This window comes from Croceitalea sp. W27 (assembly GCF_055693185.1).
This window is the reverse complement of sequence record NZ_CM146327.1, coordinates 3,794,847-3,910,189: the sequence shown is the minus strand read 5'-3', so window position 1 is coordinate 3,910,189 and position 115,343 is coordinate 3,794,847. Positions and strand designations below refer to the sequence as shown.

The window sequence follows — 115,343 nt, the reverse complement described above, 5'->3', positions numbered from 1 at the left end:
AAGTTGCATTTCCAAAGTTATATTATAGAAAAATTTACAGTGCTAGAATTAAGCCTAGCAATTAATGGATTAAAGAAATCATAAAACCAGATTAAAAATGGCATTAGACCAAAAAGAACTAATTTTTTTAATCCAGGCTTTTGAGCAGCCTAGAATTCTTAAGATTATTTTAGATAAATCAAAAGAATTTGATAGGGTATTTGTTTATGGTTTTACAAGAAAAATTCATGCTGTAGAGAATTATAGGATATTGGATGGTCATGAAAACATCCAATATAAGATAGTAGGTACTTTTGAAGATAAAAAATACTGGAACAGGCTTTTTGCTTATCTAAAACTCTTGGTGCTGATTTATATAAAACATGGCTTAAAGAAAAAGCATCTATATGTAGTAGGTCTGGATTTACGAATGTTGTGTGTATTTATTCTAAACAAGTATGTTGAATATGTCATTAGCGACATTGCTTGGTTATATTACCCCAAAAACCTTAAAAGAATTTTTGGAAAAATTGATCAGTTACTAGCAAAATATTCTAATAAAGTATTAATGACCTCCAAAGGGTTTTACAACAGTTATTATAAAAATTATGTACCTGAGAACCAACTTATATTGACCGAAAATAAATTGGCTACCTATGGTAGGGTATTTCCATTGAATGAATTAAAAAAAGATAAAATAAGGATCGCTTATGTTGGTGCCTTTAGATACAGCGACATTATCAACAACCTGCTTAATGTTGTGAAGAAAAACAAGAATTTAGAGCTTAATTTTTACGGGGATGGATTTTCTGAAATCGTCGAAAAAATGAAATCTCATGCTAAAGCGTATGATAATATTACCTTTAACGGAGCTTTTAAAAATCCTGACGATTTGCAAGGTATTTACGAGCAGAACAATATCAACTTTGTTGTTTACAATAATCTTTTAGCTAATGAGAGGGTAGCAATGCCCAACAAATTTTATGAATCCGGCTTTTTTAACATGCCCATTCTCTGCGCTACTAACACTTATGTGGGAGAAAGGGCATTAGAATTAAATATGGGTTGGGTTTGCGATATAACCGAGAATACCATTGAAGATTTCTTCAGCAAATTGAGTATTGATGACATACTCGCAACCCATGAAAATATAAAACAACTAGATAAATCGCAGTTTAATTACTAACAAGAGAGCTAGGTAAAGGATTCAATTAATAAACTCAATAAAAAAATAGTATTGAAAAAGAAAAATCTAATAATTTTTGGCACCAGGCCTGAAGCTATAAAAATGGCACCTTTGGTAAAAGCTTTCGATGATTCTTCCAAGTTTGAAACTAAAGTATGTGTAACAGCACAACATCGCGAAATGTTGGATCAAGTTTTAGACTTTTTTGGCATTACCCCAGAGTATGATTTGAATCTAATGAAACCAGGTCAAAACCTATATGGATTGACCGCTGCCATCATTACTGGTTTACAGGAAGTTTTAGAAGAATACAAGCCAGATTATGTTTATGTCCACGGAGATACAACAACTACAATGGGGGCAAGTATAGCTGCATTTTATTCAGGGGCAAAAGTATGTCACGTTGAAGCAGGTTTGCGTACGTTTAATAAGTATGCGCCATTTCCTGAAGAAATAAATCGAACAATAACAGGAAGGGTAGCAGATTATCATTTTGCCCCTACACAAACTTCCCATACTAATCTAACGAATGAGGGAGTTGACCAAGAAAATATTCTTATCACTGGAAATACTGTAATTGATGCTCTTTTTGACAGTGTTGATAAAGTAAATGGAATGGATAGTCCAGAACTGAATAAATTAAAAGATAAAATAGACGATAGCAAGAAACTGATTCTGGTCACTGGTCATAGAAGAGAAAATCATGGCCAAGGGTTTATTAACATTTGCAGTGCTTTAAAAACAGTTGCTGAAACTCATAAAGATGTTGAGATTGTTTATCCCGTGCATCTAAACCCAAAAGTTCAAAAACCTGTTTACGAGCTACTAGGTAATTTAGAAAACGTAAAACTAATTGATCCTTTGGCGTATCCAGAATTTGTTTGGTTAATGAATAGGTGCTACCTGGTCATTACTGATAGCGGTGGTGTACAAGAAGAGGCGCCAAGTTTAGGGAAACCTGTTTTGGTTATGCGAAATACTACAGAAAGGCCTGAAGCGGTAGATGCAGGAACTGTTATTCTAGTGGGTACCGACAAAGAAAAAATAGTGGAAAATACCTTCACGCTGCTTAATGATATCGCTCAATATGAAAAAATGAGCAAGCTCCATAATCCTTACGGTGATGGTAGTGCTAGCCAAAGAATTGTTTCTTATATGGAGGCTTTAATTAATTATTAAAATACTATAGATGTTCAAAAATAAAATACTACTTATAACCGGAGGTACCGGATCTTTTGGTAATGCGGTTTTAAACCGGTTCTTAGAAACGGATATCAAAGAAATACGTATTTTCTCTAGAGATGAGAAAAAGCAAGACGATATGCGAAATCGGTTAAAGAATGAAAAAGTAAAGTTTTATATAGGGGATGTAAGGGACTACGCCAGTATTGATAAAGCGATGCGTGGTGTAGATTACGTTTTTCATGCAGCTGCCTTAAAACAAGTACCTTCTTGTGAATTCTTTCCAATAGAAGCTGCCAAAACGAACGTTTTTGGTACGCAAAATACAATCGATGCCGCTGTAGCCAACAATGTCAAACGCATTATCTGCCTAAGTACTGATAAGGCTGCCTACCCTATAAATGCAATGGGAATCAGTAAAGCGCTTATGGAAAAGGTTGCTGTAGCCGCTTCAAGAAACATTCATGACGACAATACCATAGTTTGCTTGACCAGATATGGTAACGTAATGGCCTCTAGAGGTTCTGTGATACCACTTTTTGTAAAGCAAATAGAGGAAAAAACACCTCTAACCGTTACCGACCCTAAAATGACCCGTTTTTTAATGTCATTAGAAGACGCTGTAGATTTGGTGCTTTTTGCCTTTAAACATGGTAATCAAGGTGATTTGTTTGTGAACAAAGCTCCTGCAAGTACTATTGGAGACTTAGCACAAGCGATAAAAGAAATTTTCAACGCTAATAACGATATCAAAGTTATAGGAACAAGACACGGTGAAAAACTTTATGAAACCCTTTGTACTCGCGAAGAAATGCAAAAGGCCGAAGACATGGGAGATTTTTATAGAATTCCAGCAGACAATAGGGACTTAAATTACAGCCGCTACTTCTCTGAAGGTGAAACAGATGTAAGTGAAATAGAAGATTATCATTCGCATAATACAGAACAGTTAAGCAATGATGAATTAAAAAAGACATTGTTGAATCTTGATTACATAAAGGAATTAATTTAATATGCGTTCATTAATTGAGGGAGATGATTTTACCGATTCTAGAGGAACAATCAAGTTCTTCAATACCTTTAAAATGAATTCAATTGTTAGAATGTATGAGATTAACCCAGCTAGCGTAGATATTATTAGAGCATGGCAGGGACATCAAGAAGAACAAAAATGGTTTTACTGTACCCATGGAAAATTTATCATAAACCTAGTTTCTGTATCTAATTTTGAAAAACCATCAAAAACAATCGAGCCTAAGAAAATAGTATTGGATAGTGCTAAACCAAAGGTGCTTCAAATCTCTGGAGGATATGCCTCTGGAATAAAAGCTGCCGAAAAAGATTCTAAACTTTTAGTATTTTCAAATTTTACTACAGAACAATCAAAAAAAGATGATTTTAGATATTCTCCTGACTTTTGGAATGGAGATTGGAAATTAAAATAAGATTTAATGAAGATAAAAGTAGGAGTAACTGGGCAAGCAGGTTTCGTAGGTTATCATCTATATAATACGTTAGCCTTAAAAGAAAATATTTCATTAATTCCCTTTGAAAGGTCTTACTTTAAAAATCAAAAACAACTCGAAGGCTTTGTTAAAGATTGTGATATCATAGTTCATTTGGCCGCTATGAATAGACATGAGGATCCACAAGTAATTTATGACACCAATATCGCTTTAGTTAACGATCTTGTCAAGGCCTGTGAGAGTTCTAACTCTAAGCCACACATTATTTTTTCATCTTCTTCGCAAGAAGAGCGGGATAATCTTTATGGAAAATCAAAAAAAGAAGGAAAATCCATTCTATTTAATTGGGCAAAAAATAAAGGTGGAAAAGCAACCTCATTAACCATACCCAATGTCTTTGGTCCATTCAGTAAGCCAAACTATAATTCTGTTGTTGCCACATTCTGTCATAAAATAGCACATAATGAAGAACCTACAATTATAAATGATGGTGAAGTTGGTCTTATATACATCAATGATTTAATCCAACATTTTGTAAACACACTAAAGGGTACCACTAAAGTTGTAGCTATTGAACAAAATTGTTTTGAATTAGCTATAGAACCTAATACGTATGTAAAAGTCTCTCAGATTTTAAGTATTTTAAAAAGGTATAAATCCGATTACATGGAGAAAGGTATTTTTCCATGTCTTGAAAAATCATTTGAAAAAGCGCTGTTCAATACCTTCAGGTGTTATGTGCCCGCAAATCATTATCCTGTTAAGTATACAAAACATACCGATAATCGAGGTAGTTTTGTTGAAATTGCTCGAACAGAAACTAGTGGGCAGTTTTCTTTCTCAACAACAGTTCCGGACATAACTAGAGGGAACCACTTTCATACCAGAAAGGCGGAACGCTTTGCTGTAATCAGTGGAAAAGCATTGATACAACTAAGAAAAATCGGTACTAATGATGTCATCGATTATTATCTCGATGGCAGTGAACCAGCTTACGTAGATATGCCTATTTGGCACACCCACAATATAAAAAATGTTGGAGAAGAAGAATTAATAACCCTTTTTTGGATTAATGAACCTTATAATCCTGAAGATGCTGACACTTATTTTGAAAATGTTTGAAACTAAATCTCAAAAATTAATCTTTTGAAAAAACTTAAAGTACTTACCGTAGTAGGAACACGACCAGAAATTATTCGTTTGGCTTGTGTTTTAAATGCATTAGATGCAAATAAAGCAATAGATCATACTTTAGTCCATACCGGACAAAACTATGACTATGAGTTAAATGAAATTTTCTTTGACGATTTAGGAATTAGAAAACCGGATGTTTTTTTGAACGCAGCTGGAAAAAATGCTACGGAAACTGTCGGTAACATTCTTATCAAGATTGATCCAGTCTTAGAAGAAAAAAATCCAGATGCTTTTTTAGTGCTAGGAGACACCAATTCGTGCCTTTGCGCTATACCCGCAAAGAAAAGAAAGATTCCTGTGTTTCACATGGAAGCGGGCAATAGATGTTTTGATCAACGTGTTCCTGAAGAGACCAATAGGAAAATCGTTGACCATGTAGCAGATATCAACTTAACATATAGTGACATAGCGAGAGAATATCTTTTGCGTGAGGGTCTTTCACCTGATCGTGTTATCAAAACGGGAAGTCCGATGTTCGAAGTTTTGAATAAATTCAAATTAAAAATAGAGCAATCAGATGTTCTAGATAAACTAAAGCTTGAAAAACAAAAATTCTTTGTAATCTCTTCCCATAGAGAAGAAAACATTAGTAATCCGAAAAACTTTGAAGGACTAATTACTTCTCTAAATCTTATTGCCGAAAAATACAACTACCCTGTTATTGTTTCTACACACCCAAGAACCAGGAATATGTTGGATGCAAAAAAAATAAAGGCACATAAAAACGTACAGTTTTTAAAACCTTTGGGGTTTTCAGATTATAATGCGCTGCAATATCATTCCTATGCTGTATTATCTGATAGTGGAACAATTTCAGAAGAATCTTCCATTCTTAATTTTCATGCTTTAAACATAAGGGAAGCCCATGAAAGACCAGAAGCAATGGAAGAAGCGTCTGTTATGATGGTAGGTTTAAATCCTGAACGAATACTACAGGCATTAACCGCTTTAGAGGTACAGGAAAGAAATCCAAATAGAACATTTAGACCCGTAGCGGACTATTCTATGCCAAATGTAAGCGAAAAAGTTGTGCGAATTATATTGTCATATGTAGATTATATCAATAGAACAGTCTGGTCAAAATCATGAAAATAAAAAAAGTTCTTTTTTTAGCTCTTAGTTTTCCTAATGTAGCAAAGACAACGCATCTTTATACAGACTTAATGCACACTTTTCTTAAAAAAGGACATGAAGTCTTGGTTATAGGTCCGTTTAGGGATGATTCTTCTAAAAAGTCAGAAATTGTAGTTGAAAGTGGAATGAAAATCTTGCGTGTACCCACTTTAAGCCTATTTGGTGGTGGTATAATAGAAAAAGGGCTTTCCAACCTTCTCTTACCGCTTCAATATAAAAGAGCGCTGAAAAAGCATAACATCAGTTCAGATTTTGATTTGATTTTAATGCCAACCCCACCCATTACCTTAATTAACGTTGCCTTATGGATGAAAAAGAAATCTAGGGGAAAATTGTACTTAATATTACGAGATATTTTTCCTCAAAATGCCGTTGATTTAAAAATGATGAGTAAAACCAGTATTATCTATAAATACTTTAGAAAAATGGAAGTGCGTTTATACAAAAACGCAGATAGTATTGGTTGCATGTCACCGGCGAATGTTGATTTTGTAAAACAGCACAACCCCTATTTGGATTTTAATAAACTGCATCTATTGACCAATTGGGATAATGTCTATAAAATTGAGGAAAACTTTGACCCACAGATATTGAAAGAAAAGCATGGTTTGGCAAATAAAGTGGTTGCGATTTTTGGTGGAAATATTGGTTTACCGCAGCGTTTAGAAAATATAATTATGCTTGCCAAAGAATGCCAAGATATAAATGGTCTTGTGTTCTTTATTATTGGTAAAGGGACAGAAAAAAGTAAAATTGAGAAAATGGTTTCGCAATTAAACTTAAAAAATGTAGTACTCAAAGATAGTGTGCCTAGAAAAGAGTACAATAGGTTATTAAGTATCGCCGATATTGGTTTGATATCGTTGAACCAAGACTTTACAATTCCCAACTACCCTTCAAAAGTAAACTCCTATTATTGTTTTAAAAAGCCAGTACTGGCATCCGTAGACACCAATACTGATTTTGGCAGAATACAAGAAGATATAGGATGTGGTTTTTGGTCACCGGCCGGTGACATCAAAGCGCTTAAAAGAAATCTTCTGAAATTATATGAAAGTAAAGAATTAAGAGCTGAAATGGGGCAGAACGGTTATGAGTATATGGTTACTCATCTAACTCCAGAAATAGCATATCATACAATATGCCAAAATATATAAGGTTTTGCTTAAAAAGTGTCATTATGATTGATTCATTTAGAACTTTTAGCAAAATAATATTTCTTAATGTCACACTTCAACTACTTTTTTTACAATTATATCCATTAAACTAATTGTTAAGGAGAAAATCGCGTAATTTCAATATATTACAATAACCAAAGCCAATCTGTTTCTTATCAATTTCAGTAGTTTTTTTAAGAGGATTAGGGTATTTCTTAACGATAAAGACAAAAAGCCTTTTTTACAAATATTCAAAGAGGTGTTTGAATTATGGTTTTTAAAGAAAAGATTTCCTTTACACTATTTCGGCAGGTTCTTATATAGAAAAAATATCAAAAATCATCGAGATTACCTTGATATGCACGAATATTTTACCATAATTCAACTAGAAGAGCATAATCAAAAAGAGTATATTGATATATTACAGAATAAACTCTCATTCGCTTTTTTTTGTAATAACAATAATATTCCAATTCCTAAGCTTTTTGGTTATAACCTTGGAAACAGATTCTTCTATAAGGATACTAGACAAATAATGAACTCTCATAAAGATGTGACAATCTTTTTTAGGGACTTATTAAAAAACTCTGGTCAAGAAAAGTTGTTTGTTAAAACCCTTTCCGATTATGGTGGAAAAGGTGTATTTATGTTGAATTATAATAATCTAGATAAACAAATAAGTTTAATTGGGGATACAATATTAAAAAGTGGTGCGATTTTTCAAGAAGCAATTATCCAGCATCCCAAAATTTCAAAAATATATCCTAACAGTGTAAACACCTTACGTATTGACACCTACATTGATAACAAAAATGTGTCTCATGCATTTAGTATTACAATGAGGGTTGGGGCAAGAGGGAGTACTGTAGATAATATTTCTTCTGGCGGCTTTTTTATTCCAATAGATTCAAAAACATATAAACTTTCCAAGAACGGTTTTCAAGCAATGATATATGGGGGCGATAAATATGAAATACATCCAGATACTCATTTTATTTTCGAGGGATTCGAAGTGCCTTTTGCGAAAGAGGCCAAGGAATTATGTGTTGAGCTTTCTAACTGTATCCCCAATAGATTGACCGGTTGGGATATTGCCGTTACCGAGAAGGGACCTATTGTAATAGAAGGCAATAACGAACCTTATATCCTAATGGGAGAAATAGGCTACAAGGGATACATTAAACATCCTCTTTTCAAAGAAATACTAACTAATATCAAAAAATAATGATAAATTTCTATGATAAAAATTGAGTTCTAAAACTAATATAGTTTTTGAAATGACATAAATACTTTTATAAAGTTCCCCCAGTATTAAACCGTAGAGGTGTTGCATTTAATTTAATTAAAAATGATTAGACAAAAAGCATTCTGGGCAATAGATAAGTTAAAAGGAGGTGGCATAAAAAAGCACCTTAACGACATTAAATCGATTATAGAGAATTATGACAGTAATGAATCTATAGACCGTCGCAAGGAACATCTTACCAATATTCTTAAGCATTCTTCAAATACTACCATTTTTTATTCAGATTACAGGAGCTATACTTCCCTTGGTGACTTTCCAGTAATTGATAAAAATATTCTAAGAGCTAATTTCGATAATTTTCAAGCACAACAGGGTTTTTCAAATCCAATCATCCAGGTCAAAACCAGCGGATCTACTGGAACACCATTTCAAGTAAATCAAGATATAATAAAAAAAAAACGTAATACTGCTGACACTTTATTTTTTGGTCAAAAAGGAGGATATGCTTTAGGGCAACCTTTGTACTATTTTAGAAAGTGGGATACTACAAATTCAAAAAGTATTCTGGCTAAGTCGATTCAAAACATTATCCCTATTGATGTTTCGGACCTCAATAATCAATACGTGAGCAAGTTGATAGATGAACTCTCTAAAAAAAGAAAATCAGTTGCATTAATTGGTTATTCGTCTGCATACAAAGAGCTATGCACTTATTCAAAAAAAAGAGAGTTAAAACTAAAATCATCTGTATCCTCAATTATCGCAATAGCTGAAGCTTTAAATCCAAAAACAAAAAGAGAATTGGAGGTTCTTTTTAAAACAGATGTTCTTTCTAGATACAGCAATGTGGAAAATGGAATCTTAGCCCAGCAATTACCTGGTTTTGGAAATGACTTTCATATTAATTGGGCGAGTTACTTTATAGAGATTCTTGAAATAGGTAGCAATAAGCCTGCTAAATATGGAGAGCTTGGAAGAATTGTAATAACCGACTTGTTTAATTATTGTATGCCCATGATTAGATATGATACCGGAGATTTAGGGGTGATGAATATGACAAAAAATGAATTTAACAATGCTCCTGTTCTTACAAGGATTGAAGGGAGAAAGATGGATGTCTTATTTGATACTATGGGAAACAGAACCTCCTCATATTTGGCCTATGAGCTTGAAAGCTTCCCTGAATTAAAACAGTTTCAAGTTATACAAGAAGGTAAAAAAGATTATTTGGTCTTATTAAATATTGAAGGCAGTTTTGATAAAGAGCAGCAAGTAACACAAAGGCTAAAGAAATACTTGGGAAATAATGCAAATATTTATTTTGAATATCGGGATGAAATACCTCGTCTATCTTCTGGCAAAAGAAAACTTACATTGAATAAATATTATTTAGATAAAACCAGGTAGAACCTTTTCTATTTGCCAAAATACTAGGACAGTTCTATTTTAAGAATATTGAATTTAATTTTAACAACCTTATATATTAATGCAAGTTTAGTAGAATCTTAAGAATTAATGTTGATGATTTTTTAATTAAAAAACTTACTATGTATTGTTTTTATTGCTATCTATATCTATCTATTCTAATTAAACCATCTATGGTCTTTATTAGAATCTTTCCGTTATATTCTAAATATACCTCTCCTGGTTTAAAATCTTGAGCAGATTTTATAAGTGGACTGTGAATAATCTTACTGGCTTCAAAGATGATATGTTTTATTCCATTTATAATTGCAGTACTTCCTTGGCTCAATAAATTAAAACTTCTAACTTTTCTTAGTATAATCTCCGTAGGCATTTCTTCAAAATCAATTTGTTGTTTTTCCGGAGTTCTATTAAAATAGGATTTATTTCCTATCTGTCGATATCCATCAAACTTGAAATTAGTTTCGAGCAACTTTTTCCAACCTTTCTTAAAAACTTCTCCCTCTAATTTAAAAGATAAATGATATAATAATCCTAAATCTAAGTCTTCCGTGATATCTTCTTTTAATTGATATATAATGTTTCCTGTATCTATCCCCTTATCTATAAAGTGCATTGTAGCGCCATAAAATTTATAATCCAAATAAAATATGCCATTAAGAGGTGTTTTTCCCTGTAGATGAGGTAAGTATGTAGGGTGAATATTTAATAGTAGTTTATTGGAACCAAACTTTTCAACAGGAAAGATTATGGGACATCCATTCGAAATTAAAATATCAAAATCAAAGTTCACCAATTCTTTCAACACCGCTGCCCTATCATCCATTGTAAACGAAATGAAATCGTCACCACTTTTTATTAACTGTCGTTCAATAAAACTGTTCTTCAAAGTATATACTTTTGAAAATTCTATCCCCATGCTAATAGCAGCATTATAAACATGGATTCGTGAACCAATAAACACCAATTTTTTCATACGACATTTGCTTAATGTAAAGTAAGGGATACTTAACCTTTTTTTATAACATTATACCTTTTTTAATTTCATCATTGAAACATTATTGTTTCTTTTGAAGAAATATTTTTTTAGTGAACATTGGGTTAATAGGATATGGTTCTTTCTTTCATGAAATAGATCATCAGGATTTAAGCAATGAAGCAGATAAAGGTTTCTTAAATCAATATCAACTATACTATACAGGAAGGCATGCTATTAGACATCTTATAGATACTATTGCACTAACTAAGAAAATAGATACTATCTGGCTTCCAAAATATTATTGTCAACATGTTACGCATTGGTTAAAGCAGGTATATCACAATATTGAGTTTTATCATATTGACCCATTTGATCCTAAAAAAAGTTTTGACTGGAAAAATCACACAAATACGAACGACGTCATTATCTTAAATAATTTTTGGGGGCTATATTCCTATGAGATTCCTTCTGCGGAAAAACGTCCAATTGTAATTGAGGATCACTCTCATGGGTGGTTAAGCAATGGTTGCAAAAATAGTACTGCCGATTTTTGTTTCTCTTCTTTAAGAAAGACACTCCCCGTTCCTTTGGGAGGTATTGTTTGGATACCTGAAAAATCAAATACCAATATTAAAATCAATGATTTTACCGAAAGTAATATTGTTCAGCAAGAAGAGTTTATCACAAACTCATGGGAACAAATGACAAGAGCCATGCATCTAAAAAGAAAGTGCGAATCTTTAAATCAAAAAGAACAATATCTACGCATTTATAATACGGCCGAACAATATTTGCATGAACAGCATGAAGTTATACCCGTTAAAAAGGAACACAATAAGTTTATTAATAACTTTCTTTTTAAGGATTATACAACAGGCAAGAAAAAGAACTTACTTTATATTTATGAAAAAATTGAAATTACACCATTTTTTAAGATTATCAAGAAAGAATCTCAAGCAAGCTTTGGGCTTCAATTAGGCTTTAAGTCTCGTTCCATTTTTGATGATTTAAAAACGTTTTTGGTAAGTAAATCAATTTATCCTTCAGAGCTTTGGCCAAATAATACTATAGAATGTGAATTTAAGTACTTAATGAATATTCATGTTGACTTTAGATATACGTCGAACGATATGGAGTATATTTCAACAAACATCAATGAATGGCTTCTAAATGAAGTCTAATTATTATTTTATGTATCAAAACTTTTTTAAAAGAATATTTGATTTTGTAGGTGCTACGGGAATCTTTCTTGTTTTATCGCCAGTATTTCTTATGGTTGCAATAATCCTATGGATAGACTTTAAGGGCAATCCTTTTTTCTTTCAAGAAAGGCCAGGTAAGAATGAAAAAATATTTAAAGTGGTTAAGTTCAAAACAATGAACAATAAGAAAGATAGTAATGGTGAATTATTATCTGATGCAAAGAGAATTACAAAGCTAGGGTTGTTTGTTAGAAAAACATCCCTTGATGAAATACCACAATTATTTAATGTAATTATGGGAGATATGAGTTTAATTGGTCCACGTCCCTTAAGAACCTATTATTTACCTTACTATAGTAAAGAGGAAAGTAAAAGGCATTCTGTGCGACCTGGAATTACGGGTTTAGCACAAGTATCGGGAAGAAATTTTCTGACATGGGAAGAACGCTTTTCATTTGATATAGAATACGTAAAAGATATTTCGTTTAAAAAAGATATGCTAATTCTTGTCGAAACTGTCAAAAAGGTTTTTTCTTCTTCAGATGTGGCAGTTGATCAAGATGAATTTATAGACAGTTTTCACATTTATAGAGAGAAACAAATAGCCAAAGGCACTTTTAAAAATGAATAATCTCGAAGTCATCAAGCTTAGCAAAGTAGCGTTGGCAAATGCCTTAAAGACTAATCGATTCTGGCAAAAAACTGGCAATATTCCCTTTACAAAAAGTAAAGCGGAATGGTTGCTCAGAAATGAACGCATGGAAGATGATGATATTTGTTCTATACTAATTTACGATACTGGGATTTTGATTTCCTATATTCTAATGATTCCGGATATTGTAAAATATAATGAAACCAACCATAAAGTTTTTTTCAGTCTTAGATGGTGGGTCGCAGATAAATTCAAAGACTCCGTTATTCCTACCTATACTAGGAGCCTCTCTTTTCAGGAAGTAAATAATAAGGTCTTCATTAAGTTTGTCGGAAAAGATGTACAACACTTTTATAAAAAGCAACCATTTAAAGAGTTATTCCCGAGAAAGAGATACCTTATTTTATTCAAAATCGATTCTAAAATTCTTGTAAATAAGGTTAAGGCTCTTTATGTATTTAAGCCTATTCTAAAGACCATCGATTGGGCATCTCTTAGATACACCACTTTTATTAATAGACTTAAAATTAAGAAACACAAAAGTATATCTTATGAATACCTAAATTACATTGATGTCAACAGTTGGAATTTTATTCAAAAATTCTGTAATGATGATTTGATTCCTAAAACACAGCAATATTTAAATTGGCAACTATGCAACAACCAGTATGTGCAAACACAGAAAAAAACTAAAGTAAACAGCTACTGTCTGGCCTTTAGTATGAGTTCACATATCTACAACTTAAGCTTTTTAATAAAAAAAGAAGGTAACACTATAGGTTTCACATCTGTTCTGATAAGATCAAAAGAATATATTGTAAGATACTTTCTCTGTGATGATTCAAATTTTAAATATTGTGCCAATGCAATAATGGAAAGTTTTTTGAACTCTGGCTCATCAATGATGCAGACAGAAAATGAAAAGCTTGGAGCCTTTATAAAGAAGAGATATCTAAATATACATACCAATGAAACCGGCTTGTATGCCCTTACCCATAATGACTTAGGTATCGATTTTCAAGGGTTATCTTTAAAAGAACATGACGCCCATTACGTTTAAAATATTTTTTAATGAATTTTATCCATAAACTTCATCAATCTTTCCATAAAAATTCGAGGTTAAAGGCGTTTTGTATCGCTAATCAATTCTTCGCCTACGAAGACTTAAATATTCAAATTAATAATATTAGGGTTATTATTCAGAATAAAACCGATTCAACTGAAAAATTAATTGGTCTAGTTACAAATAATGACATTGAAACTTATGCTTCAATCTTTGCGTTATGGATGGAAGGCAAAGCATACATACCTATTAATCCTGATGCTCCCTTGGAGAGAAACAATGATATTCTTAAACAAATAAAGTCAAAATATGTATTAGACTCTTCCAATAGATACTTAGAAACAAATTCTTTCAAGGTTCTTAATACAAAAGAGTTAAACGAAAGTAAACTTGAAAATTTTGAAATAAAGAATTTTGAACCAACCGAGATAGCTTATATTTTATTTACAAGTGGAAGCACAGGTAAGCCTAAAGGAATCCCTATTAGTTTTGAAAACCTAAACACTTTGATCTTTTCAGTAATTAATGATTCAAATTTTGTTTTAAAAAGTTCTGATCGGTGTTTGCAAATGTACGACCTTACTTTTGACGCTTCTATAACTGCCCTTTTACCAGGGCTTTTTGCAGGAGCGTGTATTTATACAATACCTACCCAAAGTATAAAATACTTAGAAGTATTTAAATTACTTACAAAACATAAGTTAACGGTAATTAAAATGGTACCATCTATTATACATTATCTTAGACCATACTTTAACGAAATAGATGCTCCATTCGTAAGGTATTGTATTTTTGGAGGTGGAAAACTATTTGTAGATATTATTGAAGAATGGCAAAAGAGTATACCGAACAGTAAAATTTTCAATCACTACGGACCAACTGAATTCACAGTTTGCGCAAGCTATTATGACTGTACGCAACCTGAAAATCGCAAGACCCGAAATGGTGTATTATCCATTGGTAAACCATGGAGCGGAGTCGACTATAGAATAATTGGTGAAAATGGTCTTGATGTAGACAATGGTGTAGAAGGAGAACTATGCCTTTCTGGAAAACAGCTTACATCTGGTTACATCAATAACAAAACACTAAATAGTAAACAGTTTTTTCTTACCAAAAATAAAGAAGGATTAAGTTCACGGTTTTATAAAACAGGTGACGTATGTATAAAAGATAGTGAAGGTGATTTGCTATATATCGAAAGAAAAGATTTTCAAGTAAAAATTAGGGGGAATAGAATAGAATTAGGTGAAATTGAATACAACGCAAAAAAAATACTACCCAATACCGACCTTATTGCGATTGATATAACTAATGAATTGGGAAATACCGAATTGGCATTAGTAATAATCGGTAAAAATACCGATATTCATGGCATCAATCGAGAATTGAAAACTGTACTTCCCCCTTACATGGTTCCCACAAAATACCAGTTTCTGAACGAATTTCCTATGAGTAGCAACGGAAAAATTGACAGAAAGAAGTTAAGAGCAATTATAAATTAACGCAATGGAAAAAAATCAAATCATGGAGAAAATCGAAGCCATATTCTCCAACACACTTTCACATGGTGATTTTAATCTTAATGAAACTACAACCGCAAACGATGTCGAGGGATGGGAGTCTATAACGCACATGATGATAATGAATGAGGTAGAAAAAGAATTCAACTTAAAGTTCTCTTTAATGGAACTACTGGAAATGAAAAATATAGGAGATTTGGTCATTTCGATACAAAGAAAATTAGCATAAACCAGACTAACCATTAACATCTTTGTCATAAAACCCCATGGGACTATTAATTCAAAAATTATCAACACCAGAAGATATAAAAAGATACAATGAATATCTGAATACCATTAATCCTAATAACCCTTTTTACAAACCAGAATTATTGGCTTTTAATTTAGATAAAGACTACGATTTAAATTATTTTGTTTACTTCAATAATAATGTCCCCGTTATCTTAATGCCATTTTATCTTAGATCTATTAATTTAAATGGAAAAGAAACTGGTTTTTTTGATGTTATAAGTCCATACGGTTACAGCGGTCCACTTTTTGATAACGATTTAGATAAAAGTATCTTGATTAGATTTTGGTCGAAAATCGATTCTTGGTATATAGAAAAAAATGTTATTACTGAGTTTGTAAGGTTCAGCCTAATACAGAATCATAATCACTATTCGGGAGAAGTAGTACATGCTTTAAGAAACGTCCGTGGCAGAATACTACCTGAAGAAAAAGAGCAATGGGATAATTTTAAACCAAAAGTCCGTAATAATTACCGAAAGGCTATTCAAAATGGCTTGAAGTTTAGACTATACCATAAGGATATTAAAGATTCTCTAATCTCAGATTTCTATGATATCTATATATCAACTATGCAACGAAATACTGCGACTAAAAGTTACTATTATGATGTTGAACATTTTAAAAAATTGGTTCAAAACAATCCGAAAAATTGTGCATTGGTAATGGTAAGTTTAAACGAAAGCAATGTTTCTACAGAACTGGTTTTGTTGTCAGATAGAACCATATATTCTTTTCTTGGCGGTACCAAAGCAGAATATTTTAAAACCAGGCCAAACGATTTCTTGAAGACAGAAGTCATGAATTGGGGCAGAAAAAACGGATTTCAGTATTATGTACTTGGAGGTGGTCGTAAAGATGGTGATTCTTTATATGCATACAAGAAAACCTTTTTTCCTAAAGATGATGATGTAAATTACTATACCGGGAGGAAAATACTTAATTCTGAAGTTTATTCAAGTTTAATCAAAAAAAGTAATGAAGTACTACAAGTAGAGACTAAAAGAAATAATAAACATATTGATTTTTTTCCTCTGTATCGAAAAGAAAAATAATATCAATTTGCAAATTTCGAGTAAATTACTTCATTAAATACCTTTTGCCACCAATAGCTCGGACAAAACTTTTGCAAACTATCAGAAAAACCTTTTAGAAACGTTAACTATCAAGATAACCATAGACTTACAAAACTAAATAAACAATACATTAGCTTAGATAGCCATTAATAATAAAAATATGAACATCCTATTTACATGTGCTGGAAGAAGAAATTACCTCATAAACTACTTCAAAACAGCACTAAAAGATAAAGGTAAAGTTATTGCCGCAGATTTTCAGCTTTCCGCACCAGCATTAGTTGATGCCGATATTGCTTTAAAACTACCATCAATATATAGCGATAACTATGTAGATTCCTTAATTAAACTTATTACAGAACAAAAGGTCAATGCCGTAATCTCCCTAAACGATTTAGAACTTCCTATTTTATCAGAGCATAAGGACAAAATTGAAAAAACTGGGGCAAAAGTCATTATTTCAGATTCAAACGTTATTGATATTGCATTTGATAAGTGGAAAACTTATGAATTTTTTGAAAGTATTAATATAAGAACCCCAAAAACCTATATTGATAAAGATAAAGTTATTGAGGATATAAGTCTCAATAAACTTTCATATCCCTTAGTTGTTAAACCAAGATGGGGGAGTGCTTCAATAGGAATAGATATTGTAGAAGACGAACGAGAGTTATTGCTGAGTTATGAGCTTCAGTTAAATAGAATAAAAAAATCAATACTTAAAAATGCCAGTTCGAAAGAATTAGACAGTAGTATTGTAATACAAGAAAAAATTAACGGTGAGGAATATGGGATAGATATTTTAAATGATTTCGATGGTGATTTTTATGGCTCTTTTACCCGCAAAAAACTAGCAATGCGCTCGGGTGAAACAGATAAAGCTGTGTCAATAATTAATTCAAAGTTTTCAGATGCAGCAAAGAAAATTGCTGAACATACCAATCATATTGGGAACATGGACTGTGATTTTTTCGTTTCAAATGACGAAATCTATTTTTTGGAGATGAACCCAAGATTTGGGGGAGGATATCCTTTTTCGCATGAAGCTGGAATAGACACTCCTTCAATTTATGTGTCATGGCTTGAAGGGAAAAGCGATGTTCAAAAATATGACAACTATAAAGATGGAATTGCTTTTTCGAAATACGATCAACTAATGAACATTCCAATAGAAAAAATATAATAAATTAAAATTTAGAACATTATAACCCATTTCAACTAAGTTTTTAATTCTATAAAGTTTCCCTGGATTTATAATTAAAAAGTAATACGGTTTTGGCCATTAGAGCTTCTAAAAAGTACTCTTACCAAATAAAATCCCAGGAAAATGTCATATTTAAAAATCTCTTTAATAAAAAATATTATAAAAGACCTCAATGCGCCATGCGCCAAGCCGTATTCTAAGATGCTAAAAGAATTCATCATTTTATGGTATGTACATAAAGAATTTCCCTCACATTATTATTCAAGGTTTTTATACCGAAAAGAATTTATCCATTACAGAAAATTTATCCCGAATAGCAAGTACTTTAAAATTATTAATTCTAAAAATTTATATAACCCTTTATTGGAAAAAATTCTTACCAATAAATTGTTGTTTTCTTTCTTTTGTAAAGAACACAGGATACCGTCACCGCAAACTATAAGTTATAATACCAATAATAACTTTTATTACGAAGGAAGGCATATTAAAATTAATGATAGTGGCAGGTTAATTAAATTTCTTGATGACATATTGGCCAAGTCAAAAAATCAAAAAATTGTAGTTAAAAATATTGACGCCAAAGGAGGAGCTGGGATTTTTGTCATCCTTAAGAAAACACTAGTTGAGCAAGTAAAAGAACATGGGCATTTAATACTTTCTGGTGCCTACATTCATCAAGAATGCTTGGAGCAACACATGGAAATCAATACAATATACACGCATAGTATCAATACTATCAGAATGGACGTAATTGTCGATGGTAATGGCAAAAGGCATTTTTTAGGCAGTGTAATTAGATTTGGCACTGAAGGGAGAATGATAGATAACCGTTCAAAAGGGGGCTTCTTCGTTTCTATAGATGATAACACCGGTCGTTTATTGGATAAAGGATACGCGCAGATGAAATATGGAGGGAAAGAATATACCAAGCACCCAGATACAAGATTTGAGTTTAAGGATTTTAAAGTGCCATTTTACCATGAGGCCAAAGAACTTGCAATGAAAATGAGTTCTATTTTGCCAAATAGTCTAGTAGGATGGGATATCGCCATTAGTCCTGATGGTCCAGTAATCATTGAAGGAAATCATGACTCGAATATTACCATGACCGAACTTTCTACTCAGGGGTATTTAAATCATCCTGCGGTAAATGAATTAATTATAAACGCTTAAATTCTTAAGTAAGATTTACAATAATTTTTCTTTTTCCAGACTTTAAAAGAGGTATCTCATTTACATATTCAACATTGATATTAGCACCTTTTCCTAAAAATGTTCCAAAAAAATCTAAAAATTCCCTCTCTCTTTGAAAAGGTTTGGTGCAATTTATTTTGAATAAATAATCCCTATCCGTTTGTTGCACAAGTTGGATTTGATTCAACTCCGGATAGCGATACAAGTTATTATATAACACGAAAGGATTTACATTTTCTCCATTAGTATCTCTAAGTATGTCGGTTATTCTACCCTGTATTGATTCGAACATAGGAAAATTACTGGTATTATCTTCTTGACTCTTAAGTTTTCCAACATCTCCGGTATCATATCTAATTAAGGGAGTAGCCGTATTATATAAATCCGTAATAACTATTCTTCCTATTTCTCCAGGTTTTACGTGCTCATCCTTATCCAAATCAAGAATCTCAATTACATAGCTCGCCCAATTAATTAGAAAATTATCACTATTTGGTACCTGTTGAGCTATAATACCATTTTCAACATTTGAGTATCGAGAAACAACAGGGCAGTTAAAATAATGTTGCATTTTTTCCTTTAAATCCTTAGATAAGGGTTCAGACATTGCAATTATGGAGTTAATATTACAAAGAACCGGTTTAGACTTAATTTCATCCAAATAATTACAAATTTTTTCATATCCAGAAGGATAACCTAACCAGCCTTTAACTCCTTTATCCTGCTGGAGTTTTTCGACTAATTCTCCAATATACTGTTTGTTTAAATCTTCAACTTCTAATTGTTTTATGTTTTGAATCCATGCGATAAGCTTGGGCTTTTTGTAATAGGCAGCCCAATGCCTTAAATATAATAGTTTGTCACCTAGGCTAAAACCTGAATGTTGTGCAAAAAAGAGGGTGTCTGCGGTATTCCTGCTTTTTTTTGCCTTTGTTTGATAAATTTTAAAGGGAGTTCCTGTTGATCCACTAGTGCTTACATTAATCCAATCCGACTTATTTACAGCCTTAATGTTAATCGAATCAAAATTTTCTTTAATAATTGCTTTATTAACTACAGGAAAGTCATTCAAGCTCTTAAAATTTTTATATTCTTTATAGAAATCTGTAGAGTTAACAACAGTATTTAATAACTCCTGTAACCTCGGTGCATTTTTCTTCTGTAAACTTTTAAAATCCTTAAAAGAAAAACTTTCTTGAATATCCAAAAGATTTTTTTTAATCGACCCTCCTTTTAAATAATCTAGAGACCAGAATCCATTTCTTTTGATATAACTTATTGCTTTGTTAAGCATATGAAGGAGCTTTTAATGTTTCAATGTTTTTCTTAAATCACTAACGACAATTTCTGAAATTAATTTTCTTCCATAGTCATTCCAATGCTTATCATACACTAAAGTGGTCTTTTTATCAGCGTTGTTTAACCTATTCCCAAAGTCAATATAGTCATACCCATGTTGATTTAAATAGTCCAAAAACAAAATGCTGGTCTCACTTTTATCCATTAACAAGGTAGTCTTATTTTTGTCATATCCATAAAGGGCAACCAACCTAATAAAATTATTTAAGTATAAACTATCTTGAAATTTTTTAGACTTTGGCGGGTTTATAACTCTTTTCCCGCCCTTTAACTTAAACAAAGCATCACCCATCAACTTTCTTGGGGAATCCAATATTCCTATCTCTGCAAAATAAGTAAGCAGTTTGCTTTTTTTTAAGGTCTTATTCAACTTAGACTCCATATTTAACCTAGAAGTCATTATTGTATATTCATCTCTTTGCAGATCATTGGAAAACTTAAGTTTAATGTAAATTTTATCGATGAGTTTAAATTCATCTTTATATGCATTTATTAAATGAAGTTGGTCTGCCATGTCATAGCCAGCGTACCCGTATTCAAAAACTTTAACACTATCTCTAAATGCTAATTCTATTTTTTTTCCAATTGAATTTTGGTACGGTTGATGAAATCCTTCAATAAAAGAATCTCCAACCAAAGCAATTTCAATATCTTCTAGCGATGGTACAAACTCCCTATATGAATTAAAGCCTGAGTTATTAATTCTATACTTTACAAAGTTTTGATTTCTGTTCCCTGTAATATCATACCCCGCCTGATTGGGAACCCATTTTTCAACTTGTTTATCATCCAAAAACCTTGAGGGCTTATCTTCTCCCAAATAAAAAATTCTGGTTAAAACCTCGAGTACCAATAGTATTAGAACCATATAAACCCCCGTTTTTAAAACAAGTTTTTTCATATCTAAAATTGAAAGTAAATAAACGATCTATCAAAACCACTATCATAAAACAATAGAATGGCAAAAATTACAAGTGTATAAGTCAAAAACCTAACTATTTGAGAATCAAATTTGAATGGATTCCGTTCATCCTTTCTAATAATGTATTCATAAATAACAAACACAAATATTAAAATAAAATAATCGGTCATTCGATATCCCATTGGATGTTCGTATGATGCATACTCCCATCTATTAAAGATTCCAGAGATAAAATTAAAAGAGTCGGTAATCGATTCCGATCTAAAAAATATTCGAGAAAAGGTTACTATTGAAAACGTGAGCATTAATTGCCCCATTTCTTTAAATGATGGCAGTGGACTATTTTGAGCAACTACAGTATTCTTATAAATAGTATTTCGTCCCAAAAGGAAGATAGGAATATAGGCCAGAGCATGAAAAGCACCCCAAAAAATAAATGTCCAATTGGCTCCATGCCAAAAACCACTAACTAAGAAAATGATACAAATATTCCTGACAGATAATAGTTTACTAACCCGAGAACCGCCTAGAGGAATATAAACATAATGTCTAAACCAAGTTGATAATGAAATGTGCCATCGCTGCCAATATTCAGCCACGTTCCTTGAGAAATTAGGAAACTTAAAATTTGACATAAGCTCTACGCCAAACAATTTTGCCGTACCAATAGCTATATCTGAATAACCACTAAAATCACCATACACCTGAAAACTAAATAAAGTCACTCCAAGAATTAACGTTGATGAAGGATAACTAGAGTAGTTTGCAAAAATATCATCTACTATTGGTGCTAAACCATCTGCAATAACAATTTTTTTAAATAAGCCCCAAAGAATTAATTTAAGTCCTGCTACAATCTGGTCATAATTAAATTTTCTATTGTTTGTTATTTGACCTAATAAATTTGAAGCCCTTTCTATAGGACCAGCAACCAATTGCGGAAAAAAAGCAACAAATGTGGCAAAAGACAATAAATCTTTAGTCGGTTCTATCCTCTTGTAATAGATGTCCAATGAATAGGACATAGTCTGAAAGGTGTAAAAAGAAATACCTACTGGTAAAATAATACTTAAGGTCCAACTACTTTTAACCGTATATCCAAAAAGTTGGAACATTTCTAAAAAAGAATCTGCAAAGAAATTATAGTATTTAAAAAAGCCAAGTAAGGATACATTAAATATTATACTTCCCCACAACCAAATTTTTTGCTTTCTTTTGTTCTGCCTTACATCATGTATTTTTAGTCCAACAAAATAATCTACCAGGGTACTTGCAAAAATTAAAAAAAGAAAACGCCAGTCCCATAAACCATAAAAAAAATAACTGCTAATTAAAATTAAAAGGTTTTGTCCTCTAATGCTTTTTTTGAATAAGAACCAATAGCATATAAATACAACTGGTAAAAAAATAAAATATTCAAGTGAATTAAACGCCATAATTTTATTGACAAAACCCCAATTACAAATCTCAAATTAGCTTTAGTAGCCTATTTCTTCTAATTAAATAGACAACAATTATAATACTGATAGCAAATAAGTTTATACTTGTCGTTCGAGGGTTCTTTAAGGTCCAATATATAAATGGACTACATAGAACTGAGCAACCAACTAAAAGTAAAACTTCCACACTTTTCTTTTCAGGGCGCATAAAGAACAACTCAAAAAAAACGATTATAACAACCAGAATTAAAACTATGTGCATTCCAACTTCAAAAAAAGAGACAATATTAAAACTTTCCAATCTATTGAAGTAAATAAGTTCAAATAGCCATATAATAACTATTACCACAACGTTTACCCAATGCGTTGCCAATATTTTGATTCTAAAATTATCCACTTAGTAAATTAATTTCCAATTTCATTAACCACTAGTTTTCTTTTTCCAGACTGGAGTAATGGAATTCCGGTAACGTACTCAACTTTTATTAAGGCATTTCGACCTAAGTAACCTTTAAACTCATTAATCAATTCTTCTTCTCGAGGAAAAGTAGTCCAAGGGTTTAATCTAAAAAGGTATTCTCCTTTTCCTATTTGTGCAAACTGATATTGCTTGAGTTCTTCATATTTCCACATATTTACTGTAACAATATGTGATGTAATTACTTTATCATTTACATCTCTTATCAAATCCACTTTTCTACCCTCAATTTTTTCTAATACAGGGGCTCCATTTTCACTTTTTTTATTTGCACTTAAGAAAGCTAGGTCCCCGGTATTGTATCTTATCAACGGCATACAATAATTAAATAAGTCTGTAACAACCACTCGGCCCATCTCTCCTGGTTTTGCCGGTTTATCCTCCTCAAGATCCAGAAGTTCAATGTAAAAACTTGCCCAATTAATGTTATATTCATAACCTCCGTCATAGCCTTGCTGTGCCATCATACCGCATTCCATATTAGAATATCTGGATAGTGTTGGTACCATAAAATACTCTTCCATTTTATCCTTTGTATGATTACTTAAGGCGTCCGAATTAGCTATTATTGAATTGATATTATAGTTGTAAGGTTGAATGTTGTGCTCTTCCATATAGTTTATCAAAACGTCGCAGGTAGACGCAAAACAAACCACACCCTTCCGCGATTTGTCCTTTCGCAGTCTAAACAATAATTCATGAATATCTTGATTGGTATAATTATGTATACTATATGGCTTAATATTCTCAGCCCATTGTTTAAACAGAGATTTTTTGTTGATATCATTCCATACTTTCATATAGATTAAGCTATCACCTATTTCAAAACCTCCGCTCTTTGCAAAATATATAATGTCTGCAGTATTGCGATGTCTTTTGTTTTTGTCATGAAACAACTTAAATGGTGTACCCGTAGATCCACTAGTTACTACTGGAGTGTTTTTTTTATCTGCAAAAAAACTGGATTTAAATAATTCATAATTATTTCTTACAATCCCTTTATCTATTACGGGAAAATCATTTAAGCTTCTATATTCTCTTACTGTTTGATAAAAAGGAACAGTTTTTACTGAATGATTAAGAACATTTGATAAATGATTCTTTCTTATACTTTCAGACTTTTCAATAGAATAGTTTTCTATTATATTCTTAATGTCTTTGTAATGCCTTCTTACAGGACTACCTTTTAGAAAGTCTATTGACCAAAAAATAAATTTTCTAAAATTCATAAAATAAAGTAGATTTTAATTGATTAGTTAATTACTTCAAATTCACACCTCCTATTACTTCTATGTTTTTTTTCGGAACAAACCACCCCATCTTTACACTCGTTAGTTGGTACTGACTCCCCTTTTGCCTCAACATTAATTCTTGATTTTGTAATGCCTACCGAATTTAAATAATCTACCGTACGTTTTACTCTGCGTTCAGATAACCACAAATTGTATTCTTTACTTCCTCTAGAATCTGTATGGGATGTTATTTTTATTACCGAAGAAGGATTCGCTTTTAATATCAAGGCGAGTTTATCAAGTAAATCTTTATCCTTTTCATTTAGATAAGAAGAGTTTAAATCAAAATAAACATTACCCAATGCTGCAATTTCTTTGGCTATTTTCGCATTTGCCAATTTTTCAGTATTCTCTTTATTTTTCTCATCTGCTTTAAGCTTAGCAGCTTCTTCAGCCTCCCTTTTAAGAAGCTTAGCTAGTTCCTTTGCTTCCTGCTCAGCTCTTTGCGCCGAGTCAATTGAATCTTGAACACGTTGCTGCTCCTTCTCCAATTCTTGGAGTTGGGCCAATTTCTCCTCCCCTTTTCTAGAAAGCCCTTTTTCAATTCCGAATTGATAAACCAGTCCTGCAGCATGTTGAATGTGATTTGTAGCACCTTCGGTACTCATTGCCCATTTACCGGTAGAATTAAAATCAAGACCCATTCTATCATTAAACCATGCTCTAAATCCCACGGAAGCGTTGTAAGTTCCTCTACCAACATTATTTGCATCAGTATAACCGACGCCTAAACCAACATAAGGGTCAAAAAAACCAGTTTCTCCTATAATTTTATTTAAATCATAACTAGCTCTAAAATCGAGAGCATAATAATTTATATTTTCTGAAAGGATATCACCATCAATGGTCTTTCCTTCTTTATACCTATTATATGAACCAATGGCTTCTAGTCCTAAACCGTTTTTAAAATATCTGCCGATACTTAAACGTGATGGAAAAGGAACAATATTCCAATTATCCTTAACATTAAAAATATCGGTGAATTCAGAACCGGCATCATCTACAACGTTGGAGCCCATACCAAAAATCCAAGAACCGGTAACAATGGAATCTTTTTCGGTAACTGTGTATTCCTGGGAAAATACAGTTACAGATAGCAATAAAGCAATTACAAGTAAGGTTAATCTTGTAGTTTTCATATTAAAGTTTTTGGGGAATCTCTTAACGAAATTAGAACAAATGAAAGTAGTGCTAAAATAATATACCTCCAAAGGTCAGTAAAAATCGATAATAGGTACAAAGATTTCCTAAAACGATTTAAAAACAATATTATTTTTTACGATAGGCATTTTATAAACGCAAAAAGGATAAGCGATTGCCTGCCCAGATTTACCCTTCATTTTCACCTCAATAATGGTCTCTTCGTCTTTATTTTCAACCATTTTAAGATAAGGGATAGCGGTTGTCTTTTGCCCCCCCATACATGCGATTAAGACCACTTCTTTCGAAAAATCTACTTTAGGTAATGGAATTCCAGGCTTTCTGGTTCTATTAACTCTTGAAAAGAAAGCTTTTAACGCTTTTTCATCCTTAATAACAGCAGTCTCTGAAGTATCTGTATAGAAATATCCGTCTTGTACCAAGAGTGTTAACCCATTATCATCTATTTCTTGAGAAAGATTCTTTTGACTCTTACAAGATGAAGCTAAAATCAATATTGAAATTAATATAATTTTCATTTGCTTTTAATATGAGTTTTTATACCGGGATTTATACGCTTTCTCATAAACTTCCTCGTACATTGGTAGAATATTCAAAATATCAAATTGTATTGCCCAATTGTATGCCTCAGTCTTAAATCTTTCAAGTGAATCGTCATCTTTCAAAATTTCAATAGCATTCTCAGCCATTTCGAATACATTACCAATATCACTCAAATATCCGGTGATTCCATGCTTATTAACCTCTGGTATCCCACCCGCATTAGATGATACTACTGGTACTTTATTAATCATCGCCTCGAGTGCTGCCAAACCAAAACTTTCAGATTCTGATGGAAGTAGAAAAAGGTCTGAAAAACATAAAATGCGATCGATTTCATTACTATTCCCCAAGAAAACAACCCTATCTTTTATACCAAGTTTCTCGCATAACAGCTCAGCGCCCTCTTTTTCAGGGCCTTCACCAACCATCATCAATTTTGCAGGTATTTTATCCTGAATTTTCTTGAAAATTTGAATAACGTCTGGTATGCGCTTAACTTTTCTAAAATTACTGATATGGGTAACTATTTTTTCATCTTCATTCGCCATAAGGGAACGCTGACAATCCGTATAATCTGGACTATATTTTTTCTTGTCAATAAAATTCGGAATAACCGCTATCTCTTTTTCAACATCAAAAATTTCAAGCGTACTCTTTTTTAGATTTTCTGAAACTGATGTTACTACATCTGACTTGTTTATACTAAATGTAACCGCTGGTTTATAAAAAGGATGCTTACCGACTAGGGTAATATCTGTTCCATGAAGTGTAGTTATCATGGGGATATAAATATCTTCTTCTTGAAGCATTTTTTTTGCCATATATCCTGCATAAGCATGCGGTATGGCATAATGCACGTGCAGCAGTTCTATTCCGAACATTTTAATGGTATCCACCAACTTACTGGAAAGCGCCAATTCATAAGGTTGATATTTGAATAAAGGGTAGTCGGGCACATTTACCTCATGAAAATGAATGTTGTTACTCAACAATTCTAAACGTACTGGCTGTTTGTAAGTGATAAAATGCACTTCATGACCACGTTCTGCCAAGGCTATGCCCAACTCAGTTGCCACTACTCCACTCCCCCCAAAGGTCGGGTAACATACTATAGCTATCTTCATAGGTGTAAAATTAGCTTATATTTTAGTTGCTAATTGATAAGAGAATCATAAATCGCTTGTTGAATCCGTGTTCGCAGTCCTGATTTTACCAGAATATTATTTCTTGATGATGGGTAGGTTCTGTTTGACAAAAACACATACACCAATTCTTCATCGGGATCCGCCCAAGTATAAGTTCCGGTAAAACCACTATGTCCAAAGCTTTTACGAGATACGCATCCGCAAGTTGGCCCACTATCTTTTAACTGCGGTTTATCAAACCCAACTCCTCTTCGAACATCTTTATCGCAGAAATAACACTTATTAAATTTTTCAACGGTTCTGGAATCTAAGTAGCGTTCACCCCCATAACGTCCACCTTGCAGGTACATCTGCATTATTTTCGCCACATCATTCGCATTACTAAATAGGCCGGCATGACCTCCTACTCCATTTTGCATAGCAGCTCCCATATCATGAACATAACCTTGAACGGTTTCATACCTATAGTAGTTATCCTCTTCTGAAGGTACTATACGCTGTTTTTTGAACTTCTCTAAAGGATTAAAACTGGTGTTCGTTGCGCCCAAAGATTTTAAGAGAAAATCATCAATAAGAACATCAAGTCTTTTACCTCTAGTTTCCTCAATGTATTTTTTAAAGACATAGTAGGCAACATCACTATATCTATACCTATTTGATTTTAACTCTTGACGCCCAATTCTATTATAAATGGAATCCTTATATGCGTCAGTTAAGTATAATTTATCGGTTACCTTAATTGAAAAACCTTCTGATGGTTTATTACGATAAAACTCACTCGACGGTTGACGTTTTTTATTTAGAGTACTGGCATAAAACGCAATCCACGCAGGTAATCTTCCATAATGGGACAAGGCCTTTAAAACGGTGACATCTTTAAGATCTGACTCGGCATATTCAGGAATCAAGTCTTCAAAAGTATTGTTCAATTTAATCTTGCCTTCCTCTTCCATCTTCATAATTAAGGGTAGTGTGGATAAGATTTTTGTCAAGGATGCCAAATCATAGATATGGTCATCAGTTATGCTATCTATACCTTCATAGGTTGGCTTTCCAAAGTTTTTTTGGTAAACAATTTTACCTTTTCTTGCCACAACTATTTGAGCTCCAGGAAACATTAAGGAATCCATACCCATTTGCACCAAACTATCCACTGCCGTTAACTTAGAAGTACTTAAACCGACTCGCTCGGGCAGGCTATAACCTAGTCTTGCTATCTCTTTAGTCTTAATTTCAGTGTTCACCGGAAAAGCGTTACTAGCAGAAACTGGTAATACTCCTTTAGCTGGTAAGGCGCCAAAAAGTATTTGTGCCGCTTTTTCTTGAGCAATTTTGCTATTCTGATACCCTACGATAGTTGCATCGATACTTTGAAAGTTCACTACATCTAACAGCGCATAAGGTTTTGCAAAAACTGTTAAAATAGTGTTGCTCGTTCGTAGTCTGGAAATTTCCTGTAACCAAAACAATTCGTTCTTTGAAAACTTATAAGACTTCCAAGGGCTATCATTACTCTTATGAAAGCCAATTATAACGAGATTAAAATTTTTGAGTTTATCGCGATACCCGGCAATATCTTTGGCTTCGACTTTAGTAACTTTTGCATATTTATTGAGCATATTAAAAAATGGAGTTCCGTCATCATCTCCAAATTGTATATATGCAATTTTTTTATTGTTCAGTCTTTTAATTGGCGCTAAATCAAATTTATTTTTTACTACTGTAATCGCATTCTCGATAGCCTCTTCATGAACAATATCGTTCTCTAAACTGTTTAAGTCATCATATAATTCGTTTGTTTCAATTGGCTGGTAATTATTCAATCCCGCCTTGTATTTGGCCATTAATATTTTCTTGACCGACTCAGCTAGGCGCTCTTCGGTAATGCTTCCATTCGTGTAGGTTTCTATTATCTTACGCTTAGCATTTTTGACATCTACAGGCATCAATAGAATATCGCTTCCTGCCATAAACGCCGACAACTCAACTTCCCCTTCAGGAGCAAATTCTGAAACGGCCTTCATATTTAAAGCATCCGTAAAAACCAATCCCTTAAACCCAAGTTGTTTCTTTAATAAATCCGTTATGATTGTTTTTGATAAAGAAGAAGGATAGCCTTCTTTTGGTTCTAAACTAGGAATATCTAAATGCGCTACCATTATACTGCTTAATCCATTTTCAATAAGTCTTTTAAAAGGATAAAGCTCAATACTATCTATGCGTTGTTTTGTAAATTCTATAACGGGCAGTGCCTTATGTGAATCTGTTTCTGTATCGCCGTGGCCAGGAAAATGCTTACCTGAAGATAAAACACCGGCTCCTTCCATCCCTTTCATAAAAGCAATCCCTTTATGGGCAACATTTTCTTTATCCTCCCCGAAAGAGCGATTACCAATGATTGGGTTTTTTGGATTGATATTGATATCAATATCGGGAGAAAAATTAATATGCACCCCAATTCGTTTTGCATGCCTTCCAATTTGTTGTCCTACCTTTTCGACTATAGCGTTGTCTTTAATCGCTCCTAAAGTCATATTCCAAGGGAAAGCATAAGTAGAGTCTAAACGCATGGCCAGGCCCCATTCGGCATCCATACCGATTAGTAAAGGGGTCTTTGACAACGCTTGATAGGTATTTGTCAACTTTGCTTGTCTTACTGGCCCTCCTTTTGAAAAAATTATTCCACCGATATTCTCTTTTTCTATAAGCGCCTTAATTGAAGCTGTGGTCTTATCATTTTGGTTCGAAGCTACGCTTACCATAAATAATTGGCCTACTTTTTCTTCGAGGGTCATTTCATCATATCTAGCCTCGACCCATAACCGTTGTGAAGTTGAATCAGAAGTAATCAAAGGGTTTGTTTGACCTTTGGCTATAAAAAGAGAAAAGAAAAAGAAAAAAAAGTAAAAGTAGTTACGCATACTAAATTGTCTAGGGCATCAACTTAATACTATTAAAAATATTGCATTTCATCGAAGAAAGTAAAGAAAATAGGGGAAATCAAGCTTATTTGGGATAAAATTCACATAAAGCGAGCATGCCAACTTTCAGATGCAGGCACTTCCCAATGCTCTAAATACTCTTGTTTTGTAGCAACGAGATTGTTAAAAACTACAGTATTTTTAGATACTGCACGTTGCTTGGCCATTTTTTTAAAATCAATCAGCGTTTTATAGGCAACATAATCTCCTTGTTTGTAAGAGACATTCATTTTGTCCAATAAATCTACCTCATACTTTTTCTCTAAAGCCTGAATGTAATGAACAGAGGCATCAATAGAGCAACCTGATGCACTGGCTTCTGACTGATCTAAACCAATAATTATAAATCGTTTATACTTGATTTCAAACCCAGCTTTCAAGTCGCTACCGTGTGCCGTCCATTGGGTTAAAAAGGCACTTAATCCACTCGTAACTTCTTCCAATTCTTTTTCAGAAAAGCTACGGTTACACTGGTAAATCCAAATTCTTGAGTGATCTGGTAAATCTTTAAAATCTACTAACATTTGTTTTGTCGTAAAATATTTTTTAAACCAAAAAAGCTCGGTGAAAAATAAAACAGTTCGTTATCGCCTAAATCAAAAACAACCTAACTAACCAAAAAAGCAGTAATCTCTATTTTCTTGTCTTACCAAGCATACTTTAATCAATTGAGTTTGAAATGAGTTCGGCCACGTCCAATACAGCCACTTCTCCTTCTTTTTCGTGAGCTTTAATCCCGTCGGTCATCATTGTATTGCAGTAAGGGCAGCCAGTAGCTATGATATTAGCATTAGTCTCCAAAGCATCTTTTGTGCGCAACACATTGATATCCATATCCCCTTTTTCAGGTTCTTTAAACATCTGTGCCCCTCCGGCCCCACAACATAGTGCCGTCTTTTTGCTACGTTTCATCTCTACAATGTCGGCATTGGTTGTGTTAAGAACATCTCTAGGAGCATCGTATACCGAATTGGCTCTCCCAAGATAGCAAGGGTCATGAAACGTAACTCTTGTTCCTTTGTAAAACTTGCCTTTGACTGATAAGCGTCCACCATCGATAAGTTCTTTTATATATTGCGTATGATGAATAACTTCATAGTTGCCCCCTAATCCCGGGTACTCATTTTTAATTGTGTTAAAAGAATGTGGATCGCATGTCACGATTCGCTTTATTTCATAACCATTTAAAACTTCAATATTCATAATGGCCTGCATCTGAAACAAAAACTCATTCCCAGCACGTTTTGCCACATCTCCGGTGCAACTTTCTTCTGGACCTAAAACAGCAAAATCAACATTGGCCTTATTTAGTATTTTTACGAAAGCTCTAGAAATCTTTTTCGCTCTATCATCATAACTACCTGCAGAACCCACCCAAAACAAAATTTCAGGCTGCGTACCTTGCGCTATGAATTCTTCCATAGTCTTCACTTGAAGTGTATCACTCATAGTTATAGCTTTATTCGTTTACCCAGTTTAAACGGTCCATTTGATTATAAGGCCATGGTGCACCATTATTCTCAATGTTTGACATCATATTATTCAATTCTGTTGGTGCAGCTGACTGCTCCATCACCAAATACCGTCTCATCTCTACAATAATTGAAAGTGGGTCAATACTTACCGGGCAAGCTTCTACGCAAGCATTGCAAGTGGTGCAGGCCCAAAGCTCTTCATTGGAAATATAATCTCCTAAGAGCTGTTTTCCGTCTTCAACAAAAACACCTTTGTTTTTGTCCATGTTTTTACCCACTTCTTCTAAACGGTCACGGGTATCCATCATTATCTTTCTCGGAGATAGTTTTTTACCTGTTTGATTTGCAGGACATTCTGAAGTACATCTACCACATTCAGTGCATGTGTATGCGTTTAACAACTGTACCCAACTTAAATCCATCACATCTGAAGCCCCAAATTTTTCTGGCTCTTCTGCATCTTCCGCAGGTGCGGCAAATGGATCTGCAGAGGGGTCCATCATCAATTTTACTTCTTTGGTTACGGCTGCTACATTATTAAATTCTCCGTTCGCCTTGAGTTTTCCATAATACGTGTTCGGAAAAGCCAATAGAATATGTAAATGTTTCGAATAATAGAGGTAATTCAAAAAACATAGAATTCCGATAATATGCAACCACCATGCCGTTCGTTCTAGCATTATGAGTGAAGAAACGGACAGATTATTAAACAACGGAGCAATAAACTGACTTATCGGAAATGCACCTGCTTTTGTATAATGATCAGCACCAAGCTGCTGCAACTGAAAATCTGCGGCATTCATAGTAAGAAACAAAAACATTAATACCAACTCAATATATAGAATTAGGTTACCGTCTTTTTTGGGCCAACCTGCCATCTCTGGCTTTAGAAAGCGTTTTAGTTTTATGATATTTCTTCGCAGCCAAAAAACAACAACGGCCACAATGACCAAAAAGGCCAATATTTCAAAAGAACCTATTAAAAAATCATATATCGAACCTAATGGGGCAAATATTCTGTGTGTTCCTAAAAGGCCATCAATAATAATTTCTAGAACTTCAATATTTATAATGACAAAACCAACATAAACAATAATATGCATTAAACCTGCAATAGGCCTAACCACCATTTTAGACTGGCCTAGAGCTATTCTGGCCATATTTTTCAAGCGTTGGCCTTTATTGCCCGATACGTCTACATCTCTACCTAATTTAATATTTCTAGACAGTTTTCTTACGTTTTTAGTAAAAAAACCGATGCCTAAAAAAAGTGCAATCGCAAATAGAATGTTTGGAAGGTATTCCATAAAATCAGTTAGTTATCGTTCTTCGCTGCAGGATCGTCTTCAGGAAGTTCATATTCTTTTTGTTTCTTTCCAAAAACCGAAACGTTTACATATCGTTTTGGATTTAACCTAAAATCTTGAAGTAATAAATCCAATTCACGTGAAGCATTGGATAAATTATTATAAAGCTCATCGTTATTTGCTAGTTTGCCCAAAGAACCTTCTCCGTTTTGTATTTTACCTAATAAACTATTAAGATTGGTAATGGTAGCTTCAAGATTTTTAATTGTCTTGGCCAAATCTACCTCAGCTAGCGATTCTGATAATTTAGCAAAGTTAGCGCTAGTGGTGTTTATATTTTTTATTGAACTATCTAACTGCGTTTTGTTGTCGGCCAATAAGTCGTTCATGGCATTGGCGCTAACCTGAAAACTTCTCACCAGTGCATTTAAACCCGCAATACTTTGTCTGAGCTCTCTTTTAGTTGGGTCATCCAACACATCATTGAAATTCATGAGTAAAGAGTCCGCATTCGATACCGCGCCCTCAACCTTTAATTGGAGAGGGGTTAATTTTTCTTGTACAAGGGCTGTAAGACCCGGTTTAATATTTGCTATTAGCGTATCACCTGATTTTACCATCGGCGAATTATCAAATACCGGAATTATTTGTATTCCTTTTCCACCAATGATACCAGTATCATACAATTCGGCCCTACTATTCTTAGAAAATTCAAAATCACTGCTTACCGAAAATGTAACAAGTAATTTACCCGTATCGTCTTTAAATCGGATACTATTGACATTACCAACGCTAAATCCGTTAATAACAACCTCTGTGCCTGGCTGTAAACCACCTACATTATTATATACTGCGTAAAGAGTTTTGCTATCGTCAAAAATTGAAGATGCTTTTAAATAGCTGTACCCAAAAATCACACAAAGGATACCTAAAATTACAATAAGACCTGTTTTAACTTCTCTTGATAGTTTCAAAGGTTCAGTTTTCTGTTATAAACAAAATTAGGAATAATTTTAAGACAAGTCCCTATTGCGCCGGAACAGCTTTTATAGCTTCGTTCAAAGGAATGCGCGTACCGTTTTTATAAGCTACTATATATGATGTGGTATAGCCTTTAGCATCAGCATTTGATTTAAGTAGTTTGGCCTTTAGGTAAGAATTCGTATTGCCGTACATGTAACGGAATAAGTTTTTTACCGGTTCTTTGGATAAGGTGTTCAATCCGTTAAAATTATCGCCATCTAGCGGAATCACTTTTGAACTGGCCATTAGCTGTACTTTGAAGATAACATCATCTACGGCAACAATCTCCGTCTTTTCCTTTTTTGGGGTATCTTCTTTCACCACCTGCTTTGTGATGGATTTAGTACTATTCTCAATAACTTCGGCAACTTCCTCCTTTTTCGGGGGCGTTACAGTAACTGCTTCTTTTATTTCTTTTACAACCTCTTCTTTTTTAGGAACATCTTCTGTCACAAAAGTATTTTCTTGCTCGATAAGATTAGCGTCCACCCCATCTTTATAGCTTAAAATTGCATTAGCAATAGCAGTGGCCATTTGATTTTGACCTTTGACGGAATTTAGATAGGCACCCTCATTTTTATTGGTTAAAAATCCTGTTTCTACGAGAACACTGGGCATAAAGGTTTGGTGTAGAACAATAAAACCTGCTTGCTTTACCTTACGATCTTTGCGCTTTAATTTCGCAGTAAAATTATCTTGCATCAACTTGGCCAACTGAATACTTTGTTCTAAAAACTCTTCTTGCATAATAGTAAGACCAATCACAGACTCTGGCGAGTTTATATCGTACTTCGCATATTTTTGCTCGTAATTATCTTCTAAATAAATAACTGAGTTTTCTTTTTTAGCAACTTCAAAATTTTGTTTGTTGGCATGAAGTCCTAAAACAAAAGTGCCCGCTCCATTGGCGTCTGAATTGTGAGAATCGCAATGAACGGATACAAAAAGGTTCGCATTTGCCTCATTAGCTATTTGTCCTCTTTCGAAAAGATCTACGAAAGTATCATCATCTCTTGTAAAAATTACTTCAATATCTTGTTGCTTTTTTAGTAGTTCTCCAACTTTAAGTACTATTGAGAGTGCAATATTTTTTTCTAAATAACCATTACCCAAATTACCGGGATCATGCCCGCCATGCCCAGCATCAAGTACAACAATAAATTTATCCTTAGTAGGTGCTTCGGTACTGTTTTTGATAAAAGATGAGAAGAGTAAAAAGAGTAAACTAAATACTAAGGATAAAAACCGTTTTTTAATCATAAGAATTATTCATTTTCAATGTTCTGCCTTGGTTAAATTTATCGTAATGTCCGATTAACAGAACAAAAAATATATGTAAGTTTGAGCTTCAAAAACCAAGCCAACCTGCTACAAAAATAGGATTTATCACGTTGCAAGCAAACAAACATCTTCTTCTTTTCCTATTCGTGCTGGTTTCAAGTGTGCAATACGTATCGGCACAAGAAGACCCGATTACACCATTACCTATAAAAGCTGTAAAAGATACCATTGTTGCTCCATTACTTCCCCCAAATATTTTAAACGATTCCATTCAAGTCGATTCTGTAACCCAAGATTCATCTCAAGGTAAAAAACCCTTATTGCTTGATAAGATAAAATACAAAGCGAAAGACTATGTGCGATTAAGCCAAAAAGAGAATAAAATTTATCTGTACAACGAAGCTGAAATCTACTACCAAGATACCGAGCTCAAAGCCGGAATCATAATCATGGATTATGTAAAAAATGAAGTGTATGCCGGTAGAATAAAAGATTCTACAGGAACCTACACCCAATTACCGTACTTTAAACAAGGTACTAATGTGGTAATACCCGACTCGATTCGATTTAACTTTGATACACAAAAGGCGCTTATTTGGAATTCTAGAACTGAACAACAAGCTACCGCTGGCGCTATTGGAAGCGATGCGATGAAAGTATTGGCAGAAATCACTAAAAAAGAAAATGACTCGGTCTATTTCTTAGACTCAGCCAGATTAACAACTTCAAAAGATACCGTTGACCCCGATTATTACATAAAAATAAACAAGGCAAAATTTGTGCCTGGCAAAAAAATTATTGCCGGCTTTAGTAACATGTACTTGGTAGATGTACCAACGCCTATTGCATTACCTTTCGCTTATTTTCCGCTTACTACAGGAAGAACAGGCGGTTTGATCTTCCCTACTTTTACACAGGATCCTAATCGGGGATTTGCAGTGCAAAACGGGGGGTATTATTTTCCAATAAGCGATTATGTAGATTTTAGCATACTTGGCGACTTTTTCACCAATGGTAGTTATGGTTTTAGAACGCAAACCATATATACCAAAAGATACCGATATAGAGGTAATATTAATTTTAGGTATGAGAATCAAATAACAAGTCAGAAAGGATTTAGTGATTTTTCTAGATCTACGCTTTACAATATTCAAATATCGCATAGCCAAGACCCAAAGGCTAGTCCCAATTCGCGGTTTTCGGCCCAAGTAAATCTGGGCAGTAGTCAGTATTTTACCAATTCGTTTAATCAAATTAACGTACAAAATACACAAAACAACAACCTCTCAAGTTCAATTTCGTATTCCAAGACATTTCCAGAATACCCTTCCGTAAATGTAAGTTTAACGGCAACCCATAACCAAAATATTAGTTCTAATGCAGCCCCGGATGCAGATAACATTACGCTTACTTTGCCAACTTTGCAGGCAAGTATGGAGCGAATTTTTCCTTTTGCAAAACGGGAAGGAATCAAGAAAGGGATCATACAGAACATCAACTTTCAATATAACCTAAGAGCAGAAAATCGTATTCGTACCAATGATGAAGATTTTCTGACCAGTAGAATGTTCGAGAATGCCCAAATAGGAGCCAGGCACACTATACCCTTAAATACAAATTTCAAGGTTGCTAAATATTTTAGCGTCTCCGTCGGTGGTAATTATGAAGATGTCTGGACGGCCCAAACCTTTCAAAGAGGTCTAGACCCAAATGACCCTGACAGCAATCGAGAAGTTGTTCTTGATACCATCAATGGTTTTGACCGATATAACAGATATGGCTTAAGCGCTAGTGTTGGTACCACTTTATATGGTACGTTCAATTTTGGAGAGGATAAAAAAATACAAACAATACGGCATGTAATGCGACCTTCAATTGGTTGGGGATACACGCCCTCTTTTGAGCAGTTTTATGACAGCTATACCGATTTAAATAACGAAGAAGTTCTTTTTAGTAGGTTCGAAGGAACATTGAATGGGGCTCCAAGTCTCAATAAATCGAACTCCATTAGTTTTTCGGTTCAAAACACCTTAGAAGCCAAAGTTAGAGATAAAGATTCTACAAAGCTTGAGCCTAAGAAAATCAAGCTCTTAAGCAACCTTAATTTTTCTACAGCGTATAATTTTGAAGCGGATTCCCTGAAACTGGCGCCTATTGGTTTCAATGGGGGAACAAGTATTCTGAACAATAAAATGAACATTAACTTTTCGGGTAGCCTTGACCCCTATACCATAGACAATAATGGTAGAAGGATAAATACATTTAATGTTTCGAATGGAGGAAGCCTACTTCGTTTGACAAGAGCCAGCATGAATCTGAGTTATTCCCTTAACAATGAAACGTTCAAGAAAAAGAATAAAGACGGCGAAGAGGACAATGAAAGTGAATTGAACGACGAGTATCGTGCCCGTAGTGGTGGACGTACGGATGACCTTTTTGGGTTTGGTTTAAACGATGATACTTTTAATAGGTCAAGTAAAAAAAATCAGGATGACATCGAAAATCCAATTTATGGAACCGTCATCCCCTGGGATTTACGTATGCAATTCACTACTTCTTATAACAATTCTAACCGCCAAAACGAATTTGGAAATACCTCACTAATGTTTTCCGGTAATATTTCACCTTCGCCAAGATGGAGTGTAAGGGTTTCATCCGGCTACGACTTTAAAAATAAAGGCTTTGCACAAACCCAATTAGGCTTTCAACGTAATTTAAAAAGTTTTGATTTGCGTTTTAATTGGGTGCCCTTTGGAAGAAATGAACGTTGGGACTTTTTTATAGGCATAAGCAGTTCTATTCTTCAAGATTTGAAATGGGAAAGTAGAAGTCAACGTATTAGATAATATTAGTAAATTTAACTATGAAAAAAATAATCACTACTTCAAAAGCTCCAGCACCTATTGGCCCTTACAATCAGGCAACTTTAATAAAAGACACCTTATATATTTCTGGTCAAATTCCTATTGACCCAAGTACTGGTGAGCTTGTTGAGGGGGACATTAAAAAGGAAACTACCCAATCTATGGAAAACCTAAAAGCAATTTTAGAAGAGGCTGGAATGACCTTTGAAAATGTAGTGAAGTCATCGATTTTCGTGAAAGACATGCATCAATTCTCACAAATCAATGAAGCTTACGGTGCCTATTTCGATGTCGATACCGCTCCAGCGAGGGAAACTGTCGAAGTTGCCAATTTACCCAAATTTGTAAATGTAGAAATTTCGATGATTGCCGTTAAATAGTGCTTTTGTGAAACTCTACAAGACCATCGATAGGTCTTTGCCTAATTACACCCAGTATTAAATCATTGCGATGGATTACCGTCGCAAGCTCTTCTCTTAAGTAATATGCAATACTGCCTACAAAATTTACAGGAACCTTAGTGGCAAGTTCAAACTGCATAATGTAATTGTTTACAAACTGCTGAAATCCCTTATCAATAACCCCTCTGCAGTAAGGATGTTCTTTGTTTTCTACAATAAACTTGGCGAATGTTGCCAAATACGTATTGGGGTTGGGCTGCTTGTACAAGTGATCTTTTATTACATCGGCATCCAACTCATATTCTTTGGCGAATTTTATACCTAGGTCTTGCGGCATTTTATGAAAATAATAATCTCTCAATAGTTTTCGTCCAAAGAAATTACCACTTCCATCATCCATTAAAATATAGCCCAAAGAGGTTACTTTTTGAAACAGTTGATGCCCATCATAATAACTACAATTAGACCCAGTACCCAGAATACATACAATACCCTGATGACCTATTTTAGTTGTAGAGTATATGGCGGCATAGGTATCTTCTCTTACTTCGCTTTTAGCTTTGGGAAAAAAATCGTTGAAAATTTCTTTCAAAAACTTTTTCATTCTATCGGTACCGCAACCGGCTCCATAGAAATAAAGGTTGGTAACCACCGCCCTGTTCTTGGCTAATTCAAAATTATTTGCTAAACGATCTTCAATAACTTCTCTAGTTAATACCTCTGGACTTAGACCTAAGGTTTGGGTAACAAAAAGTTGCTCTCCTTTACTATCTAAAGCTATCCAGTCTGACTTAGTAGCACCACTATCTACAATTAAAATCATATGTTTTAAAATAAATATTCCTGAAAATAATGAATTTAGTCCTCATAATTTTCAGGAATAGTTAAAGTGTCTTATTTACAGACTTGCAACATGCTGTGCAAGGTCTACCATCTTATTTGAGAACCCGGCCTCATTGTCATACCAAGAAATAAGTTTGAAGAATTTAGAATTCAATTCAATACCTGCTCCTGCATCAAAAATACTTGTATGCGTATCTGAAACAAAATCTTGAGACACAACGGCATCGTCAGTGTAACCTAATACCCCTTTCATCTCTCCTTCAGAAGCAGCTTTAAAGACTTTTTTGATTTCTTCGTAAGAGGTTTCTTTTTCTAATCGAACCGTTAAGTCAACAACAGAAACATCAGCCGTAGGCACCCTAAAGGCCATACCTGTTAATTTTCCTTGTAAAGCAGGAATTACTTTTGTAACCGCTTTTGCAGCCCCTGTAGATGCTGGTATAATGTTTAACATTGCACTTCTACCACCACGATAATCTTTTTTAGAAGGTCCGTCTACAGTTAACTGGGTAGCTGTAGTTGCATGAACCGTTGTCATTAAACCTTCTTCAATTCCGAAGTTATCATTCAAAACTTTAGCTAAAGGGGCCAAACAGTTTGTTGTACATGAAGCATTTGAAACAATTTTATCAGAAGCCTTAACATCTTTATGGTTTACACCCATTACAAACATAGGGGCATCCTTAGATGGTGCAGAGATTACTACTTTTTTGGCACCACCATCAATATGATATTGTGCAGTTTCCATCGTAGTAAAGATACCTGTGCATTCTGCCACGATATCTGCTCCAGCTTCATCCCATTTTAGATTTTTCGGATCTCTTTCAGCAGTAATTCGGATTGTTTTTCCATTGACTACCAAATGTCCATCTTTTACAGCCACAGTGCCATCAAATCTACCATGAACAGAATCGTATTTTAATAAATACGCTAAATGTTCAACGTCTAACAAGTCGTTTATGGCTACAACGTCAACATTATCTCTTTTTACCGAAGCCCTAAAGACCAATCGACCAATTCTACCAAATCCATTTATACCAATTTTAACTTGTGCCATTATTCTATTTTTAAAGTTTAATTAAATTGTCATTATATCAGAAACCCGTATGAGTTCTTCATCTATAGCGGTATGTGCGCTAATAGCTTCTTTTATAGGTACCAAAACCAATTTGGTATCACGAATACCAACCATGTAGTTTGATTTGCCTTCAATTAAGGCCTCAACAGCCTTTACACCCATTCTACTGGCCAAAACCCTATCAAAACAAGTCGGATTACCACCACGCTGCATGTGACCTAAAACAGATACCCTAACATCGTAGATGGGTAAATGTTCTTCTACATATTCTTTAAGTTCAAAAACATTCTTACCTGTTTTGTCACCTTCCGCAACTATTACAATACTTGAAGACTTACCAGATTTTTTGCTTCGTTTTAAGGAATCTAATAATCGTTCTAAACCTAAATTCTGCTCAGGAATCAATATCTCTTCAGCACCTGCACCGACGCCTGCATTCAAGGCAATATGCCCAACATCACGCCCCATAACTTCAATAAAAAACAGACGATTATGCGAACTGGCGGTATCCCTAATTTTATCTATAACCTCAACTACGGTATTTATCGCAGTATCAAAACCAATGGTATATGAAGTACCTATGATATCATTATCAATAGTTCCAGGAATACCCATTACAGGAAAATCAAATTCTTCATTAAAAAGTTGGGCTCCGGCAAAACTTCCATTACCGCCAATTACCACAAAGGCATCGATTCCCGCCGTAACCAATTGCTCATGGGCTTTTTTTCTTCCTTCTGGAGTTCTAAATTCCTCACATCGGGCAGATTTTAAGACTGTTCCCCCTTTATTAATGATATTGTTTACGCTACGCGCATTCACTGGTTTAAAATCACCATCTATCATTCCTTGGTAGCCTCTATAAATTGCAACACATTCCAACTTCATAAAGGCACATGCACGAACAACAGAGCGTATTGCTGCGTTCATTCCTGGGGAATCTCCCCCAGAAGTGAAAACTGCTATTTTCTTGATTTTTTTGGTCATTTCAAAAATTGAAATATCAAAACTAGGAAACTTATTTCAATAAAAGAACGCTGTATTAGTCTATTTATCAATGCATAAACAACTCAAACGTTTTCGTTTGGTGTTTTTTGTCATTTTAATTTTTTTAGTGGCATTTTTAGCGCTTAGGAAGTTCCTTTTTGGTATAAAAACGGATTAGACTATCCTTACCCATAATGTTATTTGGTGTAGTAACTTCTTTAGGTTTTTCTATTTCTTTTTCTTTTTTCTTAAAGACTTTTCGCATCAGTTCTTTGAAAGTATCAAAATCTACTTGATACGATAACCCAAGCCCTTGGGTATACCCTTGTCGCTCACCAATGAATTGCTGTAACTGATTTTCCCTATTAAAAATTTTAGCGCTTAATGTTCCTTCTTCATTTAATAAAACCTGAACCTCAACATCACCGGCTACCACGGTTTCTGATACCCCGCCAACCGGAACCCCTACTCTACCATTTATTAATATTTTATCGCTAATCTGGGTGGAAACCGTAAAACCGAACCGGTCCTCAGTATTTATGCCAGATTCATTATCTAAAAAACCTTGTTCGTAAGATACACCGAAATTTAACTTATCATTATTGCCTGTGAGTACCTGATTTAACAACCCAGAGGCTGTTTGAATTAAATTTCCGGTGACAGCTTGTTGGTTTAAGCCCGCGGTTTCTTGATTTACGAATGTTCCTTGTGCTAATAAAAAGAAGGCATTGTCACTTTTAATTGTTGGATCTTGCAACCTATATTCAAGTTCGGATTGCACCACGGAATTCGTACCTGGAAACTCGATATCAAAGTCTATTTGAGAATTCTCTAATTCTCCATTTAACCGTATGACAACCTCAGTAGGTATGCGCCCTTGAAAATTGTTACCATCCAATAAAGGGGCCGGGTTTGCATTTAATGCATAAACGGCTTCCATATCAAGTGTGGCCTTCAGTGGGTCTCCTTCCCAATTTACGGTACCTCCGGGCCTTACGGTAAACTTTTTATCTATGAGACCCGCACGTTTAAAATTGTACTCTCCAGTAACAACAATAAACTGCCCGTACATATTAAACTTTCCATTGGTATTAATTTCCATCAACAAAAGGCCTGAGCCAGTACCCTTTAATGAGCTACCGCTATTCTGATCAATTACAATTTCGACTTCTGCATCGGGGGTGACATCTAAATCAAAGTTCATTTCGATGCCCTGGTAATCATCAAGAACACGCTCTTCTTCAAAAGATTCTACTTGATTTTTGTCGATGAAATTGATAAAAGAATAATCTCCAACTGCTGTTATATCACTTAAGGGTATTTTAAGTGCACTACCCTTTGCGGTCGACCCCTCAAAATTAATGTTCAATGCGTTGGTCGAACCTGATATGCTACCGGTACCGTTAACAAAACCGGTTCCGTAGTACAATGCATCTTCGTTAAATTCTGTATTTAAAATTAAAAAACGATCATTATTTGTATCTAGATTCAAATCAAGAACCCAATCATCGAATGCCGTATGCGAAATACTTCCATCTAAGGTCCCTTGCGTATTCTCCGTAATATCAGTAAGCAGTATATTTTCAAAATTAAAAGACTGCTCCGCTAAGGTTACTCTAGATCTTGGTGCAAAATCATAATCCACATTTAGGTAAGGTATCCCAATTCCGGCATCGTTTAGAAGCAATTCTCCATCAAAATTTGGGTTTCTGGCATTACCGGTAACCTTAGCGCTTCCACTTACAGTGCCCCTGATATTTGAAATGATATCTTCACCTAAAGGCGCAAAGGGTTCTAAACTAAAGTCATTAAATGAAGCCGTTAGATCAAAAGTAGTTTCTTTGGCGTCATAGACCTTTCCATTTATATTCATCTTTTCAACACCATCTTTTCGCAACCAAGTGTTCACCCCGTATTCAGAAAGGTCATTGTTACCAAAAATCATCATTTCCAAATCACCAAGATTCATCTTATTCACTGCAAAATCTTTTACATTTAAACTTGATGTTGGAAGGTATTTACCATCTTTCTGTAAAATATTTAAGAATCCATCTACTTGACCATCTAATTTTAAACTATCGATTGCTGGTGTAATCTTGTTCAGGGATACTATTTTAAATTGCAGCTCTAAATCTTTGTAGGTAGAGTCTGCCAATTCGCCTCTTAAACGAATTTGTTCACGCTTATTGTTATTCATTACTATCTCTTCGATAGTAATACTGTCTAAGCTTTTGTTAAGGATGATTTTATTTTTTGTGTTTCCTTCTTCATTAATAACCCAGTTATTGTCCTTAAAACTAACATCTGACTTTTTTAAACCAATGACAGACTTATTCTCTTGATTAAAGGTGTGGTAAAAATTAAGGTTATAGGCATCATTGTATTGACTACCACCCTTAAATTCTGTTCTAAAAAATAAGGTGTCTTTTAGTTTGGTATTTATCAGATTAAACTCGTTTATGTCATAGTAAACCGTGGACATATTTTCTACAGACAAAAAGGTGTTGAACAAGGGGTTTTTATTATCGATTTGTAGTTCTACCGTTTCTAGTTTATTCTTGTAGGCTTCAATAGCAGGGGATTTAAAAGTTAACTTAAAATCGCCTTCATCGGCTACAATATTACCTCTAATAAAAGTCTCTGGCCCTAAGCTGACTTCAGGAAAAAACACCCCGACGAACTTGTTATAAATCTTAAAATTGAAATTGATACGCTGACCAGAGGAAACCTCATAGGGTTTGTAATTTGTATAAATACTACCGACGGAGTTTTGCAATAACCTGCCAAGTTCGGCAACCCTATACTTTCCTTTCAAATATCCTGAAACTATATCCGGAGACTCTATTTTAATGGTTCTTACAGTATCTTTTTCAAAGGAAGAGGACACCGCAAAATCATCAAAAAAGTATATTTCATTTTTATTTTGATAGGTCGTATTCTCAAACTTGATATCTCCGGCCAGATTATCTAAATTATTGCCAGATATATCCATTTTAACTTCCCCTTTAAAAATGGAAATACTATCATTTATAAAATTCATCAACTTTAAATCGGCATAATCAACATCTGCACTAAAGTTAAAGTCATTACGCTCTTCGCTAAAGTCTGCCAAGCCCTCAAAATCGAAACGTAGATTTTTATCATTACAAATTAAACTTCCATCAAAAAGCTCGTCTTTTAAAATTCCAGAAACCTTTATATCATTGTATTCGTAGTTATTAAATTCTAGTTTATATATTTCGCCAATAGCCTCTGTATTAAGATATTCTGCAATAAAACCCCTTCCTTCAACATTTACATCTAGCGATGTTTTACCAAACTTAGGGTCATCTATAAAATCTCCCAGATCAAAATCGGTCAAAGAAATTAAGCCACGATACGAAGCATCATCAATATTATTAATGTTGGTCATCTGCAAATCTGAATAACTACTGCCTATTGCTGTATTAAGGTTTACTTGTGCATCAATAGAGGTTTCTGTAACCTCTGCTTTACCACGTACCGTAAATTGACCGAATTTTTTAAATGAAGTAGGTATCGTTTTACCTAAAATATTTGGTAGCAAAGCACGAAGCTGATAATAACTAGAAGTAACATTATCCATATTGGCATCCATCACAAATGGCTCAGTCTGCCTGAAAAGATTCTTAAATTTAAAGTCACCTCTAATACCTGTATTGTCAGACCTTAGAATCAGCTCCTTGACAATTAAATCGTTTAAAACACCCGAGGTCTTTGCAGAAAATTGGGCCGTAATGTCTTGCCCGAACTCATCAAAATAGGTATTCACTTCATTAAACGCGACTAGGGATTCGTTAAACTCGGCGTTCACTTTTACCTTATCTAGAAAATCTGAAAAATCTTCTCTATCGTAATCAAAAACAAGACTGCCGTTTAACTTAGATTCAGGTGTTTGAATGGCCAATGCATCAAAGCGCATTTGTGTTTTTGTGTATTTGAAATCAGTTTTTAAGTCATTAATTCTTAAACCTCGTTTACTTAACAACGATAATTCATCAATACCGATTGTAACTTCTGGACCGACTATTTGAAAGTCACTAGCCTTTATTTCTAATTGGTTAAAGTCTAGAACGGTCTTATTTTCTAGGTTTTCATCGGAAAGTTTGAACCTACTGTCTTCCATAGTAATTTCAGAAGACGACATTAAAAAAGGTGGTGTGCCCGGTTCTCTTGGTTTTCCATCATCTAACTTATCTACAAAAACATCAAGATTTGTATCAGATTCACCTGAGTAGGTTTTCATATTGAAATAGAGTCGATCTACCTCTATATCACCAAATTCTAAATTTCCATTAATCATATTTCTGATGCTCAGTACAGAAGTATTTAATTTATGAATATGAAAAAGCGTGTCTTGTCTATAATCTTCTACATAAATACCCTTTATATCGGCACTCATTGAAAAGGGAGAAAAATGTATACGCTCAATGCTGATATTCGTACCAAACTCTTGATTGATACTATCTGTGGCATATTTGGCAATACGCGTCTGTACAATGGGTAAAGAAAATAGCACAGAAATCAAAACCCCAAGAATTAGAAGTGCCAGCAAGGCTCGAAGTAGTATTTTTTTCAGTTTTTTGATAGCGCTTTACCCTTTATCTTTGTATACCCAACTTTTGTTCCAAAATAGGTGAAAAATCAAGAAAATTTCATTCTAGCCATTGAATCATCGTGTGATGATACCTCAGCTGCAGTGCTTTGCAATAAAAAAGTGCTCAGCAATGTAGTGGCCACGCAAGAAATACATCAAAAATATGGTGGTGTCGTACCCGAATTAGCATCGAGGGCACATCAGCAAAATATAGTTCCAGTTGTACATCAGGCGTTGGCTCAGGCAAATATCGATAAAAAACAACTATCCGCCATAGCATTTACTAGAGGGCCGGGATTAATGGGTTCGTTATTGGTAGGCACTTCTTTCGCCAAATCTTTATCGTTAGGTCTAGCTATTCCATTAATTGAAGTAAATCACATGCAGGCGCATATTTTGGCCCATTTTATAGAAGACAGGGAACAGGAAAGTCCGGATTTTCCTTTTCTCGCCATGACCATTAGTGGAGGGCATACACAAATTGTATTGGTAAAGAGCTATTTTGAAATGGAAATTATCGGAGAAACCTTGGACGATGCCGTTGGAGAAGCTTTTGATAAAAGTGCAAAACTACTGGGTTTACCTTACCCTGGTGGACCACTTATTGATAAGTACGCCAAACTTGGTACCGAAAAAGCTTTTGAATTTCCAAAACCAAAGGTTGATGGGCTCAATTTTAGTTTTAGTGGACTTAAAACAAGTATTCTATATTTTATTCAAAAAAAGACCAAAGAAAATTCGGAATTTATCAACGAGAACTTAGCCGATATCTGTGCCTCAATTCAATTTACCATTCTAGAAATTTTAATGGACAAATTAAAACTTGCCGTTAAGCAAACCGGGGTGAAACGAATAGCGCTTGGTGGTGGAGTCGCCGCAAACTCAGGTATACGATCTCGTCTTGCAAATGCGGAAGAAGAATTCGGTTGGAAAACCTATATTCCAAAATTTGAATATTGTACGGATAATGCAGCTATGATAGGTGTTGTAGGCTATTTTAAATTCTTGGAAAAAGATTTTGCAGAACAGAACATAGCGGCAAAAGCCCGATATAAATTAAGCTCTTAAAAAATGGAAAAGTGGTTGCAGAAAATAGAGTTAGAGCTAAATGGTGTACAATTAATTCCATTAAAAAAAGAACATAAGGAAGATCTTTTAAAGGCCGCTTCCGACGGTGAACTATGGAATTTATGGGTTACCAGTGTTCCATCAAAAGAAAGTATTAACAACTACATTTCCACTGCACTCGAACAGCAAAAGATAAAAAAATCCCTCCCTTTTGTGGTGGTAGATATGAAAACGAACACCATTATTGGTGCAACACGTTTTTGTAATATCGAAGTTGAAAATAAACGTTTAGAGATTGGTTATACTTGGTATGCCAAGTCATATCAACGTACAGGGGTCAATACCATTTGCAAGCTTTTGCTATTGCAACATGCCTTTGAAGAGTTAGATGCCATTGCCGTTGAATTTCGAACGAATTGGTTCAACTATGCCTCTAGAAACGCTATCACCCGTTTAGGGGCTAAACAAGATGGTGTACTAAGAAATCACAGAATTAATACTGATGGAAGTTATAGGGATACCGTGGTTTTCTCAATTATCCAAAGTGAATGGCCAACTGTGAAAAAATCATTACTTTTTGAAATCGAAAAACACACAAAGAAAAAAGCCTGATGCAACTCTTTTATAATGCCTCGTTAGATAATAGTTTTAAACAATTTCACTTTCCTGCGGAAGAAAGTAAGCACATTGTTAAAGTGCTTCGAAAAAAAGAAAATGATATTTTAAAAATTACTAATGGTAAAGGCTATCTCTTTGAAGCTAAGATTATAGAAGCCAACCCTAAAAAGTGTAAAGCTCAAATAACTTCAACTGAAAAAACCATCCCAAGATTGCACAGTTTGCATTTAGCCGTGGCCCCGACTAAAATGAACGATCGTTTTGAATGGTTTTTAGAGAAAGCAACTGAAATCGGTGTCAATGAAATTACGCCTATTCTCTGCGAACACTCTGAACGTAAGGTCATTAAACCCGAAAGGCTTGAAAAAGTGCTTCAATCGGCGATGAAGCAATCACTACAAACCTTTCTTCCTAAACTAAATCCGTTAACCACTTATGAAGACTTTTTAAAGAATGTCACCGGTGACTTAAAATTCATTGCCCATTGTGAAGACGAAGAAAAAGCGGAATTAAAAAGGCGATTGGCAGCTGACAAGGACGTTGTAATTCTCATCGGGCCCGAAGGTGATTTTTCCTCTAACGAAATACAACTCGCCTACGATACTGGTTTCACTCCTGTTTCCCTTGGTAGAAACCGCTTACGCACTGAAACTGCAGCTATTTATGCTTGTACGGTTGTAGCTATAATAAATAGCTAGATTGCCCTTTTAACCGCCCCGGTAATATCGGCCACCTCATTTTCAGTAAGTAACAACAATGTCACTTTATCTTTTGATGAGACAATGCTCGGGATTGTTATGGCACCTTCTCCATTCTTATTTTTAAGCTCAAGATACTTTTCGGCCACAACAATATTGGAATTTTTAAGGGTTCGGTTCCTATTTTCTCCTCTTTTTACAGAAGTCGTACGTTCATCCAATACCAGAACTGCGCGTAGCTGTTTGCCCTTAAGTTCACCTTCAATGTTATAATCAAAAGCTATTGTGGTTCCTTCTTCTTTTATTTTAGAGAGTGTTATGGTATTTTCAGATTGCAGTGAACCATACTCCCTAATTTTGTTCGTTAGCTTGGCACCGTCAGAACCTACAAAATGTTCCTTGCCATTTACCACCAATTGCGGCGTGTAATTACTTCTGTATTTGAATTTTTGATTGTAAGAACGTTGTTTCTTGGTATAAATAGCTTTGCTGAAGGGGTCTTCCCATCCGATATAATTCCAATAATCTACATGATACGAAAGAGCAAACACCTTATTCGGGTATTGCGCTTTCACTTTATTTAAAAGTACATCGGCCGGTGGGCAACTTGAACAACCCTGTGAAGTAAAAAGTTCTAAAACAATTATAGGTTCATATGCAGCGTTCACATCGGTTTTTAAAGCTTCATCATGAGTTTTATGAGATAGGTTCATTAAGGCCAAAAAGAAAATACCCGTTAGTACCAGTGTCGGAATTATGATTTTTTTATACATGAAATACAGTATTTTTGAATTAATAAGTTATTCGGCAATACATGAAATACCTTACCCTAGCATCCTTTATTTTAACTTTTTTTGTGATTAACTCGGTTACATCACAAGAAATAGCCATACTCAAATACGGCGGAGGCGGTGATTGGTATTCTAACCCAACAGCACTGCCCAACCTAATTCGTTTTTGCAACCAAAATATTGACACAAAAATCAAGGACAAACCTGAAACTGTAGCGATAGGTAGTGTTGCCATTTTTCAATATCCTTTTTTGCATATGACGGGTCATGGCAATGTGTTCTTTAGTAATGAAGAAGCTCAAAACCTACGAACTTATCTTTTATCGGGTGGTTTTTTACATATTGATGATAATTACGGCATGGAACCTTACTTGAAAAGAGAGCTTTTAAAGGTTTTTCCCGATAAACAGTTAGAAGAACTTGGAGCCGACCACCCCATTTTCAGCCAGAAATACAAATTCCCCGAAGGGCTACCTAAAATTCACGAACATGATGGCAAAAGACCACAGGCGTTCGGTTACTTTCACGAAGGAAGACTTTTGTTACTATTTACTTTTGAGAGTGATTTAGGTGATGGTTGGGAAGACCCATCGGTACATAACGACCCAGAAGCAATTCGCTTAAAAGCCTTGCAAATGGGGGCAAATATTGTAGCTTACGCATTCAAATCCTGAAAATGACCTCAAAAACCATTGCAAACGGAATTCTAAGGGCTGTTTTTATCTTAACGGCTATTGTTCTTGTAGGATATTTTTTGTTTAAGATTCAGTCGGTATTGGCCTATTTGGCCATTGCAGCGGTCATAGCGCTACTAGGGAGGCCGATAGTTCTGTTTCTAAGGCGAAAACTTAAATTCCCCAACCTCTTGGCCGTAATATTAACCATGCTTTTAATGTTGGGTGTTTTTATTGGCATTCTGGCCCTATTTGTTCCACTTATTACTGAACAAAGCAAGAACTTGTCTTTACTAGATATCGATGACCTTAAAGCAAATATAAACACACTCTACCTACAAATAGTAGATTATTTTGGAATAACTACCACCAATGTAAATGAAATCATTGAAGACTCAGAAATTGAGAAAAATGTTTTAGAAGGCATGGACCTAAATTTTATACCCGATTTTATAAACTCTTTGGTGGGGGTTTTAAGCAATTTTAGCGTTGGGCTTTTCTCCGTTCTATTTATCTCTTTTTTCTTTTTAAAGGATAGTAAATTATTTCAAAACGGAATTCTAACTTTCGTTCCAGATAACAAAGAAGGTAACATGGTAAAATCGATAGATAAAATAAATAATTTATTATCGCGCTATTTTGGCGGTATACTTTTACAGCTATTTATTTTGTTTGTTATTTACACCATTACCCTCTTAATTGTAGGCGTAGAAAATGCCATTGTAATTGCATTTTTATGTGCGCTTTTTAACATCATTCCCTACGTGGGTCCGATCATTGGTGGAGTGCTTATGATTACCCTGACCATGACCAGTAATTTAGGCATGGATTTTAGCTCCGTAATTTTACCTAAAGCGCTGTATGTTTTTATCGGTTTAACTATCGGGCAACTCGTAGATAATTTCTTTTCACAACCCTTTATTTTTTCAAATTCCGTGAAGTCACATCCCTTAGAAATTTTCTTGATTATCATCATTGCAGGGCTTTTATTCGGAGTGGTAGGAATGGTGATCGCGGTGCCAGGTTACACGGCAATTAAGGTGATTTTAAAGGAATTTCTAAGCGAAAATAGCTTTGTTAAGAAGTTGACTAAAAATCTATAGCTTTAGTTTGAATAAAAATATCTTAAAAACTGGTGTTCAAAAGTTTATAAAAAATAATTGGAATGCTGACATCGTGTCAGTTTTGCTAAAAAAGCAACAATTTGAGGGTGTTTCTCAAAAAGAACTTGCAGAACAGCTCGAAGCGAAAAAAAAATGCCAAAGCAAGCTCCCTACTTGGTTTACTACTCCTCTACTATACTACCCGAATAAACTGAATATTGAACAGACCAGTTCGGAGCAAACAGCAAAATACAAAGCTAGTTTAGTACGGGGAAAAACGCTCTTAGATGTCACCGGTGGGTTGGGTGTGGATAGCTATTTTTTCTCCAAGAAAATGAGTGCAATTGTTCATTGTGAAATAGACCAAAATTTATCTAAAATAGCAGCTTATAATTTTAAAATTCTAGGTGTGAAAAACACCACTTTTAAAGCTGAAAATGGCGTCGATTTTTTGCAGCATTCTGAGTCCGATTTTGATTGGGTTTTTGCTGACCCTTCTCGCCGAAATGAAGAAAAAGGGAAAGTGTTTTTATTGAAAGATTGTTTGCCAAATATTCCTGAAGAATTAGATTCAATTTTTGAAAAGACAAAAAATGTCTTGATAAAAACCGCTCCCCTTTTAGATATTAAACAAGGAATTTCAGAACTGCAATTTGTAAAAGAAATTCATGTTGTTGCCGTAAAAAACGAAGTCAAAGAATTGCTATGGATTTTAGAAAAAGAATATGAAGGAGACATAAAACTGAAAACTATTAATCTTCTCAAAGAAGGTCAACAAAATTTTGACTTTACACTTTCTAAAGAAAAAAGGGCGCTTTCTGAATTTAGTTTGCCAGCTACCTATCTCTACGAACCAAACGCCGCTATTTTAAAGTCTGGAGGATTTAAGTCTGTTGGTGAAAATTTTGGATTACAAAAACTTCATGAGCACTCGCACTTATATACTTCTAATAACTTGATTGATTTTTCTGGGCGTTGTTTTAAGATTAAGAGCGTTATTGCTTACAACAAAAAAGATATAACAAAACTAAGTCTTAAAAAAGCAAACATCACTACCCGTAATTTTCCTGAAGCTGTAGCAACTATCCGTAAAAAACTAAAAATAAAAGATGGCGGAAATGATTATTTATTCTTTACTACCGACTTAAATGAACGTCGCATCGTTATTCATTGTCAAAAAGTTTAAAGCCTTTAATTCGCTATCTTAGTTATACATAAAAAAGAAATATAGTTACTAGTGACTATATACATTTGTTGGTAGTAATTTGAAAAATGACAATCAGAACGCAAGAACCTAGAAGATTGAATGGCAAACTTTTAAATACAAATTTAGGAGCAATAATCTTGTTTTGTTTTTTGATATATGGACTAGCAATTTTTCAGGATTATCTTTTTTCAAGATTTAAATCGACTGGATTTTATTGGTCGGACACAATGCTTTATAATATTTATTGGCTATTTTTTATTCCTTTTATAAAACTTGCTAAATATGCTAAAATCAGAGTTCATACAAAAATAAAGAAAACTAAAATCCTTTATGCTTTTGCATCCAGTCTTGTGTTTACTGCTTTGCATATTTCTATTTTTACTATCCTATCTATTATTGGGAGTAATCTAATCTTTGAAATACCACATCGATTTTCGACAATATTTAGAAACGCTATCTCAAGTCAATCACAAATCACAATCTTAGTGTATTTATTTCTTCCTTTTGTTATAGATTACTTAAACAGAAAAAAAAATCTAAATAACGACATTGCAGAACAAAAATTTATAACTGTAAAAAACGGTACTCGAATAACAAAATTGGATGTATCAACAGTCTTAGTCATTAAAACAGACAGGCCATATACGGTAATATTTTCTTTAGACCAGAAATTACTACACGATGAGAGTTTAAAAAAACTTGAAAGTTTATTAGACCCAAATATTTTTATTAGAGTTCACCGTTCAGCAATTATCAATAAAAACCATATTAAAGAAATTTCTTCTCGAAAAAATGGTGATTACGATGTTCTTCTAACAAACCAACACTCTGTACGATTAAGCAGACATTATCGTCCAAATTGGAATAGCTTGCTTAACCACTAAGTAATAAAATCACTCGGTTCAGCCTATTTACTGCAAAGTATCTAATTCATACATTTTATTTTCTTGATTTTTAAGGTCAACTAAATTCAATGTAATGATTATTATAAAACACATACCAACTATTTATATAGTAGTTTTTTTACTTTCTTTAAATGCTTGTTCTCAATCTACCAAAAAGCAAATTAGGAATATTGAAACATCCGTTTCAAACCAGAAAAAACCCAGTTGGAGCGGAGCATTTGAAGCTCCAAAAAATGTATCCTGGAGAACCACAATTCCACCAAAACGCGAACCAGGAGAAAAACTTATTATTTCTGGAACAGTATTCTTTCCTGATGGCAAAACCCCTGCTAAGGATGTTATTGTTTATGTGTATCATACGAACAACGAAGGAATTTATCCTAAAAAAGGGAATGAAAATGGACAAGGTAAATATCACGGTTACTTGCGTGGTTGGATGAAGACCGATACCAATGGCAATTATGAATTTGAAACTATACGTCCCGCACCATATGAAACTCACGATGGAGAACCTGCACATATCCATTATACTATTGAACATCCTGATTATCCCGAATATTGGCTAACTGGCTTGTGGTTTTCAGACGACCCAAGAGTAGCATCGTATTTAGATAAAATAGAAAGAGACGGAGGACTTTCGAATATTACAACACTAACCAAAACTGATAATAACATTTTGAGAGGCTCAAGGAACATAATTCTTCAAAAATTTAAAAACTAGAAATATGGGTGAACTAGAGTTATTTAAGAAATCACTTGTGACCACATCTTCAAAAAGAGTAAGTTTCAGTTTACTTGTATTGAGAATTGGTGTTTCTATTTCAATGATTTATCTACATGGATATCCAAGGCTTATAAATTTTGGCAAAATCAGCTCAGAATTTACAGACCCTTTAGGAATTGGAACGGATACAAGTTTGGCTTTAGTTGTATTTGCTGAATTCTTTTGTTCTCTCTTTTTAGTATTTGGCCTTTTAACAAGATGGATTTGTGTCCCATTAATAATCACAATGATTATTGCAACGTGGGTAGTCAATGGTGGAAAAGGCTTTATTTTTCAGGAAAAAAGTTTTATTTATTTAATTTGTTATAGTAGTCTACTAATAAGTGGTAGCGGTTACTTTTCTTTAGATTTTAAACTATTTGGAAAAAAATAAAACTACTACCAACATTGTTCTTTCTGATTTATAAATACAATCTAATCAGAAACAAACTTAAGCTGGCTATACGCAACAGTTCGGCAACGCAACTTATCAGGACGCTAAATGCAATTTATTCACTTTTGTTTCTTATTTTACGGGTGTTCATCGGTCGCTACGCTCAGTGTGGCACGTCCAATTCTAATCTCAATAACAAAACACAACAAGTATACGTCCGCTAACGTGTACTACTTCACGAACAATGTCGGGTGAGGATACGGAAGTCCGGTTCACATAATATGGTTAAAAGTATTTTGCTATATTTCCTTATAATTATCCGCCAACGCTACAACCCACAAACTGCATGCGCGGCAATCGCACATATCCTGCGTTGGTAACAATTGATCTAATCAAATAGAACAAACAAAATTGAGTTAATGAGCAATGATTTATGAATTTTGAAAGTCAACTATTATTTTTTTTTAGTGCGCTTGGAGCATTTAATGGTTTGTTTCTGAGTCTTTATTTTGCGTTTTTAATTAAAAACAGAAATCGAAACACTTACTTTTTAGCAGCTTTATTGTTTGTTATTAGCATTAGGGTGACTAAATCAGTCTTTTTAACGTTTTACTCAAATATTTCGAGTTCTTTCATTCAAGTAGGATTAACAGCTTGCTTGCTTATCGGTCCATTTTTGTATTTATATACTTCAAGTGCTATAGAAGAACGCGAATCCAAGAAGAGTAATCAATGGCTTTTACATGTAGCTCCTATTATTATTGTAATGGTTATTTTAGGTTATTATTACCCGTATTTAGAAAATAAATACCTTTGGCAAAGGCGATATTATGGTTACTTAGGTTGGCTGCTATTTCTTCAATGGTTTATTTATATAATATTATCAGCACTTAAAATTAAGTTTGTCTTAAAAAAAACATTCATAAAAAGGGCGCAAATCGAGGATCAAGACTTTTGGCTTGTTAGTATTTTATTAGGTGTTACTTTTATCTTTATTGCTTATTTAACAAATGGTTATACATCCTACATTGTTGGTGCATTATCATTTTCATTTACATTTTACTTACTTATCATTGTTTGGATATTCAAGAGAAAGAAAAAAAAATCACTCTATCTAAGCAGACCTGTTAAATACGCTAATAAAAAGATTGAAAGTTCAGAGGCGGAAAATATTTCTAAAAAACTAGAGGTTTTATTTGAAGAAAAAGAGATTTACAAAAATTCAAGTTTAAAACTACCTGAACTAGCACAATTATTGGGTGTAAAAACTCATTATCTCTCCCAATATTTCAACGATAACATTAATAAAAATTTTGCTACCTACTTAAACGAATATAGAATTTCTTCCGCAATAAAAATGATAGAATCCAATAACCTCTTAACGATAGAAGCCATTGGTAATGAATGTGGATTTAAATCAAATTCTTCATTTTACACTGCCTTTAAAAGAGTAAAAGGTCTTACTCCTGCCCAGTATAAAAAGTCTATAAACTAATTTTTTTATTCGGAATTATAAATTCGAATAGCTTTACTAGAACAGAACGCTACTTTATGTAGTTTAGAATATACTTTTACATTCAACTCAATTATTTGAAAAATGAAAAAAAGTATTATTCTCATCTGCCTATTAATAATAGCTATTAAATTAAATGCTCAAACGGATAAAGCATTAATCACGCAAACCCTCAAGGATTATATTGAAGGTACTTCTAATGGCGAACCCGAAAGAATTAAAAGAGCCTTTCATAAGGATTTGAATCTGTATGCAATAACCAATGATACTTTAAAAATCACCAACGGACAGCAATATATAGGCTACTTTAAAGAAGGTCAAAAGCGAGAGCGGATAGGCAAAATAATTTCAATAGATATCACCAATGATGCCGCGATGGCAAAAGTTGAAATTGATATACCTCCTAAAAATACATTATACACTGACTATATGATGCTACTCAAAGTGCAAGGGAAGTGGAAAATCATACATAAATCCTATACCTCTAAGGAATATTAGGATTAAAATAAGGCTAAAATCATCCTTCATTAAAACCTTTTTGTTCAATCCCAATATCAAGCAGTTAAATCGTTTAAAAAATATGTCTAAGACAAGGAATTCAATATCTAAAATTTTATTTTTCTTCTTGATAATATATAGTATAGCATGCTGCGGTCAAAAAACAAATTCGAATAACAAAGGTTATTTGTCCGAATCTGAATTATCGAGAAAAGTTGAACATTTAATGGATAGTCTAACTGTTAAAAATCTATTTTCAGGAACTATTCTACTTGCCAATAAAGAATCTATTTTATTCCAAAAGGCATATGGAGAAGCATCAAAGAGATTCCGTGTGAAAAATAACATTGATACAAAGTTTAATCTCGCATCAATGAATAAAATGTTTACATCAGTAGCGATTATGCAATTAGTAGAAAAGGGCACTATTAACTTAGATGAGTATGTAAGTAAATATATTGATGAAAGTTGGCTTCCAAAAGAGATTACTGAAAGAGTTACTGTAAGACACTTATTATCGCATACAAGTGGTTTAAGGAGTTACTTTAACCGGACTTTTAAAGAGAGTTCTAAAGAGTTATATAGAAACTTAATAGACTTTAAACCACTTGTAAACAATGATAGACTTTATTTTGAACCTGGCACCCAATATCAGTATAGTAATACAGGGATGTTACTTTTAGGTATTATAATACAAGAAGCTAGTGGAGAAGATTATTTTGAATATATCCGTAATCATATATCTGAACCTACTGGTATGAATAATACTGATTATTACGAAATGGATGAACCTGTTGAAAATTTGGCCATTGGTTATATCAGAACAGAAAACAATGTGTCTGGATGGATAAATAATATCTATAAACATGTAATGAAAGGTGGGCCTGCAGGTGGTGGTTTTTCAACAGTAAGAGATTTACACAAATTTTCTGTTTCACTTCTTAATGAGAAGTTGCTTACAAAATGTTCACTTAAACTACTCTGGGCTGACTATACCAACTCAAATTATGGTTTTGGTTTCGAAGTTAATGACACCGTAAATGGCAAAAGAGTTGGTCATAGTGGAGGATTTCCTGGTGTTAGTGCCAATTTAGATATTTATGAAGACAAAGGTTATATCGTAATTATTTTATCCAATTATGATAGGGCTTTAAATAATTTACCTGAGAAAATAGGGACATTAATTTCTAGAGTGAAAGTCGAATAAAAGTAATAGACAAATAGCATCTAATAAACATTATTACAAATCATAATTTTTAAAGTTTTTGAAAACTAACATGAAAAACATATCTAAATACCTGATTCTTTTAGTTGGATTTGTAATACCCTCTTGTGTTCAAAACAATATTACAGAAGACAAATACACTATCGATAAATCTTTACAAAACAAACTAAACGTACTAATCGATGAATGTATAACATTTAATGAAACGGTTGGAGTTTCCGCAGGAATCTTAAAAGATAATGAGACTATTTGGCTTGGTGCAGCTGGTTATTTAAATCGTGAAGACAGTATTGTAGCTAATCCTAATATGCTGAATAGAACCGCGTCGATAGCGAAACCTATGACAGCGGTGGCTATAATGCAACTTTATGAAGAAGGGAAAATAAAGCTTAATGATTCTATTGGAAAATACTTGTCATATTTTTCAAATGAAAAAGGCAGTAAAATAACTATAGAGCATCTATTAACGCATACTTCTGGTATAGGTGCTTATCAATCTAGAGAGGAAGCATTCCCAACAACAGACTACCCGTCCTTTCAAGATGCCATTAAAATATTTAAGGATAGACCTTTAGAATTTGAACCAGGTAGTGATTATCGCTATACTACTTATGGGTATGTAATTCTAGGAGCAATAATAGAAGCTGTTTCAAACCAGAGTTTTAAAGCATATATGAAAGAACATATTTGGGAGAAAGCAGGTATGCTCAATACCAATATTGAAATGTTTGGAACTAAATATGAAAATAAATCAGCTCTCTATTACAAAAACAGAGAAGGTGGTTTTGAGCCAGATATACAAACAAATCTTAGCGTAAAAGTACCTGGTGGTGGATTTTATAGTACAGCAGAGGATTTATTAAAATTTGGAAGGGCAATTTTAAACAATGAACTCATTAGCGCTGAAACTTTAGCATTAATGATTATAGACCCAAAAATAAAAAAACGTGGCAATAATGGTTACGCAATGGGGTGGTTTCTCTATGGAGATAAAGAAAGTCCTTATGGTAAAGTCATCGGTCACAGCGGTTCACAATCAGGAGCGTCAACTCAATTAATGATTTACCTTGACAAAAATGTGGTGGTAACCGCATTAGGCAACACTTCTGAGTGCTGGAATGAAATCTATAGCTTAACGGATAAATTAGCAAAAAACACCTTAGATACTGAAATATTAAAAACACCACTTTATAATGTAATACCGGTCACTGAGAAACAAATTCAGGATTATTCAGGACATTATCAAGCAAATAACGGAAGAGTACGACGAGTTTTTTCTTTTGAAAATGAACTCTATATAATTTTGAACAATAATTCTCGCTATAAAATATATGCCGCAACAAACGATAAATTTTTCATCAGATTGGGTGATATTACTTTAGAATTCCCTAAAAGTAAAAAGTCAAATGAATTTGATTTAATTATTATTGATAATGGTGAAAAATATTTGTACGAGAGAAAAAAGTCTATGGCCAATTCGCTAAAAAAACGAATTAAAGAAAACGGTATAGATTCTACGTTAACTTGGTACGCTTCAATAGAGAATACAAATGCGTTTATTTTTGATAATAATGAGATTAATAGTTTAGGTTATGAATTTTTACAACGTAACAAAACTAAAATCGCTATTGAAATTTTTAAAATTAATACGAAAGCTTTTCCAGAATCTTGGAATGTATACGACAGTCTTGGGGAAGCTTATATGACTGATAAACAAAATAATTTGGCTTTAGAGAATTATAAAAAATCTTTAGCACTCAATCCAAATAATTCTTACGCAATTGAAGCTTTAAAAAAGTTGAGATAACATAAAGCATTATGACTAAAACTGACAAGTTAGTATTCAAGCTTTTATTATTCATTTCAATAGCGCTAACATCTGTTGGTCAAAAATAACTGTAGCCAACAAGTGTATATTGGCCTATTTTACTCACACTCCCACTTAAAATTCGCAATCTTAGCGTTGCTGCCGGCGGACAAATTGTAATGCCACCATTCGGTGCGAATAGACCAAAAACCATATTTCTCCATGGTCTCTTTTAATAGTTTTCTATTGTCTAAAATCTCTTGTGGTAAATCTAAATTATCATGGTAAGCCCGTTTTCCAAAAAAGTCAAAATCAGTACCCATATCCAGCTCCTTACCCTCTAAATCTACCAAAGTAATGTCTACTGCCCCGCCTTTGTTATGTATAGAACCTTTTACCGGGTTAGCTACATACTGTGGGTTAGGCACTATCTCCCACATTTTATACTGTACAGAATTGGGGCGGTAACAGTCAAAAAACTTAATCTTTACACCTTGTTTTAAAAACTCAGAATTCGCTTTTAATAAAGCCTTTGCAGTCCGCACTCGTGTGTAACATTCCGCACAATCGTATACCTTGGCTTTTAAAAAGTTGTTTTCCGTTGCATAGCGCATATCATATGCAAAATCATGACTGAAATCCGCTAAACGAATAAAGGTGGTGTCCGCTAATCCTTCAAATGATTTTAGAACAGGTTCTTGAATCTTCTTAGATTCTTCTTTTACATGAATACTAGAATCTGTAACCACAACTTTTAGTTCTTTTGAAATTTCAGTGGTATCAGTATTCGCTGCCTTCGGTTTGCAGGCTATTGTTAGTAGAATCAGCATAATAAAACTAAGATTTCGCATCAGTCTTGTTTTTGTTTTGCCATCCATTCGTATAATTCATCCGTAGTGTATGCCCTTTCCCAAGAATTATGACCTACATCTTGGTAGCGGGTGTAGGTAACATCATACCCCATCTCTTTAAGCTTTTTCACCATTCTGTCCGATTCGTCAACCGCAATTACTTTGTCAACATCTCCATGAAAAACCCATATCGGTAATTTCTTATTTATCCAATGTGCGTAAGGTACCGGTGCCATGCCACAAACTACTGCTAGAGCTGCCCACTTTTTAGGGTATTGAACTGCCAAATCCCAAGCGGCACTACCTCCGCGACTTAATCCTGATAAATAAATGCGTTTAGGGTCTACCCTATTTGTAGCTATGATAGAGTCTAAGAGCTGGTTAATGGCATTTACATTCCACCATTTGCGTTTATACGGGTTTTGCGGTGCCAATACCAGAAAAGGAAACTCTTTACCTTCGACCAATAATTTTGGAGGGCCATTTTTTTTAAGCTCATCAAGTTCTCCACCAGCCTCACCTCCACCATGTAGAAATAACAATAGTCCAAATTGTTCTTTTGGGTTTTCTTCATATTCTGCCGGATAGTACAGGTAATATTGTAGGTTTTCCGTAGTTACGGTTTCAATTTCAGCATCTATCAATTGACTTTGACCTGCACAAGATTGTAAGAGGAGAAAACTAAAAAGCAGTATACTATATCTCATTTTCTATGGTTTTCTAACAATCGTCTCGTTCACAAAGTACAGGGTTATTTATTGATTAACTGTATTGATTCAAGATATTCTCAAATAATTCTTGTTTTCCGCTAATTTGTTCCGGCTCCCCATGTTCGCTTGCGTAAGCATATAAGTCTACAAGGTCTAATTTTCCTGAGACGAACGCTGCACCTTTTCCGCTTTTAAAAGAACTATATCGCTTTTCAAGTAACGATTCATAGGAAGAGTTCTGAATAATATTATCGGCTATTAAAAGTGCCCTGGCAAATGTGTCCGCCCCTCCAATATGTGCTAAAAAGATATCTTCTAGATCCGTTGAATTACGCCTGGTTTTGGCATCAAAATTTACACCGCCGCCTTGTAAGCCACCAGATTTCAAGAAAACCAACATCGCTTCCGTTGTTTCCAAAACATTGTTCGGAAACTGGTCCGTATCCCAACCGTTCTGATAATCGCCTCTATTGGCGTCTATACTTCCTAACATTCCGGCATTCGCCGCAACTTGTAATTCATGTTGAAAGGTGTGTTGTGCCAAGGTGGCATGGTTTACCTCAATATTCAACTTAAAATCATCTTGAAGTCCATATTCGCTGATAGTGTTAATTGAAGTAGCCGCGTCAAAATCGTATTGATGCTTGGTAGGTTCCATAGGTTTGGGTTCTATAAAGAAAGTGCCTTTAAAACCTTGTTGCCGCGCATAGTCTTTGGCCATATTTAAAAAACGTCCAATATTATCTTGTTCAAGCTTCATATTGGTATTCAACAAGGACATATAACCTTCTCTTCCTCCCCAAAAAACATAGTTCTCACCATCAAGTTCCATCGTGGCATCCAAGGCAATTTTAACCTGTGCCCCGGCCCTCGCGACCACATCAAAATTAGGATTAGACGCCGCGCCGTTCATATACCTAGGGTTCGAGAAACAGTTAGAGGTACCCCAAAGCAGCTTTACATTTGACGCATTTTGCTTTTGCTTTAAATAAGCTACAATACTTTGTATTCTTTTCTCCGATTCTGCCAAGGTGGGTGCCTCATCGATTAAATCAAAATCATGAAAACAGTAATAATCAAAACCCATTTTAGTAATAAACTCAAATGCGGCATCGGCCTTTTCTTTAGCCGCATTCAAAGGGTTGGAGTCCACACTCCATGGAAAGTTTTTTGTTCCCGGGCCAAAAGGATCTCCTCCGGTTCCGCATAAGGTATGCCAATAGGCCATGGCAAACTTAAAATGCTTGCGCATGGTTTTGCCAGCTACCATCTGTTCAGGGTTATAAAATTTAAATGCCAAGGGATTGTCCGAATCTTTTCCCTCATATTTTATTTCTCCTATACCTTTAAAATATTCTTTGTCACCTAAAACCGCCATGATACTTCGCTTAATTGATTATTAATTCTAGTTCTTTTTTCCAGTTTTGATAGGCTTTTTGATAAGCCTCAATATCCTTTAAAGGATTATATGATAGTATAAAATCATTTTTCATAAAGGTCGAAAATTCACCGTATCCCTTCTCTGTAATTGCACAAGCTCTTGCTGCCCCAACTGCACCCGTAGTGTCATAGATTTCAATTTCTTGTCCTATTAATGTAGCAATGGTATTTGAAAACAAACTCGACCTGAAAAGGTTATCGTTTCCGGCTCTTATAACGCTTGGCTGCATACCATCAGCTTTCATTATTTCAATTCCATAAACAAAAGAAAAGGCGATACCTTCCAACGCCGCCCTACACATATGAGCTTTGGTGTGTATGTTCAAATTTAAATTAAGTACACGTGTACCAGTGTCCCTGTTGTTCAACATTCGCTCTGCACCATTACCAAATGGAATTATAACAAGTCCATCAGAGCCGACCTTGACCTTATCGGCCAATTCATTCATTTCTTGATATGAACCGACATCCAAATTATTAAGAAGCCATCGGTACTGAATACCAGCACCACTGATACAAAGTAGTTTGCCAATGCGCTGTACCCCTCCTTTTTCGTAATTGACGTGTGCAAAATTATTTACACGAGACGTTTCTTTTGCGCTTAAAGAATCTGTTATGGCGTATACAACACCTGAAGTGCCTCCAGTTGCTGCAACCTCTCCGGGATTAAATACATTGAGTGCCAACGCATTGTTAGGTTGGTCGCCTGCACGGTATAGAATCGGGGTTCCTTCGACAAGCCCACTTTCACTTGCACCCCTTTTGGATAAAATCCCCTGCTTGCTAAATGTCTGCACAAGGTCTGGAAAATTTTCCTTGGAAAACTGATAATGTTTCAGCACATCATCTGAAATATGGTCTTCTTTAAAGTCCCAAAAAATTCCCTCCGATAATCCGGAAACAGTAGTATTGATACTATTGGTAAATTTAAATGCGATGTAGTCACCCGGTAGCATAAACTTATCCATCCGTTCATAAACATCAGGCTCATTTTCCTGCACCCATTTTAGCTTAGAAGCGGTAAAGTTGGCCGGCGAGTTAAGAAGCTTCGTATCGCATACATCTTCACCGATAGCGCGATAAGCATTTTCACCTATCGCAACAGCTCTACTATCGCACCAAATAATAGCATCTCGTAAGGTATTTCCTGAATTATCGACCAGTACCAAGCCGTGCATTTGGTAGGCAATACCAATGCCATGTATGCTATTTTCTGAAATATTATTTTCTGTGATTATTCGTTTTATTGCGGTGCAAACATAAGTCCACCAAAGTTCAGGGTCTTGTTCTGCCCATCCATGTCGAACAGCGGAAATAGACATTTCTTCACTCGGCTCTTGAACAATGGCCAAACTAGAACCTGTGTTACTATCTACCAATGCTACTTTAACCGAAGAGCTTCCTAAATCTATTCCTAGATAGAACATATTTTAAATCATAGAGACTCTCAAATGTAATAAATGTTCCACTGATTAAAGTATTTCCACTAAAGAGTTCAAAACACTATGACCTCCTCATTTTTTCTAATATAAAAATGAGTGAAAATTATTGGTTGCCTGTGTAACAAGCATAAACAAAGGAGTTCAACGGTTGATATACCAGTACTGTTTAAAGTTATTTAATTTCAGAATAAGCTATTCTTAGGCTGTAATAAGACATTCATTTTATGATTGGAATCATTTGTATGGTATAAAAAGTAAGTTTAAACTTATTTTTATTACATAAGAAGTAGGATTTTATCGCCAGTAAAGCATGGGGTCCCGTTTAAAACCATTTTCATGTTGATAAGAAACAGATTCACCTATTTAACCCTCGTATTAATCTGTAATTTACATTTATCTGTACGCAGTCAAGAAGTTCAGAATTATGAAGCAGATTGGACATCTTTACGCACCGTAAACCCTGCCCCGAACTGGTTCAAAGATGCCAAATTCGGTATTTATACCCACTGGGGACCCGTATCATCAGCTTTTGTCGGGGCAGACCCAGAAAAAGTCTATAGTGGGTGGCATGGTATGAAAATGTACGATAACGGAAAACTCAACAAAAACAACATTAGAAAACCGAGTAACAACTATGTCCATCACAAAAAAAAGTATGGTAATCCTAAAAAATATGGTTACACCCATATTATAGAACAATTTAATCCGTCAGCTTTTAATGCAAAAGAATGGGCCGATTTGTTTGCCCTATCAGGGGCGAAATTTGCCGGGCCTGTTGCCATGCATCATGATAATTTCGCCATGTGGGATGCTAAAACAACGCGATGGAATTCCATGAATTATGGGGGTATTGACCCATCGGCAGAACTTAAGAGAGAAATTGAGGCTCAAGGCATGAAATTTATGGGCTCGTTTCACCATGCCTTTACATGGAAATTCTTTGCCCCTGCACATGTATATGGAGGAGTTTCTGAAAAAGACTATGATTTGTATACAAATCCACATGAGTTAGAATCAAATGTTCCGGATAATGATTTTTACGAATCGTGGTGGGCAAAACTCAAAGAATTTATTGATGTGTACCAGCCAGATCTAATTTGGTTTGATTGGTGGTTAGAAAATATGACCGAAGAATCTCGAACAAAATTCCTGGCCTACTACTACAACAAAGGCATAGAATGGAACAAGGAAGTGGTGGTATGTTACAAAGAAAGTACTTTTGATGAGGATACCGCCGTTAGGGATTATGAGCGTGGTAGGCCCAACCAACCTAAAGCTAATTTCTGGTTAACCGATACTTCGCCCGGAGCCTGGTTTTATAGACCTAATGCGAAATTCAAAACTCCGAATGAACTTATTGATATTTTGATAGATATTGTTTCAAAAAATGGAAGTATGTTGCTCAACGTACCACCAAACCCAGATGGTTCCATTCCTTCAGAGATGAAAGACTTGTTGGCAAATATGGGCGAATGGCTGTCCGTAAATGGGGAGGCCATATATGGAACAAGACCATGGACAATTTTTGGGGAAGGCCCTACACGACTGCCAGAGGGTGGACATAAAATAGAAAAGATAAAAATAGCTTATACCAATACAGACATCAGATTTACCAAAAAATCGGACAAGGTAGTATATGCTATCGTTATGGATCAACCGAATGATAACACACTGATTAAATCATTTAGTACCGAAATAGGTGTATTGAATTCTAAAATTGAAGAAATCGAACTGTTAGGGAGTAAGGCTAAAATTCAATGGAAACGCGATACAACAGGTTTGGTGATATCAGCTCCTGAATCCTTTCCTACCGATTATGCCCATGTTTACAAGATTACCCTAGAAGGATACTCAGAAAATGACATCGGCGGTGCCGTAGAAGATCATGTTGATTGAGAGTTGATTTTTATTAAAGAAAAAGATTGCTTTAAATGATATTCCACTAATTCTATTTCATGAGTTTTAACCTCTCATTTTACAATTTAAATTGATAACCATTCTGATAAATCGGTTTTGTTAGATTGTAATGTGAATACGCAGATTAAAATTTAAAACCGGTAATGGCAACGCCAATAATCAGTATAATCAGAACTACTAGAACAAAGTAGAAACCTATTTTAGTCTTTTCATTTTTTTGAAAAATATATTTTCTTGTTGCATTGTTTTCTTCTTTTATGAATTCTGTTTCTTCTTTTCCCTGTTTCATATGATATTCATTTTCTTGGCAATATATTCCCATATCCTTTCATAGAATGATGTAAATGCCCTTTTCCTTAACGCAATCGATATTTTTAAATCAGTCAAGATTTATAGCGTAAGCATCAAGCATTTGAATAGAACATTTTCATCTTTGAGTAAACTTAAAAAAAACATTATGAGCGATAATAGCAATACAATTTTGGGAATATTGGCTGGAACAGCAATTGGCGCAACCATGGGAATTTTATTTGCCCCGGACAAGGGCACGGAGACTAGAAGAAAGTTAGTTGAACAGTCGAATTCTCTAGTGGATGAGGTAACATCAAACACAACCCAATTTAAAAATCAGGTAGTTGATTCTATTTCATCTAATAAAGAAACACTCGAAGACAAAATGGAGTCTTTAGTTTCATCGGCAAGCTATAAGACAGAAGATGTAATAACTACTTTAGAGACAAAGCTTAAAGACTTAAAAGCTCGAAACAGAAAATTACAAAGATCGTAATGAACACCACTAAAAAAATAGGAACGGTTACATCTGAAACACTTGAAAACTCCCAAGAGTATCTAAAACATTCTTGGGAGTATTACAAGTTAAAATTATTCATGCACACGGCAGAACTAACGACCACAGTGGTGAAATTCTCGCTTTTTGGTTTTTTTGCATTAATGGGCCTTATGCTCTCTTCATTTGCATTAGCAATTTATTTTGGTAGGCTTTTACAAAGTGTATGGTTAGGTTACTTAATTGTTGGTCTACTTTACTTCTTATTTCTGGCTATAATCTATGTATCACGCAAAAAGATAGAAAAGAAAATAATTCAAAAACTTTCTAATTCCGTCCTAAACAATGAGTAAAAAACAGTATTCATCACTTTTGGAGATCAAGCAAGACCTTAAAATACATAAGTTAAAAAGAGATATTACTTTCGAACTTTTAAATGGTAATAAAACAGACTTTGAAAAACATTTGGCACCAATGAAAATCTTTCAAAAATTTCTGTCTCCAGCAAAAAAAATATTGGTATCCCTATTGGTTAAGAAGGTTTTTAAATAATTGCCGACAACCACTTATTTTACTAGAAAATACTACATCGGGACTGTAGTTTTTCTATTCTTTTTTAAAAATTCGCTAGGGCTAATATTATACTTTTCTTTGAAAATTTTTGAAAAGTAACTCCTACTACTAAAACCAATAGAATAAACGATTTCTGAAATATTCATCTCAGTAGTGGTCATGTAATCACGGGCCACTTCAAGCCTTGAATGCCTTATATATTCAGTAACCGTTCTATTGTATAAAAGTTTAAAGCCTTCTTGCAATTTAGCTTGGGTTAAACCGGTCTCGCTAGCAATATCCTCCAAAGAATAGTCTACAGAAATATTCTTCTCGATTTTTTCGGCATAAGCCCGTACTAATTTCAATTCTCGCTTTAATAAGGTTGTAGATAATGGTTTATTATTAACATCACTATTATGCTGAAGCATATGCATGGATAAAATCTGATACACCAACCCCTCAATTTGCATAATCCTGATCATGCCTTTAGACTTCACTTTTCTTAGGGCGTTTATCTTATCCGCTAATTTTAAATTATATGAACCAAAATAAGCAAAAACCTTTTCGTGGTCGGCATCTAAGAAAACCTCATATAGTTTTTGATTTAGGCTCTCCCCGCTATTTAATCTCTTTTTTAAGAATGGTTTTCTGGTTACCTGAATAACATTGATCGCCAATTTTTTGTCTTTTGGAAAATAGCCATAATTATATCCCCCGTCCCTACTGGTGATAATAACCGACTGAAATTGTTCCAATATTCTGATTTCATTATCACTTTGGTAACCAAACCTATGTCCACAGTATCCTTCCAAGCAATATGCAAAATGTATCGGATTGTAATTTGAAGCGTTCATTATAAGAGTTACTTCATCGAAGAAAACCAAATCATACTCTAAAAGACTTACGCCCCATGCAAAATCAATAAATCTAATCGAACCGTTTGCATGTTCGTTATTTAAGATTAAAGAATACTCTCCCCATCTTTCTTGGATTTCACCACCAATTACTTCCTGAATTTGCCTAACCGTACCCTCGGTATCTTGCGCAGTAATATTAATTTTAATCATTGCAAGAATATTTTTGATTTATTCAAAGATAACTTTTTGTTTAATGTTGGAATGAACCTAATACAACAAAAAAAGTTCTCTATCACTAGTATGTAGATCTATCTAATAAGACCACGGTTTATAGAACTTTTTGGCTGAGAATTCTTTGTGTCAATTTAGATTACCTGAAAGTACTTATCGCCTTAACAATTTAAAATCAATCCATATTTCATTGCAAATCAGAGATTTAAAATGAATTGAAAAAATACGAAATAGAGCAATGTTTGATTTAAAGCAGCACAACATTCGTTTTTTACTACACTAATTTTACAACAAATATTGAAACCCCTTATATGGAACGAAAATTCGAAAATGCGCTAAATAATATGTGGGATAAACTTGATGGTTGGTTGAACACCTTTGTTACCAACCTACCAAATCTTGTTTTGGCGATAGTGGTGTTTATAATTACAATACTATTATCTCGCTACATTAAAAAACTGGCTTACAGGTTATCGAACAGAAGCAATTTACAAGAAAGTATGAAACAGTTACTTTCTCAAATAGTAGCTGTGGTAGTAATACTATTTGGTCTTTTTTTAGTGTTAGGCATACTAAATTTAGGTAAAGCCTTAAACACCATACTAGCAGGTGCAGGTGTTGCCGGTTTAGCAGTTGGTTTGGCATTACAAGGTGCGCTGGCAAATACTTACTCGGGTATTATTCTATCGTATGTAAAGCAAATAAAGTTTGGAGATTGGATAGAGACCAATGACTATGAAGGAGAAATCGTAGATATTGATCTTAGGGTGGTTACCATAAAGCAGGTAGACAATAATTTGGTCTATATTCCTAATAAATTGGTGGTTGAAAATCCTATAAAGAACTACTCGACCACGGCTCAGTCAAGGGTTATTCTTAAATGTGGTGTGGGCTATAGTTCAGATTTAGAATTGGTCAGAAATATCGTAAAACAGACTATCGTTGAAAATTTTGAGGCAGTAGAAGAAAAAGATGATATCTTATTTTTATACAGGGATTTTGGTGACAGCTCTATTGATTTTGAAACTCGATTCTGGATCAACTCCACTTCGGCCCTTGAAGTGGCCAAAGCAAAAACAGAAGCTATGATTCTTATTAAGAAAGCGTTTGATTCGAATGGAATTAATATTCCTTTTCCAATTCGTACTTTGGATTTGCCTAAAGAAGTACTTGAGAAATTGAACTAGAGAATTTAGCTAATCTCGTTCAACCTCACTTTCCAATTTAAGTACCTTGCTGCCATCTCCTTGTTCTATAAAGAGGGCTTTGTTATCAGGTTCTCCATTTCTTGTAATTGTTGAACCTGAAATTTTTTTAGTAATACTTGTAGTATAAGTCTCCACTACTTTTCCCGAGGCGTATCCTTTACCCCATTTCCATCTTACCTGTGTTCCTTTTCTAATCATAACCAATATTTATTGGTGCACAACCCCTGCTTCTTTCTAGCTCAAAAAACAGGGTGATATGAAAATATCTGTTGTACACAAAATAACCAAACTAAAACCACAGTAAAAATCGATTTTTTAAAAAGAAAAAATGTTTGTAATACCTAGAAAAAATAGCGCTATAGACCAAATCAAAAAAATTAAAAAAGTCAATTTCTTTATCATTTGAAATAATTTACTGTTGCCCACAGTACTAGATTTGTAAAAAAAATAGAGATGATATTAGAATTACTTATTGGAATTACAATCGGTTTTGGTCTGGGAGTTTTAATCATGATTGTGGTAAGCGACTATACAGAAAAACAAGATGAACTTCATAATGACTTTGACGAACAAATTCACGAATCAGGCTTTATTGACATTCCTTTACAACACATGTATCACAACTATAGTCAGAAAAACCACAACCCAGAAGTTAAAAGAGGATTCTTAAAAAGAATTCAACGATTCAAGGCAAGAAATAGGTTCTATAGCTAAACCTTGGAGACCGATGCATTGTTTTTATTTTTGTAACTCTTAGGATTGCAATTGAATTTTTGTTTAAATATTTTACAAAAATAACTCCTACTCGTTAAGCCAACGGAATATACAACCTCAGATATGTTTAGGTCCGTTTCCCGTAATAATCTTTCGGCCATTTCCAATCGTGCATTCCTTACGTAATCGGCAACGGTCCTCTGATACAAAAACTTAAAACCTTCCTGCAGCTTCGCTGCCGCAAGCCCAGAATCTCTACTCAAAGATTCCACAGAATATTGTATTTGGGGTTTTTTCCCAATTTGATTTGCCAAATCCATTATTTTTTGAATCTCACGTTTAATAAGCTTGGTAGAATTAACCCTGCCATTTGTTTCTGTTCTGTACTGTTCAATATGGCTTGCCAGTATTAGAATACAGAGACCCTCATAATACAGAAGGCCAGATAGACTATCCACATATCTAGCCTTGGACATTTTTTTTACATAATCCGCTATTTCCAAGTTTAGTTGCCCTAAATGCACCAAATTATGCTTCCTATTTAAATCCATTAGAAAGGATTTCAATTTTTGGGCTATAAAAGTTGGATTTTCTGAATGTTTTATAAAATATGTATCTGTGTCTATACGCAATAGGTTCAACTTAATATCTGAATTTGCTTTTAATACCAATCCACCGGCAAAATCCTTTCCAGACTTTACAATAGCCGTCTGTAGTTCATTTAGTTTTACAAAGTGATTATTATGTTGTGTAGCATAAAAACTATCCCCTTGAAAGCAATATAAAAAATAAATGGCCTGATTATTTTCTGACGTTAATGGCAAATATGTATCCTCGAACAAACTAAGATTAAACTCTACAAAGAATAGGCCGTCGTCAAAATTTATGCATTTAACATCGCCAACACCTGCATCATTATCAACACTTAAAATATAATTTTCTCCTTCTTTGTGGATTTCCCCTTTAATATGAAAAGAAAGTTTATCCAATTCATCATATGCACGCTGCCTTCTTTTTTCCATTTTAAATTGATTTAAAGGTATTTTTTAACTCTTAACAATGTTGTTTTAGTTTAACCAAAATTAGGTGATCACCCAACTAGACATTAACACTTTTGAGGAAATGTTTAACGTATTAAAGGATAAAACAAAAAAAAGAAACTAAACTCTAAACAATTAATTTTAAACGTGTTACAATTTTTTTTTTTTGAGCTAACCAAAACCTATTTTTTTGGTTTAATTGCATCCATATTTTAATGTATGTTTTATAAGCTTTCAAATGCAGTTGAAAAAAATAAGATTGAGAAAGATTTGAATCTGAGATTCAAGTACCCAAATCTATATGCCCCAGACCTACTAATTGATGGTCTTACTGAGGCTACGATATCTATCGTGACCATGGAGGACAAAGATGAAATCAATTTAGCAATCTGGGGGCTAATGCCTCAAGACTATAAAGAAGATTGGAGCACTTTCCAAGAAATCTCAAATACGTTGAACCTTAATATCGATCAACTAAAAACTATTTCTTGGATGAAATCTGCCCTTAAGCACAGACGAGCACTTATTTTGGTCTCCGGGTTTTTCGCCTATCTCTTAAGAAAAGGAACTATATATACCTATTATGTAAGTCTGCCCGATGACAAATCTTTTTTTATTGGCGGAATATACAACCAACTTGAAGATGGATTCTTGAGCTGTTCGCCCATAACGACCAAAGCCGATAAATTTATCTCCAGTTTTCATAACGTTGATAATCAAATGCCAATAATAATTACGGAAAGTGTATTTGAAACTTGGATGTCTGAAGAGACAAGGGAAAACACTATAGAACAAATCATTAAAAATCCTCCAAGACTTAAACTACGTGCAAACCCAATAGCCAATGATTTCTTTAAAAATAAAATCGTATACAACTCACTGCTACAGCCAGTCTATTATGACGATATTCCAAAGGGAGGTTTGTCTAACTCCTAGATTTTAATTTTATTTTTTTTCTGTACTCCGTAGGTAAAATACCATAATGCTCGCTAAAAATCTTAGAAAAGTAGCTTCTACTTTTTATGCCTACTTTATATACCACCTCTGAAATGGAATAATCTGTGTTTTTTAGGTAGTCACGGGAAACCTCTAACTTGATTTTTTTCACATACTCATTGACCGATTTCTCATAAAGCATTCTAAATCCCAATTGAAGTTTTTTTGCGCTTAATCCAGATTCTTCAGACAGGATGGCTATAGTAATTGGCTCTGAGATATTATCTACAATGTATCCCGCTAATTTGTGAATTTTTCTGATATCCGATACCGATAACGAGTCTGATAATTTGTCTTCCGTATCAAACTTGTGCTGCTCCAACAGCTGCATAGCCAAAATAATATTGAGCCTGCCTTCTATGCTTAAGGCGTTAATAGCACCATAAGAATTATCTGAACGTATCTCCTTAACCTGATCAGCAATTTTGAGGTTAAAGTTTCCCAAATGCCTGTAAGGTAGGCTAACCGATTCATCTTTAAAAACAGAATGGATTACATCATTCAAATAAGCTAAATTGTTATGTTTCTTTTTGGCATATTGTTTTTTGAGAATATGGATTATGTTCACTTGTACATTTACCCTCTTTGGAAAAACAAGCGTCTTTTTAGATTGTTTTTTTGGAGAGATTATAATGTTTTGATAGCGTTCCAATTGCACTTCTTCTGGGTCTACCCCTTGAATATAGCCTAATCTTCCTTGCGAAATAAAGATAAATTCTAATGGGGGCTCTGCGCCAGTTTCATAAACAATCTTTATGTCGTTTGAAAAATTTACATCATAATCTATTAGTGATATTCCCCAATCAAATGAAATGGTCCTTATAGTTCCTTTGCCATGGATATTATTAAAAACAAGTGATTTTTCTCCCCATTTCTCAACAATCTCGCCTTGTAAAAAAGAATTTAATTGATTTAGTAAATCATCGATGGGATGATTTTTTAAAACAATCTCTTGCATAACGTTTTTTTAATCGTTGCAAAGAAATTGTAAGCAGTAAAGAGTGTTTAACAATATTGAAATTTAAACTAACAAAATCGGGTAGTTATTACAGTTAAATTGTTAAGCAGTTATTAAAAATCAAGCAGATTTACCTGCTTGATTTAACTTTCTATGCTTGGAAATATAGTGTTTAGGGGAGATTCCAAATTTTTCTTTGAAAATTTTGGAGAAGTAGCTTCTTGAGTTGATACCTATTTTATAAGTGATTTCTGTAATATTCAAATCAGAGTTCTCCATCAATTCTTTGGCCTTGTCCATTCTTACATCTTTAATATACTGATTTACAGACTTTTTAAACAGATGATTAAAGCCGTCTTGTAAAGTGTTTTGATTTAAACCAACACGTTTGGCAATATTAAGAATACTACCTAAAACCGCCATCTCTTCCTGAATAATAATACTTGCCTCCTCAATTTTATCTACAGTATTCTGTCTAAGGATCCTTCTACTATCGGGCTCTTTGGTATCGTCTAAATACTGTTTTAAGAAATGGGTAAGTATTTCATAAATTTTTCCCTCTTGAAAAACATGGCGCATGAAGCCGGTAAGTTCGGTTGTCGTAAATTCTTCAATGTATTTTGCAATGTCAAGACTGTAATAACCCTGATTAATTATGGTATTAACTCCATTGGCATCTCTAAAAATCTCTTCCAAATTATTATCCATTTCGGCGAGAAAGGAATCTATTTTTTCCTCAAAGGCTTTCCTGTCTATTCTAATTACAAAAAAACAACTAGGCGAATTCTTAGATATTTTTAGGCTATTACTATCGTTGAGACCGGCGCAAGCCATCATACTCTCTAGGTGCCTAATAGTTTTGTCGCTATCCCCAGAATGGGAATACCTTATTTCCTCTTCCCTATTGAATAAAATTACCAAAGGTTGAACAACTTCTTTGGCAAACGTGAGACATAACGATTTTTCAAGAGTACAATCAAACTCATAAGCGAAGATTCCGAAGTCAAAATCATAAGTTTTAATATATCCATGACCTATTTCCTTGGGAAAGGTTATGCAATATTTTTTATCTTCCTTTTCAAAATCAACGCCTAATTCATTGGCAACAATCTCAATAAAGCGTTTAGCGCTATTGTTGGTGATATGTATTTCTTTTTCCACATTCTCTCGTTGGCCCCAAATATACCACTATTATGCAGAAATTAACTCTAAATGCTTAACACTCAGAAGCTAATGAGTCAACATAAATATCGATAAAGCTAAGCGTTGCATATAGAAAGTATGACATTTGTAATGTGCTGATTAATAGTTAGTCAGACGAGAACCAAAAAAATTAATATATGTTACGTTGGACAGTTACTTTTATCATTTTAGCGGTTATTGCAGGGATTTTCGGATTCGGTGGAATAGCGGCAGGTGCAGCTAGTATAGCTAAAATTTTATTCTTTCTTTTTATAGTACTCTTTGTAATATCGCTTATCACTGGAAGAAAAAGATTATAAATCATAGTTAAACAAGTAAAAAACAAGAAATGAAAAAATCAATGTTATTATTTTTAATGTTAATGCTATCTGTACTAACATTATCGCAATGTAGAGAAACGAATAAGGATAAAGCTGAGGATGCCATTGAAGAAGTGGAAGATGGTCTAGAAGAAGCTGGCGAAGAAGTAGAAGATGCGGCAAAAGACATTAAAGAAGAACTTGATGATGCAACCGATGACCATTAAGTCTTAATATCAAGAAAACCAGCTCTGATGAATCCATCAGAGCTTTTTTTATGTCAAAAAGAAAAAAAACATCCAAACTCAAGGTTAAAAAAGTAATATTTTTCGGTGGATTTGCTCTTCTCGTTTTATTAATCACCCTAATCTTAATAGCAGTCGGAATTTACAGAGTATATTTCTAGGTTATCGTTCTTCACTTTTTCTTTTTTAAGTCAGTTAAAATATATTAACCCGTAGGGTTAGGTTAGCAGGTAATAGCCTGCTCTACGCCTTTCAAAAAAGTTTAAGGCAATCAATCTACCTTGTCAGAACCTCCTTCTAAAACATAAAAGCCGGTTACCTCAAAAAACTGTTTATAGATTATCATGGTCACTTGAACATCTAATTAAAATCTTAACATATGGTTTGCGACAATCCTTAAAGTAAATGGGTCAATCAAAACAACACTATGTTCATATTTTTGCTTTAAAATAAAGAACATGAAAAAAATACTATTTTATTTACTTTTAGCAGCGACCACAACAGTAAGTGCGCAAACAATTTCAAAAAACGCCTTAGGATTAAGAGTTGGTGATAACGATGGTTTTGGAGGTGAAATTTCTTATCAGCACTATTTAAAAGAAAATAACCGATTAGAGTTTGATCTAGGTTTTAGAAGCTCTAATAATGTAGATGCATTTAAACTTGTAGGGCTCTATCAATGGGTGATGCCCATAGACGGAGGCTTCAATTGGTATGTAGGGGCCGGTGCAGGTCTAGGCTCTTTTGATGCTGGCGAAAATGACGGAACATTTGCCTTAGTTGCAGGTGATTTGGGTATAGAATATAATTTCGATTTTCCTTTGCTTCTATCATTGGATATAAGGCCAGAACTCGGATTTAATGATCAATTCTCTGATGATTTGGATTTGGATATCGCGTTAGGTATTCGATATCAATTCTAAAATAAAAACAACGAACAAAAGGGCTAAATAATTTAGCCCTTTTTTATTCCCTATTGTTTTGAAAAAAAGAATAAAACAACTTTTACTAATTAGCCTGGTAATAATTACATTCTATATGGTCTTCGTTGAGCCAAAAAAAATAATTCCAAAAAGTATTGAAAAAGAAGTTTTAACGGCCCTTTCGTTTTATCCAGAACTTAGGCAAGTACCAATTGAGTTTAAATTCAAAAAAAATATTAAAAAATCTGTCATGCTCGCTCAACCAACTTTAGGGAGTATTTTTAAGAGAAAAGACCAAAGAGGTTATAAGATATTAATTAGCGAAAAATTTAAAATCACCGGTAAAGAATTTAAAACTATAGAAGTTCCATCGGATATTTTAATAGGCTGGGTTGGACATGAACTTGGCCATATAAAGGATTATCAAGAAAGAAGCGCTTTGAATTTAATAGGTTTTGGAATAAGATATGCTTTATTAAAAGAGCATGTAAAAAAGGCAGAGAGAGCCGCAGATTCTTTTGCTGTAAGCAAAGGAATGGGTGATTATATCATAAGTACAAAACGTTTTATTCTTGATAACGCCGATATAGATGAAAACTATAAAAACAGAATTCAGGAATACTATCTATCCCCAGAAGAAATTATGGAAATGGTCAAAAAAATGGATTCAACAGGCAACTAACTCTAGACGGATTCCTTTACGAAATTCTCCCATTCTGTAAATCTTTCTTCTTCCATCACACGTTCCATTTTCACTTGCCCTCCCTTTTTCTTATTAGCACCACTCCATTCAGCAAACGTATCAGGATTTGTAAAATGAACTTTAACACCTTCTAAGGCTTTACTTCTTGCCACTTTATAATTTTTGTTCGCACTTTTAAGGTAATCATCAAGAGCCCTAGCAACTTTTTCTTCGTCAACGGCCGTATCAGAACCTAAATACCAAGTGTGGTAAAAACCATCATCATAACGTTTTGCGCATAAAGTGTATTCAGGTATTTTGAGATTAAATTCTTCTTCAAGATTTTTTAGCGCATCGTTTAATTTATTTACTGAAAGTTGTGACCCAACGGTATTCAAGAAAAATTTTGTTCTCCCCGTTATTTTAATTTCAGCTCTTTCGATATCAGTGAATTGAATAGTATCACCTATAATATAGCGCCAAGCTCCCGATACAGTTGATATAATCAAGACATAGTCTTGTTGCAACTCCACTTCATCTAAAGTACAAGAAGGTGCATCGTCGGTCAATGACCCATCTTGGTTTACGTATTCAGGTTTGAACGGAACAAATTCAAAATAAATTCCATTATCGGTAATTAATTTCATGGCAGAAGTCTCAGGGCGACTTTGAAAAGCTATAAATCCTTCAGAGGCCAAGTAAGTATCGATAATCTGAATAGGTTTGTCCAATAAGGCATTAAAACTTTTTTCGTAGGGGTCGAACGCTACACCACCTGAAGTATATACTGAAAGGTTAGGCCAAATCTGATGAATGTGGTCTAGATTATTGTATTCAATTACTTTCTTAAGCATCAATTCCATCCATGATGGTATTCCACTTAAAGCTCCAATATCCCAATTTTTAGCCTGTTTTGCAATTTCCAATACTCGTGCTTCCCAGTCATCGATTTTGGCAATATCCTCTCCCGGTTTGTAATATCCCTTAAACCAAAAGGGAATATTACTGGCACTTATACCGCTTATTTCACCTTCTTGATGTTCTCCTCTTTCTTCTAAATCTGTAGAGCTTCCAAGCATCATAATCTCTTTTTCGAAAAAATCGGCAGGCAAGTCAAAATTTGATAGTGCCAGAACCTGCTTAATTCCTGCGTTTTTTATTGACGAAATCATATCATCGGTAACGGGAATGCGCTTACTTTTTTTACCTGTCGTACCAGAGCTTAGAGCAAAATACTCTGGATTCCCAGGCCAAGTAATATTTTCTTTTCCATCTACAACTTCTCCCCACCATTCTTTTGAAATTTTATTGTAGTCGTGATAAGGTACAACTCGAGCATATTCACTTTGAAAATCCAATGAATGCAGTATGCTTTTAAAACCATATTTGTTTCCAAAAGTTGTATCGGATGCAGAAGTCAATAACTTCTTTAAAACAATTTTTTGCTCTTCAACGGGGTAACTATCCGAAGATAAGTTATCCGTTAAATCTATTACTCCTTTTATGATGTTTCCAATAATTGCCATCCTTTACCTTCTTTTTTTGTCGCTACTTTTTGATGTTAACCAAAAATATATGCTTTCTACAATTTTGATTTGTTCGATTACTATTTTGATTAACTGGTTTACTACTAGTAAATGTTCATTTTTGGACTGAATACAATTAAGAACAGTATTTATAGCATATTTTTTTGTTTTTGCGACAGAACATTATTTCAAGTCCACCTACAATTAATTAAAATTCAATTTTTTAAATTCCATAGCATTGTTTTAGCCCACCATTCTTTTGCTTTACTACATTATCCGTTTTGTTACTAAAATCTGTAAACTTTTAGTAAGAAATTTTCAGTGTATCTGAAATGCAAGGAGTTTTATAAAGAATGAAGAATCCATATTTATCGATAGAAATTGCATCAACAAATGTTAAAAAAGATAGATTTTGAAGTGTTTGCAAATAAAAAAGTTCAGAAAGGCTGAATTCTCTGAGACTTAATAAATACCGGTGATTGCGAAAGGATTACCACAGGTTTTCCTTTGCGCTCAATGTTGCAAATAGGAAACCCAGCAGCTTTCGTCGATTGGCTTTTTATTTATCCCAAAACCCATTCTGAAGTTTGGTCTTTCAATAAATAAAAGAACCATGCCGAGGGGCTTGGTTTCCTGAGTGTCGTGATCACGAAAGGATTCGAACCTTTGACCGTCTACATAAGAGGCAGATGCTCTATCCAGCTGAGCTACGTGACGTGTTTTTTCAAGTGTAAATATGATGAGCTATTGAACAAGTTGAAAAATATTTACACTAAAAACTTATCAATTAAAATATCAACTAACTCAATCACTGCCTCTCAAATCTTTCTTCTATAACTAAAATAACAATTCGCATTTTACGTGCTTCTTCACTCCAAGAAGCGCTATTTCTCCTCTGTTAACCCTCTCATTTTTAATTTTTATTTAAAAGTGGAAGGAAACATTATCTGGATGGAAAATCAAAAGTCCAAATTGGACGTGCATACAAAAATTAAGTAAGTAGGTTGTATAACAATTTTTTAAAAAGTGTCCTTAATTGTGGTAAAACCATCCATTTAATCCAATGAATATTTTATAATTGAATTAAATGTAATGTTCATTTTCAGTTTTTCTTTTTAAGTATTGCTATATTTTAAGTAAATGTCCTTCTATATCACCTTTAAAAAATTTATCATTTTTCCAAATTAGAATTTCAGCATGTTTACCTTTTTTCATACTGGAATCTACACTATAAATTAATCCATCAAAATGAGATAAAATTTTATTCATAGAAGTATGACCTACAACTATATGATTCATACCTATAGCATCTAAGATATGTTGTGCTTTCTCTTTTGTAAATTCTTTGTCTCTAAAATAACCTCTATACCATATTGGACCTTCTGATTCTATCATAAATTTCAAGTCCCTATTTTTTAACACTTTTCTTCTATCATGGCCAATAATATTGTAGCGAAATAACCTATTTATGGTAGTAATATCGTATTTCCTATCAGCAAATTCAGGTGAAAAACCTGCATGAGCAAAGGCAATATCATTAATAGCTATCGCAACAGGTTTAGTTCTTATCCATTCTCCTAATAGTGTTTCTTTACTATAAAGCTCTTTATGTTCCACTCCAACTTGTTTGGCAACCCATTTATATTTTTCATGAACATACCTATCATTTCCTTCTAAAATCATTACTTCATGGTTGCCCAATAGGTAATGTACTTTACCTCCTGCTTTTTCTGCTTGTTGTTCTAAATTGTAAATAAACCATAGCGTTTCTGTTACTTTGTCACCTCTATCAAAAATATCACCTACAATTACGAAGTGTCCTGTGCCAAAATTCCATTTTCCATTTTTTGTAATTATTTTATTTGCCTTCATCAGCCTTATAAATAAGTCATGCTGACCATGTATATCACTTAAAACAGCAATTTTTGAAACCCCTTTAAATTTCTGTTCATTATCAATAAAAATTGAAGGCTTTATTTTTATGTATTTTGATTTAAACTCCTTGCAGGTTTTAATTTTTAACCTTCCAAAATCGCTATTTGAAAAAAATTTCGTTTGTAATTTCCCTTCAAAAATCCATTTTACTTTTACCGAATCTTCCTCATAAAAAATGTATGGGCAATCATTAATTTCTTTGACAACAAGTTTACCCTTTGAAGTTTGAGCATGAATAATTCGATAATTCGTATTAAATAATAGTATCGCTAAAAGCAACTTCACCCCATATGTAAGCCTCTTTTTTTTAATTTCTAATATACTAGTCTTTAGACCCTCCATTTCGTGTATTAGATGTATGTATTAAATTTCCTTTTGGATAAATATTGACTTAATTTCTCCTATTAATTAATTTCAATATCGATTTTAACATTCAGTTACTATTTTAATTCTGCTTCTGCTAGAGTAACTAGTAGGGCTAACTTAATATTTTTAGCCCCATCGATATTAGTCCATTTTTCATCCAAAGAATGAGCTCTACTGCCTTTACCTCCCCTACTTAGGGTTATGGCAGGAATATTTTTAGCAATAGGGATATTGCTATTTGTAGAACTTGTTCTTAATTTAGGAGAAATACCTAGGTAGTTGGCACTAGCAATAGCCATTTGAACCAATTTTGAAGTAGCATCAGCTTTTCCAGAAGGTCTATTACCAATTGGCACTAAAACCAATTCTACTTTATCTTTAATACCAGATGCATTGTACTCATTTTCAGCAGCTTTCATACTTTCTTTAAAAATAGCATCTATCTCTAGTAACCTCTTTGGGCTCAAAGAACGCATATCTACCTCCATCCAAGATTCAAATGGAATTGAGTTTACAGATGTTCCACCACCGATTACACCAATATTAAACGATGTTTTTAATCCGTCTTTAGATGTATATTCTGTAGCATTTTTTGTAAAAATGTTGATTGCCTTGCCAAGCGCATGATGTGGATTTGCTAGACCAAAAGCTCCCCATGAGTGTCCGCCTTTACCTTTAAATATGGCTTTGTATCTTTTTGAACCAAGTCCACCATTAATAATTCTTCCCGGAGAACCACCATCGATAGAAATCCATGAGTCAATTGTTACATCAGAAGCATCACTAAATAAGTGTTTTACACCTCTTAAATCACCCAAGCCTTCTTCACCTACAGTACCTATAAAATAGATATTATTTTTTGTTTTAATTTCCGCATCATTCATAGCTTTAAGAACAGTTAGAATCATGGCCAATCCGCGAGTATTATCACCAATACCAGGAGCAGTATAAGTGTTTCCTTCAGCTTTTACTGTTACATCCGTTCCTTCAGGAAACACAGTGTCCAAATGAGCATCCAACGCAATGTTCTTATCGCTATCGCTTCCTTTTCGTAAAGCAACAACATTACCCTCGCTATCTATCCATACTTTATCAACTCCTATATCATCGAAAAGCTCCTTCAATTTTTCAGCACGTTCTGCCTCTTTAAATGGAGGAGCGGGAATCTCGTTTAAAAGAATCATGTTAGCGATAGTGGCAGGTTCTTCAGAATCAACTATTTCTAATGATTTTTTTACTTTTTTGTTTTTCACAAGCTTGGTCATCACCTTATGATATTTCTTATCGACTTTTAATTCTTGAGCCGTTGAATAACCTAATGTAAATGCATAAGCTACAGCTAACAAGGTGATTTTAATCTTCATGCTATTGTGTTTATTATTAATTTCTAAAAGCCGCAGCCCTTCCTTTTTCAGATTGAAACATGCCTCTACTACTGTGTCCAACGCTTGGTACAATAGCAAAAGATTGATTTTCTTCAATAACAGGACCATAAAAGTCTAACAAATGGTCAAAATAATTAACACCCCTTTCAAGTCTATCATCTCCTTGTAAAAGTGCTTCGCAATCTCTATCCAATAGACTAGCATTTGGGTCATTATCTTCTTGCCCTACTAAGTACGTTACTTTTCTTGTTATGAGTCTTTCACGTATTGTTTCAGCCCCTCCTCCGGTTTCTCGTAAATAAGTAAATAACTCATCTAAACCATACTTATACTCGTTATAATTAGAACACGAAGTAGTTGATACTGCAAAAGTGTTTTGAGTTCCTGACACTTTTCGCTTATCATCCATATAAACATAAGAGCTTGGATTATTTACAATAAAGCTCAACTCAACACCATAACTATTTTGGAGTTCATCTACGATAGGTGACGAAGCTGCATATCTATTTACATATTGCCCACCAGCAGAATGTCCAGTAAAAACAATCTTTTCTAAGTTAGGATATTCAGCAATTTTTAGCATTAATGAATCCATTACAGTAAATGAAGGTATGCGTTCAGGTCTAGGGTTTGAACTCTCATTTCTAGAATTTGCTCCTGTCTTCCATGTACTTTCCCAATAAATATGTTCATCGTCCAGAACAAATTCATTAATATCATCCTCTATGACGAATTGAGGGGAAACAATTAAAATGGTATCTAGTTGTGTAGATTCCATTTCTGCTGCTCCAAGCATACTTCTGTAATAACTACCTGCATTTCTTCTTGCCCCTTGTAACACCACAACTGCACGTTTTATATTTTCATTATTGGTATCTCTAATGTTATCTACATTGGAGAAATAAGGGATTTTTAGCGTACTTCCTGTTTCACCTGTAAATGTGAATTTTTTATCTCCTATAAAATCATCAGGGTCATTAGGGTCATTCGATTTTGTATCGTCATCTGTTGGTCCGATAGTTACAGCGACAATATTACCTGTACCAGATGCATTAGTAGTAAGAAAACCTTCTTTATCCTTTATTCTAAAGGATACAAATCTATTTTCTGTGGCTTCTTCATTGAACAATACCCTTTGTAGAAGAGTAACATCCGTTAATGCCTGACCATTTGTAATCGTAAAAAAACTTGAACTTGGTAATTCAAAATCTTCCCCTTCAACAGCACCATTGTCATTTGGAACTTCAATTTCGTAACCCACAGTGATAGTTTCCGACGTTTTTGGCCCTTCATATCTAAGATCTACAGTCAACGGTTGATTTTGGGACCTATTAATGGTAAAACTTTGATTTGTAAAATATAATCTCTGTTGTGTTTCTGATGGAATTGTTGGTTCTAAATCTGAGCCATCACTACTATTATCGCAGCTCAATAAGATTATGAACGAGACTACGAATACTATTATTTTTAAGTTTTTCGTTTTCATAATTTCTATTTCAAATAAACATGGCTTGTTTAGTCATACGTTTAAAATAGGCCTAGCTCAACAAATAAACTAGGCCTTGCTAATTAACTAACTCAAACAAATTGGGTTTAGGGTATTATTGTATAAATGTTACTGTAAATTCTGGAGTATCATTTGGGTTAGTATCTGAAAACCCTTCAGCTTCTCGACCAACGGAAGTACCGGATGGCGTAGCACTTGCTCCAGTAGCTATCATAAAGAAATTGATACTGTTACCAGGTATCCAATCTGGGTTATCTATAATTTCTTGAACAATACTAGATAAATCTACTGTACGCTGTGCCTCTGTTTTATCTTCACCAGAAGATGTAGACCATTCTTCAGTAATTGTCCAAACTACACTAGCTGTGGTTTGTGTTCTAGTTGATAAATTAAAAGCTGTATCAGTATAAGGTAAAGCATTACCAACTGCTTCTCCATAAATGGTTAGCTCAACAGGTTCAGTACCGTTACTACTATCAGCAGTAAATTGAATATTTGACCCTATTACGGTTGCTCCCTGAGGAATATCAACATTAATAAATCGTAAACCTATGGTGGGAAGTCCGTCTCCATCATCCGGCGAAAAACCAGTATCTAGTTCTCCTAGTTCTAAGTCTCCACTAGTCAGATTCATTTGACCATTAACTGTAGATTCTTCTACATCGTCCTCCTCCACAGCAATTGGAATTAATAAAGTAGTCGCATCTATCATGAATTCATCCACACTGGTTGCTAACAATCCTTCAATTTCAACAGTTAATGGACCATCTGTTGCATTAGCTGGTACTTCAACAGTAAGTTGTGTAGTACTTGCAGAAGTAACCTCTGCTTCTGCCCCATTAAATGTTACAGCATTCTGACTTGCGATAGCGCTAAAATTTGTTCCCGTGATTGTAACCATATCACCAGGTACACCTATCGAAGGGTCAAAAGAGGTAATAACAGGAGCAATAGTAAAATCATTATCGTCTACCTGACCAAAAACAGTTACTGTCAAATCACCCGATAAAGCTCCGTCAGGAATTGTTACGATTAATTCTGTGATTGTAGCTGCAGTGACTTCAGCAACTATACCGCCAAAGGCAACAATGTTATCTGGCAAATTCGAACTAAAGTTATCACCTGTAATAACAACAGTATCACCAGGAAATCCGCCTGTTACACTTAAGTCTGTAATTACAGGAGCACCTACGACATTAAAATTTGGACCTTGAATAGTTGTTTGACCAATAGCAACAGAAATAGCTCCTGTAGTCGCCCCTTCAGGAACAGTTACTGTTAATGCTGTACCATCTTGACTAGCCTCATCAACAATTGCCGGAGTTCCGTTGAAACTTACTCTGTTATTGCCACGAACGCCACTAAAATTAACACCTGTAATAACCACCGTAGTTCCAATATCCGATAAATCTGGACTAATGGCGGTAACAATATGCGTTGAACGCTCTTCAGGGATTATTCTAAAATCTGGTTCATCCTCGCACGACAAAATACTTATTAAACCAATTAAGGTCAACGATGCAATTACCGTTATTTTATAATTTAAATGTATTTTTTTCATTTTTAAAATTTTATAGTTTTTACTTCTAAAAACACCTACTTATTCAGGTATGTAAACCAACATTTGATCAAAATAAATATCTTCAGAACCGCTATCAATATTTGTTTCCATAATCAAAGTATAAGAAACTATATCTGTCAAAAAACCAGTATCTGCAAGATTCCATCTTTCTTCAAGTCCATTATCTATATCAGTTCCACTTATGTTTAATAACTCAAGGGTTTCAGAGCTTCCATCCGCTCTTTCGATATTTGCTATGATAGTAAGATTATCTCCACTTTCGTGATCAGATTCGACTGGGTAATATTGAATTTGAACTCCAGATGTTGGATTTACTGTATTGTCAACAGTGACCGTATCGAACGTAAGGCGCAACAAGCCATCGATATCCTCTATTTGGTAACCTTGTTGACCATCAACAAAAGCACCTCCAACGGCTTCGGCATCCGTACTTACACCTATTCTTTCATTAGTAAATCCTGAGTCATCGCCTTCAAAAAACACTTCGGTTCTAAACCCAATTTCATCATCTACTCCTGTGCCTATAGCCGTATACTGTACAGCACGTTCGCCAGGATTGTTGACCAATTCTTCACTCTCGGTTACTCCTCCCGGTTTCGTATATTGTTCGTCATTACCAAAAGGCTCTTCAAAAGATGTCCCTCTTAGCTTTTTAGGAGGTGGTAAGAAAAAAGAAAAGCTAAAATCCACAGCTTGCCTTCTAGCAGATGCAAAAATCTCATTTGCTGTATCACCTCCAGTAGGTGTATTAGTGTCCGCATCAAATGAAGGACGCCCTCCTGAAAAAATACCATCTGGTGTTGTTATGGTTGCTAAAAAACGTAAGGATTCTGCTGTGTCTAAATCACTTAAGCCAAGATTCAACGCTGTTAGCACCTCTTGTCCTGTGAATGAAATTGTTCCTGGTAAAGAATTCAACACTATAAAATTATCAACAACAATATCTCCGTATATTAATGTCAGAGCATATGAAATAATATTATTATTAGGATCTATAATTTCTGCAGAGAAAACTGTTTCATCAAAACTTAGCAAGTTGAATCTTGTTGTTTCTAAATCTTCAGCAAACTGGGCAAAACCTCCACGAGTAAAATCTTCTTCAAAAATATCATCAGTTCCATTACATGATATTCCGAAAACAAATAAAATGAGTATATATATTTTTTTCATAATTGTATGTTTTAGTCTATGAAACCAGCTGGGTTAGTATCCCAAAATACTTGGGTAGTTATAGGCCTAGGATTTACATTGGTGTTACTATTTACGGCATCAGTTGGGTATGCAAATGTTCTCGGAAAAGGCGCTCCTGTTTGCTCTACAGGGGCTTGAAGGCTCGAAGGAAAACCTGTACGTCGGTACCCATTATACGCTTCTGTTGAGTTGCCATAAGAAGCGATATAATATTCTTCTAGAACAATATCTAGTTTACCTACATTATCTGCAGCCTGGAAAGCAGCTAGCACCTCGTCTACATAAGTATCAACATCATCATCGCTAGCAGCAAAGTCTAACCCTAATGCAACGCCATCCGCAAAATTCAACACCTTATCCATTGATTTTCTAATGCCTGATTCCAGAAATGTTGCAGCATCGTCAGAAGTGCTTAATGAAATTGCAGCTTCCGCTCTTAAAAAATCAACATAAGAAGAAAGTAACACTGGTAAGATACCTGCACCTCCTTGATTGGGAGCATCAACTCCAAAAGATGGATTATTATTATCAAAAGCACCTCCTGATGGATAAAGACCATAAATAGCCCTAAACTCTTGGTCAGATGAATTAGGTCTTAAATCACCATGGTCCCTACCTAAATAAGAGTTTCCTAAATAGCAAAAATCGAACATCGGGTCATTAACACAAGGTATAGAAGAAGCTATTGGGTCTTGGTCTGACTGTCTAAAAATATAATATCTGATTCTTGGATCAGGTGCCGATTTACCATTTAAAAGTAAATTCATAAATGAATTACCCATATAAGTAGCCTGACCTCCCACAATATATCCATCAGTGAAATTCGGATGTTGACTCAAAGGGTCTATTTGTGTACTATATCCAAATTGAAAATCATCATCAATCGATTCAATTAAATTATCTTCGGCTATTAGGGAATTAATGGCAGATTGGTCGCCCATATTTACATACATTTTCAGTTGTAATGAATTCGCCAATCTAATCCACTTTTCCCTATCACCCCTATAATACAAGTCGTTAACTGGTGCAGGCGTTCCTGCGTTTAAATCATCAATGGCCTGATCGAGTTGCTCAAGCATAGCACTATAAACAGCTTCATCATCATCCAGTATGGGATTAATAATACCCTCAGCTGCCTTATTAGCCTCAGAAAAAGGAATATCTCCAAAATAATCAACCATAGTTACTGTAGCAAAGGCCGTTATAATTCTTGAAGCGCCTCTATGAAAACGCAAACCATCATCATTGGCTACTAAGCCATTTAAAACTTTAGCATCTTGAATAAAAGTGTAATAGTTTGTCCATTCGCCGTTCAAAACACCTTGGTCAGAAACTTCTGAATAGGTGTTGTTCAATACCTTATAACGCATTACTTCGTCTGTGGTACGTTCAATATCTTGCATAAAATCTGCAAACTCTATTTGAATATTATTTAATAAAAAGCTAGGGTCTGCATCTTCAGGTGATAGAAGATTAGGATTTGTTTGAAATGGTTCATCAAATTGTGCCAATTCACATGATGCAAACACTACTGAAATTAATAAGATTATTATGTTTATTTTTTTCATCACAATTTTTTTAGAAATTAATTGATACTCCTAATGCATATCGTCTTGTAGTGGGAAAACCATTACCTGCCGAGGTTGGGTCAATATTAGTTGACTTAGGAAAGTTAGGTGCATAATGAAAAATATTCCTTCCTGTCAATGTAAATACGATATTTTTGAAAGGTAATTTTTTAGCGATGGATTTATCTAAACTATACGATAAAGCAACTTCGCGTATCCTAAAAACAGAAGCGTCGAACGTAAAACCTTCTTCAGATTCATAAAAGTTACTAAACGCTGTTCTGTTACTATTTTGCTGAATAGTATTGGGTATAGTATTTCCATTGATATCCAGTATTGGTTCGCCCGTTGCCGGATCCCCATAAACTCCAGGTATCACAAAAGTACCTTCCCTGTTTACTGTAGATAAGCCGGTTCCCCTTTCATAAAGTTCTTCAACAAGACTAGACGTAGCGGTACCACCATCAGTATATTCAAATTGCCCTGATAGCGTGAAGTTTTTATAATTAAACGTATGAATCATTGTAGCAAACCAATTAGGATTTAAATCACCAATAATTTCATCTTGTAAACCAACCTCATCGCTTACTAATAAAACACCGTTACTTGGGTTAATTAAAGCATTGCCCTGTTGATCCCTTACTACATAACTACCAGTACGAACACCTAAAGATTCTCCAACTATAGCTGCTCGATTATTACCAAGATTTACACGTTCTAAATTGTTTGGTAACTCAACCACAGTCGTTTCAAATGCTGTGAAAGTATTTCTGATATTCCAATTAAAATCTGAATTTTTAAAAAAATCTAAACTTAAATCTATTTCTACACCTTCGGTATCAACTCTACCAGCATTTATAGTAGTCGATGTAAAACCTGCCTCAGGCGCTAAATCAGTTTCAAATATTTGATCTCTTGAAATTCTTGAGAATACCGATGCATTTAAAGTAATTACATTGTTGAAAAATTTACCCTCTATACCTAACTCTACTTCTTGGTGTAACTCAGGTTTAAGATTTGGATTTTGTAGTATTGAGAACAACGAATTAGTAACAATTAATCCATCTTCGGTATCCTCAAATTCTCTGGGGTCGGAAGCTAAACTATTTCTTGTTCTAAACTGCCCTGGGAAACCAGCTGAAGTGGCATAAGCACCCCTTAATTTTAAGTAATTAACTGTATTACCTCCAAAATTAAATGCCGATGTTGGTATAAATGATAGGGAGACACCAGGGTAAAATAAAGTTTGATTTTCTTTTTCTAAGTTAGAAGAGATATCATACCTGCCAGACAATCCTAAATACAGATAATCATTGTAATCAAAATCAAATTGTCCAAAAAACCCAGCTTGATTTTGACGATCAAAATCATAATCAATCGCACTATTATTTCTAAAGTTATTAGGCCTAAAGAAACCAAATACAATCTGGTCTGTAAGCACAGATTCTTGTCCTGAGTCTGTATCAAATCTTGAATTTACCCCTAATTGCGATGTAAAACCAATATTTTCTGTTATATCATATTCAGAACTTAAAATAATTGTATTATCAACAACAAACTCAGTATCTGTAGAAATCTCTAAAGTTCCGGTATTTCTTGTCGCTTCATCTATACCATTTCTTGCGCCACTTATAAGTCCTCCCCTATTTCTAAAGTCAAAATCTTCTGCCGTTCTAGTTTGTAGGCCTCCTCTGTATTTTAAGGTATGATGTTCTCCCATTTTATAACTTAGGTTAATACTACCTGTTAATCTACTAATGGTATTTTCTGAACCAGTGTTATTTAAAGTCCACAAAGGATTCTCTGCATTTCTATAAAAAGCGTTAGCCCCAGTTAAAGGATCTTGAAATGGTAGATTATGTATATCTAGATTTCGTGGTATTCTATAGAAAAATTCAAAAATATCTCCACCAGATTGAGATTCTCTAGCTCTTATGCTATACCCTAAAGAAGTAGATAGTATAATTTTATCATTCAATTTCGCGGTCCCGCCTACATTGATATTGAAACGTTGAAAATTATTCGTTCCTATGATTCCACCTTCCCCAGTGTAACCAACAGAAGAGCTAAAAGAAGCATTTTCTCCAGTAGCAGTTACATTTATCGAAACATTACGGCCAATACCTGTTTTAAAAAAGTCATTTACATTATTAGGTACTGGAACAAAAGGTACTTGTACTCCTGCAAATTGTGGGAATCTAGCATCTGATGCAAAAGGATGAGGAACAAAATCTACATCACTAAAACGTGCACCATAACTACCATTATTTTGGAGTGTAGCGGCATCTGTAATAAAGTTATTACCAACTCCATATTCATTTTGAAAGTCTGGCAAATTAGCAATATTATTGGTGTAGGTTGTTATAGCAGCACTTATATTAAAATTTTTCTTGCCTAACCTAGCATTACCACTTTTAGTTTCTATTAAAATAACACCATTTCGACCTGCATTTCCATATAATACTGCGGCATTTAAACCTTTTAGTACGGTAATGTTTAAAATGTCGTTAGGGTCTATATCAAGAATGTTTCCATCAAAAGGGACATTATCCAAAACAATCAAGGCTCCATTGCCTTGGTCAATTGATAAGTTACCACGTATCGTAATGTCCGATCCTGATCCACTACTGTTATCAGTATCAATCTGTACTCCAGAAATTTTACCTTGTAAAGTTCTGGAAAGGTCAGTTTCCGGTCTACCTTGTGTCTCTTTAGTGTCTACTTTAGAAACTGAGTAACCTAGAGCCTTCCTAGACCTTGTAATACCTTGAGCTACAACAATAACTTCATCCAATTCATTAGTGTTTTCTCTCATGGTAACATTCATAAATCCTGTAGAGGCTTGTAATTCAAGAGGAGAAAAACCAATAGAAGTAAAAACCAAGGCAGCGGCTTTTTCTACTGTAATCTCAAAATTCCCATCAAAATCGGAAGCAACCCCATTAGTAGTGCCTTTTTCAACAATAGAAACTCCAGGTAAAGGAACCCCTAGGTTGTCTAAAACTTGACCCGTCACCTTTATCTTCTCTTGAGAGGCTTTCTGGTCGGTGCTATCTGGTTTAATTATGTCAAGTTTTACGGGAGGCGCTTTACTCAGTATCACCTGCTTTCCTCTAACTTTAAAGGAGGTTTGTGTGTTAGTAAATAAAGAGCGTAAAATATTCTGAATCCTAATCTGGTCTACTTTTATCGAGACTTTTCGAGTCAAATCTACATTCTTGACACTGTAGATAAACTTAAACTGCGTAGTGTTCTCTATTTCGTCTAAGACTTTTGCTACTGATATATTCTCTACATCTAGACTGATTCTGGTTCTCTGGGAGTAACTATCGTTGGCACGCATACAAAATACCATAGTTACGAGCAAGAGTGTGGTTAGTTTCATCTTCAAGTCAAATTTAAAAGAAGGCGGTTGTATCCTCCTTTCCAATGGAAGTTTTTTCATACTTTTAAAGTGTTAATTATTGGTTATTCTCGTTAGAGATAATCACTTTAATCCGCCGGGAAATGCTGCAACATTTTCCGGTTTTTATGCTTATCTCTGTTTGATTAAATAATTCCTTTCGGATTTTTTAAAGTTTAATTTTTATTCATTGGCTCTCTTTATATAGATTATATTGTTCTCAATTGTGTAACTTATTTTATAACTGTCCTTAAAGTAACTTAGGATATTTTCAATAGTCTCATTATTAAAACTGGCATTAAAAACTTCTTTATCAAAAGCTTTATTATCACTAACTATAGTAACATTATATACCCGCTCTAATTTTCTGGCAATATTTTCAAAAGTCTGATTTCTAAAAACAAGTAAACCTTGCATCCAAGCGGTATAATCATTAGTATTGACAATTGCTTTACTAATTAATCCACTATTGTAATCAAGTACTCCTTTAGTACCTGGCGTTAAACTTGTGGTTTTAGAATTGCCTTCTTGGGCTAAGTCTACGGCACCTTCAACTAAAATTACAGAGGCAGCCCTATCTTCTTTATATAAAGAGACAACGAATTGTGTCCCCAAAACAGTAACATCCAATTTCTTTGCATTTACGATAAATGGATGCACTTTATCCTGTTCAACATCAAAAAATGCTTCTCCAGTAAGAAAAACTTCTCTTTTTTGACCAGGTAAGAACCTTATAGGATATTTTAATGAGCTCCCAGAATTAAGGAAAACTCTTGTTCCGTCAGATAAAATTAAATTAAATTGTTTTCCGTATGGTACTTTCAGTGTATAGTAAGATAATGTTTCAACTACTGAGTTTTCAGAATAATTAATCACATTTTTATCTTGTTTACCAATTACAACACCTTCATCATTTTGAACTATTCTGGAAATTAATGGATTTAAAATCTCAGTAGTACCATTTTCCGATTCAAGTATAATAGCATCATCTTTTAGAACAATTTGTTCAGCTTTAGCATTTGGAACGAAAAGGGAATCCTTAAAAAAATAGGCCGTTCCTACTAAAAGAATAGCTACAGCAGCATATTTTGCTATAATCTGAAATCTGTTCTTATAAAAAATACTTTTATCATTTCTTATTCTTTGCGTTAGAGCTTTCTTAGTAGAAATATAATCGTCTGCCTTAAAATTATAATCCGAGGCAAAATTGACTTTCACAAAAGTTTTGAAGTAGGTTTCATTTTTGGAATCTTCTAACCAATTTGTCAATTCTTGAAGCTCAGCTTTAGTCGCTGAATCTGTCAAGAATTTTGTTATTAACAATTCGGCTTTTTTATGGTTCATGTGTTTTCTTTTAGTTATTACGAAGCAGATATAAAATACCCTTACATTTTATTATGTTTTTTTTAAACTTTTTTTCACCTTGCAACTGCAGTAGATTTAAAAACCTGATGATATCCAATTAAATCCAGCATGGATTACGAGTTATACCCACACAAAAAGCTCATAAATGACCTTAGAAAGGGTAATGAATCTGCTTATGTGTTTCTTCTTGAAAAATTCCATCGCCTTTTGCTTGTATATGCTACTAGCCTAACTAGAGACAAAACATTATCACAGGATATTGTTCAAAATGTTTTTATAAAGACTTGGGAACAACGTAAAAAACTTAAACCAGAGGCTTCAATCAAAAATTTTTTATTCAAACTTGTTTACACTGAATTTATTGATCAATACAGAAAACTTCAATCAACTAGTGCTTTAGAAAAAAAATATGCTGACACACTAAATCAGTTCATTGAAAAAACAGATATTGAGGAAATACATAATATTCTAGATACCGTAAAAAAAGAAATAGAAAAACTACCTCCTAAATGTAAAGAGGTGTTTTTATTAAGTAGAAAAGAAGGATTAACAAATGTAGAAATAGCTGATTATCTAAAACTATCTACAAAAACTGTTGAAGCTCATATTACAAAAGCGTTTTCAATACTAAGAGGAAAATTCAATGCAACGACATTAATATTATTTTTGAGTTTAAGTACGCTTAACTAAAGAGGCAAAATTATAATTAAAAAATCGTTTTATTTTGATGTAACACATCGTCTATATTAGTCGATTTAGCGATAGTGTTCTGAAAAACGGAACTCACTTCAAGTATTTAAAGGTTAAAGCTTGGTAAGTATTTTTTATATAAAAGAACAGAATCTTATTTAATGCTGCAATCCTAAATTTTAAGCAAACTTTATATAATGAATTTGGATTGTAAACAATCATAAAACATTAGAAATCAATATATTAAAACAATTTTGACGAGGTTATCTATCTTGAGAAAAATGAAAATTTAGAATGTTTGCAAATAAGAAAGTCCCAGAAAGGTTGAATTTTCTGAGACTCTGTAAATATTAGTGATCGCGAAAGGATTACCACAGGTTTTCCTTAGCGCTCAATGTTGCAAATAGAAAACCCAGCAGCTTGCGTCGATTGGCTTTTTATTTATCCCAAAACCCAAACTGAAGTTTGTTCTTTCAATAAATAAAAGAACCACGCCAAGGGGCGTGGTTTCCTGAGTGTCGTGATCGCGAAAGGATTCGAACCTATGACCGTCTGCTTAGAAGGCAACCGATTTATGGTTTTATGTGTTTTTAAAAATATCTAAAATCACTGAAAATCAATTATTTAAAAATCATATGGATTCATATAAAACCATATTATATCTGATTTTGAGTGCAAATTGAGTGCAAATTTTTTTGTATCTTCAATTTATGAAGACCAATATAACGCTCTCGATCGATACACGGCGAAAAAGAAAGGATGGCTTTTGTCCGATTATTTTCAGATTGAGCCATCATCGAAAGACCATTGCTATTTCAACCGGATTTGCCGTTCCGCCAGAATACTGGAATGAAAAAAAGCGTGAAGTTAAGAGAACGTACAAAGGAGTCTCATCTGTTGCCCGTTTGAACAATCTGCTGACTAAAAAGAAAACTGAACTACGGGACGACATTAACTCATTAGAGGAAAACAAACAGTTGGAAAGTATGAGTATAACCGACTTGAAACGTAACCTCACCAAAGCGACCAAAAGGACTTCCTTCTTCGAATATACTCAACAACTCATTGATGAAATGCAAGAGGCCAACCGTTTCGGTAATGCTAGGGCCTATAGGAGTGCTTTGGGTGCGTTAAGAAATTTTCATAGGAAGAAGAGCCTACGTTTCGAGGAAGTGAACTATGCCTATCTCAAAAAGTTTGAGACCGCTCATTTAAAAAAAGGAAATAGTGTTAACGGACTATCAACTTATATGCGTACAATTAGGGCCATTTATAATAAGGCCATCCATCAGGATATTGTATCGGCTGATAGTTATCCGTTCAGAAGATATAAGATAAAATCGCAACCTACGGCGAAACGGGCAATCAGTAAGGATAAGATCAAACGGATTCTAGATTTGGAGTTGGAACCCGATAGCCCATTATTTCATACACGCAACTATTTTCTATGTTCCTATTTGATGAACGGTATCTCATTTATTGATATGGCCTTTCTGAAAGTTGGTAATATCGTTGAAGGCAGAATCCAATACAGTCGGCAAAAGACCGCTAGACCTTATGATATTAAAATAACCACTCAGCTCTCCTCTATTCTTGGATACTATTTAAAGGATAAGAAGAAATCGGATTTTATTTTCTCAATAGTACGTAGGGAAGACCTACAAGATCAATATTATGACGTGCAATGGGAAAGAAAACGCTACAACAAACGGTTAAAAGAAATTGCTGAACTCTGCGATATTGAAGAAAAACTCACGAGCTACGTAAGCCGACATTCCATGGCTACGAATCTTATTCTTGATGACGTACCCATTAATTCACTCAGTAAAATGCTAGGCCATAGTAAACTTCAAACAACGGAAATTTACATCAAAAATCTGCCGACCCATATTATGGATGAATATCAGGATAGGCTTAAAATTTGAAAAAATCGAAAGAGAAAAATATTAAAAGAATAATTCAATTTAATTCACTTATAATGGGGAGATAAGGAAATTTGTTGATGTGGATAGCGTAGATATGAAAACTTCTTATTCTTATATGACCTTTTGAATCTGGGTTTTCAGGTGTTTTTTTATTGATTTTCGATTTTATTTTTTTTTGACACCTCCTTTGGGATTGGAAGATTATGAATTTGGTAAAACTCCAGTCTATCCCAAAATGCTTTATGTAATAAAATTTGACCCATATTTATGTAAAACATTGTGCATCCCGATAACCCCATGGGATCCCTCCATTCTAAAACTACCCAATTTCCATCCTCAAGGAGATTTTCAACGATGCAAACCATTGTAGTTGAACTAAAATCCTTGCTAAAATTTTTAGTGATTAAATTTTGTCCTCTCAAAATGTTTCCGCCAGAGCTTGTATATGTTGCCTCAACATGATACAAGCTACTTAAACCGTTTAAATCTTGATTATTAAAAAAAGTTATCCATTCTTCAATTACGCGTTTAGGTTTCATTTGTACTTTGCTTTAAAACTTAGTGTTAGAAAATCTCGTTATTATATTTATCTAGTCTCAAAATCTTTTTCAAATTAGATTTTTTTTGAACAAGAATTATATTCTATAGCTGGTTAACTTATTGTGAAAATCACTAAAAAGTAAAATATAGAGGGACACAGAAGACACCCGAGCCCGCTATATAGAGTAGCACTTATCGCTCCATACGGAACTAGTTTTTTGTCAATAGTCGTTAATCCCGCAACCACTCCAGCAGTTGAACCTACAATAGCTCCCAAAACAACAGCAGCGATAGGATTATTAATCTTAAATTTAGTCGAAAAAAGAGGAATAAGGATAATGGTAACAATTGTTTTCACAACTCCGGCACCAACACTTAGGGCTATAATTTCAGAATCTACCCCTAAGGTACTTCCAGTAATTGGTCCTATAATATAAGAGCAGGCTCCTGCTGAAATTGTAGTGATGATTTCAGGGTTAGTATATCCAAAGGATAAACAGATTAATGTGCCAATAAGAAATGAGCACATAATCCCTATAACCAGACTTATTATAACTATGGTCCAATTACCCTTAATTTTGGCCAGATCCGCTTTCATAGCGGTTGCTACCACTGTAAAATCGCGAAACATTGAGCTGCCCAGAAACGCGACACCCCCAAAATATACAAAATCAGATATCCCTCTTTGATGTCCAAAGTAAGCAAAAAACAAGCCGAAAATCATAGCTATTGCTACGCCAGGAACTCTTTTTTTACTAATCTTTATAGAAATCCAGTAGCTTCCATACATAACTATAGCAACCACTATAAACGCAAACAAAAAATCATTTTCATTGATTAGTTTCGATAAAGTTTCAACCATCCTAATTTTTTGATTTACAGTATTTAAGAATAAAGGGGATTAGACCAAAGGTCAAGGATGTAGCAAAAATCCCGGAGAGGATTGCAACGAATGCTTGTGATAATGCATCACTTACGTTTAAAGTTGCAACCATACACCAAATAACCGGAACATACATGGAACCCCAAAAATTAACCCCACTTACTATATCCTCCCTAAGTACGTTTCGTTTTTCAAGAAAAGTCTTTAGAAAAATAAGTAGAAATATTCCAAAACCCACGCCTCCTATATCTCTGTTAAATCCAAAAACACTTCCAGTCCAGACTCCAATTACTTTACCAAGAAAAAAACACATAGATAGCAATGCAACACCATAAATTCTATTCATAATAAGTGAATTATTGAGAAGTGATAGGTAATTAATTTATTATTTAATAGAGCTTTATCTCTATGCCTTCTTCTAGGTATTGTACATTTTTGTTTATAAAATTATATCCCTTAACTTCATGATGTATAATGTAGAAAGAAGTATTTTGAAATTTTTCCGCATGCTGGTCAATTTCTTTAAAAGAGGCATGTTCTATTGTAGACCTTTGTCGACCATCTAAAACGACAGTTGGAGATTGGGATATAAAGTCATAAAAGTTTTTGTCGTATCCTGAATCACCTGAGTAAGCAAGAATAATATCTCCCTTATATTCCAAAAGAAAACCAAAGCAAGGATATGAGTGCTTGGATTTTTTGAGTATCATTCTAGTTTCATTATTTAAATGTATTACTCCATTTAAATCCTGAGAATTCCAAATGGCAATATCTTCAATTTTAGTTCCTACCTCATATATTTCATTAAGCCTGAATTTTTTAACCAAATAAAGAACCGTATCGTGTCCAAAAATGTTAATTCGCCTTCCTTCCTTTTTAAGAAACTCAAATATTAAACATGGTAATTCTCCCGTGTGATCAATGTGATTATGCGTTACAAAAAGGTTTACTGGCAAACTATTTCCAATATACCTTTGATAGTTCAATAATGTCCCCAAGCCACAATCCACAAGTATGTATGGCTTTTCCTTTTCATAAATTAGAAAAGAAGAACTTGCAACACCTCTTAATATATAAGAACTGCCATTGCCTACTCCTAAACACTTTAAACTGAATTCCAAAAAATACTTTTTAAAAGCACATGCCATATAGGCATATTCAATTCCTTAATACACTTAACTAAATTTAATCAACTAGCCAACTAATAAAAGGATTGCTGCTTAAATGTGAATTATAATATTTTTTATTACCTGTGACTTCCTCGCCTACCCATGAAGGAATATCTTGAGGCGCTTTGTCGGTTTCCAATTCTATTTCTGCTATCATTAGTCCCATATTCTCATCCTCATATACATCAACTTCCCAGTTTTCTCCCTTAAAAGGAACAATGTGCCTTTTTTTATTTATGATGGCATTTTGACACAACTTGAGAAGTCTTCTTGCATCCAAGTATGGTATTTCGTATTCAAACTCTTCTCTTAGTGTATTAGCTTTTGATTCCTTTATCGTCAAGAAACCGAGTTGGTTTTTAATCCTTATCCTCACTTCAATCTCCTTGTTAATCAACAGATAACCTTGACATATTTGAAAGGTGCTTTGAATATTCTTTTTCCATGCATTATTGGAAATCAAGTATTTTCTTTCAATTTCTGTTCCCATATTTTAAAGTTCAATTATGTTTTAAGTTGCTCAGGTAAGTGGTCTAATCGATTAAGTTCAAGCAAATACCACCTTCCATTGTTCCATTCCAAAGACATAATTCCTGTATTCAATATTTTTGCACTAAAGCAATCGTCATTTGCAATAATTCTAAGGGCTGTTTTCATAAAACCCCCATGTGAAACTGCCAGCACTCGTTTATCATTTTTATATGCTTTTTCTATCATTAACTTGAGGGCTCTGTTAACCTGCAACTTCATGTTATGGTATCTTACAGAACCCTCCCAAGGTTCTGTTTTTTCCGTTAACGGATCAGTTTTAAATGGTAAATCTTCGGAAACTTTAAAATCTGCCTCTTTTAAACAGTTATATTTCTGATATGAGTGCCCTATGGACTCTGAAATAATATCTGCTGTCTCCAGGGCTCTAATTAGTGGACTGCTTAGAAAAACATGTGTATTATACAAATTGGTTGATTTCAACCACTTCGCCAGATAACTCGCTTGTGTCCTACCTACCGCAGAAAGGCTTGTGTTCCATTCTCCCTTACCAAGTTCTTGTCTTAATGATTGTGCATGCCTAATGATATGAATTCGAATTCCATTATGTTTCATGAATTTTAGATTTAGGTTCTTTGGGAGTGGTCTATTTATCATAAGTGCTCAGCGGAAACCTTAATGTTAAATAATCCTCGAAGACAGCTAGATATTCTGTATGTTTTATCTTTAAAGGAAAACACAAATAATAATAAATGTGGAAACTTAAAAATCACTTTTCCATAAATGATAAATTACTGATGATTCATGCTGATGATGCGGGGATGTGTCATGCCCAAAATGTTGGAATTATTAATTGTTTGAAGTTCGGATTGGTCAAGTCCTACAGCATTATGGTGCCCTGTCCATGGTTTCATCACATCTGCGATTTCGCACTTAAAAACCCAGAATTTGACTATGGCATTCATTTAACTGTCACTAGTGAATGGAAAATATATAAATATTCTCCTATTCTTTCCAACCAACAGGTTCCAAGTCTTATTACTAAAAATGGTTTTTATCATTCAAGTGTAAATGATTTAATACTCCGGGCTAACCCTAACGAAGTTTTTCAAGAATTATCTGCCCAAATTGAAAAAGCATTTCATTTTGGATTGCGACCGTCACATCTTGATTGCCATATGTTTGCTTTAACATCAAAGCAAGATTTTCTAGAAATATACCTAGAGCTGGGCAAGAGATTTAACTTACCTGTCTTAGTAAATAAGTCAATAAATAAATTCTCCAAGATAAATTTAGATATTTATAAAGAAGAGGAGCCCATTATAATGAACAGCAGTACACATATGGCTTACTTCATGCAAAATAGTATTCCCAACTTAAATAATTACTATGATTCTATTATAGATAGTCTAAAACCTGGTGTTAATATCTTATTGATACACCCAGCGGTTGCTAATGACGAAATGAATTCCATTGCCGAGGAGGTTATTGACTATGGGGTCCAATGGAGGAGACAGGAACTTGACTACTTTACATCAGAAAAAACTGCAAAAAAGCTTAAAGATTGCCAGGTGCAACTACTTAGTTGGAAAAACTTCATTTGGTCAAACTAGTGTGATAAAGACTATCATTATATGTCTACAAGAATTTTCACAATTCCGGATGAATGTATTCATGAATTCTTATCAACGAATACATTTTCCAAAACACCCTCCATCAAAACCTGTTTTTCTTTTAAATAATGATTTTGCTAGTTGAATAATTTTATCAAAAACCTTTGCGATTTTGTTATGCTTTCACTTACAACAATTCTTATAAAATATATGTCTCTTTCTGTTTTGGCTTTAAATTTTAAAACAATGGTCTTTCTATTTTTTCTAAAAAAGAATTTTACATCAGCAACTCTAACTAAAGGCAACGGATAATCTAAAAATTTTTCACAAAACTTATTGACATTACTTACCGTAGTATTTTTGTCTATGCTTAAAAAAGCTTTAGAATATATCGCCTCAGGTATGCCTTCTCTTTTTATTATTACACTTGACCTAGCTATTCTCATATCATCTGGTATAAGCCTGTGTAAATCTGGCATTCTATCGTATTGATTGCTTAAGACTGCATTTCCAAAAGAAAAGAAGTCAAATAAAAGTGGGGATATTCCGAAGCAGCTGTACAATTCAAATATAGTACTCATTTCAAGTATCTTTTTACCAAAAATGATAGTTAAAAGATTTTATTCATTTAAGACAAGTTTGCTTTCGGTCCTTTTATCTGATAATGGTCAAGACTCTTACTGTCTAAACCAGTAATAGTATTGAACTAAATCTAATTGTGAGTTTAAAAATTCTCCGGCTAAAACGCAAACAAGATTAATTGGCGAGTAGGTAATTAAAATCTATTCTCCTCTTCTGTAGTTCTTTCCTTGGTGTTGGTAGTTTGAATTGATTTTTTACCTCCAAACTTTAAGTTTAACGAAAATGTGGCGACTCTGGTTTCAAAATCATAGGTTTTCCTATTCAATAAATTTAAAAGGGGTTCATTTGTATTGAGCAGCCAGTCATTGGTGTTAAAAATATCTGTAATCGATAGTGACATAGAGAAGTCCTTGGATAAATCTTTTTTCAAAAACAAATCCACTTGCCCAGGGGTGTCTCTTAGGTCCAATCCAGCATAATACGGACTTTGATAATATCCAGAAATATTTATGCTAAAATTGTCATTTTTGCCAAAAGAATAGAAAAGACTAGAACCAATATTAACAAAAGACCTGGAAAGGGAAACTTCAGAGTCATCTTCAAATATGTTACGCAATTCTTGATATTTCAATGATGTTGATAAATTCATTTCAAGCTTATTGAACTTATACCTTCTGGAAAATGTAAAATCTACCTCATCAATTCTATCAAAATTAATTGCTTTAATAATTTGAAAGCTATCATTGGTGTCAGAAGTGGGCTGAAAACCAACTATAGGATTTTTCTCGGGGGTATATGAAATAGAAAAATTATTTTTTTTAAGTTTTAAAAAAATCTTGTATTGATTGGAGAAACCAAAAACCAAACTAGTATTTCCGGTGAAATAGGTAAGGGGGTCTAAGAAAACAACAAAAGGAGCCAAATCTTTAAATTTTGGACGTTGAATCCCTCTATTATATAGGAACGATAATTGTGTTTGTTCAGAAAAAGTAAATTCAAGATTTAAATTTGGCAAAAAATTTCTATTATCCAATCTCAACAAATAAGCGTTAGAAATTTTATCGAATAGACGATAATTAAGATATTCGAACCTTAATCCAGATTGTAAATTGACTTTCTCAAATTGCAATGAGAGGCTACCATAAAGTGCATAATTCTTTTCAGAAAGGAAAACATCCTCGCTAAATTCTTCATTAATCACTTCTCCTCCCCCATTTGTTATATCTCGAACTTCAACAAAATTATCTAAAGTAGAATTTGAGTATTTCCCGCCAAACCCAAAATTGACGCCCTCTTCTCTAGTAGTTTCATAGCTAATATTAGAAACCCAAATATCTATAGGGGTTATTTTTTCTGAGAAGGTTTGCAATTCCCTGTCCGAACTAGACTCCTGTATTGTTATATCATATACATGATTATTCGTATTCTTATAAAACAAGTAATCTAAACCTAAATCTAAAATGCCCTTGGGACCCTTTTTTGAATAATAAATTCCACCAACATAATTATCCCAATTGTCACGTTCATTATCGATTGTTAATATATTTTGGTTAGGAAAGTCACTTTGCAACACAGATGTTGAGTTATCAGCAAACATTTTCCAACGGTTGGTTTGGCTGTTGAAATTAATCCCAATAACTGAGCTTCCTATTTCAGTTTCAAAAAAAAGAGAACTGGATATTGACTCTACCCGTGGTTTTCTAAAAGTCCTTGTATCTATATTGAAAACCGAATTCTGAGGACTATTCTGTCTATTAAATTCCCAAATTTCTTCCGTATTATTGACATTAAATTGAAATTGAGTACCAAGTATACTTTTGTCTGTTTTAATAGTAACACCAGCTCCTCCTCCATATTTGTCTGCTACACCATATCCGTAATTTGAAAATACATTTCCTGATATGCCAGTTTCCTTTCTTTTTTTAAGTAATATGTTAACCACTCCACCGGAAGAATTTCCATTATACTTGGCACCGGGATTAGTAATAAACTCGATTGATCTGACATCACTAGAATTAATACTCTCTAAATAAGAAACCACTGTTTCTGGCGGCAATAAAACTTCTCTAGAGTTAATATAAATTGCGACATTACCCTTGCCATTTAACAAAATCTCTTTATTAAGCTGATCCACGCCAGTACTAGAATTCCTTTTTAATAAATCAACCACTGATAAAGCAGAAGATGTATTTTTTTCATTATAATTAGAAATAACTTTATCGCTTTTAAACTCGTTGGAAACCTTGTTAACAGCTAAAGTTATTTCTTCAAGTTCATTGACTTCTTCCATCATCATAATAGAGGGTAATTTTAAAAAACTGTTCTTTTTTGAGACATTAATTATATCAGAATAGAAAGCCCGATATCCAATGTAACTAGTCTTTATAAGAAAGTTTCCGTTAGGAACGTCTTCAAATATGAACTCCCCTTCAATGTCAGTTATCGTACCTTTAACATTTATGGAATCAGTAATTCTAATTAAAACAACATTGACATAGGCCAAAGAATTTTTTGATTGATCTGTAACAACACCGGAAATAGTGCTTTGAGAAAAGCTTTGGTTAACTAAGAACAAAGAAACAAACCAAGCGTACTTGACAAACTCCAAGAGTATTCTAACTGAACTCTGTCTGAGGAATATATATTTAAACACTGGAGTGTACATATTGCGATTACATCTTTTTGACTAATGACCTTTAAATTTCAGATTTGTTTTTTAAAAAAAAGACTCTTTTTTCTTACAAATAAAAGTAATTAAACTTCTTATAAGTTTTTCAAGTTTTTCGAATTAATTTGTAAGAGTTGGATTTTCTAAGTAGTAGCTTGAAGTTAATACGCTAGGTAGTTTGTTACCAACCTTTTACATGCTTGATTTAAAATGATGCTTCCTTTAAAGCACCAAAAAGGATTATTTCATATTGCAATTAAGAGAGTTGACTTTTAACTAGGTTTAACTTTTCGATAGCCTCCTTCAGATTTAAATTTGAGGTAAGTTGGAAGATTGTTTTTTCTTCATTATCAATCCCTATAACTCTTGGGTTTTTTAATATCTTTTCTATTTCATCTTTGGAAAAATGATTAAGTAGTGCCCTTCCGAAAACAAATTCCTTGATATCCTTTTTTTCTCCCGTATCATGATTTTTTCCAAAGCGCAAAAGTTCAACTATTGCCTCTAATGGACCTGCTGACAAATGCGCCCCGTTTTGAGAAATTGAAACTTCCTTAATTCCTAAAAATTTCTTGTTTTTTAATAGCGCCCCTCTTATACTACCTTTTTCTGCAATTAATGGATTTGTCGAGCCTAGAAAATTTTTTCTCGCACAGAACCAATCTTTTTTCCCTTTAAGGGTAAACACTGGTATTGCTAAGCTATTTCCATCATATTCTTTAAACTGCGCAGGGGCAAATCCGTTTATGACATATAATTCATTTTTATCATAATTTAATCTCCCACAAAATGCTGAAGGTGCAAGTTCACAATGCTTTAAAGGTCTGCACAAGGTGGCTAAACCATTTGGACCAACCGAGGGATACTTTTCAAGAAACTCATATGCTCCCAGTATATTTACGCAAGATGGAAGAAAACCAAAGTTTCTTTGAAATTCAAATCTCCAATCTCTACCATTCAGTTCTTTTGCGGTCAATGCATGTTTATGTATTTCACCATAATGATTTTGAATGATATTATGTTTTGTTAAATAAGAACAACTTAAAAAATAAACATTTTGTATACGAAGATTCTGTTTTTTGATAATATCAAGAATCAACCTTAATCTTCTTATAAGGTATTTTCGATCTTTAGTTATTAACAAATGAGGCTTAATGAAAAAACAAAATTGATTTCCATAGTCTTCCGTTTCATATGTTACTAATTGAAATGATTTGCTTTCAAAGTTCAGGATTCTTTTGGCTAGAGCTTGAGGAGTAATCATAAATCTAAGATAAGTTCAAAAGTTAGAGCAGAGTTAGATTTAAAGAGAGATTATTTTGTTATCTGAAAACAATGTGTTCTCCTGCTCAGTTACCCTTATGAAAACTGTTCCTTCTTTTAACCCTTTTAGACTTTTTTTACCAACATAGCTACAAGTACTTCTTAACCCACCCAGAATATCAAGTAATGTGTTCCTAACATATCCCTTGATTTCCATTCTAACACACTTCCCCTCACTGGCTCTATATTTACGATGAACACCTTCATATTTAAGCATTGCTTGGGAAGAACTCATGCCATAAAATTCCAAAAATTGCTGTCCAGAATCATGTGAACCGCTATTATTTTCGTGATGACCTGCCAGCATACCACCTAACATAACAAAATCTCCACCAGCCACAAAAGCTTTTGCGATATCGCCTGGGTTTTTACATCCCCCATCTGACATTATATTACCACCTAGCTTATGGGCTTTTTCAGAACACTCAATTATAGCTGAAAGTTGAGGATAGCCAACACCGGTTTTTATGCGTGTAGTACATACCGAACCTGATCCAATTCCAATCTTAACAATGTTGGCACCTACATTGATTAATTCTTCAACCTTTTCAGGACTTACAACATTACCCGCAATTAATATTTTATCGGGAAACTCTCTTCTTATTCTTTTTACTACACTCTTTATTTGATTTATGTATCCGTTAGCTACATCAACACAAATAAAAGGAATCTTTGAAGTGCAACTCATTATATCAACTAGCTTTTGAAAATCTTGATGGCTTACTCCTATACTGACACCAATATTTTCTAAAACTTCATCACTTGTCCTATCAAAAAATTCTATCCACTGTTTTAAAGTGTAGTGCTTTTGGATTATGGTTAACATTTTGAATTTTGAAAGCTCAGTGGCCATTTCAAAAGTGCCTATTTTGTCCATGTTTGATGCAACTATTGGGATACCTCTCCATTTTTGATTCAAATATTTAAAGGAAAAATCTCTTTCCAATTTCACTTGAGACCTACTATCAATGGATGAGGAACAAGGCTTAATCATCACATCTTTAAATCCTAATTTTACGCTATTTTCAATTCTCATAAACATTATTTAGATAACTAGATTTATACTTATAGAATATTCTTTGTTTAATTTTTAATGTGTTCCGCAGAAAGTAATCACTCCAAGTGTTGTAAAAAGATTCAAATTAATAATATTGCTTTTAGGCCTCGCAGCTATTGCAAGCCATTAAATTCCTTGAGAATTCTTGAGCAGCATTCACGGAGTGTTGATAGTATAAGGATTTTATCCCAAGTTTGGCGGCCATAAGATATAATGAATTAATCTCCCTTGTAGGTGTTTTGGGATGAATCATGAGGTTTAAGGACTGACCCTGATCTATATATACCTGCCTTTGAGCTGCTTGTTGAATAACTGATAGTTGGCTAATTTCAGAAAAAGTCTTGAAGACATTTTTTTCGTGTAAGCTTAAAAAATCCAGATGTTGGACAGAACCATCCCTTTCTAGTATTGACGACCAAACATCTGAACTGTTTTTGTTCTTTGATTTTAAAACTTTTGTCAATACTGGATTTCTAAACGTAGTTTTTAGCTTAGATAAGTCTTTCACAAAGTAGTTAGACTTTATTGGTTCTATCCCCTGCGAAACATTTCCCAAAATAAATGAACTGGATTTTGTAGGAGCAATTGCCATTAGGGTTGTATTTCTTCTTCCTATTCCTTTTAAGATTTCAGGTTCTCCGAATAGTTTTGCCAAGTAGGTACTTGCATTATATGCCTGTATTTTTATTGATTTGAATACGGTATTATTAATTTTCATAGCATCCATAGAGTCAAAAGCCACCATTTTAGATTGAAGATAGCTATGCCACCCAATTACGCCCAATCCCAAAGCTCTATGTCTTAAAGCAAATTTACGAGCTCTTTCCATGAATTTCATATTTTCTGTCTTTTCTACAAACTCGGTTATTACTGTGTCCAGAAACATTACAAGTATTTTAATTGCATCCGTATCTTTCCATTCATCATAAAATAACAAGTTCATTGAAGACAAACAGCAAACAAATGATTCATCAGCCGATGATGGTAACATTATCTCGGAACACAAATTACTTCCATAAATCTGTGAGTCCTTGTAGACTGTAGGTTTTCCGTTATTAGCGTTATCTTTAAAAAAGATGTAGGGTATCCCAATTTCTGAACGGCACTGCAAAATCTTAGCCCAAAGCCTTCTTTTATTAAAATCTCCATTCTCCATCGATACTAACCAGGAATTACCTACACAGATTCCATAGTAGACCAATTGTATTGGATTTCCTTCAAGTTGAGTATTTAACCATTCTTCAATGTCAGGATGTTCGATATCAATATATCCTGCAAATTGTCCTTTTCGTATTGTCCCTTGGGAAATTGTGTCAATAAGTGAATCAAACAAGGAAAAGAAAGGGAAACTCCCATCTGTTTTTCCGCTATCCTTAATAACACTTCCTCTTTCTCTGATTTCCCCAAAATAGGCCGAAGTGCCTCCTCCATATTTGGACATTGTTCCAACTTCTGCTATAGTATATAAAATAGATTCTATTGAATCCTCAATGTAAGATGAAAAACAGCTAATCCCAAGGCCTCTATCTAAGCCATAATTTGACCAAACTGGGGAAGAAAGGGAAAACCAGCCTCTAGAAAAATAATTGTAAAATTTCCCCGCATATCCCTCTATCCCAAGGTAATTTTCTGCAGTTTTGGCTATTTGCATTATTCGTTCCTCTGCAGTTACCTCAGGTAATAAATAACCACGATTAAGAAATTTTCTACTATCTTCATTAATCCACTTAAATGTCATGATACCTCTTTTTTAGTAAATCAGGATGATATTTTTACTTTTTTATGTAATATCGGTCTCAGTATTTATTACTCTGAAACCATAGGTGTTTGTTAATTGGATATTGAAAAAAGGGCTAGCTTAACGTTCAGATAGGAAACTAGGCTGTCAAAAAAGATCTTCGGCTTGTATGCTTTGTTGTTTCTTCGAATATGCAATGCTCCTTTTGTTGAAAAAATCTAGGTCTTTAGTAGCCAAAACTTCTTCATCAAACCACATAGTGGTCTCAATATCTTTCCAATCTATTTCAAAGGGTGGCTTAATTTCCAGTTCCTGTAAGGATATATTTAATCTATTTCTGATAAAGTTTTGAATAGTTTTTTTTGGCAAAAAATCTAATTCACCTTTTTCAAAAATCCAATTTAGGATTTTCTGTTCAGCTTTGTCAGCCTTTATACAGGCTTGGCAAATTTCATGTTCAAAAGCTGCGTTAAACCAATCCGGATTTTCTCCCTTAATAATCTTTATTAACTCAATACCGAATTTTCCGTGTATATCTTCCTCTTTTGAAGTGGCCTCCACAATATTGGAGATTCCCTTGAAAAGGTTTTTATACTTATTAAAAGCCATAATTATTAGAAATTGACTAAATAATGATACGTGTTCCACGAAAACTGAAAACAGTAAAATCGAATATGTAAATCTCTTATTGTCCATTTGTCTTTCCAATGCCAAGTAATCGGAAAGGTAATTTATACGATCAGCAATGGCTGGAACCTGACTGATACTTTTGAACTCTTCATTTAGTCCTAGTTTTTCCAATAGAAATGCATAAGCATCTGCATGTCTAACTTCAGATTCAGCAAAGGTCATACCGACTGCTCCTACTTCAGGTTTAGGAGCTCTAGAATAAATTCTAGCCCAGAAGGTTTTAACGGAAATCTCTATTTGAGAAATTGCCAGTAGTGTATTCTTGATAACATTTTCTTCCTTTGGCGAAATGTTTGTTTTGAAATCTTGAATATCTGATGTTATGTTATATTCGGTATGTAACCAATAGGAATGTCTTATACTCTCTTTAAAACCTACAAGGCTTGGGTATTCATAAGGTCTATAATTGATTCTTTTTTCGAATAAACTCATTTTTAATGTTTTTTTGTTCTTCTAAATTGGCAATACATCAAAAAAGATGTATTTAGCCACATTTTCATTAATATTGAAACTAGCAAAAAATATAACTGATAGAATATGAAAGAAGTACTGAACTTAAACAATGCAGGGCTCGATGATTTTCCTGAATTAAATTTCCTCTTTAAGGAAATAAGCTTATTTAACAACAAAATATCTGTAATATCAAATAATCTTTGGAATCAACATGAGCTTGAGATTCTTAATATTTCTGCTAATCTTATAACTGAAATCCCAGAAGATTTAGGAAAGCTCAAAAATTTAAAAATGATAGATTTTGGACATAATAATATTTCAAAAATTCCCGATTCGATTGGAAATTTGGTCAATTTGAACTCCTATCTATATCTTCATAACAATCGATTAACTTCACTTCCTGAAAAAATTTCTGAACTAAAAAAAGTAACGTATCTCAATATTAGCGAAAATAAAATTGAGATTCTTCCGAATACGATAGGGAACCTTAAAAGTTTAGTTGAGTTAAAGGTTGAAAAAAATTCTTTGACAAAACTCCCAGAATCTTTTTGCGGGCTGAGTAAATTAATATATTTAAACCTTGCCAAAAATAAAATAGGCAGCTTACCAAAGTGCTTTGAAAATTTGAGCAATCTTCGATTTTTGAATATTGATGATAATCAACTAAAACAATTACCTAATTGCAATCCAGACTTACGTGAAATTTCCCTTAGGAATAACGAAATAAGAGAAATTCCAGAGAGTATTGAAAGGTTTGAGTATTTACGCACATTAGATCTCAGAGGAAATAAAATAATTGAACTTCCTAAAGAAATTCTGAACCTTAAATATCTCGAAAGATTAGATTTAAGATGGAATATAAATTTAAGAATCCCAAGTTGGTCAAACCAATTATTGGATAGAAAATGTGTTTTCTATTATTAGTTCAAATCTTCTAAAGTGTAAGTTGAATATTTTAAAAAAGTCAAGTGTTACGTTCGAACATTATATTATCAATTGAATTAATAATATCTTCATTGGCATTTTTTTGAAACAATACTTCATCGGGATTATTCCTAATGTTAGATTTATATTTTGGTATTTTTTCAAGGAAGCTCTGCAAACGATTAAAACTAATATTGTCCACAGATTTTCCGAATCCATACTTATCAATGATATGTGCATTGAAATGTTGCTCGTATCTATCGTTTGGAATTACTAAGGCAGGCTTTTCTAGATACATCAACTCAGACATAAAGGTGTGTCCAGCTGTTGATATTATCGCATAGCATTTAGCCAATATTTCATAAAAGCTTTGATGGCCAATTTTTTGCACTTTTATATTTTGAGCTTTGACTTTTTTTAGAGCTGAAAAGTAACCTTCATAATTTGCAGTTACAATCACAAAAGAATAATTTGGAAGCTCTTTTAAGATGGATACCATTTCAATGCTAGTAAAGGGATAATGATTAAACGACGATAAATAAACTAATATTAAGTGGGAATCTTCTTCTATATTTTTAGACTTAAGATTAACAATACGATTTCTGATTATTGGACCAAAGCTTATTATCTTCTGCCTCTTCATCTCATCCTCATCATCAGCGAATTGAAAGAATGAATTAACTATTCGCAAATTGGCCTTTGGAAAAAACAAATTTAGTCGGCAAAAATCTGCCTTTGGACTATATGTCAAAATTTCGGGGAAGTGGGTCAACAAATATTTACTTTGCTGATCCAACGTAATTAGGGGCAAATCCATTGAATACGCCATTATCGCCGAGACAGGTTCGTAATTGGTTATTACAATGTCTGGAATACCCAAAAACGTCTTAGCAGAGTGAAGCGCATTAAAATTAAGGGTAAAATAACCTACATCCCTATTGATTGGTTCTTCTGCTGTTGTTTTGAAGTCTATACCTGTAAAGTCAGTATGGACCCATGGTACATTTACCTGAAATACTTTAAAATCCCCATCTGATTTAAACTCAGATTGAAAATATTCAAAGCTGTCACCAAAAGCTAAAATTCCAAGCTTATATCCCCTGAACAGATATTCTTCAATGAAGGGCAAAGATTCATAAACATGTCCCCTACCAATGCCACATACTCCAAATAAAATTGATTTTTTTTCCATTCTATATTTTTAAATGCACTAATTAAGTTGAAGCCAATAATAGAAATATGAATAATTCATGAAAAAGTAAGGTTTGCATCTATTAGGAACATTATTTCTAATTTCATGATGGACTTAGGCATCAAAATGGTCTATTCAGGTTGATTTTTTTAAGTAACCCTTAAACAATCTCAAAATTATCATTACATATACCTAAGGACTTTGCCGATCTCTGATATTTAATATCTTCTGTGATTTCCACTCCAAACCTTTTTCTCAAAGACTTTGTCAAGGCAGGAATTAATTGAACAACTCTTGGGTCTTTCGTAACTTCGTCACTAATTCTTGGAAATAAGGATAGTTCAACTTCGCTAATCGCAACTTCTTTTCTTTCAGATTCGGGAAGTCTTAAATTAGTTACTGTATATCTATCAATACTACACCTTAATGCGTCCATACTATCCAACCACACAAAGAATGTGTATCGATAATCATCAAGGCAAATAGATGGATAAAGGTCTTTAGGATTGATTCCATGATTTCTTTGAAGCACTATTCCTGGATGTTCAATATCATTTCTGGACATTAAAGACGTTACTATTTTAACAGCCTCTTGGGATGATGGGGCTTCTTGAATAGTCTTTTTTTCATGACCGGAAAATACATACCGGTGGTCATCTCTAACTCCATCCGCAGTGACCGGGTGTTTATAAGCACAAAATGCATGGGTTATTATATTGCAAGAGGTACGCAATAAAGCTCCGGTAGGTAAGACTTGGTAATCTTCTGTATCATAGTAGATAGCGATGTTTAATGGGGCGTTAGTTCTGGCATCTTTCTTTTCAGCTATTTTAGCTCCTGGAACTAAATCTCCTATTTCCTGAGTAATCGAATCCAACCAAGAAAAGTAATCTTCTTGAGAAACATCATCCATTTCTATTTTGACACCCAATTGTTTAAACAAAAATTGATTCCCATTTTGCTCAAGGACTTTCGTGGGCATTTTTAAATCTCTCATCTTATCTAATTTTAAGTTAATCTTTATATAGCTACTAATTCCTCCTTATTTAAAAAACTAAGTATTTTTTCAAGTTTAAATTTCATTTCTTTGGGGGTAAACATCTTATTAGTAATGTTTAAATTCTGTGTTGGATAAACATCGCTATAAACAACTGCAAAGTCTCTGATTCTGGGACCTCTTAAAACCATTGTGCAGCAGGGTTCGTTTTTATCTATATTAAGTCTATGAATTGTCTCTCCCGATAAAAAATAAGTATCATTATGGTTTTGACATTCTTCTGACGATTTTTCAAGCTTAACATTCTCTATTAATTCATAAAAATCATTAATGATATTTTCACCTGAGTTATCTGGAAAATATCTATATGATTTATAATTACTTTCTTTACTGCTCTTAATCTCAAAAATCTCAGAGTGAAGATTACCAATAATAATCTTAGACCAAAAGCTGAACCTATGCTCATGAATTAGCTCATCTTCAACCTGTTCATCTGTAAATGGGGGTAACCAAAAATGAAAAGTCAATCTATACGCTGACGTATTTGCACTATCTACAATCACAATTTTATCAAAATGGTTCACATGTTTATAAGATCTCGATGCGACTTCATTCAACGAACTTTCGTCGCTAATAATATTTTTAAGAAGAGGTATTAAAAAACTTGGATGTCCAATAAGTCCATGTAAGTTTTTAGTTCTTAAATCTTCTACTGGTATTCCCGACGCACTGTGATTATTAACCAGACGGGTTACTTCTTTTAAGGTAGGTTCAATTGAAAAATCCATGATTGCATAGTTTAAATTAATAAAAAAATTATTTTTAAATGTTGTATTTCAGATACTTAGACAATATACTTCGTGCTAGAAATTTCTAATTACAATTTAGAATTCAACTAGGCAGAAGATGAGTTTATACCCACAATATTTTAAATTCTTGAAAGGTAGCTTACGGGCAAGACAGCAGTTATATTGTTATTAAGTGATTCTATTCTGACGAACACCTTACTCTTATTCTCTTCAGTTAATATGACACACTCTAATCCGCAAAGCGGGCCGTAGTTTATAATTTTCTTTTCCCCTTTCTTTATATTAGAACAGGAAGTAGAAATTTCACTTATTCCATCTATTTTTAACAGCCGTTTTATCTTATCTATTTCTTCGTTTCTAACCTTAGCAAGTTTTTGACCTGTTTTGAGATATCTAATTACTCCTTTAAAAGTCAGGGGCATGTAGAGTTCTTTATTAGATTTTGCCTTGAGAAAAACATAAGAGGGAAAAAGGGGTAAAACAATCTTTTTCTTTCGATCACTCCATTGTCTTATAGTAGTATAAGTAGGAAGGAAAGAATCAATATTGTTTTCCTTTAAAAGCTTACTAATCTTTATTTCATACTTGCTTTTTACATGTAGGACATTCCATACGTTGGAATCGTTGTTCATGGTGAGTAATTTTTGGGTTATATGTTATACAAGTGCTTGCTAAGAAAAATCTAAACACTTCTATATCTCGGTAGACATCCCTAATATGAACTATTATGGGGAATAAACAGGGCTACGCCGCTCTGACTTACATCAGTATAAATATCTAAATCTATATTCTTGTTAAGGAAAGTTTGGAGTATAAATGTATTATATTTCGTTATTATAATTGAGGTATTTTCCCTCAATCTTTGCAAAATATAATTTTCAAATTCAAAAAAAATTAAACTTAAGCAATATTGAAATACCTTTCTTGTTATTATTTATAAAACCTATTTACGTCTATGAACACATCATAAAATTTTGAATAATTCTTTTAGCAAGGAACTCGACAATCCGAACCATGTTGACCATTGCACCAAAATCTTGGACTATGAAAAGAATTAAAATTTTAATTATAGATGATCATCCGATGACGATAATTGGATATTCGTCAATCTTAATGAATGGTAAAATCAAAGAAAAAATTGAAATTCAAAAAGCTAAGGACTGTGATGAAGCCCTTGATAAATTAAATTCTGAAAAAGACTTCTTCGACATTGTTTTTTTGGATATCCGTTTGCCAGTATCACAGAATAAATCCATTGTGAACGGCGAGGATCTAGGATTACATATTCGAAAAAGGTATCCAAAAAATAAGATAATGGTTCACACGGCCACAACTGATGTTGACCGTCTTTTAAGTGTCTATGATAATTTAAACCCGGAAGGTATTTTGGTAAAGTCCGATATAAATGAACACGTACTTGTCGATTCAATTAATATGGTGATTTCGGGTAAAAAATATTTTAGTCAAAAAATAAAAAAATGGATTTCCAAATCAAAGCACAATGAAGTTTACGTTGATGTTTGGAATCAAAAAATATTATATCACCTTTCTACAGGAGCAAAAATTAAAAATCTCCCTCTTGTTTTACCATTTTCCAGAGCCACTATTGAAAGGCGTATAAAAAGGTTGAAATTGGATTTTGACATCCCAGGCGGTAGCAGGAAACAACTTCTTTTGATAGCAAAAGAAAAAGATTTTATTTGATTTAAAATAGCTATCAAAATTATAGAATTTTCTAACGTCACCATTCTTATTTAAACAATATGCCAATTAATGCATAAATAAAATGCTTGGTCATAGCAAACTTCAAAACAGATGAAGATGAGTGTTTGGCTAGAACATTTTTATTTAACATGTAGTTGGTACATTTAAAATTATCTCTTATTTTTAATCATCTTTCCCCCACATATTTTATAAGTTAATTCTTGGCTTAGAAACAAAGAATCTAAATTTTCTAAAAAAACCATTTGTGATTTATATCAATATTTAATAACCAAAATTCAAATTTATACAACTATGAAAGCTAATGTTTTAATTACAGTTTCTGGTACTGCTCAAGGAATTCCTGTATTAATTTTAGAACACCTAGATTTTAAAAACCCACTGCGTTTTAAAGATGGTAAATGGGGCAAAATTTTTAAAGATTTTCCCATAGATACAGACAGAGATCTTGATTATGCCCTACTTACTTTTGGAATTCCAGGTCAAGAATGTATTGTAACAGTTAATGTTAAATACGGTAATAAGGAGAAATCAAAGGAAAGTAAAGATACATTTGGTCCTAAAGGATGGGCTATAATAAAAGATGATTTAAAATTATGAGTTCAAAATTCTACATTTTTGCGTTGTCTCTACTATGTTCAATAAAAATTTTCGGACAGACTATTGCTCAAAATTCAAATAACACCAGTTCATTGATTCTTGGAATAAATCCTGACAAGAAAGAATTTTTAGAAAAGAAAAATAATAGTAAATTTAAAGATGAAGACTTTGAGTTTGGACTACCTGCCACGGTAGCAATAAATGTTTCTACAAAGGATAAAAAAATAGCAATTGAAAACCTTCATCAATTTCAATTAAAAGAGACTAGTGATTTTCTGATAGTTGGTTTGAATGGCTCTGGTAAAATCAATAACAGTATCGCTAGTGTTTTTGAAAACAGTAATGTTGTTGGAGGTGTAACTGGAAGCTTGTTAATAGGCCTTAAGAAGTTCAGAATTAAAAATGAGGATGAAATTTATAATTACTTTGTCAGTAAAATAAATAAAATGGACAAAGAAGAATTAAAGGAAGAAATTGGAAACATAGGTAAAATTGAGGGACATTGGTTCTTTATAAGCCCAAGTATAGAAGGTAGAAAATTTACAAGGTTTGTGGCAGATAACACATTTGAAAATCAAAAAGATAAAATAACCGCAACCCTATGGTCTATAAATTTTGGATATAATTATTGGACACCAAATTTATTTGGATTTAATACGACATTAGGAATTTCATACTCGCCTAAATTCTCTGATAATTTTTCTGAATTAACTGAACTTTCTTTAAGAGAGCAACGGTCGGATACAGATGGTACTATACAAAGAGCTACCTCTTCCAAAACTACG

At 33.8% G+C, this 115,343-nt stretch carries 104 protein-coding genes and 1 tRNA gene (2 of these 105 cut by a window edge); 50 read left to right on the top strand and 55 right to left on the bottom strand.

Features of this window, described 5'->3' with window-relative positions; all coding sequences use genetic code 11:
* The 10 genes from ACZ1GR_RS17860 to ACZ1GR_RS17815 form a co-directional block, all read left to right on the top strand.
* Positions 1-65 carry the end of a glycosyltransferase family 2 protein gene (locus ACZ1GR_RS17860; protein ID WP_472610205.1) on the top strand. 823 nt of this gene lie to the left of the window's left edge, so only the last 65 of its 888 coding nucleotides appear in the window; the start codon falls outside the window, past its left edge; it ends in the stop codon at positions 63-65.
* Positions 66-97: 32 nt separating this feature from the next.
* Positions 98-1,165 (top strand): glycosyltransferase family protein, encoded by a 1,068-nt coding sequence (locus tag ACZ1GR_RS17855; RefSeq protein WP_472610204.1) that lies wholly within the window; start codon positions 98-100, stop codon positions 1,163-1,165.
* 51 nt (positions 1,166-1,216) lie between these two features.
* Positions 1,217-2,344 carry a non-hydrolyzing UDP-N-acetylglucosamine 2-epimerase gene (gene wecB / locus ACZ1GR_RS17850; protein WP_472610203.1) on the top strand — a complete coding sequence of 376 codons (1,128 nt, stop codon included), beginning with the start codon at positions 1,217-1,219 and terminating at the stop codon, positions 2,342-2,344.
* 10 nt (positions 2,345-2,354) lie between these two features.
* Positions 2,355-3,359: a polysaccharide biosynthesis protein gene (locus ACZ1GR_RS17845; protein WP_472610202.1), complete on the top strand. Its 1,005-nt coding sequence runs from the start codon at positions 2,355-2,357 to the stop codon at positions 3,357-3,359.
* Position 3,360: 1 nt separating this feature from the next.
* Positions 3,361-3,792, top strand: coding sequence for a hypothetical protein (locus ACZ1GR_RS17840; RefSeq protein WP_472610201.1), 432 nt, complete (start codon positions 3,361-3,363; stop codon positions 3,790-3,792).
* A 6-nt stretch (positions 3,793-3,798) separates the two neighbouring features.
* Positions 3,799-4,935, top strand: coding sequence for a polysaccharide biosynthesis C-terminal domain-containing protein (locus tag ACZ1GR_RS17835; RefSeq protein WP_472610200.1), 1,137 nt, complete (start codon positions 3,799-3,801; stop codon positions 4,933-4,935).
* Positions 4,936-4,959: 24 nt separating this feature from the next.
* Positions 4,960-6,096 (top strand): non-hydrolyzing UDP-N-acetylglucosamine 2-epimerase, encoded by a 1,137-nt coding sequence (gene wecB, locus ACZ1GR_RS17830; protein ID WP_472610199.1) that lies wholly within the window; start codon positions 4,960-4,962, stop codon positions 6,094-6,096.
* A complete protein-coding gene (locus ACZ1GR_RS17825) occupies positions 6,093-7,298 on the top strand; it encodes a glycosyltransferase family 4 protein (RefSeq protein ID WP_472610198.1) in 1,206 nt (401 codons plus the stop codon). Before wecB (ACZ1GR_RS17830) ends, ACZ1GR_RS17825 begins: the two co-directional genes overlap by 4 nt.
* A 358-nt stretch (positions 7,299-7,656) precedes the next feature.
* Positions 7,657-8,523 carry a sugar-transfer associated ATP-grasp domain-containing protein gene (locus tag ACZ1GR_RS17820; protein WP_472610197.1) on the top strand — a complete coding sequence of 289 codons (867 nt, stop codon included), beginning with the start codon at positions 7,657-7,659 and terminating at the stop codon, positions 8,521-8,523.
* Positions 8,524-8,646: 123 nt separating this feature from the next.
* On the top strand, positions 8,647-9,951 hold the full coding sequence (locus ACZ1GR_RS17815) for a phenylacetate--CoA ligase family protein (protein WP_472610196.1): 1,305 nt from the start codon (positions 8,647-8,649) through the stop codon (positions 9,949-9,951).
* A 157-nt stretch (positions 9,952-10,108) separates the two neighbouring features.
* Here ACZ1GR_RS17815 and ACZ1GR_RS17810 read toward each other — a convergent pair whose 3' ends face one another.
* Positions 10,109-10,945, bottom strand: coding sequence for a formyltransferase family protein (locus ACZ1GR_RS17810; RefSeq protein WP_472610195.1), 837 nt, complete (start codon positions 10,943-10,945; stop codon positions 10,109-10,111).
* 113 nt (positions 10,946-11,058) lie between these two features.
* On the opposite strand from ACZ1GR_RS17810, the gene ACZ1GR_RS17805 reads away from it, so the two are divergent.
* The 8 genes from ACZ1GR_RS17805 to ACZ1GR_RS17770 all read left to right on the top strand — a co-directional run bounded on the left by ACZ1GR_RS17805 (position 11,059) and on the right by ACZ1GR_RS17770 (position 19,129).
* Entirely contained in the window at positions 11,059-12,129 is a 1,071-nt protein-coding gene (locus ACZ1GR_RS17805; protein WP_472610194.1) for a hypothetical protein, read from the top strand.
* A 10-nt stretch (positions 12,130-12,139) separates the two neighbouring features.
* Positions 12,140-12,781 carry a sugar transferase gene (locus ACZ1GR_RS17800; protein ID WP_472610193.1) on the top strand — a complete coding sequence of 214 codons (642 nt, stop codon included), beginning with the start codon at positions 12,140-12,142 and terminating at the stop codon, positions 12,779-12,781.
* Entirely contained in the window at positions 12,774-13,862 is a 1,089-nt protein-coding gene (locus tag ACZ1GR_RS17795) for a hypothetical protein (protein WP_472610192.1), read from the top strand. Before ACZ1GR_RS17800 ends, ACZ1GR_RS17795 begins: the two co-directional genes overlap by 8 nt.
* An 11-nt stretch (positions 13,863-13,873) precedes the next feature.
* Complete coding sequence (locus ACZ1GR_RS17790; protein WP_472610191.1) at positions 13,874-15,370, top strand: AMP-binding protein; 1,497 nt, start codon at positions 13,874-13,876, stop codon at positions 15,368-15,370.
* Positions 15,371-15,374: 4 nt separating this feature from the next.
* Positions 15,375-15,617 (top strand): acyl carrier protein, encoded by a 243-nt coding sequence (locus tag ACZ1GR_RS17785; protein WP_472610190.1) that lies wholly within the window; start codon positions 15,375-15,377, stop codon positions 15,615-15,617.
* A 37-nt stretch (positions 15,618-15,654) separates the two neighbouring features.
* Positions 15,655-16,731 carry a GNAT family N-acetyltransferase gene (locus tag ACZ1GR_RS17780; RefSeq protein ID WP_472610189.1) on the top strand — a complete coding sequence of 359 codons (1,077 nt, stop codon included), beginning with the start codon at positions 15,655-15,657 and terminating at the stop codon, positions 16,729-16,731.
* A gap of 181 nt (positions 16,732-16,912) precedes the next feature.
* Positions 16,913-17,935: an ATP-grasp domain-containing protein gene (locus tag ACZ1GR_RS17775; RefSeq protein WP_472610188.1), complete on the top strand. Its 1,023-nt coding sequence runs from the start codon at positions 16,913-16,915 to the stop codon at positions 17,933-17,935.
* A gap of 144 nt (positions 17,936-18,079) precedes the next feature.
* Complete coding sequence (locus ACZ1GR_RS17770; protein ID WP_472610187.1) at positions 18,080-19,129, top strand: sugar-transfer associated ATP-grasp domain-containing protein; 1,050 nt, start codon at positions 18,080-18,082, stop codon at positions 19,127-19,129.
* 4 nt (positions 19,130-19,133) lie between these two features.
* On the opposite strand, the gene ACZ1GR_RS17765 is transcribed toward ACZ1GR_RS17770, so the two are convergent.
* The 13 genes from ACZ1GR_RS17765 to ACZ1GR_RS17705 form a co-directional block, all read right to left on the bottom strand.
* Positions 19,134-20,444, bottom strand: coding sequence for a phenylacetate--CoA ligase family protein (locus ACZ1GR_RS17765; RefSeq protein ID WP_472610186.1), 1,311 nt, complete (start codon positions 20,442-20,444; stop codon positions 19,134-19,136).
* 12 nt (positions 20,445-20,456) lie between these two features.
* The gene (locus ACZ1GR_RS17760) at positions 20,457-21,410 is read right to left on the bottom strand and encodes a hypothetical protein (RefSeq protein WP_472610185.1); all 954 of its coding nucleotides are present in this window, start codon (positions 21,408-21,410) and stop codon (positions 20,457-20,459) included.
* 2 nt (positions 21,411-21,412) lie between these two features.
* Positions 21,413-22,867, bottom strand: coding sequence for an MBOAT family O-acyltransferase (locus ACZ1GR_RS17755; protein ID WP_472610184.1), 1,455 nt, complete (start codon positions 22,865-22,867; stop codon positions 21,413-21,415).
* 408 nt (positions 22,868-23,275) lie between these two features.
* Positions 23,276-24,577 (bottom strand): phenylacetate--CoA ligase family protein, encoded by a 1,302-nt coding sequence (locus ACZ1GR_RS17750; RefSeq protein WP_472610183.1) that lies wholly within the window; start codon positions 24,575-24,577, stop codon positions 23,276-23,278.
* A gap of 23 nt (positions 24,578-24,600) precedes the next feature.
* Positions 24,601-25,779 carry an OmpA family protein gene (locus ACZ1GR_RS17745; RefSeq protein ID WP_472610182.1) on the bottom strand — a complete coding sequence of 393 codons (1,179 nt, stop codon included), beginning with the start codon at positions 25,777-25,779 and terminating at the stop codon, positions 24,601-24,603.
* 108 nt (positions 25,780-25,887) lie between these two features.
* The gene (locus ACZ1GR_RS17740) at positions 25,888-26,319 is read right to left on the bottom strand and encodes a hypothetical protein (RefSeq protein WP_472610181.1); all 432 of its coding nucleotides are present in this window, start codon (positions 26,317-26,319) and stop codon (positions 25,888-25,890) included.
* A 6-nt stretch (positions 26,320-26,325) separates the two neighbouring features.
* Positions 26,326-27,468 carry an N-acetyl-alpha-D-glucosaminyl L-malate synthase BshA gene (bshA, locus tag ACZ1GR_RS17735; protein ID WP_472610180.1) on the bottom strand — a complete coding sequence of 381 codons (1,143 nt, stop codon included), beginning with the start codon at positions 27,466-27,468 and terminating at the stop codon, positions 26,326-26,328.
* A gap of 29 nt (positions 27,469-27,497) precedes the next feature.
* Positions 27,498-30,410 (bottom strand): glycoside hydrolase family 3 N-terminal domain-containing protein, encoded by a 2,913-nt coding sequence (locus tag ACZ1GR_RS17730; RefSeq protein ID WP_472610179.1) that lies wholly within the window; start codon positions 30,408-30,410, stop codon positions 27,498-27,500.
* 101 nt (positions 30,411-30,511) lie between these two features.
* Positions 30,512-30,994, bottom strand: a complete 483-nt coding sequence (locus tag ACZ1GR_RS17725; RefSeq protein ID WP_472610178.1) for an ABC transporter ATPase — start codon at positions 30,992-30,994, stop codon at positions 30,512-30,514.
* 136 nt (positions 30,995-31,130) lie between these two features.
* Complete coding sequence (locus ACZ1GR_RS17720) at positions 31,131-31,919, bottom strand: (Fe-S)-binding protein (protein ID WP_472610177.1); 789 nt, start codon at positions 31,917-31,919, stop codon at positions 31,131-31,133.
* Between the two features lie 10 nt (positions 31,920-31,929).
* Positions 31,930-33,252, bottom strand: a complete 1,323-nt coding sequence (locus tag ACZ1GR_RS17715; RefSeq protein WP_472610176.1) for a 4Fe-4S dicluster domain-containing protein — start codon at positions 33,250-33,252, stop codon at positions 31,930-31,932.
* A gap of 8 nt (positions 33,253-33,260) precedes the next feature.
* Entirely contained in the window at positions 33,261-34,226 is a 966-nt protein-coding gene (locus ACZ1GR_RS17710; protein ID WP_472610175.1) for an MlaD family protein, read from the bottom strand.
* 52 nt (positions 34,227-34,278) lie between these two features.
* Positions 34,279-35,535 carry an N-acetylmuramoyl-L-alanine amidase family protein gene (locus ACZ1GR_RS17705; RefSeq protein WP_472610174.1) on the bottom strand — a complete coding sequence of 419 codons (1,257 nt, stop codon included), beginning with the start codon at positions 35,533-35,535 and terminating at the stop codon, positions 34,279-34,281.
* A 131-nt stretch (positions 35,536-35,666) separates the two neighbouring features.
* Here ACZ1GR_RS17705 and ACZ1GR_RS17700 point away from each other — a divergent pair, with 131 nt between their 5' ends.
* The gene (locus ACZ1GR_RS17700; protein WP_472610173.1) at positions 35,667-38,402 is read left to right on the top strand and encodes a putative LPS assembly protein LptD; all 2,736 of its coding nucleotides are present in this window, start codon (positions 35,667-35,669) and stop codon (positions 38,400-38,402) included.
* A gap of 17 nt (positions 38,403-38,419) precedes the next feature.
* Complete coding sequence (locus tag ACZ1GR_RS17695) at positions 38,420-38,800, top strand: RidA family protein (protein ID WP_377767738.1); 381 nt, start codon at positions 38,420-38,422, stop codon at positions 38,798-38,800.
* Here the strand turns inward: ACZ1GR_RS17695 and ACZ1GR_RS17690 are convergent.
* From ACZ1GR_RS17690 to ACZ1GR_RS17675, 4 genes are all read right to left on the bottom strand, one after another.
* Positions 38,793-39,644: an N-acetylglucosamine kinase gene (locus tag ACZ1GR_RS17690; RefSeq protein ID WP_472610172.1), complete on the bottom strand. Its 852-nt coding sequence runs from the start codon at positions 39,642-39,644 to the stop codon at positions 38,793-38,795. The two genes, ACZ1GR_RS17695 and ACZ1GR_RS17690, sit on opposite strands and share 8 nt — an antisense overlap.
* A gap of 75 nt (positions 39,645-39,719) precedes the next feature.
* Complete coding sequence (gene gap / locus ACZ1GR_RS17685) at positions 39,720-40,721, bottom strand: type I glyceraldehyde-3-phosphate dehydrogenase (protein ID WP_472610171.1); 1,002 nt, start codon at positions 40,719-40,721, stop codon at positions 39,720-39,722.
* Between the two features lie 21 nt (positions 40,722-40,742).
* Positions 40,743-41,729 carry a 6-phosphofructokinase gene (gene pfkA, locus ACZ1GR_RS17680; protein ID WP_472610170.1) on the bottom strand — a complete coding sequence of 329 codons (987 nt, stop codon included), beginning with the start codon at positions 41,727-41,729 and terminating at the stop codon, positions 40,743-40,745.
* 136 nt (positions 41,730-41,865) lie between these two features.
* Positions 41,866-46,302, bottom strand: a complete 4,437-nt coding sequence (locus tag ACZ1GR_RS17675; protein ID WP_377767734.1) for a translocation/assembly module TamB domain-containing protein — start codon at positions 46,300-46,302, stop codon at positions 41,866-41,868.
* 81 nt (positions 46,303-46,383) lie between these two features.
* Here ACZ1GR_RS17675 and tsaD point away from each other — a divergent pair, with 81 nt between their 5' ends.
* From tsaD to ACZ1GR_RS17660, 3 genes are read left to right on the top strand one after another with little or no spacing between them, the layout of a single operon-like run.
* Positions 46,384-47,412, top strand: a complete 1,029-nt coding sequence (tsaD, locus tag ACZ1GR_RS17670) for a tRNA (adenosine(37)-N6)-threonylcarbamoyltransferase complex transferase subunit TsaD (protein WP_472610169.1) — start codon at positions 46,384-46,386, stop codon at positions 47,410-47,412.
* A 3-nt stretch (positions 47,413-47,415) separates the two neighbouring features.
* Entirely contained in the window at positions 47,416-48,024 is a 609-nt protein-coding gene (locus ACZ1GR_RS17665) for a GNAT family N-acetyltransferase (protein WP_472610168.1), read from the top strand.
* Positions 48,024-48,728, top strand: coding sequence for a 16S rRNA (uracil(1498)-N(3))-methyltransferase (locus tag ACZ1GR_RS17660; RefSeq protein ID WP_472610167.1), 705 nt, complete (start codon positions 48,024-48,026; stop codon positions 48,726-48,728). Before ACZ1GR_RS17665 ends, ACZ1GR_RS17660 begins: the two co-directional genes overlap by 1 nt.
* Here ACZ1GR_RS17660 and ACZ1GR_RS17655 read toward each other — a convergent pair.
* Positions 48,725-49,501 carry a DUF1223 domain-containing protein gene (locus ACZ1GR_RS17655; RefSeq protein ID WP_472610166.1) on the bottom strand — a complete coding sequence of 259 codons (777 nt, stop codon included), beginning with the start codon at positions 49,499-49,501 and terminating at the stop codon, positions 48,725-48,727. The genes ACZ1GR_RS17660 and ACZ1GR_RS17655 overlap by 4 nt on opposite strands.
* Before the next feature lie 41 nt (positions 49,502-49,542).
* On the opposite strand from ACZ1GR_RS17655, the gene ACZ1GR_RS17650 reads away from it, so the two are divergent.
* From ACZ1GR_RS17650 to ACZ1GR_RS17605, 10 genes are all read left to right on the top strand, one after another.
* Positions 49,543-50,193 carry a DUF4159 domain-containing protein gene (locus ACZ1GR_RS17650; RefSeq protein ID WP_472610165.1) on the top strand — a complete coding sequence of 217 codons (651 nt, stop codon included), beginning with the start codon at positions 49,543-49,545 and terminating at the stop codon, positions 50,191-50,193.
* A gap of 2 nt (positions 50,194-50,195) precedes the next feature.
* Complete coding sequence (locus tag ACZ1GR_RS17645) at positions 50,196-51,296, top strand: AI-2E family transporter (protein WP_472610164.1); 1,101 nt, start codon at positions 50,196-50,198, stop codon at positions 51,294-51,296.
* Between the two features lie 7 nt (positions 51,297-51,303).
* Entirely contained in the window at positions 51,304-52,482 is a 1,179-nt protein-coding gene (locus ACZ1GR_RS17640) for a THUMP-like domain-containing protein (protein ID WP_472610163.1), read from the top strand.
* Between the two features lie 86 nt (positions 52,483-52,568).
* Positions 52,569-53,387 carry a LytR/AlgR family response regulator transcription factor gene (locus ACZ1GR_RS17635; RefSeq protein WP_472610162.1) on the top strand — a complete coding sequence of 273 codons (819 nt, stop codon included), beginning with the start codon at positions 52,569-52,571 and terminating at the stop codon, positions 53,385-53,387.
* Positions 53,388-53,481: 94 nt separating this feature from the next.
* Entirely contained in the window at positions 53,482-54,129 is a 648-nt protein-coding gene (locus ACZ1GR_RS17630; protein WP_472610161.1) for a dioxygenase family protein, read from the top strand.
* A 4-nt stretch (positions 54,130-54,133) separates the two neighbouring features.
* On the top strand, positions 54,134-54,565 hold the full coding sequence (locus tag ACZ1GR_RS17625; protein WP_472610160.1) for a DoxX family protein: 432 nt from the start codon (positions 54,134-54,136) through the stop codon (positions 54,563-54,565).
* Between the two features lie 433 nt (positions 54,566-54,998).
* Positions 54,999-56,060, top strand: a complete 1,062-nt coding sequence (locus tag ACZ1GR_RS17620; RefSeq protein WP_472610159.1) for a helix-turn-helix domain-containing protein — start codon at positions 54,999-55,001, stop codon at positions 56,058-56,060.
* A 102-nt stretch (positions 56,061-56,162) separates the two neighbouring features.
* Positions 56,163-56,576, top strand: coding sequence for a nuclear transport factor 2 family protein (locus tag ACZ1GR_RS17615; RefSeq protein WP_472610158.1), 414 nt, complete (start codon positions 56,163-56,165; stop codon positions 56,574-56,576).
* A 226-nt stretch (positions 56,577-56,802) separates the two neighbouring features.
* Entirely contained in the window at positions 56,803-57,783 is a 981-nt protein-coding gene (locus tag ACZ1GR_RS17610) for a serine hydrolase domain-containing protein (protein ID WP_472610157.1), read from the top strand.
* A gap of 70 nt (positions 57,784-57,853) precedes the next feature.
* The gene (locus tag ACZ1GR_RS17605; protein WP_472610156.1) at positions 57,854-59,608 is read left to right on the top strand and encodes a serine hydrolase; all 1,755 of its coding nucleotides are present in this window, start codon (positions 57,854-57,856) and stop codon (positions 59,606-59,608) included.
* Positions 59,609-59,727: 119 nt separating this feature from the next.
* On the opposite strand, the gene ACZ1GR_RS17600 is transcribed toward ACZ1GR_RS17605, so the two are convergent.
* From ACZ1GR_RS17600 to ACZ1GR_RS17585, 4 genes are read right to left on the bottom strand one after another with little or no spacing between them, the layout of a single operon-like run.
* Positions 59,728-60,459 carry a M15 family metallopeptidase gene (locus ACZ1GR_RS17600; protein ID WP_472610155.1) on the bottom strand — a complete coding sequence of 244 codons (732 nt, stop codon included), beginning with the start codon at positions 60,457-60,459 and terminating at the stop codon, positions 59,728-59,730.
* Entirely contained in the window at positions 60,459-61,166 is a 708-nt protein-coding gene (locus tag ACZ1GR_RS17595) for a carboxylesterase family protein (protein WP_472610154.1), read from the bottom strand. The genes ACZ1GR_RS17600 and ACZ1GR_RS17595 overlap by 1 nt, the downstream gene beginning before the upstream one ends.
* 55 nt (positions 61,167-61,221) lie before the next feature.
* A complete protein-coding gene (xylA, locus tag ACZ1GR_RS17590; RefSeq protein ID WP_472610153.1) occupies positions 61,222-62,547 on the bottom strand; it encodes a xylose isomerase in 1,326 nt (441 codons plus the stop codon).
* Positions 62,548-62,557: 10 nt separating this feature from the next.
* Positions 62,558-64,036 (bottom strand): xylulokinase, encoded by a 1,479-nt coding sequence (locus ACZ1GR_RS17585; RefSeq protein ID WP_472610152.1) that lies wholly within the window; start codon positions 64,034-64,036, stop codon positions 62,558-62,560.
* A gap of 351 nt (positions 64,037-64,387) precedes the next feature.
* On the opposite strand from ACZ1GR_RS17585, the gene ACZ1GR_RS17580 reads away from it, so the two are divergent.
* Positions 64,388-65,947 (top strand): alpha-L-fucosidase, encoded by a 1,560-nt coding sequence (locus ACZ1GR_RS17580; protein WP_472610151.1) that lies wholly within the window; start codon positions 64,388-64,390, stop codon positions 65,945-65,947.
* Positions 65,948-66,092: 145 nt separating this feature from the next.
* On the opposite strand, the gene ACZ1GR_RS17575 is transcribed toward ACZ1GR_RS17580, so the two are convergent.
* Positions 66,093-66,257 (bottom strand): hypothetical protein, encoded by a 165-nt coding sequence (locus ACZ1GR_RS17575; protein WP_472610150.1) that lies wholly within the window; start codon positions 66,255-66,257, stop codon positions 66,093-66,095.
* 168 nt (positions 66,258-66,425) lie between these two features.
* On the opposite strand from ACZ1GR_RS17575, the gene ACZ1GR_RS17570 reads away from it, so the two are divergent.
* Positions 66,426-66,755, top strand: coding sequence for a YtxH domain-containing protein (locus ACZ1GR_RS17570; protein WP_472610149.1), 330 nt, complete (start codon positions 66,426-66,428; stop codon positions 66,753-66,755).
* Positions 66,755-67,108 (top strand): hypothetical protein, encoded by a 354-nt coding sequence (locus ACZ1GR_RS17565; protein WP_472610148.1) that lies wholly within the window; start codon positions 66,755-66,757, stop codon positions 67,106-67,108. The genes ACZ1GR_RS17570 and ACZ1GR_RS17565 overlap by 1 nt, the downstream gene beginning before the upstream one ends.
* Before the next feature lie 231 nt (positions 67,109-67,339).
* Here the strand turns inward: ACZ1GR_RS17565 and ACZ1GR_RS17560 are convergent, their stop codons facing one another.
* Complete coding sequence (locus tag ACZ1GR_RS17560) at positions 67,340-68,377, bottom strand: helix-turn-helix domain-containing protein (RefSeq protein WP_472610147.1); 1,038 nt, start codon at positions 68,375-68,377, stop codon at positions 67,340-67,342.
* Positions 68,378-68,709: 332 nt separating this feature from the next.
* Here ACZ1GR_RS17560 and ACZ1GR_RS17555 point away from each other — a divergent pair, with 332 nt between their 5' ends.
* A complete protein-coding gene (locus ACZ1GR_RS17555) occupies positions 68,710-69,585 on the top strand; it encodes a mechanosensitive ion channel family protein (RefSeq protein WP_472610146.1) in 876 nt (291 codons plus the stop codon).
* A 9-nt stretch (positions 69,586-69,594) separates the two neighbouring features.
* Here the strand turns inward: ACZ1GR_RS17555 and ACZ1GR_RS17550 are convergent, their stop codons facing one another.
* Positions 69,595-69,804, bottom strand: coding sequence for a hypervirulence associated TUDOR domain-containing protein (locus tag ACZ1GR_RS17550; RefSeq protein WP_472610145.1), 210 nt, complete (start codon positions 69,802-69,804; stop codon positions 69,595-69,597).
* Positions 69,805-70,059: 255 nt separating this feature from the next.
* Between ACZ1GR_RS17550 and ACZ1GR_RS17545 the strand changes: the two genes are divergently transcribed.
* On the top strand, positions 70,060-70,320 hold the full coding sequence (locus ACZ1GR_RS17545) for a hypothetical protein (protein WP_472610144.1): 261 nt from the start codon (positions 70,060-70,062) through the stop codon (positions 70,318-70,320).
* On the opposite strand, the gene ACZ1GR_RS17540 is transcribed toward ACZ1GR_RS17545, so the two are convergent.
* Positions 70,317-71,342: a helix-turn-helix domain-containing protein gene (locus ACZ1GR_RS17540; RefSeq protein ID WP_472610143.1), complete on the bottom strand. Its 1,026-nt coding sequence runs from the start codon at positions 71,340-71,342 to the stop codon at positions 70,317-70,319. The two genes, ACZ1GR_RS17545 and ACZ1GR_RS17540, sit on opposite strands and share 4 nt — an antisense overlap.
* A gap of 237 nt (positions 71,343-71,579) precedes the next feature.
* Between ACZ1GR_RS17540 and ACZ1GR_RS17535 the strand changes: the two genes are divergently transcribed.
* Positions 71,580-72,296 carry an SOS response-associated peptidase gene (locus ACZ1GR_RS17535; RefSeq protein WP_472610142.1) on the top strand — a complete coding sequence of 239 codons (717 nt, stop codon included), beginning with the start codon at positions 71,580-71,582 and terminating at the stop codon, positions 72,294-72,296.
* On the opposite strand, the gene ACZ1GR_RS17530 is transcribed toward ACZ1GR_RS17535, so the two are convergent.
* Positions 72,286-73,314, bottom strand: coding sequence for a helix-turn-helix domain-containing protein (locus tag ACZ1GR_RS17530; protein ID WP_472610141.1), 1,029 nt, complete (start codon positions 73,312-73,314; stop codon positions 72,286-72,288). The two genes, ACZ1GR_RS17535 and ACZ1GR_RS17530, sit on opposite strands and share 11 nt — an antisense overlap.
* Positions 73,315-73,434: 120 nt before the next feature.
* On the bottom strand, positions 73,435-74,475 hold the full coding sequence (locus tag ACZ1GR_RS17525) for a helix-turn-helix domain-containing protein (protein WP_472610140.1): 1,041 nt from the start codon (positions 74,473-74,475) through the stop codon (positions 73,435-73,437).
* Positions 74,476-74,654: 179 nt separating this feature from the next.
* On the opposite strand from ACZ1GR_RS17525, the gene ACZ1GR_RS17520 reads away from it, so the two are divergent.
* The 4 genes from ACZ1GR_RS17520 (at position 74,655) to ACZ1GR_RS17505 (ending at position 76,666) form a co-directional block, all read left to right on the top strand.
* Entirely contained in the window at positions 74,655-74,816 is a 162-nt protein-coding gene (locus ACZ1GR_RS17520) for a DUF1328 family protein (protein ID WP_472610139.1), read from the top strand.
* Between the two features lie 62 nt (positions 74,817-74,878).
* Complete coding sequence (locus ACZ1GR_RS17515) at positions 74,879-75,043, top strand: hypothetical protein (protein WP_472610138.1); 165 nt, start codon at positions 74,879-74,881, stop codon at positions 75,041-75,043.
* Positions 75,044-75,519: 476 nt separating this feature from the next.
* Entirely contained in the window at positions 75,520-75,984 is a 465-nt protein-coding gene (locus ACZ1GR_RS17510; RefSeq protein WP_472610137.1) for a hypothetical protein, read from the top strand.
* Between the two features lie 58 nt (positions 75,985-76,042).
* Complete coding sequence (locus ACZ1GR_RS17505; protein ID WP_472610136.1) at positions 76,043-76,666, top strand: hypothetical protein; 624 nt, start codon at positions 76,043-76,045, stop codon at positions 76,664-76,666.
* A gap of 2 nt (positions 76,667-76,668) precedes the next feature.
* Here ACZ1GR_RS17505 and ACZ1GR_RS17500 read toward each other — a convergent pair whose 3' ends face one another.
* The 10 genes from ACZ1GR_RS17500 to ACZ1GR_RS17455 all read right to left on the bottom strand — a co-directional run bounded on the left by ACZ1GR_RS17500 (position 76,669) and on the right by ACZ1GR_RS17455 (position 92,473).
* Entirely contained in the window at positions 76,669-78,192 is a 1,524-nt protein-coding gene (locus tag ACZ1GR_RS17500) for a GH3 family acyl-acid amido synthetase (protein WP_472610135.1), read from the bottom strand.
* 643 nt (positions 78,193-78,835) lie between these two features.
* Positions 78,836-78,908, bottom strand: a tRNA-Lys gene (locus ACZ1GR_RS17495).
* A gap of 409 nt (positions 78,909-79,317) precedes the next feature.
* Positions 79,318-80,469 carry a metallophosphoesterase gene (locus ACZ1GR_RS17490; RefSeq protein ID WP_472610134.1) on the bottom strand — a complete coding sequence of 384 codons (1,152 nt, stop codon included), beginning with the start codon at positions 80,467-80,469 and terminating at the stop codon, positions 79,318-79,320.
* 98 nt (positions 80,470-80,567) lie between these two features.
* Entirely contained in the window at positions 80,568-81,857 is a 1,290-nt protein-coding gene (locus ACZ1GR_RS17485) for a M20/M25/M40 family metallo-hydrolase (RefSeq protein WP_472610133.1), read from the bottom strand.
* 16 nt (positions 81,858-81,873) lie between these two features.
* Positions 81,874-83,364, bottom strand: a complete 1,491-nt coding sequence (locus ACZ1GR_RS17480; RefSeq protein WP_472610132.1) for an alpha/beta hydrolase family protein — start codon at positions 83,362-83,364, stop codon at positions 81,874-81,876.
* Between the two features lie 115 nt (positions 83,365-83,479).
* On the bottom strand, positions 83,480-84,946 hold the full coding sequence (locus ACZ1GR_RS17475) for an IPT/TIG domain-containing protein (protein ID WP_472610131.1): 1,467 nt from the start codon (positions 84,944-84,946) through the stop codon (positions 83,480-83,482).
* Between the two features lie 39 nt (positions 84,947-84,985).
* Positions 84,986-86,137, bottom strand: a complete 1,152-nt coding sequence (locus tag ACZ1GR_RS17470; protein WP_472610130.1) for a hypothetical protein — start codon at positions 86,135-86,137, stop codon at positions 84,986-84,988.
* 11 nt (positions 86,138-86,148) lie between these two features.
* Positions 86,149-87,726: a SusD/RagB family nutrient-binding outer membrane lipoprotein gene (locus tag ACZ1GR_RS17465; protein ID WP_472610129.1), complete on the bottom strand. Its 1,578-nt coding sequence runs from the start codon at positions 87,724-87,726 to the stop codon at positions 86,149-86,151.
* 10 nt (positions 87,727-87,736) lie between these two features.
* Complete coding sequence (locus ACZ1GR_RS17460; RefSeq protein WP_472610128.1) at positions 87,737-91,111, bottom strand: SusC/RagA family TonB-linked outer membrane protein; 3,375 nt, start codon at positions 91,109-91,111, stop codon at positions 87,737-87,739.
* Between the two features lie 201 nt (positions 91,112-91,312).
* Positions 91,313-92,473, bottom strand: coding sequence for a FecR family protein (locus ACZ1GR_RS17455; RefSeq protein WP_472610127.1), 1,161 nt, complete (start codon positions 92,471-92,473; stop codon positions 91,313-91,315).
* Positions 92,474-92,602: 129 nt separating this feature from the next.
* Here ACZ1GR_RS17455 and ACZ1GR_RS17450 point away from each other — a divergent pair, with 129 nt between their 5' ends.
* Together ACZ1GR_RS17450 and ACZ1GR_RS17445 are read left to right on the top strand one after the other, a co-directional pair.
* Positions 92,603-93,184: an RNA polymerase sigma factor gene (locus tag ACZ1GR_RS17450; protein WP_472610126.1), complete on the top strand. Its 582-nt coding sequence runs from the start codon at positions 92,603-92,605 to the stop codon at positions 93,182-93,184.
* Positions 93,185-93,894: 710 nt separating this feature from the next.
* The gene (locus tag ACZ1GR_RS17445; RefSeq protein ID WP_472610125.1) at positions 93,895-95,109 is read left to right on the top strand and encodes a phage integrase SAM-like domain-containing protein; all 1,215 of its coding nucleotides are present in this window, start codon (positions 93,895-93,897) and stop codon (positions 95,107-95,109) included.
* A 149-nt stretch (positions 95,110-95,258) separates the two neighbouring features.
* Here the strand turns inward: ACZ1GR_RS17445 and ACZ1GR_RS17440 are convergent, their stop codons facing one another.
* The 6 genes from ACZ1GR_RS17440 to ACZ1GR_RS17415 all read right to left on the bottom strand — a co-directional run bounded on the left by ACZ1GR_RS17440 (position 95,259) and on the right by ACZ1GR_RS17415 (position 98,805).
* Positions 95,259-95,648, bottom strand: coding sequence for a nuclear transport factor 2 family protein (locus ACZ1GR_RS17440; protein ID WP_472610124.1), 390 nt, complete (start codon positions 95,646-95,648; stop codon positions 95,259-95,261).
* A 113-nt stretch (positions 95,649-95,761) separates the two neighbouring features.
* Entirely contained in the window at positions 95,762-96,511 is a 750-nt protein-coding gene (locus ACZ1GR_RS17435; protein ID WP_472610123.1) for a malonate transporter subunit MadM, read from the bottom strand.
* A gap of 1 nt (position 96,512) precedes the next feature.
* Positions 96,513-96,878: a malonate transporter subunit MadL gene (locus ACZ1GR_RS17430; RefSeq protein ID WP_472610122.1), complete on the bottom strand. Its 366-nt coding sequence runs from the start codon at positions 96,876-96,878 to the stop codon at positions 96,513-96,515.
* Between the two features lie 43 nt (positions 96,879-96,921).
* Positions 96,922-97,653: an MBL fold metallo-hydrolase gene (locus ACZ1GR_RS17425; RefSeq protein ID WP_472610121.1), complete on the bottom strand. Its 732-nt coding sequence runs from the start codon at positions 97,651-97,653 to the stop codon at positions 96,922-96,924.
* A gap of 64 nt (positions 97,654-97,717) precedes the next feature.
* Entirely contained in the window at positions 97,718-98,191 is a 474-nt protein-coding gene (locus ACZ1GR_RS17420) for a CYTH domain-containing protein (RefSeq protein ID WP_472610120.1), read from the bottom strand.
* A 14-nt stretch (positions 98,192-98,205) separates the two neighbouring features.
* Entirely contained in the window at positions 98,206-98,805 is a 600-nt protein-coding gene (locus ACZ1GR_RS17415) for a histidine phosphatase family protein (RefSeq protein WP_472610119.1), read from the bottom strand.
* 137 nt (positions 98,806-98,942) lie between these two features.
* Here ACZ1GR_RS17415 and ACZ1GR_RS17410 point away from each other — a divergent pair, with 137 nt between their 5' ends.
* Positions 98,943-99,803 (top strand): polysaccharide deacetylase family protein, encoded by an 861-nt coding sequence (locus ACZ1GR_RS17410; protein ID WP_472610118.1) that lies wholly within the window; start codon positions 98,943-98,945, stop codon positions 99,801-99,803.
* Positions 99,804-99,940: 137 nt separating this feature from the next.
* Here the strand turns inward: ACZ1GR_RS17410 and ACZ1GR_RS17405 are convergent, their stop codons facing one another.
* From ACZ1GR_RS17405 to ACZ1GR_RS17380, 6 genes are all read right to left on the bottom strand, one after another.
* Positions 99,941-100,282, bottom strand: coding sequence for a hypothetical protein (locus ACZ1GR_RS17405; protein ID WP_472610117.1), 342 nt, complete (start codon positions 100,280-100,282; stop codon positions 99,941-99,943).
* A 296-nt stretch (positions 100,283-100,578) separates the two neighbouring features.
* On the bottom strand, positions 100,579-102,993 hold the full coding sequence (locus ACZ1GR_RS17400) for a TonB-dependent receptor domain-containing protein (protein ID WP_472610116.1): 2,415 nt from the start codon (positions 102,991-102,993) through the stop codon (positions 100,579-100,581).
* Positions 102,994-103,309: 316 nt separating this feature from the next.
* Complete coding sequence (locus tag ACZ1GR_RS17395) at positions 103,310-104,317, bottom strand: hypothetical protein (protein WP_472610115.1); 1,008 nt, start codon at positions 104,315-104,317, stop codon at positions 103,310-103,312.
* A gap of 39 nt (positions 104,318-104,356) precedes the next feature.
* The gene (locus ACZ1GR_RS17390; RefSeq protein ID WP_472610114.1) at positions 104,357-105,412 is read right to left on the bottom strand and encodes a GMP reductase; all 1,056 of its coding nucleotides are present in this window, start codon (positions 105,410-105,412) and stop codon (positions 104,357-104,359) included.
* Between the two features lie 121 nt (positions 105,413-105,533).
* Positions 105,534-107,171 carry a ribonucleoside-diphosphate reductase subunit alpha gene (locus tag ACZ1GR_RS17385; RefSeq protein ID WP_472610113.1) on the bottom strand — a complete coding sequence of 546 codons (1,638 nt, stop codon included), beginning with the start codon at positions 107,169-107,171 and terminating at the stop codon, positions 105,534-105,536.
* A 147-nt stretch (positions 107,172-107,318) separates the two neighbouring features.
* Complete coding sequence (locus ACZ1GR_RS17380; protein WP_472610112.1) at positions 107,319-108,293, bottom strand: ribonucleotide-diphosphate reductase subunit beta; 975 nt, start codon at positions 108,291-108,293, stop codon at positions 107,319-107,321.
* A gap of 105 nt (positions 108,294-108,398) precedes the next feature.
* Between ACZ1GR_RS17380 and ACZ1GR_RS17375 the strand changes: the two genes are divergently transcribed.
* The gene (locus ACZ1GR_RS17375) at positions 108,399-109,238 is read left to right on the top strand and encodes a leucine-rich repeat domain-containing protein (RefSeq protein ID WP_472610111.1); all 840 of its coding nucleotides are present in this window, start codon (positions 108,399-108,401) and stop codon (positions 109,236-109,238) included.
* 40 nt (positions 109,239-109,278) lie between these two features.
* Here the strand turns inward: ACZ1GR_RS17375 and ACZ1GR_RS17370 are convergent, their stop codons facing one another.
* From ACZ1GR_RS17370 to ACZ1GR_RS17355, 4 genes are all read right to left on the bottom strand, one after another.
* The gene (locus ACZ1GR_RS17370) at positions 109,279-110,430 is read right to left on the bottom strand and encodes a glycosyltransferase family protein (protein ID WP_472610110.1); all 1,152 of its coding nucleotides are present in this window, start codon (positions 110,428-110,430) and stop codon (positions 109,279-109,281) included.
* A 160-nt stretch (positions 110,431-110,590) separates the two neighbouring features.
* Positions 110,591-111,412 carry a hypothetical protein gene (locus ACZ1GR_RS17365; RefSeq protein WP_472610109.1) on the bottom strand — a complete coding sequence of 274 codons (822 nt, stop codon included), beginning with the start codon at positions 111,410-111,412 and terminating at the stop codon, positions 110,591-110,593.
* Positions 111,413-111,450: 38 nt separating this feature from the next.
* On the bottom strand, positions 111,451-112,215 hold the full coding sequence (locus ACZ1GR_RS17360) for a hypothetical protein (protein ID WP_472610108.1): 765 nt from the start codon (positions 112,213-112,215) through the stop codon (positions 111,451-111,453).
* Positions 112,216-112,355: 140 nt separating this feature from the next.
* A complete protein-coding gene (locus ACZ1GR_RS17355) occupies positions 112,356-112,868 on the bottom strand; it encodes a UpxY family transcription antiterminator (protein ID WP_472610107.1) in 513 nt (170 codons plus the stop codon).
* Positions 112,869-113,280: 412 nt separating this feature from the next.
* Between ACZ1GR_RS17355 and ACZ1GR_RS17350 the strand changes: the two genes are divergently transcribed.
* The 3 genes from ACZ1GR_RS17350 to ACZ1GR_RS17340 all read left to right on the top strand — a co-directional run.
* Complete coding sequence (locus ACZ1GR_RS17350) at positions 113,281-113,940, top strand: response regulator (RefSeq protein WP_472610106.1); 660 nt, start codon at positions 113,281-113,283, stop codon at positions 113,938-113,940.
* A 312-nt stretch (positions 113,941-114,252) separates the two neighbouring features.
* On the top strand, positions 114,253-114,558 hold the full coding sequence (locus ACZ1GR_RS17345; RefSeq protein ID WP_472610105.1) for a hypothetical protein: 306 nt from the start codon (positions 114,253-114,255) through the stop codon (positions 114,556-114,558).
* Positions 114,555-115,343, top strand: the 5' portion of a protein-coding gene (locus ACZ1GR_RS17340) for a hypothetical protein (protein ID WP_472610104.1). 306 nt of this gene lie beyond the right edge of the window; 789 of the gene's 1,095 nt are visible here — the first part of the coding sequence; its start codon is at positions 114,555-114,557; the stop codon falls past the right edge of the window. The genes ACZ1GR_RS17345 and ACZ1GR_RS17340 overlap by 4 nt, the downstream gene beginning before the upstream one ends.

Bases quoted from the DNA above. Each gene is read 5' to 3' on its own strand.
- ACZ1GR_RS17440 (WP_472610124.1), bottom strand. From the start codon at position 95,648: ATGAAACCTAAACGCGTAATTGAAGAATGGATAACTTTTTTTAATAAT.
- ACZ1GR_RS17575 (WP_472610150.1), bottom strand. From the start codon at position 66,257: ATGAAACAGGGAAAAGAAGAAACAGAATTCATAAAAGAAGAAAACAAT.
- ACZ1GR_RS17570 (WP_472610149.1), top strand. From the start codon at position 66,426: ATGAGCGATAATAGCAATACAATTTTGGGAATATTGGCTGGAACAGCA.
- ACZ1GR_RS17615 (WP_472610158.1), top strand. From the start codon at position 56,163: ATGAAAAAAAGTATTATTCTCATCTGCCTATTAATAATAGCTATTAAA.
- ACZ1GR_RS17720 (WP_472610177.1), bottom strand. From the start codon at position 31,919: ATGAGTGATACACTTCAAGTGAAGACTATGGAAGAATTCATAGCGCAA.
- ACZ1GR_RS17760 (WP_472610185.1), bottom strand. From the start codon at position 21,410: ATGAAAAAACTTGTTTTAAAAACGGGGGTTTATATGGTTCTAATACTA.
- ACZ1GR_RS17420 (WP_472610120.1), bottom strand. From the start codon at position 98,191: ATGGGAACAGAAATTGAAAGAAAATACTTGATTTCCAATAATGCATGG.
- ACZ1GR_RS17545 (WP_472610144.1), top strand. From the start codon at position 70,060: ATGATATTAGAATTACTTATTGGAATTACAATCGGTTTTGGTCTGGGA.
- xylA (WP_472610153.1), bottom strand. From the start codon at position 62,547: ATGGCGGTTTTAGGTGACAAAGAATATTTTAAAGGTATAGGAGAAATA.
- ACZ1GR_RS17730 (WP_472610179.1), bottom strand. From the start codon at position 30,410: ATGCGTAACTACTTTTACTTTTTTTTCTTTTTCTTTTCTCTTTTTATA.
- ACZ1GR_RS17565 (WP_472610148.1), top strand. From the start codon at position 66,755: ATGAACACCACTAAAAAAATAGGAACGGTTACATCTGAAACACTTGAA.
- ACZ1GR_RS17500 (WP_472610135.1), bottom strand. From the start codon at position 78,192: ATGGCAATTATTGGAAACATCATAAAAGGAGTAATAGATTTAACGGAT.
- ACZ1GR_RS17530 (WP_472610141.1), bottom strand. From the start codon at position 73,314: ATGCAAGAGATTGTTTTAAAAAATCATCCCATCGATGATTTACTAAAT.
- ACZ1GR_RS17825 (WP_472610198.1), top strand. From the start codon at position 6,093: ATGAAAATAAAAAAAGTTCTTTTTTTAGCTCTTAGTTTTCCTAATGTA.
- ACZ1GR_RS17620 (WP_472610159.1), top strand. From the start codon at position 54,999: ATGAATTTTGAAAGTCAACTATTATTTTTTTTTAGTGCGCTTGGAGCA.
- ACZ1GR_RS17695 (WP_377767738.1), top strand. From the start codon at position 38,420: ATGAAAAAAATAATCACTACTTCAAAAGCTCCAGCACCTATTGGCCCT.
- ACZ1GR_RS17580 (WP_472610151.1), top strand. From the start codon at position 64,388: ATGTTGATAAGAAACAGATTCACCTATTTAACCCTCGTATTAATCTGT.
- ACZ1GR_RS17660 (WP_472610167.1), top strand. From the start codon at position 48,024: ATGCAACTCTTTTATAATGCCTCGTTAGATAATAGTTTTAAACAATTT.
- ACZ1GR_RS17775 (WP_472610188.1), top strand. From the start codon at position 16,913: ATGAACATCCTATTTACATGTGCTGGAAGAAGAAATTACCTCATAAAC.
- ACZ1GR_RS17780 (WP_472610189.1), top strand. From the start codon at position 15,655: ATGGGACTATTAATTCAAAAATTATCAACACCAGAAGATATAAAAAGA.
- ACZ1GR_RS17810 (WP_472610195.1), bottom strand. From the start codon at position 10,945: ATGAAAAAATTGGTGTTTATTGGTTCACGAATCCATGTTTATAATGCT.
- ACZ1GR_RS17405 (WP_472610117.1), bottom strand. From the start codon at position 100,282: ATGCCAGATTTACACAGGCTTATACCAGATGATATGAGAATAGCTAGG.
- ACZ1GR_RS17455 (WP_472610127.1), bottom strand. From the start codon at position 92,473: ATGAACCATAAAAAAGCCGAATTGTTAATAACAAAATTCTTGACAGAT.
- ACZ1GR_RS17385 (WP_472610113.1), bottom strand. From the start codon at position 107,171: ATGACATTTAAGTGGATTAATGAAGATAGTAGAAAATTTCTTAATCGT.
- ACZ1GR_RS17755 (WP_472610184.1), bottom strand. From the start codon at position 22,867: ATGGCGTTTAATTCACTTGAATATTTTATTTTTTTACCAGTTGTATTT.
- ACZ1GR_RS17655 (WP_472610166.1), bottom strand. From the start codon at position 49,501: ATGTATAAAAAAATCATAATTCCGACACTGGTACTAACGGGTATTTTC.
- ACZ1GR_RS17795 (WP_472610192.1), top strand. From the start codon at position 12,774: ATGAATAATCTCGAAGTCATCAAGCTTAGCAAAGTAGCGTTGGCAAAT.
- ACZ1GR_RS17745 (WP_472610182.1), bottom strand. From the start codon at position 25,779: ATGAAAACTACAAGATTAACCTTACTTGTAATTGCTTTATTGCTATCT.
- ACZ1GR_RS17585 (WP_472610152.1), bottom strand. From the start codon at position 64,036: ATGTTCTATCTAGGAATAGATTTAGGAAGCTCTTCGGTTAAAGTAGCA.
- ACZ1GR_RS17535 (WP_472610142.1), top strand. From the start codon at position 71,580: ATGTTTTATAAGCTTTCAAATGCAGTTGAAAAAAATAAGATTGAGAAA.
- ACZ1GR_RS17750 (WP_472610183.1), bottom strand. From the start codon at position 24,577: ATGAATTTTAGAAAATTTATTTTTTGGTCAATAGACTTTCTAAAAGGT.
- ACZ1GR_RS17630 (WP_472610161.1), top strand. From the start codon at position 53,482: ATGATTATTATAAAACACATACCAACTATTTATATAGTAGTTTTTTTA.
- pfkA (WP_472610170.1), bottom strand. From the start codon at position 41,729: ATGACCAAAAAAATCAAGAAAATAGCAGTTTTCACTTCTGGGGGAGAT.
- ACZ1GR_RS17480 (WP_472610132.1), bottom strand. From the start codon at position 83,364: ATGAAAACGAAAAACTTAAAAATAATAGTATTCGTAGTCTCGTTCATA.
- ACZ1GR_RS17395 (WP_472610115.1), bottom strand. From the start codon at position 104,317: ATGATTACTCCTCAAGCTCTAGCCAAAAGAATCCTGAACTTTGAAAGC.
- ACZ1GR_RS17650 (WP_472610165.1), top strand. From the start codon at position 49,543: ATGAAATACCTTACCCTAGCATCCTTTATTTTAACTTTTTTTGTGATT.
- ACZ1GR_RS17380 (WP_472610112.1), bottom strand. From the start codon at position 108,293: ATGAGTTTATTCGAAAAAAGAATCAATTATAGACCTTATGAATACCCA.
- ACZ1GR_RS17465 (WP_472610129.1), bottom strand. From the start codon at position 87,726: ATGAAAAAAATAAACATAATAATCTTATTAATTTCAGTAGTGTTTGCA.
- ACZ1GR_RS17610 (WP_472610157.1), top strand. From the start codon at position 56,803: ATGGATAGTCTAACTGTTAAAAATCTATTTTCAGGAACTATTCTACTT.
- ACZ1GR_RS17510 (WP_472610137.1), top strand. From the start codon at position 75,520: ATGAAAAAAATACTATTTTATTTACTTTTAGCAGCGACCACAACAGTA.
- ACZ1GR_RS17790 (WP_472610191.1), top strand. From the start codon at position 13,874: ATGAATTTTATCCATAAACTTCATCAATCTTTCCATAAAAATTCGAGG.
- ACZ1GR_RS17770 (WP_472610187.1), top strand. From the start codon at position 18,080: ATGTCATATTTAAAAATCTCTTTAATAAAAAATATTATAAAAGACCTC.
- ACZ1GR_RS17600 (WP_472610155.1), bottom strand. From the start codon at position 60,459: ATGCGAAATCTTAGTTTTATTATGCTGATTCTACTAACAATAGCCTGC.
- ACZ1GR_RS17520 (WP_472610139.1), top strand. From the start codon at position 74,655: ATGTTACGTTGGACAGTTACTTTTATCATTTTAGCGGTTATTGCAGGG.
- ACZ1GR_RS17725 (WP_472610178.1), bottom strand. From the start codon at position 30,994: ATGTTAGTAGATTTTAAAGATTTACCAGATCACTCAAGAATTTGGATT.
- ACZ1GR_RS17690 (WP_472610172.1), bottom strand. From the start codon at position 39,644: ATGATTTTAATTGTAGATAGTGGTGCTACTAAGTCAGACTGGATAGCT.
- ACZ1GR_RS17555 (WP_472610146.1), top strand. From the start codon at position 68,710: ATGGAACGAAAATTCGAAAATGCGCTAAATAATATGTGGGATAAACTT.
- ACZ1GR_RS17855 (WP_472610204.1), top strand. From the start codon at position 98: ATGGCATTAGACCAAAAAGAACTAATTTTTTTAATCCAGGCTTTTGAG.
- ACZ1GR_RS17460 (WP_472610128.1), bottom strand. From the start codon at position 91,111: ATGAAACTAACCACACTCTTGCTCGTAACTATGGTATTTTGTATGCGT.
- ACZ1GR_RS17715 (WP_472610176.1), bottom strand. From the start codon at position 33,252: ATGGAATACCTTCCAAACATTCTATTTGCGATTGCACTTTTTTTAGGC.
- ACZ1GR_RS17490 (WP_472610134.1), bottom strand. From the start codon at position 80,469: ATGGAGGGTCTAAAGACTAGTATATTAGAAATTAAAAAAAAGAGGCTT.
- ACZ1GR_RS17445 (WP_472610125.1), top strand. From the start codon at position 93,895: ATGAAGACCAATATAACGCTCTCGATCGATACACGGCGAAAAAGAAAG.
- ACZ1GR_RS17595 (WP_472610154.1), bottom strand. From the start codon at position 61,166: ATGAGATATAGTATACTGCTTTTTAGTTTTCTCCTCTTACAATCTTGT.
- gap (WP_472610171.1), bottom strand. From the start codon at position 40,721: ATGGCACAAGTTAAAATTGGTATAAATGGATTTGGTAGAATTGGTCGA.
- ACZ1GR_RS17635 (WP_472610162.1), top strand. From the start codon at position 52,569: ATGACAATCAGAACGCAAGAACCTAGAAGATTGAATGGCAAACTTTTA.
- bshA (WP_472610180.1), bottom strand. From the start codon at position 27,468: ATGAAGATAGCTATAGTATGTTACCCGACCTTTGGGGGGAGTGGAGTA.
- ACZ1GR_RS17375 (WP_472610111.1), top strand. From the start codon at position 108,399: ATGAAAGAAGTACTGAACTTAAACAATGCAGGGCTCGATGATTTTCCT.
- ACZ1GR_RS17605 (WP_472610156.1), top strand. From the start codon at position 57,854: ATGAAAAACATATCTAAATACCTGATTCTTTTAGTTGGATTTGTAATA.
- ACZ1GR_RS17645 (WP_472610164.1), top strand. From the start codon at position 50,196: ATGACCTCAAAAACCATTGCAAACGGAATTCTAAGGGCTGTTTTTATC.
- ACZ1GR_RS17415 (WP_472610119.1), bottom strand. From the start codon at position 98,805: ATGAAACATAATGGAATTCGAATTCATATCATTAGGCATGCACAATCA.
- ACZ1GR_RS17360 (WP_472610108.1), bottom strand. From the start codon at position 112,215: ATGGATTTTTCAATTGAACCTACCTTAAAAGAAGTAACCCGTCTGGTT.
- ACZ1GR_RS17740 (WP_472610181.1), bottom strand. From the start codon at position 26,319: ATGAAAATTATATTAATTTCAATATTGATTTTAGCTTCATCTTGTAAG.
- ACZ1GR_RS17765 (WP_472610186.1), bottom strand. From the start codon at position 20,444: ATGCTTAACAAAGCAATAAGTTATATCAAAAGAAATGGATTCTGGTCT.
- ACZ1GR_RS17475 (WP_472610131.1), bottom strand. From the start codon at position 84,946: ATGAAAAAAATACATTTAAATTATAAAATAACGGTAATTGCATCGTTG.
- ACZ1GR_RS17390 (WP_472610114.1), bottom strand. From the start codon at position 105,412: ATGAGAATTGAAAATAGCGTAAAATTAGGATTTAAAGATGTGATGATT.
- ACZ1GR_RS17515 (WP_472610138.1), top strand. From the start codon at position 74,879: ATGCTATCTGTACTAACATTATCGCAATGTAGAGAAACGAATAAGGAT.
- ACZ1GR_RS17705 (WP_472610174.1), bottom strand. From the start codon at position 35,535: ATGATTAAAAAACGGTTTTTATCCTTAGTATTTAGTTTACTCTTTTTA.
- ACZ1GR_RS17365 (WP_472610109.1), bottom strand. From the start codon at position 111,412: ATGCCCACGAAAGTCCTTGAGCAAAATGGGAATCAATTTTTGTTTAAA.
- ACZ1GR_RS17345 (WP_472610105.1), top strand. From the start codon at position 114,253: ATGAAAGCTAATGTTTTAATTACAGTTTCTGGTACTGCTCAAGGAATT.
- ACZ1GR_RS17410 (WP_472610118.1), top strand. From the start codon at position 98,943: ATGTGGAAACTTAAAAATCACTTTTCCATAAATGATAAATTACTGATG.
- ACZ1GR_RS17435 (WP_472610123.1), bottom strand. From the start codon at position 96,511: ATGGTTGAAACTTTATCGAAACTAATCAATGAAAATGATTTTTTGTTT.
- ACZ1GR_RS17835 (WP_472610200.1), top strand. From the start codon at position 3,799: ATGAAGATAAAAGTAGGAGTAACTGGGCAAGCAGGTTTCGTAGGTTAT.
- ACZ1GR_RS17625 (WP_472610160.1), top strand. From the start codon at position 54,134: ATGGGTGAACTAGAGTTATTTAAGAAATCACTTGTGACCACATCTTCA.
- ACZ1GR_RS17470 (WP_472610130.1), bottom strand. From the start codon at position 86,137: ATGAAAAAAATATATATACTCATTTTATTTGTTTTCGGAATATCATGT.
- ACZ1GR_RS17840 (WP_472610201.1), top strand. From the start codon at position 3,361: ATGCGTTCATTAATTGAGGGAGATGATTTTACCGATTCTAGAGGAACA.
- ACZ1GR_RS17550 (WP_472610145.1), bottom strand. From the start codon at position 69,804: ATGATTAGAAAAGGAACACAGGTAAGATGGAAATGGGGTAAAGGATAC.
- ACZ1GR_RS17820 (WP_472610197.1), top strand. From the start codon at position 7,657: ATGCACGAATATTTTACCATAATTCAACTAGAAGAGCATAATCAAAAA.
- ACZ1GR_RS17450 (WP_472610126.1), top strand. From the start codon at position 92,603: ATGGATTACGAGTTATACCCACACAAAAAGCTCATAAATGACCTTAGA.
- ACZ1GR_RS17845 (WP_472610202.1), top strand. From the start codon at position 2,355: ATGTTCAAAAATAAAATACTACTTATAACCGGAGGTACCGGATCTTTT.
- ACZ1GR_RS17815 (WP_472610196.1), top strand. From the start codon at position 8,647: ATGATTAGACAAAAAGCATTCTGGGCAATAGATAAGTTAAAAGGAGGT.
- ACZ1GR_RS17785 (WP_472610190.1), top strand. From the start codon at position 15,375: ATGGAAAAAAATCAAATCATGGAGAAAATCGAAGCCATATTCTCCAAC.
- ACZ1GR_RS17355 (WP_472610107.1), bottom strand. From the start codon at position 112,868: ATGAACAACGATTCCAACGTATGGAATGTCCTACATGTAAAAAGCAAG.
- ACZ1GR_RS17560 (WP_472610147.1), bottom strand. From the start codon at position 68,377: ATGATTAAAATTAATATTACTGCGCAAGATACCGAGGGTACGGTTAGG.
- ACZ1GR_RS17800 (WP_472610193.1), top strand. From the start codon at position 12,140: ATGTATCAAAACTTTTTTAAAAGAATATTTGATTTTGTAGGTGCTACG.
- ACZ1GR_RS17665 (WP_472610168.1), top strand. From the start codon at position 47,416: ATGGAAAAGTGGTTGCAGAAAATAGAGTTAGAGCTAAATGGTGTACAA.
- ACZ1GR_RS17430 (WP_472610122.1), bottom strand. From the start codon at position 96,878: ATGAATAGAATTTATGGTGTTGCATTGCTATCTATGTGTTTTTTTCTT.
- ACZ1GR_RS17540 (WP_472610143.1), bottom strand. From the start codon at position 71,342: ATGGAAAAAAGAAGGCAGCGTGCATATGATGAATTGGATAAACTTTCT.
- ACZ1GR_RS17370 (WP_472610110.1), bottom strand. From the start codon at position 110,430: ATGGAAAAAAAATCAATTTTATTTGGAGTATGTGGCATTGGTAGGGGA.
- ACZ1GR_RS17350 (WP_472610106.1), top strand. From the start codon at position 113,281: ATGAAAAGAATTAAAATTTTAATTATAGATGATCATCCGATGACGATA.
- ACZ1GR_RS17485 (WP_472610133.1), bottom strand. From the start codon at position 81,857: ATGAAGATTAAAATCACCTTGTTAGCTGTAGCTTATGCATTTACATTA.